Source organism: Vibrio sp. 2017_1457_13 (assembly GCF_030851525.1).
In the GTDB taxonomy this organism is placed as follows: Bacteria; Pseudomonadota; Gammaproteobacteria; order Enterobacterales; family Vibrionaceae; genus Vibrio; species Vibrio metschnikovii.
The window spans coordinates 115,343-230,685 of sequence record NZ_VHTA01000009.1; the positions used below are offsets into that span (position 1 = coordinate 115,343).

A 115,343-nucleotide genomic window follows, 5' to 3' on the forward strand; every position below is an offset into this window, starting at 1 on the left:
TTAACCTTGATCTCATGGGTATTAAGTCGTCAATTGCAAAGGCCATTGGGACGTTTACAGTGTGCTAGTCGTGCGGTGGCTCAGGGGATCACAGAAACGCGTGTTTCACAGTCGATAGGCCATAGCCCGTGGGAGTTTCAACAACTGGCGGCTGATTTCGATAACATGGCCGAGCAGATCCAAGGATTGATTGAAGAGCAGCGAAAATTGGTTCGCACTCTATCCCATGAGTTAAAAACACCGCTGACTCGGCAAGCCTTAGCTCTGCATTTAGCCAGCCATACTGATGTTGCCCAAGAGCGCACTCAATGGTTAGTGCGCGCTGAACAAGAAGCTCAGTTGATGGATTCAATGATTGAGAAAATCCTTGAGCTTAGTCGGTTGCGCAGTCTTCATTGTGATGTGGTATTACAACCGTTGGATGTGCAGGCGTATTTAAGTCAGCAAACCGAGCAGTTTCGTCCACATTTACAACCCACTCAGCAACTGCGATTTGTGCCGAGTGGACAAGATGAATGGATACGGGGCGATCGAGTGTTACTCGGCAGTATATTGGATAACTTATTGACTAATGCGACTAAGTACGCGGGTGAGCAGTGTTGCATTACAGTTATGACGAAAAAGCAGGATCGGCAAGTCAAAATCATCGTGATGGATGATGGTCCTGGGGTGGAGAGTGAGCAATTAGAGGCGATTTTTCGTCCTTTTTATCAAACGATGTCGACACTATCTTCTCGTCATGGTTATGGATTAGGTTTGTCGATTGTTCAGCAATCGGTTGAGAAAATGCATGGCCATGTCAGTGCTGAAAATAATCACGGCTTAGTCGTTACGCTGAGCTTTCCTATCTACCTTCCCTCTGAGTTAAGCCACCGTCACGATTAACGATTTACTTTATTTCTCAGAACATTATCCAATTGAGAGGGGGCAATATCATTTTCGATTAGGATGTTGAGAAAAGTTCCCTTTATCAGTGTAAAGAATGTAAAGTAAATACAATTGATAATTATTATTAGTTAGATTCCTTCCAGTGATAGTTCAAGCCCATTTATTTCCAACCCACGTGAAGCTGTCGTTATACGGCAATCATGGTGAGTGCCTCCATCGTTATCGCTGTTGAGCGCCTCCTTGGACCAAACAATGGGCATTATGCAATAAAGATAAAGGAATAGAACCATGTTGTTAACTCGTAAAACGAGCTTAGCGGTGGCGATTGCCTCGCTGTGTCATTTGCCTGTGTTGGCCCAAGTGGAAAGTAAAGCGGATGAAGTAATGGTCGTCACCGCTTCTGGTTTTGAAAAGAAATTGACTCATGCTCCCGCTACCATCAGTGTGATCTCGCGGGCTGATCTGGAAATGAAGCGTTTTGCTAATCTTGCTGAAGCGCTACAAGATCAAGAAGGGATTGATGTTTTTGGTAATACTGGAAAAACCGGTGGTTTGAACATCAGTATCCGTGGTATGCCGTCTGAATATACGCTGATTTTGATTGATGGTCGCAGACAAAATGTCGCGGGAAATATCACGCCAAATGGCTTTGGTGAGATGTCTGGTGGGGTTATGCCGCCGGTTAATGCTATTGAGCGAATTGAAATTGTCCGTGGCCCGATGTCAACGCTCTACGGCTCAGATGCGATGGGCGGGGTTATCAATATCATCACCCGTAAAGTAACCGACACTTGGAATACATCGATCACCCAAGATTATACTTGGCAGCAAGAGCGTGAATTTGGTGATACTCATAAAACCAGTTTGCATACCAGTGGTCCGCTGATCGCGGATACGCTAGGTCTAGCCGTTCGCGGTAGTTTTTATAAACGTAATGAATCCAATCTGACTGCGCAGGGAGCAGATGGTCGCGAGCTAGACGCCCGTGGGCAAAGCAAAGTCGATAATGAAAACTATACCTTTGGTACTCGTTTTGATTACATTGCGATAGACGATCATAACTTATGGTTCGATATGGACTTATCGCGTCAGAATTACGATAACGGTACTCCAGAAAATCGTAAACTGAGCAACAATGATACTGCAACCAATTGGCGCGGTTATGCTGACGAGTTACGCTATGAAAACCGTCAGTTTGCACTCGGTCATACTTCTCAAGTAGATTTAGGGGTATGGGAATCGAGTGTCATGTATAACGTTTCTGAGACCATTGGTCGCACCATTCCGGGGAATCCAAATCGTCCGAGTGGTATCCCAGGTAAGAATGTCAAAGATAAGCGCGAATTAGAAACCACCAATATTGTGTTGGATACCAAACTCAATACGACCATCGGTGATGATCATTACCTGACTGTGGGAGCACAATATTGGAATGCTTCTATGATAGATGGGATGTCTAGTGAAGATTTTGAACAAACTACATGGTCATTGTTTGCCGAAGATGAATGGTTAATCACAGATGCTTTAAGCCTGACTTTAGGTGGACGTTACGATCATCATGATGCTTTTGGTAGCCACTTTAGTCCTCGTGCCTATGCGGTGTACAGCCTTAGCCCAACCATGACAGTCAAAGGTGGTGTGAGCACCGGTTATAAAGCGCCACCAGTTAATGATTTGCACTCTGGAATTAATGGGATTACCGGGCAAGGGACACAAATTACCATCGGTTCTCCGGATCTAAAACCAGAGACCACTCGCACTACCGAGATTGGTTTTTACTACAATGGTGAGCAAGGCATTACTACCAATGTCACGTTATTCCATAACCAGTTTGATGATAAGATCTCAACGGGTACGCCATTATACAACTGTTTCTCATCGAGCAATCCGAACCGTCCTGGCTGCGTGAGTTATGGTGATAACTGGACTCAAGATACTTTTAGCCAACAAACTAACGTTGATGAAGCTTACAGTCGTGGTGTGGAATTTGCTTTTGCGATGCCATTACTCGACACGGTGAATTTCTCGATGAACTACACCTTTACTGAAACGGAAATTAAGGAAAAAGGCAAGGTTGCTGGCGAGCTGAGTGATACACCAAAACACAAAGCCAGTGCGAAAGTGAACTGGGCTGCGACTGAGCAAGCCAATGTTTGGTTAGCAGTGAATTATCGTGGCGAGAGCCGTCGCTTTAATGGTTTAGTGGAAGATCTCACTGCCGCTAATAAAGCGATGTACGATGCAGTAGGTGATATTAAAGCGTATACCCTGTTTGATCTGGGTGGCGCTTATCGGATCAATAAAAACTTCAGTGTCAATGCGACAATATATAATTTATTTAACCAAGATTTTCGTAAGTTCACTGCTTATGAGTATGACGGTGATACCTACTACGCAAGTCAATACAGTAATCTTCAACAATCGACCAAAGGTGCGATTTTAGAAGGACGCCGCTTATGGATTTCGGCTAACTACACTTTCTAAGTCTCGTGTTGAGTGACAAGTCGTGAATAGACAATGCCAGCGATCTGACGATCACTGGCATTTTTATTAATCAGTATGATGTCATGCTGCTTGGTGTAATCTTAATCGTCATTGGCTAAAGACGATTAAGATTGATCCGCGCGAGACAAACGCAATACTGCCGCCACATTACGTGCAGTGAGCTCGATATTTTGTGCTGCTTTAGAAAAAGCGGTCGCTAAATCAACACAGCTTGGTACCACACTGAACACCGCATCCATCCCATGTTGATGCACCACGCCGCAATCGGCAGACAAGCTTCCCGCAATGCCGATCACCGGCACTGAAAAACGTTTGGCGGTTCGCGCTACCCCGATGGGCGTTTTGCCATAAATAGTCTGGCTATCAATGCGCCCTTCGCCAGTAATCACTAAATCGGCATCTTTGACCATGTCACTCAGATTAACTGCTTCCATAACAATCTCAATGCCAGGACGCAGGCTTGTCCCAAGCAAACCAATCAGCGCTGCTCCTAAGCCTCCCGCCGCGCCTGCGCCAGGGATATCTTTGACATCGATTGCCAGTTGCGTTTTGATGATCTGTGCGTAATGGGCAAGATTGGCATCAAGCTGCGCAACCATCTCCGGCGTTGCGCCTTTTTGTGGGCCAAATATCTGCGTTGCCCCTTGTTTACCGCATAAAGGATTATTCACATCGCAAGCCACTTGTAGCGCGATCTTGGCTAAGCGTGGGTCGATAGCAGAGGTATCAATGCGAGCCAGCTTAGCCAATTCTTCACCACCAAAGCCTAGCTCATCGCCTTGTGCATCGAGCATTTTAACCCCTAATGCTTGCGCCATGCCTAAACCGCCATCGTTAGTCGCGCTGCCACCAATCCCTATGATGATCCGTTCCACTCCGTGATCGAGCGCAGATTTGATCAACTCACCTGTGCCATAGCTGGTGGTTTTCATTGGGTTGCGCAGCTCTGGCGCGACAAGGTGCAAACCAGATGCGGCTGCCATTTCTATCACGGCGGTTTTACCATCGCCCATTAATCCGTAGAAACCCTCAATCTGTTCACCTAAAGGGGCGGTGACTGTAGCCATAAAAATGGATCCACCGGTCGCGTCAATTAGGGATTGAACCGTGCCTTCTCCACCATCGGCCATGGGTAATTTTAGGTATTGGGCGTTAGGGAATACTTGTTTAAATCCATTTTCAATCGCGGTAGCCACTTCCATCGCGGTTAGGCTTTCTTTGTATGAATCAGGAGCAATGACAATTTTCATTATTACACCTTATGGGGCTGAGGCCGTTAATTAGAGTAAACCATCGCTGAGCAAGGAGACAGTTGAGTTTCTTTAGTGTCGATAATCATTGATAATAACAAGATTCTATTTATCCCCAAGCATCAATGGCAGAGAACCTGATGGACTACGAATTTAAAAAAAATACCCTCGATGGCAGTTATTACTGCGCATTTTCAATGGGCCATGAAATCATTGGTCGCTGGTTGCAAGAAGAGATCAGCCATGACCGTCAAAAAGTCGATCAAGTGTTACAAGCCATTCATCAAGCCCAGCAAGCGCCGAACCAAGAGCAAGTATTAGAAGGGCGTGAAATTAGCTTGATGATCCTAGCCGATGAAGTGACTGTGCAAGCCAATGTGTTGTCTCATGAGGATGAGTTAGACGTCGAGAGTGACTTTGATTTTTATGATTGTGAAAGCACAGCGAGCTGTGGTTTGGATGATTTTATCTTGATGATTGATCAGTGGTGTGAATTTATTCGCTATCGGCCGACTTCGCTCGGTTAGGTCGAGGCTGACAATACATTGCACAACATCAGTGAAACGTGAAGCGGTTGCTTCAATAGTGGGAATTTACGCACCTTTATGGTGCGTTTTGCATATTTTAATCGCTAATTTTAAGTAAATAATCTTTATAAACAATACGTTAAAAAGTTGGCACGTACCTTGGATTGTATGAGTAGGAAATGGATGACTGCGATTGAGAGGATACGATGAAACTGATTAACGCGATAATTAAACCTTTTAAGCTCGATGATGTACGTGAGGCTTTAGCGGATGTTGGCATTGAAGGGATGACGGTGACTGAAGTTAAAGGTTTTGGACGCCAAAAAGGGCACACTGAGTTGTACCGCGGTGCTGAATACCAAGTGGATTTTTTACCCAAGGTGAAATTAGAAATTGCCACTCAAGCTGATAATGTTGATCGCGTTCTTGAGGCGATCATTAAAGCGGCGCACACCGGGAAAATCGGTGATGGCAAGATTTTTGTTTATGACTTAAGCCACGCGGTTCGCATTCGTACTGGCGAAACCGACAGTGAAGCGCTTTAACATTCAATGGATTGGAGAATATGACTATGGAATTGTCACTGACAGTAACTGAGCTGCGCTATGCACTGGATACGTTCTTTTTATTAATTTCTGGCGCATTAGTGATGTGGATGGCGGCTGGATTTGCCATGTTAGAAGCGGGTTTAGTTCGCTCTAAGAACACCACCGAAATTTTAACCAAAAACTTTGTTTTATACGCGATAGCTTGTACCACTTTTTTGATCGTCGGCTATCACATTATGTATGTTGATAATGTTGAAGGTGGTTTATTTCCTTCACTGGGTGGTTTAATTGGTAGCCAAGAAGAAGGTGCTGATTTTGCTTTGCAAGCGGATTTCTTTTTCCAAGTGGTGTTTGTGGCTACCGCGATGTCAGTGGTCTCTGGCGCCGTGGCTGAGCGAATGAAGCTGTGGGCATTTTTGATTTTTGCACTAGTATTGACCGCATTTATCTACCCGGTTTCAGGTTACTGGACATGGGGCGGCGGCTTTTTGGATGCGGCAGGATACAGTGATTTTGCTGGTTCAGGAATTGTGCATATGGCGGGAGCCTCTGCGGCTTTAGCGGGTGTGCTCTTGCTCGGTGCTCGTAAAGGTAAATATGGTAAAAATGGCCAAATCTTCCCGATCCCTGGTTCAAACATGCCGTTAGCAACATTAGGTACTTTTATTCTATGGTTTGGTTGGTTTGGCTTCAACGGTGGCTCACAATTAATGATCTCCGATTTTGAGAATGCCACCTCAGTAGCGCAAGTGTTCTTAAACACTAATGCGGCAGCGGCAGCGGGAGCGATTGCAGCGCTACTGGTATGCAAAACTACTTGGGGTAAAGCCGATCTGACGATGATCCTTAATGGTGCATTAGCGGGTTTAGTGGCGATCACCGCCGATCCTCTGTCACCATCGCCTCTCTATTCGGTGGCGATTGGCGCAGTGGCTGGAGTGATTGTGGTATTCAGTATTGTCGGTTTGGATAAACTCAAAATTGATGATCCAGTCGGTGCCATCTCAGTACACGGTGTGTGTGGTTTGTTTGGTTTGCTGGTGGTGCCTTTAAGTAACCCTGAGGCGACATTAACGGCTCAGTTATTCGGTGCTGCGGTGATTTTTGCTTGGGTGTTTACGGCTAGCTTAGCGGTGTGGGCGATTCTCAAAGCGACGATTGGTATTCGAGTCACTGAAGAAGAAGAAATGCAAGGCATGGACATTCATGACTGCGGCGTTGATGCTTACCCTGAATTTGTCACTCTAAAATAGCGATATTGAATCGTTGATCATCCCCTTACTGAAGGCTCAGTAAGGGGATTTTTTATGCCAGTAAACGGCAAGCGTAAGCGATGTTGGTAATCGCGACCGTTTGACCCACGGCAAATTCAGCGTGACGGTTAGTGATAACTGATAAATTCAGTTCATCGAGTTGTAGGGTATAAAAGTAATCATGGCCACGAAATTCACGGCTGATCACCGTCGCTTGTGTCTGCTGCTCGTTTAGCTGGCTGCTCAGTTGAATATCTTCTGGTCGAATAGAGAGAGTAACACTGGGTTCAGACAATCCGGGAAGCGTGATATTGCCTAAGCGAGTCTGTACCTGATCGCCATCAACTTGACCGGTGATTAAATTAGTATGACCTAAGAATTGAGCAACAAACGCATTGATCGGTTGCTGATAGACCTGTTGTGGCGTACCGATTTGCACCAATTTACCTTGTTGCATCACGCCAATTTTATCGGCGAAGCACAGTGCTTCCGCTTGATCATGAGTCACTAAAATCACCGTTGTTCCTGAGCGCTTAAATAATTGACGCATTTCATTACGCGTGGCTTCACGCAGTGCCGCATCAAGGTTACTAAACGGTTCATCAAGCAGCACTAAGTCGGGCTCAGCGGCTAAGGTACGAGCAAGCGCTACACGTTGTTGCTGTCCACCGGATAACTCGTTGGGATAACGATGACATAAATGGCTTAGTCCCATTAACTCTAACCAAGGGATCGCTTTTTCTGCACGTTGATTTTTGGGCGTCGTACGCATGGCAAACATAATGTTTTGTTCCACCGTCATGTGCGGAAACAGCGCATAATCTTGAAAGACGATGCCGATATTACGTTCTTGAGCGGGTCGTTGAGTGACCTCTTGGCCATGAAGGGCAATCTGCCCTGAGTTAGGTTGCTCAAATCCAGCCAGCATGCGTAATGTAGTGGTTTTTCCGCAGCCGCTGGGACCTAATAAAGCCAAAATTTCACCGGCTTGCAGTTGAAAAGAGACATCGCTGACTGCAGGTTGATCGCTATCGGTAAACCATTTACTTAATTGCTGCGCTTGAATTTGGTATTGGCAATGAGGCGATTTTTCAGTCGCTAAGGTATCTTGCATAGCGTCAATAACAAGGTTGTATGAACTCATTGGGTCCCTTTGATCTTTTCACGATTTAAGATTAAACCGATCGATAAACTAGAAAATAAAACAATCGCCGTCGCAAAGGGGGCGGCCTCTGCCATCAATCCTTCCGAAGTTCGTGAAAACACAGTCACCGCTAAGGTGTGATACCCCGTAGGAGCGAGTAAGAAAGTGATCGGCAGTTCTTTCATGCAGAATAGAAACACCAAAGCGATGGACGCTAAAATACCGCGTCTTAAGCGAGGCAGAACCACATAAAAAAAACTAGCGCTTGAACTGTAACCTAAGGACTGCGCCGCTTCTTCGGTATTTTGACGGGTTTGGATGAGCGCGCTGCGAATAGGGCCCATCGCTAAGGCAAGAGTGGCTAGACTCCAAGTCAGGATCAGCAATGCTAAGGTCTGGTATAAGAAAAATGCACTATGCAGAGCAAAAAACACCATGGCTAAAGCCAGCGTTAAAGGAGGCAGTGCATAACCAATGTAAGCACTGCGTTCCATGGTGCGTGTTAATGGCGATGGATAGCGAGTCACTAAATAACACAGTGGCAGCGCCATCAAAGCCGCCAATAACGCGGCGGGTGCGGCGGCAAAGGCAGAGCGTGCAAAAGTGAAAGGGACTTGCATGAGCAAACTGATATCCGGTGGTATGACGATCATCCAGTAACCGAGCATGGTTAAAGGCAAACCGATGGAGGCGGAAAACACAACAGTGACATAGAACCAGGCTGCAGGAGTCCAAGCCCCTAAGGCGAACGGTTTTGCATGACGAGTAACACCACTACCGACACTGGAGAGGCGTTTCCGTTTTAACAATGAGTATTCAATTAATAAAAAACTGCCCGCTAGAGCCAGTAACATCAGTGATAGCCAAGCGGCGTAAATCCGATCAAATGCCCCTGAATACTGATTAAAAATCGCAAAACTAAACGCTTCATAGCGCATTAAGGCTACGGCGCCAAAATCGCCGAGCACATAAAGAGCCACCACCATGTAGCCAGCGAGGAGCGCTGGTAATAAATGTGGCAGCATCACAAAACGAAAGGTGGCGAATCGAGAATAACCAAGGCTGTAGGCGCTCTCTTCTAAGCTACTGTCTAGACCTAAGAGTGCGGCGCGTAGATTCAAAAAAATATATGGGTAGGTATAAAGCGCCAGCGCCCACACCGCCCCCCAATAGCCGGAGATATTGCTGATTCGAATATCAAATAGGTGAGCTAATGCGCCCATATTGCCGCCGATACCGAGTAGAGCATAAGCCATCACGTAACCGGGTATCGCAAGGGGAACAATCGCGAGAATGGTTAACAGCTGTTTTCCTGCTATCGAGGTACGGGTAACTAACCAAGCCATGGGCAGTGCTAAAAAGGTACAAACGGCTAACACGCCAAAGGTCAGAGATAATGTATTGAGCAAAAGTTGCCAATTGCGTGCTCGAAACACCAATTCAATCAGCTGATCATAATCAGCTTGTGATGCACGCAGAACCAAGTAAAACAGCGGAATGATCATCAATAGCGAGATAACACCAGCACTGAGCAGTAAATAAAACGGAGGACGTTGACGAATCGCTCGTATAGAAAAGTCTGGTTGTGATGAAACACTCATAGGAGTTACTACCTGTATTCAGTGTCCTTGGTGGAGTTTGCTAATTATTACTATCTCTTGATTGAGCGTGATAACGCTGAGACGGAGATAGTCTGATCAAGGCCAAATTATAGAGCCAAGTTGCATACTATAAATTACGATTAAATAGCAAAGCCAATGCTTGCGCACTGGCTTTGTGGTCGAGATATTACCATTAAGGGTAATGAATAAGGTACGAAATTATCGTAAAACTTATAGCAAACCTGCGTCACGCAACAGTTTTAAGGTACCTTGTAAATCAGCCAGTTGATCGAGGTCAATACTGGGTGCTGCTTGCAATAGTGTATCTAGCTCACCCAACACAGGGTTAGGAATGATGCCCTGAGTGACTGGGTATTCACCAACTACTGAGGTGAAGTATTGCTGAGCGGCAGGAGACAGCATGTACTCAATAAATTGAATCGCTTGAGGCTGCTTTTTACTGCTTTTTAACACGGCAACACCCGCGACATTAACTAAGTTACCAATATCACCTTCGGCAAAGTAAGTCTGCTTGGCTGGGAAGTTCGCATTGGCGGCAACAAAGCGTGGTAAATAGTAGTTATTGACCAACGCAAAATCAATTTCGCCATCGCCAATGGCTTGTACTTGAGTGGTGTTATTACGATAAATTTTCGGCTGGTTGGCTTTCATCGCCTTTAACCACGCCAAGGTTTTCTCGTCACCATGCTCAACACGCATTGCGGTAACGAATGACTGGAAGCCACCGTTGGTTGGTGCAAGACCAAAACGGCCTTTGTATTTTTCTGACGTTAAATCAAACACAGAGGCTGGAATATCTTCCGCAGAAGCGCGTTCAGTCGAATAAGCGATCACGCGTGAGCGGCCACTGGCGGCAACCCATTGACCTGTTTTACTGGTATAAATCTCAGGTAGCTGTTTGTAAACCGCTTCTGGTAGCGTGGCTAAGAGACCTGCGTTAGCCAGTGCTCCCATCGCACCTGCATCTTGTCCCCAATACACATCAGCTGGTGAGCGAGCGCCTTCTTCTTGCAATAACACCGCAAGTTGAGCGGTATCACCATAACGTACGTTAACTTTAATGCCACTCTGCTTTTCAAATTGTTCGATGATCGGTTTAACAAGCGTTTCACCACGGCCTGAATAAAGCGTGATGTCTTGAGCGTGGAGTAATGGGGCGGTGATGAAACTACTGACTAAAGCGACAGTTGAGAGCAACTTCTTTTGCATGAATAAACCTTTTATCTCAATGAGTAGGACGATCGACGGTATTTGGCTTTACTTACTGCACTGGCATTAAGCGTTATCGATGCCATTGTATAAATAAGTTTGATAATTATTATTAATCGCACTCTTTGGGTCAATAGCTAGTCATGGTGGAAAATCTCAAAAATCAATAATGTGATTTAATGCCTTGAAAGAAAACAATAAAATCAAGAGTTGAGTAATTGTAACAAATTGTATGATAAGGCAGGGGGGAAGCGGCCTGAGCTTTATCAAAAGATAGGAAGATAAAGACGCTAGGTTGGCCGCTTTATTCGAGTATTGGAAGAAGTGAAAGTACGATGACTTTCACTTCGATATTGTACCCCTAGGGTCTGTTTATCTTTCGAGCTGATTTTTGCAGCAGTTTGTGACTTCTTTATACAAGGCAGACCCTAGTGAGCCTACTGAACTTTAATCGGGATTAAAGTTGTAAAAACGCTTTCATTTGATCGACTAATCGTTCTGCGGTGGGCTTATCGGCCATCTCGGCAAAGATTCTCAGTAAAGGTTCCGTGCCGGAAAAACGGGCAATGATCCAGCCGCCGTTGGAAAAATAGACTTTCGCTCCATCTTCATAGCTGACTTTTTCTATCTCATCGTCAAAGTCTGGCAGCTGTTTTTCAACATACAGCTTATTGTACAGAGAGGCCTTTTGCTGCTGACTAAATTTACAATCCCCTTCGGCGGTGTAAGCATAACCATAGCGGCCATAGATCTCTTGCAATAATTCAGAGAGTTTTTTACCGGTGACACTGAGCATTTCAACCAATAAGCTAGAAGCAAAGACGCCGTCTTTACCTTTGATATGCCCGCGAATGGTCAAGCCCCCTGAACTTTCACCGCCAATCAAAGCATCAGCCGCTTCCATTTGTGAAGAAATATGCTTAAAGCCAACCGGAACTTCAAAGCATTGCTCGCCATGATCCGCGGCAATTTTATCCAATAGATGCGTAGTGGCAATATTACGTACTACCGAACCTTTCCAGCCTTTATATTCCAGTAAGTAATAGTAAAGCAGCATTAGCACTTCGTTGGGATGAATAAAATGGCCTTTTTCATCAATAATCCCCAGTCGATCCGCATCGCCATCGGTGCCAATGCCAATGTCATAACCTTCATTTTTCACTAGGTGTTGCAGGCGATATAAGGTAGCGGCACTGGGCGATGGCATTAATCCGCCAAAATCGGGATTTTTCCCATCGTTGATCACATCAACATCACAGCGGCCATTGATCAGGACGGTTTGTAGTGCATTTTTCGCCACGCCAAACATAGGATCGATCAATACCCGTAAATTTGCTTTACGGATCGCGTCAATATCAATCAAGTTAATGATCGAATCGACAAAATCATTCATTGGATTAATGTTGATGATAAGTTGTTCCGCGATAGCCTGCTCAAAATCGAGCGATCGAATGTCGCTAAGCGTCAACCTTGCTGTCTGTTGTTCAATTTTTTTCGTAATAATTTCATCAGCGTCACGTCCACCGCGGATAAACACTTTAATGCCATTATAATCGGCAGGATTGTGTGAGGCGGTAATGCAGGCCGAGTAAGCGCAGTCCATAACTTTTGCTTGAAACATCACCACAGGTGTGGGGACAAATTTATTAATAAAACTGACCACGATGCCATTGCCCGCAAGGACTTCTGCAAACCAGCGCCCGGCCTTATCGGATAAAAAGCGGCGATCATAGCCAATCACAAAGCCTTGCTCTGCCACTTGTTCTTGCTGAATGATGTTGGCTAGCGCTTGTGCGACGATGCGTACATTGTCTTTGGTAAACTCTTCACCAATAAAGGCTCGCCAGCCTCCGGTACCAAATTGAATCATGCTTCTCTCCTTAGAGGGGCGCAAAAATGCGCCCCAAGCTGTTTAGCCCATTGTGACGATGACTTGATTGACTGAGCCTGCTGTTTGCACCGGAATCGCCCCTTCAATCGCTTGACCGTTCAAAGTGATCGATTTCACACCTTTAGAAACGTGATCAGGGTTTTCCACCTTGATCTGATAGGTCGCACCACGCCATTGACGGGTGACTTCAAAACCAGGCCATGAGGTTGGGATGCAAGGATCGACATCTAAGCCCTCAAAGCCAGTGCGAATCCCCAACATAAAGTTGGTGGTGGCGTAGTAAGCCCAACCTGAAGTACCGGTCAGCCAAGGATGGTTGGCTCGACCATGATCCTTATGATCGCGACCCATGATGAACTGCACATAGGAGTAGGGCTCAGCGATACGAGTTTCGATATGATCGTTTTGATTATAAGGATTGAGCGCATCGTACAATTCCATCGCTCGATCGCCACGGCCGAGTTTTGCTTCAGCCACCCATGCCCAAGGGTTAGGGTGAGAGAAAATCGCGCCATTTTCTTTTACCCCTTGGTAAACACGAGTCACAAAACCAATATCATCATTTGGGGTGGCAAAGGATGGCGCATTGAGATGCAAGCCATATTGAGAGAAGAGGTACTCATACACTGCATCCATGGCTTTGATGCCACGTTCGTGGCTCACCGCACCAGACAGCACAGCCAATGAATTGGATTCCAGATGCACTTTGCCTTCCACTTGGTCAAAAGTGCCAATCTTATCGCCATCTTTAGTCAGGCCGCGAATGTACCATTGACCTTGTTCATCCCATAAATGGGTTTCACACGCGGCGCGCACCCCGTTAGCCATGGCTTGGTATTTATCGGTGGCCGCTTCATCGTGACGGAATCGAGACAGTTCGAGGAATGCTTCTAGTGCCCAGAAGTGAAGGAAAGACACCATCGCCGATTCACCACCGCCAAGATTCAGACAGTCGTTCCAGTCGGCGCGTAGACCTTTACAAATTCCGGTTTGACCCACGTATTCGGCGGAGAAATCGAGCGCAGCCATCATATGCTGGTACACGGTGGCATCACCGCCATCGGCATAAGGAATCACTTGATCGATAAAGGCCATATCGCCAGTCTCTTTCACGTAATTTAAGATGGTCGGCACGATCCATAGGTGATCGTCAGAGCAGGTGTCTTTGATGCCGTGGATCTTATCGTCATCAGAAGGCGTTGGAACGACGGTCGGCGATTTTGATGGTTTGATATTGGCTTTTTCTGGATCAAACCAGTCTGGATCAAAAAGGTGTAAACCGTAGCCCGCTTGCACTTGACCACGCAGCAGATCAACTAAGCGTTTACGGGTCATTTCAGGGTTAGTATGAGGCACCGAGATGGCATCTTGAGCGGTATCACGATAACCAAGCCCAGTACGGCCACCCACTTCGATGAAAGAGGCAAAGCGTGACCAGACTACGCAGGTTTCCGCTTGGTAGAGCGTCCAAGTGTTAATCATGGTATCCAAGCCTGGATTAGGGGATTTGACTTGGAACTTGGCGCAGCGTTCATCCCAATGGGCTTTTATCGCTGCCAATGCTTGATCAACCTGTTGTGGATCTTGATATTTTTCACGTAGTCTTGCACCGTTACCTTTCCCGACCCCTAATACCACAGCAAAACGGACTTTTTCTCTGGGTTGGAGGACAAACTGCTTATGCAGCGCACCACAATGGTTATAGCAAGTTTGTGCGCTGTTTGAGCATCGACCTTGCTCTACCGCAATTGGGTTGGCTTCATCACGGTACATGCCGAGGAATTGGTCACGTTGACCGTCATAGCTATCGGCATCGAAGGTCGCGGTGAGATAATAAAAACCTAAGAAATCATCAGTGTTGTAATACAGATCGTATTCAATCACCCCTTCTTTATATTCAGTACCAGCAGAATAAAGTGACATCTGATGGTTTTGGTTATCAGATTTAATATGGCTAAAGGAAAATTCAACATAGTTGAAAGCACTGATGGTCCGCGTCTCATTGGACGTGTTTTCAATCACCACATCCCACAGTTCAGCATCTTCTCCTTTGGGTACAAACAGCGTTTTGCTGGCGACGATACCTTGGTATTCGCATTTAAAGATTGAGTAAGACAGACCATGGCGAACTTCATAGTTGGCTTGGGCAAGGCTTTTCGCCACCGGCTGCCAAGAAATAGACCAAAAATCACCACTGGTATCATCACGTAAATAAACATAATGACCGGGACGATCTTGAGTAAAGTTCGGTCGAAACTTAGTGACACGATTGTACTCAGGAGAATGATAGAAAGCGTATCCGCCAGCGTTATGTGAAATCACGCTGCAGAATTTTTCTGTGCCAAGATAGTTGGTCCACGGGGCCGGAGCATCGGGGCGAGTAATGACGTATTCGCGATTTTCATTATCGAAATAGCCGTATTTCATGATGTTTTCCTTTTCAAACACTGCTCAATGGGGCAGATAAAAAATAAAGAGTTAAGTGGATTTAGTTCTGCTGCTTTGCTTGCCATGGATGGCGATAGTCAATACCTTGCTGCTCAAGTAGCGGCAGATGACCTTTTAAACGTGTCAAATAACCGGACCAATCACGATGCTGTTTTTCGGTCCAGCCAGCTTCGGCGAGAGCGGTTAAGCGTGGATAAATCATATAATCGAGACGTGATGGGTTATTGATTCGTTCGCACCATAGGGCGCATTGAATACCGAGGATACGTTTACGCAGCGGATCGTTATCGGCGACCTCAGCTAATGGCTCATAGCCATAAGCACGTTCTAGCGGTGTCACTCCGGCCCAATCAACACCGGGTTCTTCTGGCGCGTAATCTTGTACGATGTCTAAGTAGGTAAATTGTCCCGGTTGTAAGATCACATCAAAGCCTTGCTTGGCGCAGTGCAAAGCGGCTTTTTCCGATAACCAAGAGTAGATCACGGTATCTTTACTGACTTTATTGCCATGGTGCGCCTCTTCCCATCCGACCATGCGTTTACCCAGTGACTTGAGTTTTTGCTCAGCATAACGCAACAGATGACCTTGTAATTCATGGCTACTGGTATAACCATGCTCTGCCATTAAGGCTTGGCACTTAGGGCTATTGAGCCAGACACCCTCAGGGACTTCATCGCCACCGATGTGAACCCATGGGCTTGGAAACAGGGCAGCGACTTCTTCTAAAACCCGATCAATAAACTGATAGGTGCCGGGCAGAGCGGGAGAGAGCACGTTATCGGTATAATATTGAATACTGCGATAAGTCGACTTGTCTTCTCTATCGATTAACCACTCAGGGAGTGACTTGATGGCCGCGCGGCTGTGACCGGGAATATCGATTTCTGGGATGACCGTGATCCCACGCTCAGCGGCATAGGCAATCACCTCTTTGATTTCGTATTGACGATAAAATCCCCCATGACGTTCCGTGAGCGTGCTGTACTGGGGCTCTAGTTCCTCATCAACACCGCGCCATGCGCCAATGTCCGTTAGTTGCGGCAGCGATTTAATTTCAATCCGCCAGCCTTCGTCATCGGTTAAATGCCAATGAAAAGTATTGAATTTGTAGTAGGCCAGTTGATTGATTAAGCGTTTAACCGTTTCTAAAGAGTGAAAATGTCGCGCGCAATCGAGCATCATGCCTCGGTAGTCAAAGCGCGGAGCATCACTAATGGTTAAGCAGGGAAAATTGACAACCGGATCATTGTGTTGCGCGAGCTGTAATAGCGTAGCGCTGGCATACATAAAGCCGGTTTCGCTATTGGCGAAGACGCGAATGGCTTGTTGGCCGATCTCCAATTGATAACTTTGTGCATCAAGTGTTGGTTTAAGACAATAAAGGATCGGCGCGGCTTCCGCTTTATCCTCAATAGGGAATGCGTATAACGCCATCAACTGCTCTCGAAACCACTGACTGGCGTGATGAGCTTTTTCCGTTTGTATTGCGAATCCACTTTGGCGAGGTAAAGAGAGCTTGCCCTCGAATCGCTGCAGATGATTAGGGTAGGGAATTAAACACAGCTCTGCGCACTCAACCGCCTCGACAACACTGCGCCGTTTATGGCTAGACAGCAGAGCGATGGGCGTGACGGTAACGGTTTGGCGATGAATAGTATTGGCACTTGACCATTCGATAAAAGCCTCTTTAATACCATCGGTATAAAAGTGGAATGGTGCGGTTTTTATGCTAAATTCACAGTAAAAGTGACTATTGGCAGCTAAAATCTGGCAATTAGGCTCGATGGTGCAAAAGCTCCCTGTTTGCTGTAGCTGACCTTGAGTGAGGGAATTGGGGTCAATATAACGCTCAATCACAAAGTGTAAGCGCCAGTCAGTCAGGGGCTGATCGCTTAGATTATGCAAGGTTAAGCCAAAACGGCAATGGCTAGCTTGCTCGCTCAGCACAGCAAAATCCATTCGATAATTCATACTCTATCCTTACTGCCATTGACGTTGAGCAAGTGAGTTAAATGCGGACTCATGGTTATTCTCCTACGGAGGTAAAGTGAGCAAACTGAGTGGTCATTGCTAACAAATACCAAGCGGCATGAGGCATCCACTGCTCTGCCCAGCGCCAGTTTTGTAGCAAATCGTCTTTTTGTGGTTCAGGGTTAAAAGCGATATCTTGCTCATCATCAAATCCTGCGGTAATCCCATTGCAGATCCCGCCTTTGGCATTAAAAAATCCCAAATCTGGTAAATAATCGGGATTATGATGGCCGTGACCATCGAGCATGCAGAGGTCATAAGGATTAAGCCCCAAAATCCAATTCAGTGAATTGTGGGCTAGTGCAAGTAATGACTGACTCAGGCGGTTATCGGTAAGATAAGGCTGTACTAAGTAAGCCATACTGGCTAATGAAGCGAGCCGAGCATTTTCCCCTTGCCACCAGTAACCAGTTTCGTTGTCGTGAGCCATGAAAAAAGCGCTGCGTTTTAGGCCTTTAGTGTCACATACGTATTGTCGTGGGTAACCGAAAGGATTGTGTACTTGCGAGCTAATGGTCAGTTCAAATTGACAGGCTTGAGTCACCACCTGCTGCACAACTTCGCGCTGGGTCAGTTCAGGCTCAATTGCCAGATATTCACACAGTGCAATCACAGGCAAACCAGCTTCAACCCCATGATAATAAGGGCGCGAACCGTCCTGATTGGCTGACCAAAAATGGTTATGCTGTTCATCACTCATTTGTCGAGCAGATAAACGCTGAGCCCATTGGCGAGCTTCGAGTAAATAGTCGGCTTGCTGAGTGCTTTGATAGAGCTCACAACTGGCTAATAGGGCACAATATTCATCAATGATATTTTCTTGCTGATCATCTAGATAAGCGAGATTGGCCGTTAGCAAATGTTGATAACCTCGCTGTGCTGCTTCTAGGTATTGCTGCTGAGTAAACTCGCCGTGCTCGGATAAGCGAGCAGCCGCCGCTAGCGCGGCAATCGCCACTCCCGCACCTTGACGAAAGCCAGCTTGATAATCTTCTGATTTGTGCCCTTGTTGAGTGGCATAGCTACAAATTTCGCGTTGTTTGGGATCTTTACTCCACTTGTCAAATACTGTGACATAAAAAAAACCCTCGGCGTTTTGCATACGAACGAGAAAATCAGCACCAAACAACGCCTCTTCCATGAGACGAATGCGAGAGAAATCAGCAAAACCCGAGTGATGGTTTAAAAGCGCTAACCCTTTGAGCATATTCCATACCACCATAGGTGTTTGTTGTGGGTTCAAATAGTTAGCGTAAGAAAGGTGACTGAAGTATTTACTGACGTCACCAGAAGCATCGTACCAACCGCCGTGCACATCGGCAGTGAGTGAAGTGCCCAGCAGTGGTACTTGCTTATCTTGTCTATCGAATACGCCAGCACAGCGTTGTGATTTAAAATAATGTAGTACATCCGAAAAGGTACGCTGCATCAGTAGCCCAGATTGAATAGTAAAAGTGGCTGAGCGTGCGTTATCGACACAAAGATAGAATTGACCAATTTGCGTGATGGCCGAAAAATCGAGACGATGAAAATGCCCCTGATGCCAACCATCGACTTGGCCACCAAATTCAATCGCAATACGAGCCATAGTTTGATGTGTATTCGCACATACCAAGCGGGCTTCTTCAACGTAAAAAGCCGATTGATAGGTCAATAATACGGCCTGTTTAGGTCCCAACGCTTCATAACCAATGTGGTTAGTGAGTAATTGCATTCCTCTCTCCGTTAATCACGCAAAATCGTTGTTATGTTGATGATTCAATAGTTATTTATCTCCTTGCTATTTGACGCTCCAAGTTGTTTGCAGATAGCGATTCGACATTTCCTTATCGTGACCCCAAAGTTGCGAGCCAACGATAAGGCCAGTATTAATGTTCAAATAAATAACAGCGCACAAAATGGTTTTCTGATAGCTGGGTGACCTCGGGCAGTTTTTCTCGACAGCGCTCGCTGGCGTGCAGGCATCGCCCAGCAAAGGGGCAGCCAACGGAGTCGGGTGTCCAGAGTGGAATTTCACCTTTATTGCCTTTGAGCTTTTCATGAATCGACTTTTTAGGATCGGGAACCGCAGAGACGAGCAACTGGGTATAAGGATGCTGTGGATCGTGAATGATCTCATCGGTGTCTCCCCATTCAACCATATGACCGACATACATCACGGCGAGATCTTCGGCAATATAACGGGCAGTGGCGATATCATGGGTGATGTAGAGTAGAGACATCTGTTTTTCAAACTTCATCTCTTGCATTAAGTTCAAGACCCCAGCACGAATCGACACATCGAGCATCGAGGTTGGTTCATCAGCGAGTACCACTTCTGCGCCAACGGCGATATTACGAGCTAAGTTGATGCGTTGTCGCTGTCCACCAGAGAGCTGATGAGGGTATTTTTCAGCGGTCTCTTTCGGCGGAATCAAACCAACCTGCTCAAGCAAATCATACACTCGCTCTTGCAGCTCTTTTTTATTCCCCGGTGTGACTTTTTTATGGATCAGTAGCGGACGAGCGATGTGATGAAAAATGGTATGGGTTGGATTGAGCGATCCAAAGGGATCTTGCCATACCATCTGCACACCCTCACGGTAGTGCATTAAATCTGAACGTGATTTAATGTTAAGAATATCTCTGCCTTTGTATTCAATCGTTCCTGAACTGGGGGCATACATCTTGGCGATCATTTTGGCCGTGGTTGATTTCCCTGAACCAGATTCTCCCACGACTGATAAGCCACGACTTTTGTACATTTTAAATGATACGTCATTGATAGCGCGCATCATCGGTTGTTTAAGACTATTGCTATTTAGTGGAAAATCCTTGACGAGATTCTTACCTTCCACCAACAGTTGGCCTAATACATTACTCATTGTTATCTCCAGAAATTCAGTTGTTTGCCTACCTCAATACTCATGCTTTTCGCTGAGCAATCGGCTCACCATAGAGATGGCAATTCGAGAAGCGTCCTTGTTCAATTAGACGCAACTCAGTGGGCACTTTGCTGCAGGCTTCATGAACGCGATCGCAGCGAGCTTGAAAACGGCAACCATGGGGAATTTCCAATAAGTTCAGTGGATTGCCAGGGATTCCTGTGAGTTTATTTTTCGGTCCGGTTAAAGGTGGGAACGAGCTGCCTAGCCCTTTGGTATAAGGGTGATAAGGGGTCTCTAAAATTTGTTTAGAAGGAGCTACCTCAATCAGTTCACCTGAGTACATAATCCCAATCCGGTCTGAGAATTCGACCATCAAAGACAGATCGTGAGTGATGAACAAAATGGCAAAGCCAAATTCCTCTTTTAACGCATAGATCTTTTGCAAGATCTCTCGTTGGACGACCACATCCAATGCAGTAGTGGGTTCATCCATAATGATCATTTTCGGATTAAGGGCTAAAGCAATCGCAATCACTAGCCGTTGACGCATCCCTCCGGAGAATTGATGCGGATAGTCATTGAGACGGCTAGGATGAATATCGACAATCTCTAATAAGCCTTCAGCACGCCGTTTCGCTTGTGAGCGGCTCATATTGGTATGACGCATGATCACGTCACAAAATTGCTCTTCCATGGTCAATACAGGGTTAAGTGCATTCATGGCACTTTGGAAGACCATCGACATTTGGCTCCAGCGAAAGGACTGCATACGTTCTTCACTGTATTGCAAAATATTTTCGCCGTTGAAGATGACTTCTCCCCCAGTAATAAATGCGGGCGGCTTATGTAAACGCATTAACGAGAAAGCGACGGTCGATTTACCACAACCAGATTCGCCAGCGAGGCCAAAGATTTCTTTTGGCGCAATATCAAAGCTGACATTATTACAAGCGCGAACATCGCCAGCATCGGTAATATAATCAACACAGAGGTTGCGGATTGAGATAATAGGTTGGGTCATGATTATTTGTCTCCGCTCCAAATGGCTTGTTGAGGTTGCATGGCTGGTTTACGCTCTTTCTGTTCTTGCTTGGCAAGCTTCTTCCAACGTTTCATGCCTTTGTGAGAACGCAATTGTGGGTTAGCTATCTCATCAACCGCAAAGTTAAGCAACGCTAAGCCAGTCACCAATAAGGTTAAAGAAAGGCAAGGAGCTAACAGTTCCCACCACGCGCCAATTAACATCGAGGAGGAGGTTTGTACGTTATAGAGCATGATGCCCCAACTGATGGTGTTTGGATCGCCTAAACCGAGAAAGGAGATGGTGGCTTCCATCATAATCGCGTACATCACCGAGCCGATAAAACTTGCCCCAACAATCGAAATCAGGTTAGGAAGAATTTCGACGAAAATGATCCGCCAAGAAGACTCACCAAGCACTTCTGCAGCTTTAACAAACTCTTTTTCACGCAGTGCCATGGTTTGTGCTCGCACGACTCGAGCGCCCCAAGCCCAGGAGGTACAACCGATAATCAGCGCTATGGTGAGTGGGCCTGCCTGACCAATGAAGGCGGCAACAACAAACAGCAAGGGGTATTGGGGGATAACCAGCATGATGTTCATCGCTGCAGTGAGAAAATCATCGATTTTTCCACCAAAGTAACCCGCAGAGACGCCAATAATAGTCGCTAAAAAGCATACGGTGATCCCAGCACCAAAACCGACCGCCAGTGATACTCTTGCTCCATAGGCCACTTGCGCCCACACATCTCGTCCCATACGGGTAGTGCCGAGCACATGGTTCTCTTTTTTGGACATTGCCAAAGTTCGACGATCGTTACCCAGATTAGTCGCTATCCAACCGTCTGGATTAGCTTTTGCGGCTTTGACGATAAAGCTTGGGTATTCATGTGGATTTCCTGTCCGTTTATCTGGCGCATGTTGGGTAATTAATGGTGCAAAAATGGCCATTAGCAGGAAGAGGCTAAGAATGATCACCCCGATCATTGCCATTCTATTACCACGAAGAAGTTTCACGAGTGCTTGCATAATTATTTACCTCCCCGGCGTAAACGCGGGTCGAGCACAACATAAAGCATGTCGGCGAGTAAGTTAAAGAACAGCATAAAGAGCGTCATGATGATCAATTGGCCTTGCAAAACTTGGTAATCTCGCGCGGTGATCGCGTTGAACAAAACCGTACCAAGGCCGGGGTAGTTGAAGATAATCTCAATAATTAATTGACCACCTATCGCCATGCCGAGTGACATTGAAAGAGCGGTGACGCTGGGTAATAGTGCATTACGAGCGGCGTAGTTAAAAACGACTCGGTTTTCACTGAGTCCTTTGCCTTTCGCCATCGTGATGTAATCTTCAGCCAACAAGTTAATCATGTTGTTGCGCATGTTGACTAAGAAGCCACCTATTTGCACGATTGAGGCACAAAGCAAAGGCAGTACAGCGTGAAATCCTACGTTTTTAATAAAGGCCCAGCTTGTCCAATCTGGAATGGTACCTGGTGTGTAAGCGTAACCAGTTGGAAACCATCTTAAGCCGATAGCAAAGGTGTACATGGCGAGCATGGCAATAACCACTTGGGGAACCGCTTGAATCACCAGCATCCCAGGGGTCACAAAAGAGTCGTAGTAACTGCCTCGTTTCCAAGCAGCAAAGATGCCGAGGATAGAGCCAATCGAAAATGAAATAATCACCGCTGTGCCAGCAAGGAATAGTGACCAACCAAAAGCACCCGCTAAAAGCTCATTAACACTTAATGGATAGAATTTGATCGATGTCCCGAGTTCCCAACTGAGGATGCTTTTCATATAAGTAAAATATTGAACCCAAATCGGTCCATCAACAAAGCCAAGCAGTTGTCTCATGGCTTCAATTCGTTCTGGTGTTACTTGTGCGGTTGCGTGTGCGAACATCATGGTCACCGGATCTCCGGGCATGGCTCGCGGTATAATAAAATTGAGGGTTGCTGCAACCAGCAACGCCGCAAAATAAAATGACAAACGTCTTAAAAAATATCCCATAACTTACCCCTTACTCACCCAGTCATCCTGATAACCCCGTGCTATTTGAAGTTGCGGTAATGTTGGCTAGCTGCAACTCCAAGCCGTTTGGTTATATTATTCAGGTCGCTCACAGAAAGTTGAGAGCGAGAAATCCCCTGACGACACGCGCCATACTTATCATTAATAAGAGAGGGGATTTTCAAGAGCGGCGCAACGAATGCGCCGCAGCAATCAACGTTTACTTAACGGGTTTTAAATCCAGTACATGTAGTAAACGCTCTGGGATACCAGCCCAAATACTTGGACGGCCTTTTGGATTTTCTTCGTTCCACCAGCCAGTAAAGCGCGTGGTGTTATATTGGTACATCCAAGCACCAGACAAAACAGGAGCGGTGACTTGATTTTCAGCGATGATCTTTTGGATCTTGTGAGCAATAGCTAGCTGTTCATTACGGTCTGCGGTTTTGTAGAAGCTGTTTAGAAGACGGTCAAGCTCTTCATTTTTGAAGAAATGCATAGCAAAACGCGGCATTCCATCACCAGACTGTAGCGCTGAGTTATAACCACTATTCCAATAAGTGTAAGGATCGGCACCATGGAAGTAGTTGGTATAAGCGACATCGTAGTTACCTTCGAGCATGGCTTGGTTATAAACTGCAAACTCAGGCGTACGTGCTCGAGCTCTAATGCCCACTTCTTGTAACTGTTCAACGGCTAGCTGAACGGTGTTATTAAAATCGGTCCAGCCATTAGGCGATTGAATTAACAACTCAAAGGTTTTACCTGATGGTGTTTCGACAAAACCATTACCATTAATATCTTTAAAGCCAGCTTTGGCGAGTAGCGCTTTGGCACCTTCGACATTGTAGGTATTGAAGCCTTTATACTTATCGTGTACCGCTTTATCTGACCATGCTTCAAACGCGTAGCCAAGACCAGAAGCAAAATCATTGACCGTACCACCACCATAGAAGGCGATATCAATGATGGTTTGACGATCCAGTGCCATTGAGAAGGCGCGACGGAAATCAACGTTAGTCAGTGCTTCTTTTTTCGCAGGATCGGCGTTTTTGAAGTTAATCATAAACGCTTGTGTTCCTGCCGCTGGATACCAGTAGTGGTGATTTGGATTGGCCGCCGCGTAAGTACGATCGATATCGGGAACAAATGAGGATGTCCAGTCAAGCTCAGAGTTAATAATTTGTCCCAATAATTGGTCGTTATTGGCAATTTGTGGCACGCGTAAACAATCGACTTTTAAGCTTGCTGCGTCCCAGTAATTCGGGTTGCGGCACTGGATGTAAAGTTGTGGAGTAAAGGTATCAATTTCGGTAAATGGACCAGTACCAACCGGGTTTTGGTTAGTGAATGTCGTTGGCTCTTTGACATCTTTCCAGATATGTTGAGCAACAATCGGTACTTGAGCAATTTCATAAGGAACGTTGGAGTTAGCTTCACTCAAACGAAAACGCACTTTGTAGTCATTAATCTTCTCAACGCTGGTGACCCACTTATTGATACCGCGTTGATCTAGTTCAGGTTTTTCTTTCACTAGATTGAATGAGAAGATGACGTCGTTCGCGCTAAAGCCCTTACCATCTGACCATTTGACGCCTTTACGAATATCGAAAGTGACACTCATTAAATCGTCAGACATGGAGAAGTTTTCGGCTAAACGCATAACGGGAGTATTACCGTGCATTTCATTAAAAATGACCAATGGTTCATAAATGAAGTCAGTGGTTGTTCTTAAATTCGTGGCAAGGTAAGGGTTAAAGTTGCGCACCATGGTTGGGTAAAAATCGGGTACGATGGTCAACTCACTGCGTGCAAACGCTGGAGTTGACACGGTTGCGGCTGCAGTAATTACGGCAGCGGCTAGGGCAGTTTTTTTTATATTGGCAAGCATAGCTGTTCCTTACTATTTGCTTTCATTTCACATACGGATATGAATAGGGTTTGAATGTCATCATCGGATTAACACTCGGCAATGACCCACCTCATGATGTTCATTAAGTCAAAGCTCAATGGCATGAGTGGCCTGTAGGTCGTTGACAGAGGTAAGGAAACACCTTACAAGGAAAATTATCAATTCTAATTCCCGTTAAAAACGTCAAAATACTCTTACTTGACGTCAGTTTTGTTAAAATGAATCTAATTGCCTCATGAGTGTTGAAATAGTAAACAGTGATTCACTTCGCAAATGAGTCAATCATGCCGCCAATTTGTAAGTGGTTACTATCTTTCATTGCCTTTATATATATAGCATCATCTGGTTTTTTTATTTACTGAGACCTTGCTCACTGGTGTTAAAAATAGAAATTTCACTTCATAAATTAAATCTGGCAAATTGTTGTGATTATCTTCGCAAACTTGACTTATTAGCCAGTTAAACAAGGTGCAACACTGAATTGGTTGCCTATTTAACGGCAAAATTATAGGTATAGAGAGATAAATCAGAGGGTTGTTTTGATAAGAAAATCAACGAACGTTAGCTTGATGATGATTGAGTTGGTGGCCATTAGTCGGGGGATTGCGGTCATCATACTGTAGATACCAATAAGTGATTGAGAATTCAAACAAGCCTATTTAAATAGGCTTGTTTGATAAAGGGCCGTGATTGTTGAGACATCAAATATTAGCCAGTGCAGTAGCGCTTAATCGCTCGTTAACAATTGCTGTAATTTATCTCGTTGTACTTCGATGTAGGTTCGCTCTGGGCCTTGCTCCTGACAGTGTTCCAATATGTAGTCAAGAGAGTTCAGCACCGTGCGCCAGCGAGGCGTTTTGGGTAGCGTTTCAATACGTAAGTACTTATCCAACGTTCGAGTTTGCAAAGTACTACGATCTAAATAGACGCGCCATAATCCACTTTGTTCAGCAAAAGTAAACTTACTTTGTCCTGTGACTTTTTCCCAGTAGTCGAGAGCGCTCGTCATCGCATCAACCAACACGGCGCGCATTAACGCCTGTTTTGATGGGGTTTCTCCGGCCACTTTTTCTGCGATGCGAGTAAATTCACCTCCTAGCTCTTTTAACTGCTGAAGTTTGTCTTTATCACCAGCAAAAGCATAGCTTGATAACGCGTCGACGGCGGTTTCCAGTTGATGGATACGATTGGCGTTAAGATTTCCACCGACATTAAAAATGTACATCGTTTTAAAACTGCTTCCTTCCGGTAAGCGAAGCACATCAGCGGAGAGGTGTTGTCTGACATCATCGATATAAATATCGATGTTCCCGCAATAATGCTCTTGCTCAACCAGTAAATATTTAGGGGCAATCAACTCTTCGGCGTTAGAGCGTTTGAGTTGATCTTGGCTGCGTTTAAATAGCTTACAGGCCGCCTCATTGGCAAAGCGGATTTTATTGTCTTCTCGTAAACACAAAATCGCTTCTGGCGCTGAATCCAGTTGCTCTAATAGTCGGCCTTGAGTTTCGAGTAAACTGGCTTCGACCATCGCTCGTTGTTTGAGCTCTTTTTGAAGTTGAGCATTTTCAATACGGCGTTGCTCTGCTTTACTGGCGCTTAAGTGAGCTTTAATTCGAGCGGCGAGTTCTTGTTTATTAAAAGGTTTTGATAAATAGTCATTGGCGCCAGCGGCAAAGCCTCTGATCCGATCATCACTTTGGGTTAATGCGGTTAGCATTATAATGGGTAGTTGCGCATGATCGTACTGCTCTCTTAATTGCTCACAGACCTGATAACCACTCATGCCGGGCATCATCACATCGAGCAGTAACAGTTCAGGTTTCTCTTTGGCAATCGCTTCGATAACCTCATGGCCATCAAGTGCTGTTCGGACACGATAGCCCTCTAGACGTAAAAAACTGTCTAATACACGCAGGTTAACCGGCTCATCATCGGCAATCAGCAGTAGAGGACCTTGTGGGTTTTCTGGTTGTTGCGGTTGAGTGAGATCGTCAATCGAGGATAATTCCGGTGCTTGAAAATGAGCAATTTGACTGCGCTGCGCTTGAGCGATTTGTTGTGAAGTCGCGAGTGGCAGCGTAAAACTAAAGGTGGTGCCGACCATCGGCTGGCTACTGACGTACAAGGAGCCTTGCATTAATTCAATTAATTGGCGGCTAATCGTCAATCCTAAACCAGCACCTTGACGATAACGGCTGCTATCGTGCCCGGCTTGAATGAGCGGTTCAAAAATATGTTCTAATTGCTCAGCAGGAATGCCTTGTCCAGTATCGACCACTTGGACTCTAACTTGATGCTCCATTGGGGTAGCTGAAATAACAATTTTTCCTTCAGAGGTATATTTAATCGCATTACCAATCAGGTTATACAGTACCTGTTCAAGTCGCTGAGCATCAGCCGATACCCATAATGGCTGATCGGCAATTTGGTTAATAATTCGTAGCGTTTTTTTTCCCAGTAAATGGTGAGACAGCTCAAGTACCATTCTGGTCGCATTGGAGAGATTAACGGCTTGAGTTTCGATATCGAGATGACCATAACGCATCTTGTGATAATCGAGTAAATCATCAACAAGATTGGCAAGACGTTGACCGCTACTGATAATAATGTCGAGTTGATAGCGGTGGGCTGCGCTGATTGGCCCATTCGCACCGGAAGTCAAAGCTTCAGCAATGCCTATCATGCCGTGTAATGGAGTACGTAGCTCATGTGATGTGGTCGCTAAAAACTCATCTTTAAGTTTGTTGGCTAATTGCAGTTCATCATTTTGTTTACGAATCAGCTGGATATTATCTTCTAACTCAATATTTTGTGATTTGATCAGTTGGATTTTTTCACGGATCGAGCGTTGCATTCTTTCAAAACTAACTGCCAAACGGCCAATTTCATCACGCCGTTGAGTATGAATGATCGGTTGATCCAAATCACCGGCGGAGACGCGTTCTGCTGCCCAAGTGAGTTTGAGTAAAGGGAGAGTAATAAAGTTAGAGAGATAGTGAGAAGCGATGACTACTAAGATGATCGCCGTTAACATCGCGAAAATAAATAATTTTTCCAGTTGTCTTACTCGGGCAAAGGCTTCTTTTTCAGGGAGTTCGACAACTAAAGCCCAATTGAGATTTTGCAAATGAATCGGCGCATAAGCGGCAATCTGTTTTTCACCGAGCGTATTCTCATAGGTTGTGACCGAGCGCGAGCCATTGAGTGCCAACTGAATCACTTCACTGCTGGTATCCACATCGGCTTGTTGATAAGCCAGCGTGCGAGAACGGTGATCTTGGCCAACCAATAACGTCCTTTTGGCTGAGTCTTGATTATGATCGGCAATTAATTTGGTGATGCCATTATTCGGCAGACGGAACATGGCATAACTGTGAAGATAGCCTTGTTGAATAATTGGGGCGCCCATCCAAGCATATTGGCGTCCATTGTATTCAGCAAAATCAGACACAATGACAGGGGTATAGTCTTCATTGACCTTACGTTGCTCAGTCACTTGCTGTTCCAGTTGTTGGAAGGTTCGTCCGAGAGGTGAGTTCTGCGGATTATCGCTGAGTAGATTCGTGCCATAATACGCATGCTTGAAAATTGAATAGACCACATTACCCTGTAGATCGACGATCAGAATATCGTCAAAGTCAGACCGTTTCAGTAGCTCTAGATAACTTGCATGGTAACGTTTGTGCAGTAGACGATAACGTTCACTACCTGCGTAACTACTTGATTTAGGTAAAATAGAGGTTCTGATTTGATCGCCAGAACCGGGGATATAGCGTTGTTGAGCGTGCAGACGCGCTTGCTCAATATTTTCCCCTAATCGTTGAAAGGCATTAACCAAACCGTAAAAACGTCCACCGCTGGCATAGGCAAGTTCTGAACGAACAAATCCCATCACTTCAGACTCTTTGGCGCTGAGATAATCGATAATTTGTTGCTGCTTGGTATCTCGTACAGAAATGAGATGTGAGGTACTTTGTTCTTGTAAGTCTTTACTGTGTGAATGAAGAAAGAACAAGGCTGTTACCGTTAGCGGAGTGAGGCTGACTGCCAGAAACGCTAACATCAGAGTGTTTTGTAGACGTTTAAATTTATGTTGTCGATGAAACTTAAATCTAAACAAAGGGTTATTTGTCATAGTGCTCACAGTCAACAAAGCCTTAGTGAGAAAATTGAATAAAGTGACGTGTATGAAATAACGAAATTAACGTGTTTTTTTACTTTGACAAGTAAGTTGACAGTAAACCGTGTCGGTGGGCGCAATTTTTTGATGTTACTTCCGTAAATTGTCGTTAAAAACGGCAATTTACGGACGGTAAGCTTATTTTTGGGCGTGATAAATTGAGAATTTACCCGTCTTATTTAGCGTCACACAATTACCGAATGCTTGTTCTATTAATGGTGGGTATTTGAGGAAATTATTAGCAACGACAAACAGTTGACCAGACGCGGTCAAATGATTGGGGGCTTGCTGTAATAAGGTTTCCGTAGCTCGATAGCTGGTGTCTAGCCCTGAATGAAAGGGTGGATTAGTGACAATCGATTGATAATCTTGGCCAGTATCTGAATAAACATCGGAAGCAAAGACTCGTCCCGTTAGGCCATTCGCCGCTAATGTCGCTTGGCTGGAGTGAATTGCGAGGGCGCTGATATCACACATTTCGAGTTGAATCTCTGGATTAAGTATACTCATCACACAGCCCAAAACGCCAGCACCGCAACCAAAATCAAGTACTTTGCCTTGCAGGGAGGGCAAGCTATCAAGCAGAAGTTGACTGCCTAAATCGAATTCACCGTGGCTAAATACGCCTGGTAGGCTGCGGATAGTCAGTGTGTGTTGCTGGTAATGAACGGTATAAGATTTAAACCAATCTTCTAAATCAAAAGCAGCAACAGGTTGTGTACATTGTCCCCAATAGAATGAGCAACGACGAGCAGAATCGTATTTTTTTATCGTGCCATAAGGGGCAAACAGTTTTTCGACGGCTTTTATTCCTGAGCGGTTTTCTCCCACGACGATGACTTCACACTGTGCAGGCAGTTTAGCCAACAACATGGCGAGTAAAAATTGCGCTTCCAGTTTTGCTTTTGGCCAATAAATCAGCAACAAGTCAGCCGTAATGTCGGCAGTCAACTCTGCGCCAAAATAACTTTTCACGGCAGAAGAGGTCTGTAATTGACGATAATAGCCATAGTGGGTAGTAAAAACGGTCACTGCGTCGCAGTGTTTGCTTAACTCGATGGGAAAGCTATCTTCCACCTCCCCGGCAACCAAGACTTTTTTGCCTGCGAAATAAGCGAATTGACGCTGCGTGATCTGACTTGGGGCTGTGTAATGTGACATAAAAAACTCGTGGTGAACGGCAAAGAGCGCAATTTTCGCATAATCAGCGCTTGGCTTGAAGCGCTTTAGTGGCGGTCTTTTTGATTTAAAAAGCTCGCAAATTCTTCTTCATAGAGGTTAAACAGGACAATAGTAATCGCAAAAATCAGTGGTCCGTAGATAAGTCCTATCAAACCAAAGAGCTGGATCCCTCCCAATAGTGAGAAGAAGATCATTAAGGTATTCATGCCTGCGCTGCCTTGCATCAGCAGGGGACGCAATAAGTTATCAATCGAACCAACAATGGCAATACTCCAGATTAATAAGAACAATGCCCAAGCGGTGTCACCAATAATAAACAAATAGAGGGTAGCTGGGATCCAAATTAAGGCGGTGCCAATTAAAGGAATAAAAGAGGCGAAGCCCATCATGGTCCCCCAAAACAGTCCGGGTAAGCCGACGATCCACATCGCAAATCCACCCGCTACGCCTTGGGCTATGGCAGTAAGAAATGACCCCATGATAGCGGATTTCGATACCTGCTGGATTTCATGCAGTAATTTGTCTTCTTGGCTACGGGATAACGGCAAGATGTGTCGCAGTACATTAATGATCTTATCGTGATCGCGGAGCAGGAAAAACAGCACAAACAGCATTAAGAAAAAGTTCATGACTAAATGCGTGACGTCACCAACGATTTTGGCGCTAATGGTCACCAGACTGCTGCCGAAAGAGGTGGCGAATTGAGCGGTTTTTTGGGCGATTTGCTGAGGTGTTACTTCATGAAAGGGGAGATATTGGTTGGTAAACGTAAGTGTTTTAATGATCAAAGGGTGACTAAGCGCCGTTTGAATGCCACCTTCATTCCCCCAGTGATAGAGCGTTTGTGCAAAGCGAGCACCTTGTTGGACGATGGCTGAAAAAACCAATATCGACGGTATCACAATAATAAACGTCAAAATAATACACGAGAGTAGGGCAGTAAGATTTTTTTTCTGAGCTAGACGATATTCTAAGCGTTGATGAATCGGGAAAATCAATAGCGATAGAATAAATGCCATCATGATCGCATTACTATAAGGTTCAATCAGTTGATAACAGCTGAATACGGCGATGCATAATACGCCAATCAAGACCCAATGGTTGACGGTAAGTCTAGTTTTATCGGACACGCTAGTGGCCCCTTTCTACTGGTTGATTTTCTATGTCAGGATGTCGGATATCAGTGAGCGATGGACAGAATCATTAGAACCATTATCTATTTACTAACACCATCGTCATAAACAGATAAATGACATAGAGTTAGTTTCGATTTCGTTGTGACACTGTCTATAATGGCTTGAATTGCGTATTTGGGCAATGGGAGAGATAAAAATGGGTTGTTGTGAAAAGAAATCTTGCTGCGCGACGAAAACCTCATTGGTTCAACGTATACCTTGGACGATGATTTTGCTTGCTTCACTTGCCATATTAGTGATGTTTTTTTGGCACTAACGGCAGTAGACGTTGTGGATTTTCTGCCTACATAGTAGGGGTGTTGAATATTCGCAATCAATGGCATGGCGAAAAATCAATACCCCTCAGTTCAATAAGTTAAATCCGATATATGTTAATTACCCTTCTTGAGCTAACTGAGCGAAGCTGCGGTCAGCGGCTTCTAAAGTAGCTTCTATTTCTCGGCTACCGTGGGCTAAAGAGGTAAAGCAAGCTTCAAATGCTGATGGCGCAAGATAAACACCGTATCCTAACATTAAGTGGAAGAAGCGTTTGAAACGTTCAATATCGCATTTTGCTACCTCTTCGTAGCAGGTTACGCTGGGTTGGTCGGTAAAGAAGAAGCCGAACATGCCACCGACCTGATTAACGACCAATGGAATAGCGTGCTTATCAGCGAGCTGTTTAAAGCCATCGGCCAGTTGTTTGGTTTTAGCGGCTAAATTTTTCTCATTACCTTCTTGTCTTAATAGCGACAGACAAGCGTAACCCGCTGCCATGGCAATCGGATTGCCTGAAAGCGTACCTGCTTGATAGACGGGGCCTGTTGGAGCAATGTATTGCATGATTTCTTTACGACCACCAAAAGCTCCCACAGGCATTCCTCCGCCAATCACTTTACCTAAAGTGGTTAAGTCGGGGTGGATATTGTAGTGAGCTTGTGCTCCTCCAAGGGCAACGCGAAAGCCAGTCATTACTTCATCAAAAATCAATAACGCGCCTTCTTGATCACAGATTTCACGTAAACCTTCATGGAAGCCAGCTACTGGAGGAATGCAGTTCATATTCCCCGCGACTGGCTCAACGATAATACAGGCAATTTCACCAGGATGCGCCGCGAACAGCTCACGTACGGATTGTAAATCATTAAAGCGGGCAGTGAGTGTGTGTTTAGCGAAATCAGCGGGAACGCCTGGTGAGCTCGGTTGGCCGAGGGTTAAGGCTCCTGAACCGGCTTTGACTAATAGGCTATCGGCATGGCCGTGGTAACAGCCTTCGAACTTTAGGATTTTATCCCGTCCGGTATAACCGCGAGCTAAACGAATGGCACTCATGGTTGCTTCTGTGCCAGAACTGACCATGCGCAACTGTTCCATGGAAGGGACCAGTTCAGAGACCAATTCTGCCATAGTGATTTCCATTTCCGTCGGCGCGCCAAAGCTGAGACCTCGCTGAGCGGCATGGATCACGGCATCGCGGATCACGGTATGATTATGACCAAGGATCATTGGGCCCCATGAGCCAACATAATCAATGTAGGCTTTACCATCGGCATCAAAAATCAGTGCGCCATCAGCACGGTCGATAAAAATGGGTGAGCCACCTACACCGCTAAAAGCGCGCACCGGAGAATTAACGCCGCCTGGGATTTTGATTTGCGCCTTTTGATACAGATCTTCTGATTTGGTCATTGAGAATTCCTCTTAATATTGGTTAGGGCATGTAGACCTTTGTCGCTGAGGATATGTTTACCCTAAAAGCGATGATAAAGCGTAATCCTCTCGTCGCGATATCAGCCAGTTTATACTTTGCCCACGGCAAACTATGGCTGCGTTGGCGGTATTTGTGTCGCTCAATCTCGCTATATTCATGGGAATAAAACGGCTTATCATCCAGCGGCAACGCTTCGTTTTTTGATCGCTCTATCGAATAAACGTTGACGTTGAAAGATTAATCTACCCTAAGATTCATTGCGTGGAGCATTGTACGCTGCTCAGTGATGAGACGAAATCTTTTCCCTCAATTTATAACATTTATCGGTCTACTCAGTGCAAAATGGTGGCATTGCTGATAAAAATCATTACTCTTGCACGGCGATAGATGCTTATCGTTTTTTCCCTGAATGCCTACGATTTGGTGGAAGAGGAATGACTGGAGTGGTGAGATTGTTCGGCTAATACTTGAACGAAACAGTCAGGTATTAGATAATCATCAGATTAGAAAAAATAAACATGCTCATCAACAAGTAATGAGTATTGACACCAATGAGAGAGGTCGTCGTGAGCGAAGTCAATGTACCCTTAACTTTTTCTGATGCCGCTGCAACGCGAGTACGCACATTAATTGAAGAAGAAGAAAATCCCCAGTTGAAATTGCGTGTTTATATTACTGGTGGCGGCTGTAGCGGTTTTCAATATGGTTTTACGTTTGACGAAAGTGTTAACGAGGGGGATACCACCATCGAAAATAGTGGCGTTACTTTAGTGGTTGACCCAATGAGTTTACAGTATTTGATTGGCGGTGTGGTGGATTATACCGATGGGTTAGACGGCTCGCGCTTTTTCATTAATAACCCTAATGCGACAACGACCTGTGGTTGTGGGGCGTCATTTAGCGTTTAAAATCTATCTGTGTTAGAGAACCATCCAGATTAAAAAGCCCTTATGATATCAATAAGGGCTTTTTTGTAGGGTTAAGGAGTTGCGTAGAGTAATTGCCCATAACGCGATAAGGTATCAAGGCGAATTTTAGCATTAGCTAAAAATGTTGCTTTTGCTTGTCCGGTCAAGGATTTTGATTGAGGAAGATCGACGGTGCGTGGATCTTTATGAACGCCATTAACCAGAAATTCGTAGTGTAAATGAGGGCCTGTGACTCGTCCGGTTCCACCTAATGTACCAATCACTTGACCTTGCCGAACCCGCTCTCCGGTCTTCACTGTGCGTCGAGTTAGGTGGAGGTATTTGGTTAAATAGGTATTACTGTGGCGAATAAAGACATAATGACCATTAAATTGGTTATAGCTAGAGCGTTCAACCACGCCGTCACCAGCGGCCCAAATTGGGGTGCCTACAGGCGCAACGTAGTCTGTACCTCGATGTGCCCTTAGTTGGCCTGTAACTGGATGAAGGCGGCGAGGGTTGAAGTTTGATGATACGCGCCGAAAATCCAGCGGTGCACGTAGAAACGCTTTTTTCATTGCTCGGCCAGTTTCATCGTAATACTGCCCAGTATGATCATCCAAAATGGCCGTAAAGGTTGTGCCTTGGTTAGTAAATTGAGTGGCGATGATTCGCCCTCGCCCCACGACTTCACCTTCGACTATTTTCTCTTCAAACAGTAAGCGAAAATGATCTCCTGAGCGAATATCTAACGCAAAATCGATATCCCAACCCAAAATGCCCGCTAATTCCATAATTTGGTTAGCTGTTAAGCCCGCTCCTCTTGCCGCATTCCAAAAGTTTGAGGTGATTTCCGCTTGAGCGTAATTGTATTGATAAAAAACCTCTTTCTTATCAAACCGAGCAGAAAAACCAGAATCGGTGCGCGTGATATCAAAAGTTTCATAAGGCGTAATACGCCGTTTAAGTTGAATCAATTGGTTATTGTCATCAAACCCAAATTGCAACTCATCACCGGGACGTAAACGACTCAATTGCTGGTTGATTTGTGGATCACTGGACGTTAATTCATGCAATAAGCGAGCGGAGAGGCCAAGACGTTGAAAAAGAAGTGCTGCACTTTCTCCCGAATTCACTTTATGCGTTTCCCAGCGGAGTAAAGCGGAAGGCAATACCGTACTACCTGGAGCTAATGCTTCCCGGTCAATAGTCAAAGGATAGTGACGACCAATTTGGAGTCGCTCTGGGTGGTTTCTTAATGCTTCCTGATCCGGGAGGAAAAATAACGCGATAACAATCACCGCACTAAAAAAGGCAATACATGCCTGATGCACCCAGGGAAGACGAGCAAAAATCGCTAGCATACTCGTGTTCGTTCAATCATTCGTGAATAAAATCGTTATTTGGTTAGTCTAACTGGTTTCAAAAGGCATCGCTATTCAAGTAAGATGTCAAACTATTAAATTTTTGCCAAATCTGTGGGAGTGAACAAGAATGGCGAGTATTGAAGCGGCGTTAGCTGAGATTAAGCGTGGTGTTGAAGAGTTAATTCCAGAAGAGGAATTAATCGCAAAACTGAAAGAAGGTCGTCCTTTGCGGATTAAGCTTGGGGCAGATCCAACAGCACCAGATATTCATTTAGGTCATACGGTGATCTTAAACAAGCTGCGCACTTTCCAAGATTTAGGCCATGATGTTACTTTCTTGATTGGTGACTTTACGGGAATGGTCGGTGACCCAACCGGTAAAAATACCACTCGTCCGCCGTTGACGCGCGAAGATGTTCTACGTAACGCGGAGACTTATAAGCAGCAAGTGTTTAAGATCCTTGATCCGGCAAAAACGAAAATTCAGTTTAACTCTGAATGGCTGTCTGAGCTCGGTGCTGAAGGGATGATCCGACTTGCCGCTAACCAAACTGTAGCGCGAATGTTGGAACGGGATGATTTTAAAAAGCGCTACACAGGCGGTCAACCGATTGCCATTCATGAGTTTATGTACCCTTTACTGCAAGGTTATGATTCCGTTGCGATGGAAACCGATGTTGAATTAGGGGGCACGGATCAGAAGTTTAATTTGCTGATGGGACGAGAGCTGCAAAAATCACATGGTCAGAAGCCTCAAGTAGTATTGATGATGCCACTACTGGTTGGCTTAGATGGCGAAAAGAAAATGTCTAAGTCCGCGCACAACTATATTGGGGTAAGCGAAGCGCCAAGCGAAATGTTTGGTAAGATCATGTCAATCTCTGACGATTTGATGTGGAGTTATTATGAATTGTTGTCTTTCCGTCCTTTAGCGGAAGTCGAGCAATTTAAAGCCGATGTGGCAAACGGTGCTAACCCAAGAGACGTTAAAATTCTACTGGCTAAAGAGATCATCGCTCGTTTCCATTCACAAGCGGACGCTGATGCGGCAGAACAAGAATTCATTAATCGTTTTCAAAAAGGTGCTCTACCTGATGAAATGCCAGAGTTTACCTTTGCTCAAGGAATCGCGATTGCTAACTTACTCAAAGAGGCTGGGCTGGTGGGCTCAACTTCGGATGCGATGCGTATGGTGAAACAAGGCGCGGCTAAGCAAGACGGTGAAAAGCTCGATGATGCGAAGTGCATTCCAGCGGTCGGAACTTATGTCTATCAAGTTGGTAAACGTAAGTTCGCGCGAGTAACCATTGAGTCATGATTTTTGACAAGCTTTGATGTTGCCAAAGCATGAGTTATCCTCAATAAACAAAAAGCGCCTAATGGCGCTTTTTGTTTATTGGCCGTGAGCCATGTTAATCACATCTTGATAGAAACGTAGCTCAAATTGGGTAATGGGTGGTTCTATCGGTAAGTGAGCATTGGCAGTGGATGGGAAATAATCCGTCACGTACTGAATAAATAGGCTTAGTGGTTTACCTTGCTCATTGATAACAAAACCCGCCATGTTATGTGTGCCGTATAACGAGCCACTTTTGGCGATAAGCTGACCTCGTACGCTACTATGACGCATACTACGACGATAGAGTAAAGTTCCACTCTCTCCGGCCGTTGGTAGCAAACTCAATAACGATAATTGCTGATCGTGAGCAGCCAAGTAGGCAAGGATCTGACGCATCGACTCTAAGCGTAAGCGGTTATTACGTGATAACCCAGAACCATCGACTAACTGAGCATCTTGCAAGTCAATTCCGGTGTTGGCAAAAATAATTTGTTTCATGGCTTCAGTGCCATTAGCAAAGCTTCCGGGCTGCAAGAAAAAGTGCTGGCCTAAGGTTTTGGTGAGAGAGTCAGCAATCAAGTTATCCGAGTCTTGCAGCATGATTTTGAGCAGTTCAGGCAGTGCTGCCGAGCGATGTATTGCAATGCTCGCCATAGTCTGTATTTCTGGAGGCTGACCGATTTTTATATCGCCTTCTAAATGGATGCCAAGTTGTCGTAGCAGTTGATGAATGACGCGTTGAGCGTAGAGTTCAGGATTTTGTACGGCAAAGCGAAGCGGTAGTGGTTGCTCACGTTCCGCTAAACAGCCTGATAGTTGATAGTGATTGTTAGGCGTGGCGATTAACTCTAAATCACAATGTAAGCTTTGCTGCAGAGCTTGAGAGACCGTTTTAGCCTCACTACTGACATGAACCGGGTAATGAGGGGGAACATAAACTCGAGTAGAACCGTTATCTTGGGTATAAATCGACGCTTGAATACAGTTGCCATCAAGATTAACCGCGCTGACCGGAGCGCTATAACACACGCCAAGGCTATCCCAAGGCCAGCCTACCGCTCGTTGATAACCACTGAATTGACTGATATCAAGCCAGATATCTCCGCTAATCTTGCGGCCGTGTTTAGAACGATACTGACTGAATAATTGACGTAAGTTGGCCGTCGTTAAGGTTGGATCGCCAGAAAAAATCAAGGCTAGCTGATGGTTATCAGCACGTAACTCGGTGGTAAAACGAAATTGTTCACCGAGTTCGAGTTGGCTCGCCAAAGCCGTAATGATTTTTAAGGTGCTGGCAGGCGGGAAATACCCATCGGTGTATTGATTAACGGTTTGTTGTTCATTGAGTAATTGGCTGACTAAACCGCTGCGAGTGCCCGTTGGCAGTTGTGCTTTTGCTTGCTCAAAATCGGCCCAAACATGGGGTACGATAAACAGGTAAAGCAATATAAAAATAGAAGAAAGGTAGCGCCATAGACAATGCATAAACGATCGACAATCAATCAAACAGGAAGGCAGTATAACCAGAGAATAAAACGCCTGCTAGTGCGCAGGCGTTTGGAGTGTTAATTAAGCATGATGATGCGTAATTAAGACGACTTAGAAGTCGTAACGTAGACCGAGAGCTAGCTCATCTTCAGCTTTCATCTTACCTACTTTATCTGAATCTAGCAGGTTAAAGTTGTATGAGATGTAAGAACGGAAGTTAGGCTTGAAGAAGTAAGTTGCATCGATAGCAATGCTGTCAGCTAAGTCTTCTTTAACGCCTGCTTCTTTAGATTTTAAGTAGTTGTAAGAAGTCGTAAATACAGTTTGTTGCATAGTGTATTTAGCGGCTAGCTCATAACCAGTAAAGTCTTCTTTATCTGCACCACTCTTATCTTGGCCATCAACATAAGTACCAGCAAAGTACAAATCGTTGATCGCGTAAGAGGCGGCTAGCATCCACTGATCAGCTTTGTCTTGATCGGCGTAACCAGCACCAACAGCAAAGCCAGTGTCAGCAAATGTGTAGATAGCTGAAAGTGAGTAACCATCTTGGTTATTATCAGCAAATTTATCTGCGTTTGTGTCTTCTACACGGTCAGCAAAACGGTAGCTCGCTTTTACTGCAAGATCATCAAATTGACCTGCGTAAGTCAGCATGTTGTCAGCACGGTCAGCAACGGTCAGTTTATAAGCCGCTTTGTTACCATGGTAAGCCATGATATCGGTAAAGTCAGTGATCACACCTAGTGCGCCGTCATTTTTACCGTAAGTCACTAGACCAAAATCACCGCCGATACCAGCAAAAGCGTAACGGTTAGTTAGGCTGTTGCTGTTACTATCAACATCTCCGCCTTTATCGGCTGTAGTGAATTCACCTTCGTAGAAGCCAAGGCCATACAGGCTGTCATTGATTTGAGTTTTACCTAATACATTGATACGTACACGTGAAGCATCTTCTGCTTTACCATCTTTTAGAGATAGACGTGCTTCAGCGCGGCCACCTAGCGCAAGCGAAGTTCCATCTTGGTTGTAAATTTCACCAGCATTAACACCAGCGGTCATTGCAGCAGCTGAAACTGCTAGAGCAATCAGAGTTTTGTTCATTTTATTAAGTCCTAATTTACTGTCCATAAATTGTTATCGGCGACATAACAAAGTTTGAAAGCGATGGTTCAAATCATTGATATGTGCAACGAACAACCAATGTTTCTACTCGTGTGACTTCAAAGAAGTGAACTCACAGGTGAAACATTCGACCTATTCGTGTCTACCTTTGTAACTGCAAAGTTCCGTTATCCGTTAGTAAAATGATATAAATTCCAGTAATGAACAGTGTTTTATTGCGATGTAAAAAATATCAAACCTTTGATTTTAATTTGCTTTTTAGGTTTCTGTCCGCTGGTCTGACCGTTGTTTCTAAGTGGGTTATTTAGATTTTTTTAGTCATTTTGAATGTTTTTTCGACAGGTGAGTGTGTGGGATGGATCACATTAAATTTACCTCATTGTGCCTAATCTCAATTTTTGATCGCAATGATTGAATTTGGATGATTTCATCGTCATGTTTGTTTACACTGATAAGTATGCATTCAAAGACGACTACCTGACCCCCTTATCGGGTTGGGTAGTTTTGTATTGTCCAAAGATAGTTTTGGCATAGAGGTAATAAGATGGAAAAAGTTCCAATGACCGTACGCGGTGAAAAATTGCTGCGTGATGAACTTGAGCGACTACTTAAGCTGCGTCCAAAAATCACTCAAGCGATTGCTGAAGCTCGTGAATTAGGTGATTTAAAAGAGAATGCCGAATATCATGCCGCTCGAGAAGAGCAAGGGATCTGCGAAGCTCAGATTCGCGATATCGAATATAAATTATCGGTAGCTCAAGTGATTGATATCGCAAAGATAGAAAACACAGGAAAAGTGATTTTTGGTTCGACAGTGAGCTTGATTGATGTCGATACTGATGAAGAGAAGCGTTATCAAATCGTGGGTGATGATGAAGCGGAAATCAAAGCAGGACGCATTTCAGTCAGTTCACCGATTGCTCGTGGGTTAATTGGTAAAATGGAAGGTGATGAAGTCACCATCTCGACCCCAGGCGGTGATAAAGTCTTTGAAATAGACAAGGTTGATTATCTGTAAATCGAGCTGAGGCACTATTGAGATCAACCGTCGAGAGGTATTTCGTAGTGTGTACCGAGTGTTTAACAGAAACAACAATAAAAAGGTCGCCCAAGGCGACCTTTTTATAAGCTTAAGTAGCGAGGCTCGCATACTTAGCGAACGGAGCAATTTATTTGCGGGGTAATTCGATTTTACGCTGCTCAGATGGGCGGTAAAGGACCAAGGTTTTACCAATGACTTGGACTTTTTCTGCACCCGTTTCACGAACGATCGCATCAACAATCAATAGTTTCGTTTCACGGTCTTCTGATACTACCTTGACTTTAATGAGTTCATGATAGTTAAGCGCAATTTCGATTTCTGCCAAAACAGCTTCGGTGAGGCCATTGGCACCCATCAATACTACTGGGTTTAAGTGGTGAGCCAATCCTTTCAGGTGCTGCTTTTGTTTGTTGCTTAGATTCATTACGCGACCAAATTTATTAATATTAGGGTTGAAAACCACCATTTTAGCGCCATCTACTCAGGAAGACTATATTTTCTACAAGACTTTCTCGAATAGAAGCACCTTAGTTAGGTATCGAATGAGTAAACAGAAACATTCCGCGAGTTCTTCTCGTTGGTTGAAAGAGCATTTTGATGACATCTATGTTCATGAAGCAAAAAAGAAAGGTTATCGTTCACGTGCGATTTTTAAGCTAAAAGAGATCCAAAGTAAGGATAAGTTACTGCGTACTGGTATGACTGTCGTTGATTTAGGGGCTGCGCCCGGTGGCTGGTCACAATATGCGGCTAGTATTGTTGGCGATACAGGACAGGTCATTGCTTGTGACATTTTGCCGATGGATTCGATTGCCGGTGTCTCTTTTTTACAAGGTGACTTCCGAGAAGAGAGCGTTCTGGCTGCATTAATCGAACGTATTCAACCAGATATGGTTGATGTGGTGATGTCTGATATGGCTCCTAATATGGCCGGAAATAATTCAGTGGATCAACCAAGAGCGATGTATCTGGTCGAATTAGCATTAGATATGTGTCGACAAGTTCTTATCCCTAATGGTAGTTTTGTGGTCAAAGTGTTCCAGGGCGAAGGTTTTGATCATTATGTCCAAGAGGTACGTAGTATGTTCAAGGCGGTCAAAATTCGTAAACCAGATTCTTCAAGAGCACGCTCTCGAGAGGTTTATGTTGTTGCCACTGGTTACAAAGGTTAACTATTTGCCTTTATCGGTGAGAGTTAACACTATAGCTACAGCCTACAAACTGTAGTACCCTACCTTTAATTACAACTAGTTATCGCGAGGCTTGCACCTTGAGTGACATGGCAAAAAATCTAATACTGTGGCTGGTTATTGCCGTTGTGCTGATGTCGGTTTTCCAGAGCTTTGGCCCTGGTGACAGCAGCGGAAGAACAGTGGACTACACCACATTCGTACAAGAAGTTGGTCAAGGCCAAATTCAGGAAGCTCAATTCAAGAACAGCGAAATAACCTTTACTCGCCGTGGTAGTAACAGTCGATTTGTTACTTACATGCCGGTATATGATCAAAAGCTGCTTGATGATCTGATTAATCAAAACGTAAGAGTACAAGGAACACCACCAGAAGAACAAAGTCTGCTTGGAACCATCTTTATCTCTTGGTTCCCAATGATATTGCTGATTGGGGTGTGGATTTTCTTCATGCGTCAAATGCAGGGCGGCGGTGGCAAAGGCGCCATGTCCTTCGGCAAAAGTAAAGCTCGGATGATGAGTGAAGAGCAGATTAAAACGAATTTTACTGACGTTGCTGGCTGTGATGAAGCGAAAGAAGACGTCAAAGAATTGGTTGATTATCTGCGCGATCCTAGTCGATTCCAGAAGTTGGGTGGTAAAATCCCAACGGGTGTGTTGATGGTTGGTCCCCCTGGTACGGGTAAAACCTTGCTGGCTAAAGCAATTGCTGGTGAAGCCAAGGTGCCTTTTTTCACTATCTCTGGTTCTGACTTCGTTGAAATGTTTGTCGGTGTTGGTGCGTCGCGCGTGCGCGACATGTTTGAGCAAGCCAAAAAAGCCTCGCCTTGTATCATTTTTATCGATGAAATTGATGCGGTCGGTCGTCAGCGTGGTGCTGGTGTCGGCGGTGGTCACGATGAACGTGAACAAACCTTAAACCAAATGTTGGTTGAGATGGACGGTTTTGAAGGTAACGAAGGCGTTATCGTTATTGCCGCGACTAACCGTCCTGATGTATTGGACCCTGCATTATTACGCCCAGGCCGTTTCGACCGCCAAGTTGTCGTTGGTTTACCTGATGTTCGTGGTCGTGAGCAAATCTTAAAAGTTCACATGCGTAAAGTCCCATTAGCGAATGATGTGCAACCGTCGTTGATTGCTCGTGGTACACCGGGTTTCTCGGGGGCAGATTTAGCCAACCTCGTCAATGAAGCGGCACTATTTGCGGCTCGTGGTAATAAACGCAATGTGTCTATGGTTGAGTTTGAACTGGCTAAAGACAAAATCATGATGGGTGCAGAGCGCCGCTCAATGGTGATGTCTGAAGAGACGAAAGCATCAACGGCTTATCACGAGGCTGGCCACGCGATTGTTGGGCGTTTAGTCCCTGAACATGATCCGGTGTACAAAGTTTCTATTATCCCTCGCGGAAGAGCGTTGGGTGTGACTATGTACTTACCAGAACAAGATCGTGTCAGCATGTCTAAGCAACATCTAGAATCGATGATCTCCAGTCTTTATGGCGGCCGTCTTGCTGAAGAGCTGATTTATGGTGCTGATAACGTTTCTACTGGAGCTTCGAATGACATTGAGCGAGCCACAGCGATTGCTCGCAAGATGGTCACTCAATGGGGTTTTTCAGAGAAACTCGGTCCTCTTCTCTATGCAGAAGATGAAGGTGAAGTATTCTTAGGTCGTAGTGTGACACAAACTAAGCACGTTTCTGAAGATACTGCCAAGCTGATTGATGATGAAGTTCGTAAGATCATTGACCGTAACTATGATCGTGCCCGTGAGATCCTTGAGAAAAACATGGATATCATGCACGCGATGAAAGACGCACTGATGAAATATGAAACCATCGATGCAGGACAGATTGATGATTTGATGGCTCGTAAATCGGAGATTCGTGAACCTGCTGGTTGGGCCGATCAGGCCGCTAGAGCCACTCAAGATAATGTTGAGCCAGAGTCTACCGCTTCTGCAGAATCTGATGTGGAAACTCCACCAGCTTCAGAGCACAAAGATAAAGATTAACGTTTTATCTACTAATCAAACCCCGACTTGTTCGGGGTTTTTTACTTACTGGCGAACACGTTTTGGATTGCCATTTCGGTGAATAAGTTATTTATCGTTTTGCTATAACTCTTGAGCTTAGTGAGTGATAGGGGTAACGTATTCTTTGTTAATCCATTCTATATTCAGAGGCTTATGAAAATTCAAACCACAACCAAACAGCTTCAGCTTGACCAGCCTCAAGTGATGGGAATACTGAATACGACCCCAGACTCTTTTTCTGACGGTGGTCAATACACCACTGTACAGCGTGCACTTTTACGAGCCAAACAGATGATTGATGCCGGAGTCAGCATTATTGATATCGGTGGTGAATCGACACGTCCGGGGGCGCCAGAGGTATCGCTCGCCGAAGAGCTTGGACGAGTGATCCCGGTTATTCAGGCTATCCGCCATCATTATCCTGAAATTTGGATATCGATTGATACCAGTAAAGCGGAAGTTATGCGTCAGGCGGTACAAGCGGGCGCGGACTTAATTAATGATGTACGAGCGTTACAAGAGCCGGGGGCTTTGCAAGCCGCCGCCGATGCCCAAGTGCCAGTGTGTATTATGCATATGAAAGGCCAGCCAAGAACGATGCAAATCGCTCCTGAATATGATGATATTTTAAAAGAGGTGGATGAATTTTTAGTCGAGCGTATTGCCGCGTGTGAGAAAGCGGGGATCCTACGCCAGAATATTATTCTGGATCCTGGATTTGGTTTTGGTAAATCACTGGAACACAATTATCATCTGTTAGCGAATTTAGAGGCCTTTCACCATTTTGGTTTGCCTTTACTGGCTGGAATGTCTCGTAAATCAATGTTGTTTAAGCCATTAGGTAAAAAACCGGCACAATGCATGGTGGCGAGCGTGACGAGCGCAACATTAGCGGCTTTAAAAGGTGCGCAGATTCTTCGCGTACATGATGTTGAACAAACCGTAGAAGCATTGACGATCATACAAATGATGCAGCGTCATAAACATTAAGGAAGTATTATGTCTAACACTAGACGTTATTTTGGCACCGATGGTATTCGAGGCCGAGTTGGTGAGTATCCAATCACGCCTGATTTTGTTTTAAAACTTGGTTGGGCTGCGGGGCGCGTGTTGGCTCAGCAAGGCACCAAAAAAGTGATTATCGGTAAAGACACGCGAATTTCAGGTTATATGCTGGAGTCTGCATTAGAAGCAGGTCTAGCTGCTGCCGGGTTAAAAGCGATTTTCACTGGGCCAATGCCGACGCCTGCCGTTGCTTATCTTACCCAAACTTTTCGCGCCGAAGCGGGGATTGTGATTTCTGCATCGCATAACCCTTATTATGACAATGGCATCAAATTCTTCTCTTCTGCTGGGACTAAATTACCCGATGAACTGGAATTGGCTATCGAGGCTGAATTAGATAAACCGATTGAATGTGTTGAATCGGCTGAGTTGGGTAAAGCGACTCGTTTGGTCGATGCTGCTGGCCGTTATATCGAATTTTGCAAAAGTACTTTTCCTTCCACACTTAGTCTATCTGGTTTAAAAATCGTGGTCGATTGCGCTCATGGGGCAACCTACCATATCGCCCCTAATGTTTTTAAAGAGCTAGGTGCAGAAGTGGTCTCCATCGGCACTGAGCCGAATGGTTTAAACATCAACGATCAGGTGGGTGCGACCGATGTTCGTGCCTTGCAACAGAAAGTGGTGGCTGAGCAAGCCGATTTAGGGCTGGCTTTTGATGGTGATGGTGATCGAATCATCATGGTTGATCATTTGGGGCATAAAATCGATGGCGATCAGATAGCTTATATCATTGCTCGTGATGCTCTGCGCCGAGGTGAGCTGAAAGGTGGGGTGGTTGGCACCCTGATGACGAATTTAGGCATGGAAAATGGCTTAAAGCAGCTAGGTATTCCATTTGTCCGCGCAGCGGTCGGTGATCGCTATGTAATGGAAAAACTGCTCGAAAAAGGGTGGAAAATTGGTGCTGAAAATTCAGGGCATGTGATTTTACTCGACAAAGTCACGACTGGAGATGCCATTGTCGCCGCGTTGCAAGTTTTAGCCTCGGTTATTGACAGTAATTTGTCTTTATATGAATTATCGCAAGGTATGACTCTCTATCCACAAGTGTTAGAAAATGTTCGCTTTAGTGGGCAGAGCAAACCTCTTGAATCGACAGCGGTATTGGCGGCGGTAAAGCAGGTTGAATCTCAGCTCGGTGATAAAGGACGGGTACTGTTACGTGCGTCGGGCACCGAGCCACTTATTCGAGTGATGGTAGAGGGCGAAGATGCCCAGTTAGTACAAGCATCAGCGTTAGAGATTGCGGCGGCGGTCAAAGCCAATTGCTAAGTTTTTAGCGTCTTTTTCTCTATTTTTTAATGGCGACCAATGTTAATAAATAGAGAGAATAGCGTTATCGAAGTCGATTGTTGAGCCTTTTTTGACCGTTTGATTGATAAAAAAGACTTTTTTGCTAAATACCTCTTGTCAGCGAAACGGGCATTCGTTAGTATTGCGTCCGCCCTCGATGAGGAGGTCGCTAGCCTTGTTTAAGTCGCATGATTGAACGGCGCTGGCTCAACAATTTGGAACATAGGTGGAAGCAATGTTTACAGTTCTACTTGTGATTTACCTGTTGGCAGCGGTTGGTATTATCGGCCTAGTGTTGATTCAACAAGGTAAAGGCGCAGATATGGGAGCCTCATTCGGTGCCGGTGCTTCAAACACAGTGTTTGGTGCTGGCGGCTCAGGTAACTTTTTAACCCGAATGACTGCAGTTTTTGCAACCGCATTTTTTGTTATTAGCTTGGTGTTAGGCAATATGTCTACACACAAAACCGAATCACAATGGGTTGACCCGTTACAAGGTCATGTGGTCGAGCAAGCTGATAACTCAGTGAGTGATATTCCAGCCCCTAAAGGCGATGAGATTCCTCGCTAAACTTATCAAAAGATAAGTCAGGTTATGCCGAGATGGTGAAATTGGTAGACACACTAGCATGAGGTGCTAGCGCCTATGGTGTGAGGGTTCGAGTCCCTCTCTCGGCACCATTATTTACAAACTTGTAAATCACCTTGTAGCGCGTATAATTGCTTACAAGTCGGACGCGGGGTGGAGCAGCTTGGTAGCTCGTCGGGCTCATAACCCGAAGGTCGTCGGTTCAAATCCGGCCCCCGCAACCATTTACCTAAGTGGTAAATTGATGCAAGTTTGGCAGTGTTAACCTCACTGCAGTTGAGAATGATTTCTCAATTTATCAGGGTCCAGCAACAAAAAACCCCGACTTTCGGGGTTTTTTGTTATCTGAATTTCATCATGAAAATTTCAGGTGCTTGCTTGGAATTTAAATTGGGCTCTATGCCCTTTTTTTGTTTCTGGAGTGGTTTAAATGACTGGTTTAGAAAGACAACTTACTGAAATGCTTGAAGCGCCAGTAGCGGCAACAGGTTATGAATTAGTTGGATTAGAATTTGTGCGTGCTGGTGAACATTCAACACTGCGTATCTATATTGATCATGAAAATGGCATCACCGTTGATGCTTGTGCTGAAGTTAGTCACCAAGTCAGTGCGGTACTGGACGTTGAAGACCCGATCACGGTCGCTTACAACTTAGAAGTATCCTCGCCTGGTTTGGAAAGACCACTCTTTAAAGCAGCACATTACGAGCAGTTTATAGGTCACGAGGTCAGCATTGTCTTAAAAATGGCTGTTGCTAATCGCCGTAAATGGAAAGGTATTATCCATGCGGTTGAAGGCGAAACGGTCACCGTTATTGCTGATGGGCAAGAAGAATATTTCGCCCTAAGTAATATTGCCAAAGCTAACCTGATCCCTAAATTTTAGTTCTCCTAGAGAATAGAGCTTAAGAGGCTATAACAATGAGTAAAGAAATTTTAGCGGTCGTTGAGGCGGTTTCTAATGAGAAAGCGGTACCTCGTGAACGTATTTTTGAAGCGTTAGAGACAGCTTTGGCTACGTCGACCAAGAAAAAACACGAAATGGAAATTGAGGTCCGTGTGGCTATCGACCGTAAAACGGGTGAGTTTGAAACTTTCCGTCGTTGGTTAGTGGTTGAAAACGTTGAGCATCCAACCAAAGAGATCTCGTTTGATGCGGCGAATTATGATGATGAAACGGTTCAGTTGGGTGATTACATTGAAGATCAAATTGAGTCAGTGACTTTTGATCGCATTACCACTCAAACGGCTAAGCAAGTGATCGTACAGAAAGTACGTGAAGCCGAACGTGCGCAAATTGTTGAACAGTTTATCGATAACGAAGGTGAGCTTGTCACTGGCGTGGTTAAGAAAGTTAACCGCGATAGCGTGATTGTTGATTTGGGTAATAACGCGGAAGCGGTAATTCTACGTGAAGACCAATTACCACGTGAAAACTTCCGCTCAGGTGACCGAGTGCGTGGTTTGCTCTTTAAAGTGGCACCTGAAGCTCGTGGTTTCCAACTGTTTATTACGCGCTCTAAACCGGAAATGCTTGCTGAACTCTTCCGTGTTGAAGTTCCAGAAATTGGCGAAGAGATGATCGAGCTAAAAGGCGCGGCACGTGATCCTGGTTCTCGCGCTAAAATCGCGGTGAAAAGTAACGATAAGCGCATCGACCCTGTCGGTGCTTGCGTAGGTATGCGTGGTGCACGTGTACAAGCGGTATCTAGTGAGCTTGGTGGTGAGCGTATCGATATCGTGTTGTGGGATGATAACCCTGCGCAGTTCGTTATCAATGCGATGGCTCCTGCTGATGTTGCTTCGATCATTGTTGATGAAGACGCCCACTCAATGGATATTGCTGTTGAAGCCGATAATTTAGCTCAAGCGATTGGTCGCAATGGTCAAAACGTCCGCTTAGCTTCTCAACTTACTGGTTGGGAACTGAACGTGATGACGGTTGCAGATTTACAGAAAAAACATCAAGAAGAATCAACCGCCTCTATCGAGAAATTTATGAAGTACCTCGATATTGAGCAAGATTTTGCCGAGATGTTAGTAGAAGAAGGCTTCTCTACGTTAGAAGAGATAGCTTATGTTCCAGTAAGCGAGTTGCTTGAAATCGATGGTCTGAATGAAGAGATCATCGAAGAAATACGCGCTCGTGCCAAAGAGGCATTAACGACGATTGCCCTAACGCAAGAAGAGTCATTTGAAGGGCTTGAGCCAGCAGATGATCTGCTTGGTTTAGCTGGTTTAGAGCGTGATATGGCATTTAAATTGGCAGCGAAAGGAGTAGCAACTCTGGAAGATCTCGCTGACCAAGGCATCGACGATCTTGAAGGTATTGAAGGCCTAACCGAAGAGCGTGCGGGCGAATTAATTATGGCGGCTCGCAATATTTGTTGGTTTGGCGAAGACGCATAGTTTCAGCAGGGGAGGAAGCGGCATGACACAACTTACAGTTAAAGCACTGAGTGAAGAAATTGGTACGCCAGTTGACCGCTTATTAGAACAGCTTGCTGATGCAGGTATGGAAAAAGCGGGTTCAGATCATGTAAGTGAAGAAGAGAAACAAAAACTTCTTACTCATTTGCGTAAAGAACATGGTGAAGGTTCTGAGCCGACTCGTTTAACCCTCCAGCGTAAAACCCGCAGCACACTGAGTGTGAATGCCGGTGGTGGTAAAAGTAAGAATGTTCAGGTTGAAGTGCGCAAAAAACGGACGTATGTTAAGCGCAGTGTAATTGAAGATGATGCTAAACGTGAAGCTGAAGAAGCAGCGCAACGTGAAGCAGAAGAAAAAGCCAAACGTGAAGCCGAAGCAGCATTGAAACGTGAGGCTGAAGAAAAGGCTGCACGTGAAGCGCAAGAGAAAGCTCAGCGTGAAGCAGAAGAGAAGGCGAAGCGTGAAGCCGAAGAAGCTCAACGTGATGTACCGGTTGAAGTCAATCAAGCAAAACGTGAGCGTTCTGCACAAGATAAATCAAAGCAAGAAGCAGCACGAAAAGAGGCCGAACAATTAAAACGCCGCCAAGAAGAAGAGGCTCAGCGTAAAATTGAAGAGGAAAGTCAGCGTCAGCTAGAGATAGCACGCGAGTTGGCCGAAAAAAATAAAGATCGCTGGTCTGCTGAAGAAGAGAAAAAAGGCAATATGCAAGAAGATACAGATTACCATCTAACCACCTCAACTCATGCACGTGAGGCGGAAGATGAAGCAGACCGTCGTGAAGAAGGCGCTCGTCGTGCAGCCAAATTGAAAAAGACCAAATTATCCTCACGTGATGATAAACAAGAGCGTGGTTCACGTACTCGTGGCGGTAAAGCGGGACGTAAAGGTCGAATTAACAAACCTACATCAATGCAACATGGCTTCGATAAGAGCGCCGTTGTTGCTAAATCAGACGTTGTGATTGGTGAAACCATCGTAATTTCTGAGCTAGCCAATAAGATGTCGGTAAAAGCCACCGAAGTCATCAAAGTGATGATGAAAATGGGCGCTATGGCTACCATCAACCAAGTGATTGACCAAGAAACGGCTCAATTAGTGGCAGAAGAGATGGGACATAAAGTTATTTTGCGTAAAGAAAATGAGCTAGAAGAAGCCATTCTTTCTGATCGTGATAATAAGTTTGAACTGGTTTCTCGTGCTCCTGTCGTAACGATTATGGGCCACGTTGACCATGGTAAAACGTCAACGCTTGACTATATTCGTCGTACTCACGTGGCTGATGCCGAAGCGGGTGGTATTACCCAGCATATCGGTGCTTACCATGTAGAAACGCCTAATGGTATGATTACCTTCCTTGATACTCCGGGACACGCTGCGTTTACTTCAATGCGTGCTCGTGGTGCTCAAGCAACGGATATCGTTGTGTTGGTTGTTGCTGCAGATGATGGCGTAATGCCTCAAACGGTAGAAGCGATTCAGCATGCGAAAGCAGCAGGGGTTCCTCTTATCGTTGCGGTCAACAAAATCGATAAAGAAGCGGCTAATCCAGATAACGTGAAAAATGAGCTTGCTCAGTACGATATCATGCCTGAAGAGTGGGGCGGCGAAAACATGTTCGTCCATATCTCTGCTAAGCAAGGCACCAATATTGATGGCTTACTTGAAGCGATTCTTCTACAAGCAGAAGTGCTTGAGTTGAAAGCCGTTAAAGAAGGTATGGCGTCAGGCGTGGTGATTGAATCTCGCTTAGATAAAGGCCGTGGCCCAGTCGCGACTGTGTTGGTTCAATCGGGTACCTTGAATAAAGGCGACATCGTTTTATGTGGTCAGGAATATGGCCGTGTACGTGCGATGCGTGATGAAGTGGGTAACGAGATTGAGCATGCTGGCCCATCAATTCCAGTTGAGATCCTCGGTTTATCTGGCGTTCCTTCTGCTGGTGATGAAGCAACCGTGGTTCGTGATGAGCGTAAAGCTCGTGAAGTGGCTAACTATCGTCAAGGTAAATTCCGTGATGTTAAACTTGCTCGTCAACAGAAGTCTAAACTTGAGAACATGTTCTCAAATATGGCGGCCGGTGATGTTGCTGAGTTGAACGTGGTACTGAAAGCCGACGTACAAGGTTCTGTAGAAGCGATTGCTGAATCACTGAAAAAACTATCAACTGATGAAGTTAAAGTGAACATTGTCGGTTCTGGTGTTGGCGGTATTACGGAAACGGATGCGGTATTAGCGGCAGCATCTAACGCTATCGTGGTTGGTTTTAACGTGCGTGCCGATGCCTCTGCTCGTCGTACGATTGAAGATGAAAATATCGATCTGCGTTACTACTCGATCATTTACCAATTGATCGATGAAGTGAAGCAAGCGATGAGCGGTATGCTTGCCCCTGAATTTAAGCAAGAGATCATTGGTCTTGCTCAAGTACGTGATGTCTTCAAATCACCAAAACTGGGTGCGATTGCTGGCTGTATGGTAACGGAAGGTACTATTAAGCGTAACAGTCCAATCCGTGTTCTACGTGATAACGTGGTTATTTATGAAGGCGAGCTTGAATCACTACGTCGTTTTAAAGATGATGTAGCTGAAGTTAAGAATGGTTACGAATGTGGTATCGGCGTTAAAAACTATAACGACGTACGCGTTGGTGACCAGATCGAAGTCTTTGAAATCGTTGAGATCCAGCGTACCATCGACTAGCAACTAAAATTGCATTTACGGTAATGTTAGGTTGTTGAATACACCATGGGGGGCTGGGAAACCATCCCCCCATTCTTTCTATTAGTGAGAAAAAATATGCCAAAAGAATTTAGCCGAACTCAGCGAGTGGCTCAGCAATTACAAAAAGAATTAGCGATGATTTTACAGCGTGAAGTTCGTGATTCACGTTTAGGAATGGTTACCATATCCGATGTGGAAGTCTCACGAGACTTAGCGTATGCGAAAGTGTTTGTGACCTTTCTTTGTATCGGAGAGCAAACACCAGAGTCTTGTATTAAAGCGCTGCGTGAGCACGAAGTGCACATTCGTATGATGCTTGGTAAGCGAATTCGCTTACGTCTAACACCAGAAATTCGTTTCCACTATGACAATACTCTTGTCGAAGGGATGCGGATGTCTAACTTAGTCACTGAAGTGGTCAATCAAGATAAACGTCGTCAACAAGATGCAGGTCGAGAGGACGAAGAGTAATGGCACGACGTCGTAAAGGCCGTGCAATTAACGGCGTCTTACTACTCGATAAAACCACGGGCATCTCATCGAACGATATACTACAGAAAGTGAAACGCCTCTATTTTGCTGAAAAAGCAGGACACACCGGTGCGCTTGATCCATTAGCGACGGGGATGTTACCGATTTGTTTAGGGGAGGCGACCAAGTTTTCTCAGTTTTTACTCGATTCTGATAAGCGTTATCGTGTGATTGCTAAACTAGGTCAGCGCACTGATACCTCAGATTCTGATGGTCAAGTAGTAGAAACTCGTCCGGTCAATGTACAGCGTGAAACACTACTGACTCATATTGCTTCTTTTCAGGGGCAAACCTGGCAAGTTCCTTCGATGTTTTCTGCCTTAAAACATCAAGGTAAGCCACTTTATGAGTATGCGCGTCAAGGGATTGAAGTGGCCCGTGAAGCTCGAAAAATCAATGTCTATGAGATCACCTTACACCGTTTTGAAGGCGATGAAGTAGAGATGGAAGTCCACTGTTCTAAAGGGACTTACATTCGAACGATTGTTGATGATTTAGGCGAGATGCTCGGTTGTGGTGCTCATGTCACCATGTTGCGCCGTATTGGAGTCGCCAATTACCCGTATCAAAGCATGGTGACCTTAGAGCAATTGAATGCCTTGGTTGAAGAAGTACAGGGCGAAGAGAGTGAGAAGTATCAGCGATTGGATGAATTGCTACTGCCAATGGATACGGCTGTACAAGATTTGCCAGAGGTTAACCTGATTGCTGAACTTGCCCATATGGTTCAACATGGACAAGCGGTGCAAGTTTTCGGAGCCCCCACCGAAGGTCTGGTTAGAATGACTGAAGGCGAACAACGACGTTTTCTTGGCGTAGGGCAAATTGATCAAGATGGAAAAGTCGCTCCGAAACGTTTAGTGGTTTATCCACAATAATCCGCTCAGGCTAAGCGAGTTTGCGCTTGTGTGTCTGCGCGTTATTCCCTATAATTCGCGCTCGCGTGTCGGCTGAATCAGAGATTGGCTGGCACAATAATAAACTTAACTCTTTAGGAGAGAATAATGTCTCTGAATGCAGAAACTAAAGCAGCAATCGTTGCTGAATACGCACGTGCCGAAGGCGATACTGGTTCACCAGAAGTACAAGTAGCACTACTGACTGCTTCTATCAACCACTTACAAGGTCACTTCAAAACGCACAAAGGCGATCATCACAGCCGTCGTGGTCTGCTACGTATGGTTTCAAGTCGTCGTAAACTTCTAGACTACCTAAAAGGTAAAGATCTAGGACGCTACCAAGACCTTATCAAACGTCTAGGCCTACGTCGCTAATCAGTGGCTGCATAGTACAGTTTGTTTAAAAAAGGGGCTAATGCCCCTTTTTTTGTTATCTAAATTTGGCATATCCCTAGCTAAGTAGTTTATACTACATCCCGTCCAACTTTGATGGTTGGCACGATTATTTCTCATCGCATTACAGTCACCCCAGTCGACCAGCAGGTCGCGGCTATTAAAAACAGATTAGGATCAGCGAGTCTTTTTTTACTAGTCGCGATTGGTAGTGCTTTGAGTCTTGTTCAATTTATCTAGGTCTCACCTAGAAAAGGAAAAACTTAATGTTCGAAAAACCAGTAGTGAAAACTTTCCAATACGGTAATCATACCGTGACGTTAGAAACCGGTGTAATGGCTCGCCAAGCGACAGCCGCTGTGATGGCGACGATGGATGATACCGCCGTTTTTGTTTCTGTGGTTGGTAAAAAAGACGCCGTAGAAGGACAAGATTTCTTCCCATTAACGGTTAACTACCAAGAGCGTACCTACGCTGCGGGTAAAATTCCTGGCGGTTTCTTTAAGCGTGAAGGTCGTCCTTCAGAAAGTGAAACGTTAATCGCTCGTCTTATCGACCGTCCTATTCGCCCTCTGTTCCATGATGCTTTTACTAACGAAGTACAAGTGATTGCCACGGTAGTATCGGTTAACCCAAATGTTCAACCAGATATCGTTACCATGATTGGTACCTCTGCTGCGTTAGCGATTTCTGGCATGCCATTTAATGGTCCAATTGGTGCTGCTCGTGTTGGTCATATCAATGGTCAATTGGTACTTAACCCAAGCCCGAAAGAGTTGGATCAATCACGTCTTGACCTTGTTGTTGCAGGTACGGAAGGCGCGGTGTTGATGGTTGAGTCAGAAGCCGACATCCTTAGCGAAGAAGAGATGCTAGCCGCGGTCGTTTATGGTCACGATCAACAACAAGTGGTCATTAATGCCATCAATGAATTCGCAGCTGAAGTAGCTACGCCATCTTGGGATTGGGTTGCACCACAAGAAAATACCGCATTAAAAGAGAAAATTGCTCAGCTAGCTGAAGTTCGTCTAACCGAAGCGTACCAAATCATCGAAAAAATGGCGCGTTACGAGAAAGTCGCGGCGATCAAAGCCGATGTCATTGCGGCGATCTTGGCTGAAGATGATTCGCAAGATGTAATGAAAATTAAGAAGCTGCTAGGCGCACTTGAAAAACAAGTGGTTCGTGGTCGCATCATTGCGGGTGAAAAACGTATTGATGGTCGTGAAAAAGACATGATCCGTGCCTTGGATGTACGTACGGGTGTATTACCACGTACTCATGGTAGTTCTTTGTTCACTCGTGGTGAAACGCAAGCATTAGTCACGGCGACACTAGGCACTCAGCGTGATGCTCAAATTATCGATGAGTTAACGGGTGAGCGTAAAGATTACTTCATGCTGCATTACAACTTCCCTCCTTACTGTGTTGGTGAGACAGGTTTTGTTGGTTCACCTAAGCGTCGTGAAATTGGTCATGGTCGTTTGGCTAAGCGCGGTATCGCAGCGGTAATGCCTTCTGCGGATGAATTCCCGTACACGGTACGTGTTGTTTCTGAGATCACTGAATCAAACGGTTCATCATCAATGGCCTCAGTATGTGGTTCATCTTTGGCTCTTATGGATGCTGGCGTGCCTATTAAGGCTTCTGTTGCTGGTATCGCAATGGGCCTAGTCAAAGAAGACGAGAATTTCGTTGTTCTTTCTGACATTTTAGGTGATGAAGATCATCTTGGTGATATGGACTTTAAAGTGGCAGGTACCTCAAATGGTGTGACTGCACTACAGATGGATATCAAGATCGAAGGTATCACTAAAGAGATCATGCAGATTGCTCTGAACCAAGCGAAAGGTGCTCGTTTGCACATTCTTTCAGTTATGGATCAAGCAATTGCTGGTGCCCGTGATGATATTTCAGAATTTGCGCCTCGTATCCATACCATGAAGATCAGCTCTGAAAAGATCAAAGATGTGATTGGTAAAGGCGGTGCAGTGATTCGTATGTTGACCGAAGAAACGGGCACGACGATTGAAATCGAAGATGACGGTACGATCAAAATTGCTGCCACTGACGGTGATCAAGCGCAAGAAGCGATTCGTCGTATTCTGCAAATTACCGCGGAAGTCGAAGTCGGTAAGATTTATACGGGTAAAGTTGCTCGTCTTGCTGATTTTGGTGCCTTTGTAACGATTCTTCCTGGTAAAGATGGCCTAGTACATATTTCACAAATCGCAGATAAGCGTATTGAAAAAGTGTCAGACGTCCTTGCAGAAGGCCAAGAAGTACAAGTAAAAGTGTTGGAGATAGACCGTCAAGGTCGTGTTCGTTTGAGCATGAAAGAAGCGGTAGAGAAACCAGCAGAAGAAGCCAGTGCAGAAAACACTGCACCTGCGGCAGAATAATCGCTTAACGACAGAAGTGAAATAACAGTTTTCGCTTTTTCGTGATAAAGCATGTTATAAAGGGAGCCTATTCGCTCCCTTTTTTATTGATTAGGGGAACCACAGGAGTACTGATTTGTGAAATGGTTTCAAAGCGCTCTAGTAAGTGTCATGATTTTGTTATTGGCTGGATGCGCCGTAAAAGGTGGTTCTCAAGCAACGCACTGGGTTTATCCACCGATGGCGATTCCCTTGCAATCCACGATTCAGCAGGAAGTGCAGATTGCTCGTTTAAGCCAATTATTGCAGCGTACCGATTTGAACGATGAACTGCGAGCAAAAATGTTTTTTGAACGTGGCAATGGCTACGATAATCTCGGACTGCGAGATCTAGCACGATTAGACTTTACTCAGTCATTGGCCTTAAACCCGGCTCAGCCAGATATTTTTAATTTGCTTGGGGTTTATTATACCGAAGCAGGTGAATTTGATGCTGCCTATGAAGCATTTGACTCTACTTTAGAACTTGATCCAAGCAACGAATATGCCCTTAGAAACCGCGCTATCGCCCTGTATTATGGTGACCGTCCAGAGCTCGCGTTACAAGATATTCAAGCTCATTATCAGCAAGACCCGAGCGACCCTTTTCGCGCTTTGTGGCTCTACATTATTCAATCGGATGTCAATCCACAGCAAGCGAAGCACGATTTATTGAACCGCTATCAAGATCATGATGAACAGTGGGGCTGGGTATTAGTTGGCGTGATGCTGGATGAGATTCCACAAGATCAGGTGTTTAAAGCGCTATTAAGCACCACCCGTGATAATACCTTATTGGCACAGCAGCTCACCGAGGCGTACTTCTATCTTGGTAAACGTTATCAAATGGAAGATAACTTTGCACAGGCTATTTCGCTGTATAAATTAGCGATTGCTTTTAATGTCTATGAGTATGTTGAGCATCGTTATGCCTTTATTGAATTAGGCCGTATGTATCATGATTTACGAGAAGCTCATTTAGCCAAAGCGCGAGTGGCGCAATAAGTGAGTCGATTGACGCCCAAGCCAATTTTTATGAGTTGGGCGTCAGAGAACTATTGATAATGAACGTCTAATCCTGGTAATTGATGCCAATAACCATTGCATTGATGGTTGTCTAACCGTTGAGGATGCTCGGCGTTTTGATTGGCTTTAAACGCATCGATAAGTGAAAAAGTCTCCTGCCCTAATGGACTAAGACGAACGACATCGACGAATCCTTGCATGCCCGCTTGCTCATTGATTAAGTTATAGCAATAGCCAGATTGAGTTTGAATGCCATTGAGGTTAAAGACGGCTTGCCCCTCCTGACTGGTGACCTGAATACCGGTCGGATAGCGAATACAACAGGTTTGACACTCGTCTTTGGCTAGGTTTTCTGCGCGCGCGGTGAAACAACGGGCCGAATAGGCGAGTGGTAAATAACCATGCGCAAACACCTCGGTGGTAAATTTGCCACGAATATTCAAATCATCACACTGATTCAACACATTGATTAACCATTCACGCGATAACTCGACGGGCATACACCAGCGAATCATACCTTGTTGTAGAAACCGTTTGAGCACATAAGCGTTATAACAATTGATAGCAGGACCAACGACAAACGGGACGCCTTGTTGATAAGCAAGCTGAATCGCTGCCACGTCATTCGCTTCAATAGTAAACTCACCATTATCAATGTACTTCTTCATCAGATTGATTTCACTGGGCGCTTCTAAGAGCGCCATGGTCGAGAGGACGACTTCTTTTCCTGCTGCCGCGAGCTGCTTGGCAATATCAAACCAATCGCCCGCTTTCATTTCGCGACGTTTCGAACAGACGGTTTCGCCTAAATAAACGATATCCGCTGAGCTAGACAGAGCGTGTTGATAAAACGATTCGACGTCTGTTTTGGGCCAAAAATACAGTAATGGGCCTAAAGCGTATTTCATGATTTTCTATCCTATCATTGCCACTGTCGATGGTATGCACCGAGTGTGGTTTGTCTTCCTTCCGACACATTCGCTAAGCAGTTATCCCATTCCGTTCGAACTTGGTAGCGCTCTGGTGCAGCAAGATAGCTATCAATGGCTGCACGCCAAGTTTTCGTCACTTGTTCAACGTAAGCAGGGCTGCGCTGTCGTCCTTCAATTTTGACCGAGGCAACGTTAGCCGCAAACAATTCAGGTAACATAGACAAGGTATTTAAACTGGTGGGCTCTTCAAGTGCATGATAATGCTTAGATTGACCGGCGATATCACTGATAAAGCGTCCTTTACACAGGGTCGGGTAGCCCGCATTTTCACCATGCGTATAGCGGTCGATAAGAACATTATTTAAGCGAGATTCAAGCCCATTAGCGGTTTCTTGCCAGCGAACATATTTGGCTGGTGAGCAAGCGCCAACCGTATTGGGAGACTCGCCGGTTAGGTAAGAAGACAGATAACAACGACCTTCGGACATAATGCATAAACTGCCAAAAGCGAAAACTTCTAGCTCTACACCGGAAGGGATTGTCCGAGACAGTTGTTTTACTTGATGAATGGAGAGTACTCGAGGCAGCACAACTCGCTTAATATTAAACTGTTGTTGGTAGTACTCAATTGCTTTGACATTCGTCGCTGAAGCTTGTACCGAAAGGTGCAGCTCCATATCCGGGTAATGTTGTGTCGCGTAATCGAGTAAGGCAATATCAGCGATGATCAAAGCATCAACACCAGAGTTTGCTGCATTATCGACGGCTTGCGTCCAACGCTGAAATCCCTCTGGATGAGCGAAAGTGTTTAAAGCGACATGAACTTTTTTATGTCGGTCATGGGCATATTGGATCGCTTTATCGAGTTTGTTACCACTGAAATTGAGTCCTGCGAAGTGCCGGGCATTGGTCTCATCTTTAAATCCGAGATAGACCGCGTCTGCGCCACAATCAACGGCGGTTTTTAGGGCGGGTAAATTACCCGCTGGGCAGAGTAGTTCCATTGCTCATTACTGTTTTTTGATAAATGTGCGTTAGTGTAGGAATTATTCTGTGTTAGGGAATTGATATAAGGCAGGTTTCACTCAATCAATGGCTATTTTAAGTAATTCAAAGGGAAGAAAATTCTCGGATTATTGATCATCAATGGTGACGAGAGTAGCCGGACGGAGTGCTTTAGTGGCTACGGCGATGCTGGGAAAAAAGTACTTCAACCTCTTCTTTAGGTTGGGGACGATAAAAATGAAAACCTTGGATCGTATGGCAATGAAGGTTAGATAACAGTATCGCCTGTTGTTGAGTTTCAACGCCTTCTGCTACCACGGTTAGATTAAGGGATTGACCCAGTTTAATAATGCTTTCGATCACCGTGATCTGTTTGGGTAAGTTATCCATATCGCTGATAAACGATCGATCAATTTTTAATTCGTCGATCGGGAAACGGGCTAAATACGCTAGCGATGAATAGCCAGTTCCAAAATCGTCAATCGATAAGCTAAAGCCTAATTTTTTTATCGCATTCAGCATTTGCAGAGTATGTTCACTACCACTCATGATCGCGCTTTCGGTTAATTCAAAGGTAATATAACGAGGATTTAACTGTGTTTGGCGAAGTAACTTAGTCAGATAATCGATCAACTGTGGGTTGGCAAATTGTTCAGGCGAGATATTGATCGCGACATTGCCTGGCAGTAGGTTTTGCTGCTCCCAACGCTTGACGGTAGTAAACACTTCACGGATCACCACTCGGCCCAAATGTTCGATTAACCCGGCTTTTTCTGCGACCGGAATAAAAGCCCCAGGACTGATGTACCCTTCAATCGGATGCTTCCAGCGTACCAATGCCTCAGCACCATTAATACTAAAATCACGAGCGTTGACTTTGGGTTGATACCAGACTTCCAAACCATTTTGTTGCAAGGCTTTTTGCAGCTCAATTTCCAGCCACAAGCGCATGCGCGCTTCTTTGTTCATTTGATTATCAAACTGCACTAAGCGGTTACGGCCACGCTCTTTGGCTTCATACATGGCAGTATCGGCATTTTGTAGTAGAACGCGAGCATTGTGGCCATCACCGGGGTAAACCACGCTGCCAATAGAGCAGGCCAATCGTTTGCTAAAGTGATGCAAATCAAAAGGTTGATTAATTAAGTTGATGATCCGTTCAGCGAGAATCTCACCGCTGTGGCGATGCTCTGGGTAAGGTAAAATAAGCGCAAATTCATCCCCACCCAGATGACCGAGTATCGCTTGCGCCGGAAGTAGGCGTTTTAGACGAATTGCCACTTCTTTAATGACGTTATCGCCGATATGGTGTCCTAATGAATCATTAATATTTTTAAAGTTATCAATGTCGAGATAGAGCATGATCAACGGCGTATGTTGTTCAATAAGATGATCAAGGCGTTTGATAAAACCAGCGCGCGTATAGACGCCACTTAACGAATCCACATACCCTTCATCGGCCGGATAAGACGATGAAAGAGGGGCCATCGTCGATTTATCTTCCATAACCACCAGCTGTACATGACTACCGAACAGTGGCGTTCTGACCGCGCTTAACTGGACTCTTTTAGGAGGGCCGTAATCAGCATGTGTGAAACAGTGGATAGGATTGATCAGCAACTGTTGAACTAAGGTGTGATTAAAACCACTTTGGCTGCTTTCATCGCTAAATAATGATGAAAGCGTTTCTCCCAACAAATCCTGTGTTTCATCGAAGCCAAGTAAGCGCGCTGCAGAAGGATTCGCGGCCAATATACAATCATCTTCAATTAAGAAAACCCCTTCATTAAGGAGTGCACTGAGTGCGCTGAACTTAAGTTCAGATTCTTGCAGTGAATGTAAGAGCCTGTGTTGTTCTGAGGTCTCTAAGGCATGAACAATAATATAATCAGGGTGGTGAGGCGTCTGAATCAGTGGTGTAATATTGATGTGCCATTGACTCGTGCTACATGATGGATGATTGAGAGTTAATGTCAGTTCTTGTGCCTGTCCAGCAAAGGCATTGATATAATAAGGTTTTACTTGCTGATAGAAAGCGTCTCCGAACGTATCGCTATCATTCATACCAATCAATTCAAAGCAAGTTAAACCGGTTAGTTCGGCATAATGCTCATTGATTAAAACATAGTGATGTTGGTTATCTAAAATAGCCATAAACGCCGGACTAGAATCGGCAAGATGGCCAAACCAATAGGATAAATCTTGAGCGGCCATCAAAATATGACCAATGCTATACAGTATGTACTATTCACGGTAAGAATTACTCATCAGAAACCCATCAACTATAACCTTGATTTGATAGGCTGGAAAGCGTCATTGCTCATCTTAATCGATAACCATTTTTTGATGCATAACAGGTATTGTGACCTTAACATCCATTATGATGGGCGTTCAGTCTCTTAAGGTAATGGATAATACGCGTGATAAACAAGATTCGTCGTCAACTCGTACAAAACGCCCCATCAATTTTGCGATCTCCAGTCCATTTATTGCCTCATCGAGTACAAAAAACAGCCTTGTTAGAAGGGCTGAAGTTAGTGTTTCAAGAAGCACTCGCTGATGGCGATTTTGAGTTTCTTGAGGGAAAATGGCTTAAAATCGAAATACATGATCTCGCATTACGTTGGTTTATTAGCTATCAACATCCGCAGTTAATTGTGGCCGATCGCCCTTGCCAAGAAGATGTCAGTTTTAGTGGGTATTTGAATGATTTTATTTTAATTGCTGGTCGTAAAGAGGATCCTGATACCTTGTTCTTCCAAAGACGTTTGTCGATTGAAGGAGATACCGAATTAGGATTGGCTGTCAAAAACTTGATGGATAGTGTGGATCTTGAACAATTACCTCCAGTATTGCAAATTTTGCTTCACCAGTTGGCTGATTTTGTGCATAAAGGCATGCAGATGCCAAACACACAAAATGAGGTAATGAATGCTTATTCGAACTGAAGCTCCTGCGGATATTCTCGCTGTTGAGCGATTATTAAGCGCGGTATTCGCTACCAATAGTGAAGCTAATTTGGTGACATCACTACGTGAGAATGGACGTCGAACGCTGTCATTAGTGGCTTGTGACGAGCAAGGGGAGATTGTCGGCTACGCTCTGTTTAGTCCAGTGACACTCAATGGTGAGGATCTCAACTGGCAAGGATTAGCACCATTAGCCGTGGCGAAAGAATATCGCCAGCAAGGCATCGGTGCATTGCTGGTGAATGAAGGGTTAAGTTCACTCGGTGAGCTTGGTTATCCTGCTTGTGTGGTGTTAGGAGATCCTAATTACTATCAACGGTTTGGGTTTAAAGAAGCACAGACTCATGGTTTTTCTTGTCCATGGCCTGAGCTTGCCTCTGCTTTTCAAGTGGTCGCTTTATGGGAGGATGCCTTCATTGATCGTCAAGGTATCATTGAATATTGCCCTGAATTTACCGATGCCTTTAAGCATTTAGATAAGTAACAGAATAGCTCTCAATACTTCTGCTATAGGCTTGATGGTCGATATTTGTTAGCATATGCAGATAAATTTCGTGAAGTAGAACACTATGTTTGAGCCGCAACATTATTTACAAGCGATGGGTATTCAAGAGTGGCAGCTTATTCATCCACAGCGATTGGCTGGCTACTCCCCCCCGATAGAGTCTCTCGATAAACAGTGCCGATTATTACTGGTTAGCTCGCTTTTGCCTTCCGGTTCACAATTGGTTTGGTTGGAACGAGTATTAAACAGTTTTAATCTCAATTTATCACAAGCCAGACATGTCTATCCTCAGCAACTCTGTCAATTGGAACTCAATGATCTGCAATGGATATGGTATGTCGATTGTCAAGCAAGTGCCGTCACAACGGCAAATGCATTACACACGCCAGCGTTAAGCGAAGTTGAAGGCAACACGCATTATCGACGAGATTTATGGCAACAAATCTGTGCCTACGGAGCGCAATAAATAATGAGTATCCATTTTGTTCCCCTTTCTGTTGAACATTTACGCCAAGTTTGGTCGATAGAACAACAGGCTCATTCTCACCCTTGGTCACAGAGCATGATTAATGATTTAGCTAGCCGTGGCGCATGCCATCGAGCTATGTTACTTAACGATCAGCTATTGGGGTACTATTATGCGCAGCATGTTGTCGGTGAAATTACCTTACTTAACTTAGCGATTGCGCCAAGTGAGCAGGGTAAAGGTTACGGTAAGCAATTGATTGAAGACTTTATTCAGCAAGGTGAGCGCTTGCAAGCACAAAGTGCTTGGTTAGAAGTGCGAGCGAGTAACCAACGCGCTTTTCAGTTGTATCAAGATGCAGGTTTTAACGAGATTGATCGACGTTTTAATTATTACCCGACCGAGCATGGCAAAGAAGATGCGATCATCATGAGTTATTTCTTCCTTTGATTTCTTCATTCACTAATACTTCAGCGTTGTGGGTATCGCGCTCTTTTTATTCATCGCTAAGACGTTTTTGAGTAACAATGGTGAGTAAATCGTTGCTCAAGTTCTTGACAGGTCAACGGCTTATCAAACAAATAACCTTGAAACTGTGTGCAACCCATGGTTTTTAGTGCTTCTAGCTCGAACTTATCTTCAACGCCCTCGGCAATCACTTGCAAATCAAGACGTTTGGCAATCAATAAAATAGTATCGACAATCGCCTGTGCGCTAGGATCTAAGTGTAATTGGGTAACAAAAGAACGATCGATTTTTAATACGTCAACCGCAAGATCTTTTAAGTAGCGTAGCGATGAATACCCCGTGCCAAAATCATCAATCGCCAGATGCAGCGACTGACTTTTTAGTTGAGCAATTTTTTGAATGGCTTCATCGATATTCTCTAACAGTAAGCCTTCAGTGATTTCTAACTCAATATAATCACCACTGATCCCGCTTTGCTGCAAAGTTGCGACGATATGCTCTACAAAAGAAGCCTGTGAAAATTGAAGAGGGCTAATATTGATCGCTAGACGGCGAAAATGTTCAGGAAGCACGCCACGTTTTTGCCATTGAGAGAGTTGATAACAAGCTTGCTCGATGATCCAGCGGCCAATCGGTAAAATCTGTCCGGTCTCTTCGGCGACCGGCATAAAAATACCGGGAGGAAGTAACCCTTTTTCTGGATGATGCCAACGGATTAACGCTTCGACGCCGATCAATTGATGCTGCTCATTCACTTGTGGTTGGTAATAAAGCTCTAATTGATGGAATTGCAAAGCTTCATGAAGCCCCTTCTCTATATCAAGAAACGTCTCTACTTGCGCCTGCATTTCGGGTTCATAAAATAAATATTTATTTCGCCCACAGGTTTTTGCACGGTAAAGGGCGGTATCCGCTTGTCGAAACACATCCAAACTGGTGACCCCTTCAGAAGGGAAGGTGGCAATGCCAATACTGGCAGTACAATACAGCTGGTGGCCATCGATCGAGTGAGGATTAGCCAACAAAGCCAGTAACTGCTGAGCGATACTGGAAATTTGTTGATAAGGTAAACTAGGAATAATGATTGCAAATTCATCACCACCGACTCTAGCGGCAGTATAACTATGGTTTGCCCAAGCTTGTAAACGGTGGGCAATGGATTGAATTAAGGTGTCACCAATCGTGTGTCCTAAAGAATCATTAATGGTTTTAAAGCGGTCTAAATCTAAGTAAAAAAGCGCACCCGTTTGCTGGCGTTGATGTGCGTATTCAATCGCTTGAGTCAGTGTTTGCAGCAATAGTCCTCGGTTAGCTAATCCAGTTAAGCCGTCGTAGTAGGCTAAATAGTTTAGTTTGGCTTGCGCTTTTTCTTTGTCTTGCCATAAAGAATGAAAGCTAGAGGCAAGCTCGCTTAATTCATCTTTGGGGCGTAGTAAATTGGTGGGGATGGGTGATTGAGCCGTAGGTAATGAACGTACCCAGTCAATTAAGCTGGTGATAGGACGCGAGAGTTTGCGATAAAAAAAGGCCAGTAAAATAACCGTTAATAACGTATTACGCAGTAAGTCAAACAGAATCACTCGGGTGGTTTTGGCGATAAACGCATGAGCAATGCTATTGCCATCAATCATAAAAGTCAGTTTGCCGACCACAATCTGTGAATCGGGTTGATGTAATTCACTGACAAAAACTGGACTTTCAGGTGTAAGGTAACTCACCAAACCGTTTATCATTAATGAGTGATGACTGATAGGTCGTTGCTGCTTAGCCAGTACATCACCAAAATCATCAATCACTGCTGCGTTAATGATGGCAGGATCCGTCATTAAAGAAGAGACCACTTGCTCTGCCAATAGATGATTAAGGTGGTAAGCCGCTTGGCTGGCATTGGTGTAATTTTGCACGAGTTTGAATTGATAATACTCTTCAACTCGTTTTTGTTCATGATGCAAATCGACCAAAGTATGGTACATGCTAAAGCACAGGCCAACCAACACGGAGACCCAAAATACGGTGTTCGCTTGTCGAAACGCAAGGGAGTTGATAGGCTTTAATGTCATCAGCGTTGAATCTATTTTTAGGTGTTTAGTATTTATAGTTCATAATGATAGATAAATTAACTTTTCTGATTAAATAATGCGATACGCCTTTAGTTGCTCCAAGCCTTAAGATCAGCGAGAATATCCGATAATTTGAACCATAAGGTCGACACCTCGCATTGAGTTAGCTGTCGGCCGAAAAAGAAGATACCTTGCATGTCAACGACTCCTTTTATCGGCGAAGTCTCAAAGCGCCGAACCTTTGCTATTATTTCGCACCCCGATGCGGGTAAAACTACCATTACCGAAAAAGTCTTATTATTTGGACGCGCTATTCAAACCGCAGGTACAGTAAAAGGCCGTGGTTCTGCACAGCATGCTAAATCTGACTGGATGGAGATGGAGAAAGAGCGCGGCATTTCTGTCACCACATCGGTAATGCAGTTCCCTTATCAAAATGCGTTGGTTAATCTCCTTGATACTCCCGGACACGAAGATTTCTCGGAGGATACCTATCGGACATTAACCGCGGTCGATTCATGTCTGATGGTGATCGATGCGGCAAAAGGGGTTGAGGATCGAACGCGTAAGTTGATGGAAGTTACTCGTCTGCGCGATACGCCAATTATTACCTTTATGAATAAATTGGACCGCGAAATTCGAGATCCGATGGAGCTGCTCGATGAGGTCGAAGATGAGTTAAACATTGCTTGTGCACCGATCACATGGCCGATTGGTTGTGGTAAGGCGTTTAAAGGGGTATACCACATCCATCGTGATGAAACCATTTTATACTCTTCTGGACAGGGACATACTATCCAAGAGCAACGAGTGATCAAAGGGCTAAATAACCCGGAGTTAGATACTCAAATTGGGACTGATTTAGCCAATCAATTACGTGAAGAGTTAGAGTTGGTGTTGGGTGCCTCTCACGAGTTTGATCTTGAGCTGTTTATGCAAGGTGCGCTGACGCCGGTATTTTTTGGTACTGCACTCGGTAACTTTGGTGTTGATCATATGCTCGATGGGCTAACCGAGTGGGCTCCTGCGCCTTTGGCTCGTCAAGCAAATGAGCGTGTGGTTGAAGCGACGGAAGAGAAGTTCTCCGGTTTTGTGTTTAAAATTCAAGCCAATATGGATCCTAAACACCGAGATCGTATTGCTTTTATGCGTATTGTTTCTGGGACGTACAAACAGGGCATGAAGATGAATCATGTTCGCCTTGGTAAGCAAGTCAGTATATCTGATGCGGTGACCTTTATGGCTGGTGACCGCTCACGTGCCGAAGAAGCTTTCGCTGGAGATATCATTGGTTTGCATAACCACGGTACGATTCAAATTGGCGATACATTTACCCAAGGTGAATCGTTGAAATTTTCTGGGATCCCTAACTTTGCTCCAGAGCTGTTCCGTCGCATTCGTCTGCGCGATCCTCTTAAACAAAAACAGCTACTGAAAGGGCTAGTGCAACTCTCTGAAGAGGGAGCCGTGCAAGTTTTCCGTCCACTGCAAAATAACGATTTGATCGTTGGTGCGGTGGGGGTACTGCAGTTTGACGTGGTCGTGGCACGTTTGAAATCAGAATACAATGTGGAAGCGATTTACGAAGGCGTCAATGTGGCAACCGCGCGTTGGGTTGAGTGTGCTGACGCGAAGAAGCTCGAAGAGTTTAAGCGTAAAAACCAAAGTAATTTAGCTCTGGATGGCGGTGATAACTTAGCGTATATCGCTCCAACCATGGTTAACCTTAACTTAGCGCAAGAACGTGCTCCGGAGATTATTTTCCGAGCGACACGTGAACACTAGCGGCATCGTTAACGGATGAGTAATAAAAAAGCCGATGGATTGTTCATCGGCTTTTTTTATTGGGCTTATTTCTTTTTCTTGGTTTTTTTCTTTACGCTTTTGGCGGCAACTTTCTTTTTACTCTCGTCTTTTTTCTTTTTCTTAAACACTGATTTTTTATGTGTTGGGCGTAATCCATCAATAAAGCGTTCTTTAATCTCTTCTTTTACATAGCGAGCGACACGATCCATCATCATTTGATCATGCGCTTCGACTAAAGAGATCGCATTGCCTTTTTTACCGGCTCGAGCAGTTCGACCAATACGGTGGAGATAGACGTCTGCACTGCGTGGCATATCAAAGTTAATCACGTGGCTGACATCGGGAATATCAATGCCTCGCGCAGCAACATCGGTCGCAAGTAGGATATTGATATCGCCTTCACGAAAACGACTGATGGCATTATTACGTCGATCTTGTGGCATTTCACCTTGGATCCAAGCGCAAGGGATTTGAGCCCGCTCTAACTCTCCGCGTAGTTCTGCTAAACGTTCACGAGTTTTGATAAACACGATTGAACGCTCAGCTTGCTGGGTAAGAATCACTTTCAATAGCTCGAGTTTATGCTTCATGCTGTCAGCACGATGATACCACTGTGCGATTTTTTTTCGTTCACGACGAGGCGGCTCTGCGGTAATTTCTGCTGGATTATTCAGGAGATCCGCGGTAAACCCTTCAACACCACGGCCTTCTAAGGTCGCGGAAAAGAGCAAGGTTTGTTTACGCCAGCGGCATTCGGCGGCTAAACGGTCGACCACAGGACCAAAGCCCATGTCCAGCATGCGGTCTGCTTCATCAAGAATCAACCACTCAATCGCTCGGCAATCAAAGCGCTCAGCGTTAATGTATTCAAGCAGACGCCCCGGTGTAGCCACCACAATATCTTGTGTGGTCGCTAAAATATCGGCGTGTTCTTGATATTGCACACCACCAGTGATGGTGAAGATATTCAGCCGAGTATGTTTGGCGAGCTGACGAGCTTGCTCAGTGATCTGCATCGCTAATTCACGTGTTGGGGTTAGGATCAGCATGCGCGCTGGTCCCGGTTTCTTACGTGGAAAATCTTGTAAATATTGCAGAGCTGGAATCACAAACGCTGCCGTTTTTCCGGTGCCTGTCGGAGCAGAGGCAAGAATATCTCTACCGTCCAGGGCGTGGGGAATCGCCTCCTCTTGCACTTGAGTTGGGCGTTCGAAGCCTAATTCTTTAATCGCATCAAGGAGATTGTCATCCAGTTCTAGGTCAGCAAAGGTTTTAGTCACAGTTTATTTACTCCGCAAGGCTCGGGCTGAATAGTCTAAAATAGAGGGCGCACATTATAGTTGGATCCTCGTCTAGATCACATCTTTAATTACACCATCTTAAGATAAAAAGCACGGGTAAGCTGAATAAATGCTTCACTATAGTCATTGGATTCACGAATGATCAGCTCGCTCGCTTGTAATGGTTGATGAATTCGGCTCAGTTCAAATAATAGCCGTTGAATCGGTTTGTGTGGTGTGGTCCTAACTTGACAGAGTCGAGTTAAATACCAACCTTGTTGCTGCGCTTGATCAATAAAAACTTGCCCTTCTTGCTGAGGTAAAATCAAGCTGGCGGTACCTTGCACGGATAAATGTTGTGCGAAACAGTCTAGTAATTGTTGGTGAGACAGTGTTTCTGTGTGGCGTGCGATCGCTCGCGTTTGCTGTTGAGCGGGTTGCCCGCTATTAAAATAGGGCGGGTTACAGATGATGGCATCAAACGACTGAGTAAAACGCAAGGTGGTAATATCACCATGCCTCACTTCAATGCGTGACGACCATACTGAGCGACGAATATTATTTGAAGCGGCTAAAAATGCTTGTTGGTCAATATCGACAGCGCAAATTTGGCTATTGGTAAAGCGTTGCGCACACATCAAGCTTAATAAGCCAGTACCACAACCGATATCCAGTAAACGATCGGGTGGTCGGCTGAAAGCCCAAGCTCCCAAGAGTACGCCATCAGTACTGACGGGCATCCCACTGTGTCCTGTTTCAATGGTAAATTGCTTAAAATGAAAGCCTTTGGTTATCGGTAAATCAGTATTCATTAAATATCGCTATGGATTTGTTTTTAGAAAGTTAAGCTACTGTTGGTTTTTTGTTTGGTGTTTTATGCTGGTCAACACCGGAACGTTTGGGGTGGTAATTGAAATATCATTCCGTTAATGTTTTTAAAGTTAGTGTATTCAACTGCTATTGAACCTTAGATATAAATTAATGTAGTGTTTTTCCCTTAGCTATTGCGAAATGCGGATAGGTTGTTCATTATTCGCCTTCACTAAAAATTAGATGGCTTGTACTGTCTAAAGATGCACACACAACATTCATTAAATACGTAATATAAGGGTTATCTGTGAAACAGACGTTAAAATTAACAGATATTGCCGCATTAGGCTTTATGCTATTTGCCTTCTTTTTAGGCGCAGGCAACATTATCTTTCCACCATTAGCGGGTCAACAAGCTGGGATAAACTTGATGCCCGCCATGAGTGGCTTTTTATTGACGGCGGTAGGACTGCCTTTAGTGACGATCATTGCGGTGGCGATCGCTGGAGGCAGTTGGAATCACCTCACTAAAGATCTCCCCGCCAAAGTGGCGACACTGATTGCTGTATTGATCTTCATTATTATTGGTCCGGCTTTTGCTGCGCCACGAACCGGGCTCGTTGCTTATGAAATGGCCGTTAGTCCGCTCTTTGCTGATAGCTCCCAAGCTCACCTGACTATTTTTTCGATCCTTTTCTTTTTGGTGGCGATGTTTTTCTCTTGGTCGCAAGGGCGTTTAATTGATTTGATCGGTAAAGTGTTGACACCGGCCTTATTTATCGGTCTTGTGGTGTTGGCGATTGGCGTATTCCTAGACCCTCAAGGCGATTGGATGCCGGCCACCGGGCCTTATGCTACTCAGCCTTTCACTAAAGGTTTCTTGGAAGGTTACAACACCATGGATACCTTAGCAGCCTTGATGTTTGGGATGTTAATTGTTGATGCCTTGCGTAGTAAGGGCATCACCGAGCAGCGAGCGACGACGAAATACCTCATCAGTTCAGCCTTTATTGCTGCCTTTGGTCTTGCTTCGGTGTACATTTCTCTGTTTTATCTTGGCGCAACCAGCTCAGCCATCGCGGGTGGGGCGGACAATGGTGGCTTTATATTGAGCCAATATGTCCAAGCTTTATTTGGTCCTTATGGTCAATTAGTCTTATCCACGATCGTGCTTTTAGCCTGTTTAACGACGGCGATTGGTCTTATTTCTGCATGTTCTGACTATTTCTGCTCCTTGACGCCTCTTCCATACCGCGCTTGGGTAGTGATTAATGGCGTTGCTTGTGCAGTGGTTGCTAATGTTGGTTTATCTCAGCTGATTGCTTTATCGATTCCAGTCTTGGTTGCGCTTTATCCTGTCGCGATAGCTCTGGTGGTTCTCGCCTTTGTGCGCCACAAAATGCCGAATCCTAAAGTGGCATTTCGAGTCGTGACCTTGGTTGCGTTCTTGTTTGCTTTAATTGATGCTGCTCAGGTTGTCGGGCTTGATATGTCAATGTTCGACATGTTGCCACTGTTTGATGTTGGTATGGGTTGGGTTTTACCGTCTTTAGCGGCGCTAATATGCATGTTCTTTATGGCTCGCTCAGTGGTAGAACAATCTTCTAATGATGTCGCTTAGTGGCACTGTTGATTGGGCGTATTAATGAGGAGTCTCTCCTCTAGGTACCAAAAGCGCTTTACCGCCATTCATCCGAGTGATGGTTAATGGCGGATTGTCGCTAAAATCAAACTTTCCCCTCGGCGGAGTCGTTGACTCCGCCTTTTTTCTAGACAACTTTTCCTGTATCTTCGTCACATTTTTCAGTAGAATTCTGCGGTTAAATTCTATTCATAAAGTCAAAATAACTATGTTTGAAATCAATCCGATTAAAACCCGTATCCAGGACGTGTCACAGCGCACATCGATCCTCAGGGGGTATCTTTGACTATGACGCTAAGCAAGAGCGTCTAGAAGAAGTCAATGCTGAACTTGAACAACCCAATGTCTGGAATGAACCTGAGCGCGCACAAGCGTTAGGCAAAGAGCGATCTTCGTTACAAGCGGTAGTGGAAACCATTAACCAGCTTGAACAGGGGGTTGATGATGTCGAAGGTTTACTTGAACTGGCGATTGAAGCTCAGGATCAAGAAACGTTTGATGAAGTTTTGCCTGAACTCGAAGAGCTTGAAGCGAAACTCGCGCAATTAGAGTTTCGGCGCATGTTTTCTGGTGATCACGATGCTGCGCATTGCTACATTGATTTGCAAGCTGGTTCTGGTGGTACAGAAGCTCAAGACTGGACGTCAATGCTGTTGCGGATGTATTTGCGTTGGGCGGATGATAAAGGCTTTAAAACCGAAGTGATTGAAGTTTCCGAGGGTGATGTTGCTGGACTTAAATCGGCGACTGTGCGTATTATCGGGGACTACGCTTATGGCTGGCTAAGAACCGAAACGGGAGTGCATCGTTTAGTTCGTAAATCCCCGTTTGATTCTGGCGGCCGTCGTCATACTTCTTTTGCTTCAGCATTTGTTTACCCAGAAATTGACGAAAATATTGCCGTAGATATTAACCCTGCAGATTTACGTATTGACGTATATCGTGCATCGGGGGCTGGTGGTCAGCACGTTAACACCACAGAATCGGCGGTGCGTATTACCCACGTTCCGACCAATACCGTGGTGCAGTGCCAAAATGATCGTTCTCAGCATAAAAACAAAGACCAAGCGATGAAGCAACTACGCGCCAAATTGTTTGAGTTGGAATTACAAAAACAAAATGCTGAAAAACAAGCCAATGAAGATGCTAAATCGGACATTGGTTGGGGAAGCCAAATTCGCTCTTACGTATTAGATGATTCACGGATCAAAGACTTGCGTACTGGAGTTGAGAACCGTAATACACAAGCGGTTCTCGATGGTGATTTAGATAAATTTATTGAAGCTAGCCTGAAATCAGGTCTGTAAGCTTTTTACCGACAAAACAAGGTACATGCAAAATGACTGATGCTGTTCAAAACGAAACGAATCAAGAGCAAATCGCGCAAGAAGAAAACAAACTAATTGCAGAGCGTCGTAGTAAGTTAGAGCACATCCGTAAAAGTTGTAAGGCGAACGGTCACCCGAATGACTTTCGTCGTGATAGCTTAGCGGGTGATCTACAAGCAGAGTTCGGTGAGAAGAGCAAAGAAGAACTGGAAGCACTCAATCATGTTGTTTCCATCGCGGGTCGAGTGATGGCTAAGCGTGGTCCTTTTTTAGTGATTCAAGAGACGTCTGGTCGTATTCAAGCTTATGCTGATAAAACGGTACAAGCTGAGCTAAAAGAAAAATATCAAGGACTTGATATTGGTGACATTATTGGTGTAAAAGGCGCTTTGCATAAGTCTGGTAAAGGCGATCTTTACGTGAATATTGAGCAGTATGAACTGCTCACTAAAGCGCTGCGTCCATTACCTGAAAAGTTCCATGGTTTAACCGATCAAGAGATGCGTTATCGTCAACGTTACGTTGATTTGATAGTCAATGAAGATTCTCGTCAAGCGTTTGTCATCCGCTCTAAAGTGATGTCAGCGATTCGTAATTTCATGACTTCAAAACAGTTTATGGAAGTCGAAACCCCGATGATGCATGTCATCCCTGGTGGTGCCAGTGCACGTCCATTTATCACCCATCATAACGCGCTTGATATGCCGATGTATTTACGTATTGCGCCAGAGCTTTACTTAAAACGTTTGGTTGTCGGTGGCTTTGATCGCGTTTTTGAAATCAACCGCAACTTCCGTAACGAAGGTTTGTCGCCGCGTCATAACCCAGAATTCACCATGATGGAATTCTATATGGCGTATGCAGATTATAAAGATTTGATGGATTTCACTGAAGAACTACTGAGTACGGTTGCGCTTGAAGTCCTCGGCTCAACGTCGATGCCTTATGGTGATGAAACCGTGGAATTTGGTGGTAAATACGCTCGCATGAGCATGTTTGAAGCCATCAAGCACTACAATCCTCAGCATGCGCAAATTCAAGCATTAACCGAAGATGATCTGCAAAATCGTGATCTTATGGTGTCGATTGCCAAATCGGTTCATGTTGATGTCGAACCTTTCTGGACTTGCGGCCAGCTTCTTGAAGAGATTTTTGGTGAAACCGCAGAGCCGAAACTGATGCAGCCGACATTCATTACTGGCTATCCAGCAGATATCTCACCATTGGCTCGTCGTAGTGATGATAATCCATTCTTTACTGATCGCTTTGAGTTTTTCATTGGCGGTCGTGAAGTGGCAAACGGCTTCTCAGAACTGAATGATGCTGAAGATCAAGATGCACGCTTTAAATCACAAGTTGAAGCGAAAGAGTCTGGTGATGATGAAGCGATGTTCTACGACGCAGATTATATTACTGCGCTTGAGCATGGTTTGCCGCCGACGGCAGGTCAAGGAATTGGTATTGACCGTTTAGTGATGCTATTGACCAATACGCATACGATTCGTGACGTTATTTTATTCCCAGCGATGCGTCCACAGCAGTAATGGTTGATGATGATTTGAAAACCGCCCACGAGGCGGTTTTTTTATGCTTGATACTGGGGAAGATGCATTGACGATGGGATTAACGAGTAATGGATTGGTGTAATAAAGGCCGTGCGATCAAAAAAACCGTCATTCCCCCTTCGTTTATGGGTGATATTTCCTATAGTCTTACTCGTGAGATAGATTCTATTTTAGAGTACCGCTAAGGTAGCGAAAACGATCTTTGCTTTTTGGCCAATTGGTGCGCTAATCCGATTGGTTAAGCGGGGCTTTTTGTCATCGTTAGTGGTATTGAGAGGTGGACCAAGCCCGTTTTGGTTGCCGACTGTATCTCCAAGCTGTATGGGTATCAATCAATTCAGCGCTGTATAACAATAATACTCATAAGGAAACCTGTTGATGGGCACTCAATTTCGGATGGATTGTGTTCCCGGTTCGCTGATTGTCGTTGGGGGCAGCTACGAACCGTGGTTAACCGTTTTAGAAAAGGCCGGATGGCGTTGCATGCAATGTGCTGATTTGCGTAAAGCAGACCAACAATTTACGAATACTGGGCCATGCATTGGTATTGTTGATCTTAGCCATGATGAATTTAGCTTAAATGGCATCGCTAATTTGGTGAGTAGCCATAAGCAGGTTCGTTGGTTGGCATTCATTCGTGAGTCTCAACTCAGCTCTGATACGATTTGCCAGTTTATCGTCAATTTCTGTATCGATTTTTTTACCGCGCCAATCCCTGATGCTCAATTACTGAGCACCATTGGCCATCAATTGGGTATGTTGCAATTAGAAAAAAAAGTATGGCCGAACTACGGTATTAATAACCAAATGGACTTATTGGGGGAATCACTGCCAATTAAACGGCTACGCGATCAAATTAAACGCATCGCGCCAACGGATGTCAGTATTCTTATCTCCGGCGAAAATGGAGTCGGTAAAGAAAGGGTCGCCAGAGCCATTCATAATACCTCGTCTCGCGCTCATCAACCTTTTGTCAGTGTTAATTGCCGAGCGATACCCGAGCATCAACTTGAAGCCGAGTTATTTGGTATTGGACATCCCGATTCAATCCCCCCTTTATTAGCGAAAGCTCATCAGGGGACACTATTACTCAATGACATCCTGGCCCTACCGAAACGACAACAGCTCAACTTATTGCATTTTTTCCAACAAGGGACCTTACCGGCGTCAATTGGTGCAAAGGCGGTGGATGTCAGAATTCTAGCCACCCATACGACTGATATTGAAAAAGCCTTGATTGATGGTGATTTTAATGAAGAGCTTTATCATTACATCAATGTACTGCGGATTAATGTGCCTAGCTTGCGAGAGCGAGCAAGTGATATTGCACTGTTTGCTGGCCATTTTTTAAAGGAGTACTCTAAAGAGTACAACGCGCAAGCCCGCAGCTTTTCTGAACAGGCGCTACAAAGTATGGAGCGATATGATTGGCCGGGTAACGTACGTGAGTTAATGAATCAAATTAAGCGAATGGTATTAATGTCTGATTCGATCATGCTTGATGAAACGCAGCTTGACCTACCTAAACGTGAAAGTAAAAGGACGTTAAAAAGTATTAAAGAGCGTTCAGAGCGAGAGGCATTAGTGCAAGCGTTAGAGTCTCATCGAGGGCAAATCACTCATGCAGCAAGAGAGTTGGCCATATCCAGAGCGACCATGTATCGTCTCTTGAATAAGCATGGCTTGCTCTCTGACTCGATTTTTTAGTGCTATTCACCTCAGCCGTTAGGCTACTGAAAAAGAACCTAACGGTGCCGTATCGCCTTTATGGGCAGGGATTTGAGTATTGAATCGCAATCTGATTGATCTTACCAAGCAGCTCTTCGCTCAGCACAACCTCTACGCTATCAATATTGGCTTTTAATTGCTCAAGCGTCGTTGCCCCAATGATATTAGCAGCGACAAATGGTCTTTGATTAACAAAAGCCAGCGCCATCTGTGCGGGATCCAAATCAAACTCATGCGCTAAATCGACATACGCTTGTGTCGCGGCTATCCCTTGTGGTGTGAAATAACGCTGAAAACGTTCGTATAAAGAGCAGCGTGCACCGCTAGGGCGTGCACCATGTAAATATTTACCACTCAAGGCACCAAACGCCAATGGAGAGTAAGCGAGTAACTTAACGCCTTCGTGGTGGCTTATCTCTGAAAGCCCGACTTCAAAACTACGATTCAGTAAGTTGTAAGGGTTTTGGATCGAGACCATGCGTGGTAAATCGTGTTTCTCCGCCAGACGAAGATACGTCATTAATCCCCAAGGAGTTTCATTTGAAACGCCGATATAACGCACTTTTCCCATCCGAACCAAATCGTTCATTGCTTCTAAGGTTTCGATCAAGGTGATCTCTTCTTGAGTCTCCGGATAAGGGTAATTGAGGAGACCAAAGGTATTGGTTTGACGTTGCGGCCAGTGCAATTGGTAGAGATCGACATAATCGGTTTTTAAGCGACGTAAACTATCGTCGATCGCTTGATGAATATTACGATGATCCAGAGCCATTTTATCGCGAATATAACTGACACTACGCGGGCCTGCCACTTTGGTGGCGAGAACGACTTTTTCGCGTTTCGAAGATTTCTCTAACCAGCGACCGATGTACTCTTCGGTTAGGCCTTGGGTTTTTGCGCTGGGTGGGACAGGATACATCTCAGCCGTGTCGATAAAGTTGACGCCACGTTCAAGAGCGTAATCCAGTTGCTGAAAGGCCTGTGCTTGATCATTTTGTTCACCAAACGTCATGGTACCTAAGCAAATTTTGCTTATTTCTAATGTTGAATGCGGTAATTTTGTATATTGCATTGTACTTCCTTGTTACCGTTAAGCTCCCTTACCTCTAGTCGGCGCTTCGTAAAACCGTAGGGACGGAAAGTCCTCGTTTGTCGTAAACGCTCAGGATTTCGGGAGATAGAAACTGAATAGATTGATTCCACTATAATCCAAGGGACAGGGTAAAGTCACTGTCCGTTTCACCTTAAACGGGTTTCACCTTAAACGTAGAAGAGAAGGGATCACCCGTTGACAGTTTGGTGAGCATGGCTTAATACAGATAATGCTGTTGGAGTATTTGCGCGGTAAATTGAGTACGCAGATAAAAACCACGTGGCAACGTTCGGATAGGGCGACCATTGGCGCCATAGGCTTCGGTTAATGCTCGGCTATTAGCGGCTTTCGGCCTAAGTTGTAATACTTCACCATGTCTTGCGGTAATATCAGCAATTCTACCGAGTACAATAAATTCCATCAATTCTTCCCAATCGGCTTTTAATTGTGCTTCTTCTGTAGCTGAAGGGCTCCAAATCAAAGGCGATCCTACTCGACGTTCCGCTAACGGGATCTCTCGCTCTCCTTGAACAGGGATCCATAACACCCGCGACAATTTTTGCCGGACATGACTATTTTCCCATGTCAGTCCTTGGACACCCGTTAACGGTGCGACGCACACAAAGGTGGTTTCAAGAGGCTTACCAGTATAACCAATCGGAATGCTTTTTAGCTCGATACCTAAATCGGCAAAGTCTTGTTGCGGTTTACTGCCAGCACTTGCGCCTAAATGCCACTCTAATAGTTGACCCACCCAACCTTTATCTTTTTTTAGATCCGCAGGAACGGGAATCCGCGCATGCTCAGCAAGTTCTGCAAAACTCAGTCCTGCAATGTGTTGTGCTCGATAAAGAAGCTCTTGTTCACTTTTAGGTTCTAATGGCATAGGAAAGGCACTGAAGTAAAAGCCCTAGTGTAACAAAAACTCCTTTCTGGGAGTAATAGACTCTTTACGATGAAGTGATGAAAAGATCATCATTAAAAGTTATCCACAACCGAACCTAAATAATCGTCGATAGTTAGGGTTTATCTAATTCATGTATGAATAAACAGGGTTTTCACTAGCGATATGAGCGATGAAAAACCAATGTTAGGCTGATAAATTCATTCAAGTGTGGATAACCACACATTTGATGGATCTTTGAGCGGCGTAGTTATACGTTTGATCTTTCCCTCGATATTCTAAGTATTATATTTTGATTATTTTCATCTTTTTGTTTTTTAAGGGTTATTTCTCGTTTTATTTTTTGTTGTCGGTTTAATGATAGGATTAAATGTAGCATTTCTTTCCTAGCTCTTCGTTTTCTTCACATGGTTATTCACAGAAAACGTGAATAAATGTGCTCTGTCTCTCATTCTGTTGTTGATAACTATATGAGTGAGTGAAAGTTATGCAGTTTTCTCTTGATCGTTAATAAATCTCGCCTGAATCACACGAGTTCGTTTGCTCCTGCTGGGGATATGTGGAAAAATCAACATCATTAAGATTTTATGAGAGGTTTGCCAGTGATCGATGGCGATGGTTACCGACTCAATGTAGGTATTGTGATTTGTAACAACCATGGTCAGGTATTCTGGGCGAAACGATATGGACAACACTCATGGCAGTTTCCTCAAGGGGGAATTGATGAGGGTGAATCTCCCGAACAAGCAATGTTTAGGGAGCTTTACGAAGAGGTTGGTTTAACGAAGAAAGATGTCAAAGTCATTGCCACTAGTCGTCATTGGTTAAGATACAAATTACCAAAACGCTTAGTGCGATGGGACTCTCAACCTGTCTGTATTGGACAAAAACAGAAATGGTTCTTACTGCGTCTGGAATGTGATGAATCAAAAATCAACATGCAACGCGGTAGTACCCCTGAATTTGATGGTTGGCGCTGGGTAAGCTATTGGTATCCAGTTAGGCAAGTTGTGTCTTTTAAGCGTGATGTTTATCGGCGAGCAATGAAAGAGTTTGTCTCTTTAGCCATGCCGTTTAAGGAACGTAAAATAAAAGGTAAACGAAAAAACCGTAGGGGATAACATGCTCTCTCAGCTAAGGGATATTGTTGAACAAGTATCAAAAGTGGAAGATGTTTATCAAGCATTGGATATTTTTGTCAAACAGACGTGCACAGCGATGAGCACCGAGTGTTGTACGGTCTACTTAGCAAATGAAGAGATGTCTCGCCTCGAGTTAATGGCGACGCAAGGGTTAAAATTCAAAGGCGATAAAATTCATATTGGCTTTGATGAAGGCTTAGTGGGTTTAGTCAAACGCACCGCTGAGCCGATTAACCTTGCTAAAGCGTCACAACATCCTAATTTTAAATATTTTAAACAACTGGGAGAGGAGGTTTATCACTCTTTTCTTGGTACGCCCATCATTTATCGTAAACAAGTGTTGGGAGTTTTGGTGGTACAGCAAAAATCGCCCCGTCTGTTTAGCGAGATGGAAGTCTCTTTCTTGGTGACGCTGGCGGCTCAGTTAGCGGTGATCATTGCCCACTCACAAACGCAAGGACACTGGCTGTTATCTAAGAAACAACAGTCTGTCAGTGGCATCGCTGCTTCAACGGGAGTCGCGATTGGTGAGTTATGGTGGGATGACTCTCAACCGCAGTTAACAGACGTCTCTCCCGCCTCAACCTTAGATAAAGAGAGAGAACAAGCTTGGTTAACGCGGGCAATTGAAAATGCGTTGAATGATTTTCGTAAGTTACGTAAAAAGCTTGATAACGATATCAATAAAGAAGCGCTGGCGATTTTCGATTTATTTACCCACTTACTCAATGATCCGATGTTGCGTAATGATCTGAAAGCGCAAGTTCTGAAAGGTGATCGCGCTGACTGGGCGGTGCGCCAAGTTGTCGAAAGCTATTCCAATCGCTTTGCTCGTATGTCCGATGCTTATTTGCGTGAGCGTTCACAAGACATACGTGAACTGGGGCAGCGGTTACTCTATTTTCTTTACAATACAGAACATGAACAGCAGCAGTTAGATAAACCGATTATCTTAGTGGTACGAGAGCTTACCGCATCGATACTGGCGGGGTTACCAAAAGATAAGTTATTGGCCGTGGTCTCTTTAGAGGGGGCAGCCAATTCACATGCCGCCATTTTATCCCGTGCATTAGGTATTCCTGCAGTGATGGGTGTGTCACTGAACTTAAAGCAAGTGAATGGCAAAAAAGGCATTGTTGATGGCTACAGTGGTAAATTATATATTTCCCCTAGTAAGCCTATTCTTGCTGAATATCGTGCGCTGGCTTATGAAGAGCGACAATTGGCACAAATGGTTAATGAAGCAATTTTAGAGCCCGCATTAACCGAAGATGGTGTGCAGATAGAGTTACTGTTAAACGCCGGCTTAAGCGCAGATACGAATATCGCTATTAATCAAGGCATTGATGGCATCGGGCTCTACCGTACCGAAATTTCTTTTTTACTCCAACAGCGTTTACCTTCTGAAGAAGAGCAAATTCAGCAATATCGAGCGGTGCTTGAAGGTTACCCCGAGCAGCCAGTCGTGATGCGGACCTTAGATATTGGTGGTGATAAACCGCTCCCTTATTTACCCATTGATGAAGATAATCCCTTTTTAGGCTGGCGTGGTATTCGTTTTACGCTGGATCATCCAGACATTTTCTTAATTCAATTACGAGCCATGCTGCGAGCCAGTAGTGGCCATGATAATTTGCGTATTTTGTTGCCGATGATTTCTGGCGTAAAAGAGCTTGATGACGCGAGGCGATTTATCGAGCAAGCCTATCAAGAGTCGATCAAAGTCGATGCCAGCATTGTCAGACCTAAAATCGGTATTATGCTTGAAGTGCCTTCCATGCTCTATCTATTGCCATTGATCGCTAAGAGAGTTGATTTTATTTCAGTAGGAACCAACGATTTAACGCAGTATCTTTTAGCGGTTGATAGGAACAATACCCACGTTTCGGATGTCTATGATTCAATGCATCCTGCAGTGATTATGGCATTGAAACAAATTTCGCAAACCTGTCAGCAGTATTCTTTACCGGTCTGTGTCTGTGGTGAGCTAGCGGGAGATCCCTTTGGTGCTTTATTACTCATCGGTTTAGGCTACTCCACGTTGAGTATGAATGCGTCGAATGTAGCTAAAGTAAAGTATTTGGTTCGCCATTCGGCAAGACGTGAATTACAGTTATTGGCGGACAAAGCCTTGATGCAATCGTACGGTCATGACATTTATAATATGATGCTCGATCATTTTGAAACGAAAGGCTTCGCTGGATTTGTGCGGGCTGGTAAAAAATAGAGAAATAGGACACAACTGTGGGTATTGAGTATATTCTTTTGCTGATCCTATTAGGTTCGGTTGTCGGATTGTTAGCCGGTTTATTGGGCATTGGTGGTGGCTTGTTGGTGGTTCCTGCCTTATTGTTTTTGTTACCGAAAATGGGCATTAGCCCAGAGATCGTCATGCATATTGCGCTTGCGACCTCTTTAGCGACGATCATCATCACCTCGATTTCTTCAGCGCTGAATCATCTTAAACTGGGTAATATCGATTTATTTGTTGTTAAATGGTTACTACCGGGCGTGCTTACTGGTGGCTTTTTAGGCTCAGTGGTTGCCGAGTGGATACCGAGCCATTATCTACCTAAAGTATTTGGTGTTATCGTTTTAGCTCTCGCGCTGCAGATGGTGCGTTCTTCGATGCAAGCCCGTTCAACACGGCCGATGCCGGGGGCAATAGTGACGTTATTATCAGGGAATGGGATCGGGATTATTTCTACGTTAGCGGGAATTGGCGGCGGATCATTGACGGTGCCTTTCCTCAATCACCACGGCGTTGAGATGCGCAAAGCAGTGGGTTCATCGGCGGTGTGTGGTTTGGTGATTGCCATTTCAGGGATGTTAGGTTTTATTTTGCATGGTTATCGAGTCGAAAACTTACCTGAGTACAGCTTAGGTTATGTGTATCTTCCTGCATTATTCGCGATTGCCTCCACCTCAATTTTGACTACTCGGATCGGAGCAAAATTAGCGTCACGATTACCGACGGTCACGTTAAAACGTTTTTTTGCTTTTTTCCTGATGCTCGTAGCAATAACGATGTTGTTGCAATAACTTTTTATCTAAGACAGAGAACGTTACTTTATGTCTCAAGGCTATCTTACTTTTCCTAATATTGATCCGGTGTTGTTTTCTATCGGTCCACTTTCTGTGCGCTGGTACGGAATGATGTATTTATTTGGCTTCTTATTTGCGATGTGGTTAGCTAATCGCCGAGCCGATAAGCCAGGCAGCGGTTGGACGCGTGAGCAGGTTTCAGATTTGCTTTTTGCTGGCTTTTTAGGGGTCGTGATTGGAGGACGAGTTGGTTATGTTCTTTTCTATAACTTTGAACTTTTCTTAGCTGATCCCTTGTACCTTTTTAAAGTATGGACCGGTGGAATGTCTTTTCACGGTGGTTTGCTCGGTGTGATAACCGCGATGTTCTGGTACGCTCGTCGTCAGCAACGTACTTTTTTTGGTGTTGCTGATTTTGTCGCCCCTTTAGTACCATTTGGTTTAGGCATGGGTAGATTAGGTAACTTCATGAACTCTGAACTGTGGGGACGAGTGACCGATGTTCCTTGGGCATTTGTCTTCCCTAATGGTGGGCCATTACCACGCCACCCATCACAACTTTATGAACTGGTTTTAGAAGGCATCGTACTGTTTTTCATTTTAAATTGGTTTATCAAAAAGCCGCGTCCTCTAGGTGCCGTTTCTGGGCTATTTTTGATCGGATATGGTACATTCCGTTTCCTTGTCGAGTTTGTTCGCGAACCGGATGTGCAACTCGGTTTGTTTGGTGATGTGATCTCCATGGGACAAATTCTATCTACGCCGATGATTATCTTCGGAATGATATTAATGGTATGGGCGTATCAACGCCAAATGTATCAAGATAGCCCGCAAAAAAGTAAGGTTGTAAAGTGAAGCAGTATTTAGACCTTTGCCAGAGAATTGTTGATCAAGGTATCTGGGTTGAGAACGAACGAACCGGTAAGCGCTGTCTGACCGTGATTAATGCCGATCTCACTTACGATGTCGCAAATAATCAGTTTCCCTTAGTCACGACACGAAAGAGTTTTTGGAAATCAGCGGTTGCCGAAATGCTTGGTTATATCCGTGGTTATGACAGTGCCGCAGATTTTCGTCAGCTAGGCACCAAAACATGGGATGCGAATGCGAATATGAACGCGGCTTGGCTCGCCAATCCTTATCGTAAAGGTGAAGATGATATGGGGCGAGTTTATGGAGTTCAAGGACGTGCATGGGCTAAGCCTGATGGTGGTCATATTGATCAACTGAAAAAAATTGTTGATGATTTAACTCACGGTATTGACGATAGAGGGGAAATTCTCAATTTTTACAATCCGGGTGAGTTTCACATGGGCTGTTTACGGCCGTGTATGTATAGCCATCATTTCTCGTTATTGGGCGATACCTTGTACCTTAATAGTACTCAGCGTTCTTGTGATGTGCCGTTAGGTTTAAACTTTAACATGGTTCAAGTGTATGTTTTTTTGGCAGTTATGGCACAGATTACCGGTAAAAAACCGGGCTTGGCTTACCATAAAATTGTTAACGCGCACATCTATGAAGACCAACTGGAATTAATGCGTGATGTTCAATTAAAGCGCCACCCATTACCGGCAGCCAAGTTCCACATTAATCCAGAGATTCGTTCACTGGAAGATTTAGAAACATGGGTAACCCTTGATGATTTCTCGGTGACTGATTATCAGCATCATGATCCGATTCAATATCCTTTCTCAGTCTAGTGGTGGGTTCTTATCTATGTGTAGCGTGAGATAAGAGCCAACGCCGAGAAAGACAATCACTAAAGATAAGCGTGATGAGTTTTGGTGAACCGTTGATTAAAACATGAGTCGATGAACAATAACGTCAAAGCCGCCAAGCACTATGCTTTGGCGGCTTTGTTATTTTGGCGTAGCCGATTGTGCTAAGGATTAGGTTGTCAGTGTGAGAACTGATCCAGGAAGAAGAACAAAGACCATGAATAAATAGAGTGCAACTGAAGCTTTATTCTTTACCGCACGATCTGAAATCCAATCTGCCCCTTTCAGTGGAAGCTCACGTAAAAATGGAATGCCAAAGATTAAGAGCGTTGCACTGATATTAAACACCAAATGCACCAGAGCAATTTGTAAGGCAAAGACCGCAAATTCACCTGAGACCGCGGTTGCGGCTAGAAGAGCGGTAATACAGGTTCCAATATTAGCCCCAAGGGTGAAAGGATAAACATCACGAACTTTTAATACCCCTGAGCCAACCAAAGGCACGATCAAGGTAGTGGTGGTGGTGGATGATTGGACTAAAACCGTAACGACGGTACCTGAAGCGATACCATGTAAAGGACCTTTGCCTATCGCGTTTTTCAAAATATCGCGAGCAGGGCCGACCATCAGTTTTTTCATTAATTTACCCATCATCAGTATCGCGACAAAAATAATACTGATCCCGAGTACAATCATGCTAACCCCGCCCCAGACATTACCGAATACGCTAAGCTGGTCTTGCAGCCCATTAACGATAGGTTTAGTCACTGGGCCAATAAAATCGAGGCCTTTGACGCTCATATCACCCGTTGACATAAGAGGAGATACTAGCCAATAAGAGATTTTTTCGAAAATCCCAAACATCATCTCTAAAGGTAAGAAAATAAGTACGGCGAGCAAATTGAAAAAATCATGAATGGTTGCGCTAGCAAATGCTCGTTTAAACTCATGCTTACAGTGAACATGGCCTAAGCTAACCAGTGTGTTGGTGACGGTTGTACCAATATTGGCTCCCATGACCATTGGAATAGCAATCTCAACGGGTAACCCTCCCGCGACTAAACCGACAATAATTGAGGTGACGGTACTGGATGATTGAATTAAGGCTGTGGCGACTAAGCCAATCATTAAACCGGCGATAGGGTGAGCGGCAAAGGCAAAGAGCGCTTTGGCATGCTCTCCCGTTGACCATTTAAATCCACTGCCTACCATTGCTACGGCGAGTAACAATAGATAGAGCATCAGTGCCAAGTTAATCCAGCGTAGCCAACGTGTCATTGCTAAGCTTGGCACCGCTGTGGATGTCGCTTGGTTTATCATGGGGTTCTCCATTGACCTGATGATTGTTTGAGGTCTGTTGTTGAATCTGTTCTCGATGTTAGATGACAAATATTTCAGTAATATTACAAAGGAGGGGTTAAGTCAGCGCTTGGTTAAAACGATGGGGTTAAAGGTCTTATTTCTTTATTAACTAGATAATATTATTGAGTTTTTGAATTTGTATCTGGATGTGTTTTCGTCGAGAAAATGATGTTTTTTATGTCTGAATGATGACAGTTTGTTTTTTTTGATTCGTTAAAACAAAGAATTTTTTAGTAAATGTTTCGGTTAAACCGAAGTGTTTGCTGGTGAGGACTGAGTTTGTTATAACAGACGGACCATATATTGATTGAGTATGCCATGTCACATCTTAATTATAATCATCTCTACTATTTTTGGATGGTCTGTAAGCAAGGCTCGGTTACTAAAGCGGCTGATGCACTTTTTCTTACTCCCCAAACTGTAACGGGGCAAATAAAAGCGCTAGAGGATAGGTTAGCGGGGAAGTTAACTAAGCGTAATGGTCGCAGTATAGAGCCAACCGAGTTGGGGCAGTTAGTGTTTAAATACGCTGACCGGATGTTTGGACTCAGCTATGAGATGCTTGATATTGTTAATTATAGCCAGCGCTCCAATGTGCTCTTCGATGTCGGGGTTGCAGATGCGCTTTCTAAACGTTTAGTCAGTAAAATTTTGATGAGTACCGTGCCGGAAGACAATCGGATTCATTTGCGTTGTTTTGAATCGACCCATGAGTTACTGCTGGAACAATTATCTCAGCATAAATTGGATATGATCCTTTCCGATTGTCCGGTTGATTCGAGTCAGAGCCCTGGTTTATTCAGCAAAAAATTAGGTGAAAGCCACATGGGTTTTTTCTCCAGTGGTGCGGTAGAGCATGGCCAATATCCTGCAGTACTCACTCAGCGTAAATTGTTGCTTCCCGGAGGGCGTACGGCGATGGGACGTAAAGTGAGGCAGTGGTTTGATCGTCAAGGTATGCAGCCGAATATTCTGGGAGAATTTGATGATGCGGCTTTAATGAAGGCGTTTGCTTTGTATCATCCAGATGTGATTTTTATGGCTCCGCTTTTATTACGTTCAGAGATGGAACAGGAAGGTTCTTTACATTTACTGAGTCGTTTAGAAGAAATTAAAGAAGAATACTACGTGATTTTTGCGGAAAGAATGATCCAGCACCCCGCAGTGAAGAGTGTCTGTGATGCTGATTTTAGTCATTTTTTTGAATAATCACGCTTGAATGGAACGCTTGTCTCAATTCGTGGTGCAGGGCTTTTTCGATTTGTTTTGGTGTATATTATTGTTAACAAATAGATTACTATCTGTCAGATTGGTCAATCCATAGCAGGTTCGTTCTGATCTTGGATGCGCTGATATATTTAAACGAACTGCAGTGTTATTTGTCTCTTAAGAGTTATAACTCATCGTCAAAATAATAAGTTGTTGAGCGTACGCTGAATGGCTTCACTTTTACTGTGTCGGATAGCACGTTAAGGTCAGTTTGTTTAAGTTGTTATTTTTAAAGGGGCTTGCTCATGAACCTAGAACAAATGGAACAAAACTCCGCTCAGGCAGTGGTGTTATTAAAAGCCATGGCCAATGAGAGGCGGCTACAAATTCTTTGCTTGTTGCACAATCAAGAACTTTCCGTTGGTGAGTTATGCAGCAAGTTAGAGTTGAGTCAGTCTGCGTTGTCACAACACCTAGCTTGGCTAAGACGGGATGGCTTAGTTGAGACGCGCAAAGAGGCGCAAACGGTATTTTATACCTTGAGCAGTAATGAAGTAAAAGCAATGATTGAGCTTTTACATGGTTTATATTGCGCTCGCTGACAGGATGTTCCCCAACTTTGATTGAATGGAAATGAAAAACGATGCCCTCATGACAAAAAATCTTGTTATGATCAACAGAGTGAAAAATCAAAGTTGTTAGATAAATAAAAAACCGGCCTTAGCCGGTTTTTTTATCACTGATGGATATCAAGTTCTATTATAGAGCTTTAATCGCAGCAGAGAAACGAGACTTATGACGAGCTGCTTTATTCTTATGAATAAGGCCTTTAGTCGCCATGCGGTCAAGGATTGGTGTAACTACAGCAAACGCAGCAGTTGCAGCTTCTTTGTCGCCAGCAGCAATTGCAGCAACTGTTTTCTTCATATAAGTGCGCATCATTGAACGACGGCTAGCATTGTGCTGACGACGTTTTTCAGATTGGATAGCGCGCTTCTTAGCAGATTTGTTATTTGCCAAGGGTCTAACTCCCAAAAACTTTAGTTCGGTGACAATTTAAGGGCCGGAAATATCCCTTATTTGCACTTAAATGTCAAATGATTTGTGCAAAAACCCGTCTAAACCAAACAAGTTTGGTATCACAAGGCTTTCACGGTTAAGATGGCGTGGATTCTAACAGTATTTTTTGGGCAATGCTAATACTTATCTGATCTCATCCTGACATTCTTATTTAAGATTACGCGATATTATCCTTCATCCAGTGGTTACCCTCACTTGGGAGCGTGATTGTTCAGGTAAGTTGGCGAGAAGGGCGGTTTATGCGCTCTACTCATTCTTTGTATTTATATTCAGGTTTTTTCTTCGAGGTTACTGTGAGTAAACGCTTACTCAAGTCTGGTATTGTTGTCAGTACTATGACCTTTATTTCCCGAGTGTTGGGACTGGTGCGGGATATTGTCGTGGCCAATTTAATGGGAGCGGGAGCGAGTGCCGATGTGTTTTTCTTTGCTAATCGTATCCCCAACTTTTTACGCCGTCTATTTGCTGAGGGCGCTTTCTCGCAAGCTTTTGTTCCTGTCTTAACGGAATATCATGCAGCGGGGGACAAACAGAAAACACGAGAGTTGATTGCCAAAGTCTCTGGTACTCTTGGTTTGTTAGTGACGATCGTGACTTTAATCGGTGTGCTGTTTTCCGGTGTTGTAACGGCGCTATTCGGCGCTGGCTGGTTTTTAGATTGGTTATCGGGAGGTCCGGCTGCCGAAAAGTTTGAGTTGGCCAGCTTATTACTTAAAATCACCTTCCCTTATTTATGGTTTATTACCTTTGTCGCGCTTTCTGGGGCGGTACTAAACACGTTAGGAAAATTTGCCGTCTCGTCTTTTACGCCGGTATTTCTTAATGTAATGATGATTTTATCTGCTTGGTATATTTCGCCTAATCTCGCTAAACCAGAAATCGGTTTGGCAATAGGTGTGTTTTTGGGCGGTTTAGTCCAATTTCTATTCCAACTGCCATTTTTGATCCAAGCAGGTATGTTAGTTAGGCCGAAATGGGCTTGGAAAGATCCCGGTGTGGTTAAAATTCGCACATTGATGATCCCGGCACTTTTTGGGGTCTCTGTTAGCCAAATTAACCTGCTATTTGACTCTTTTATTGCCAGTTTCTTACAAACGGGGTCGATCAGTTGGCTTTATTATTCCGATCGGTTACTTGAGTTTCCGCTTGGTTTGTTCGGAATCGCTATTGCAACCGTGATTTTACCCGCTTTATCCCGTAAGCATGTCGATGCTCATCAAGCCGGTTTTGCGCAGACCATGGATTGGGGAGTCAGAATGGTCATCTTATTGGGCATTCCGGCGATGCTCGGATTGATGGTGTTAGCCAAACCGATGTTGATGGTGCTTTTTATGCGTGGTGAGTTTTCTGCTCATGATGTTCAACAGGCGTCACTGTCTTTGTTTGCTTATTCTGCAGGCTTATTAAACTTTATGTTAATTAAAGTCTTAGCGCCAGGTTATTACTCACGACAAGACATTAAAACCCCGGTTCGTTATGGCATTATAGCTATGCTAAGTAATATTATTTTTAATGCGATTTTTGCTTGGCCTTTTGGTTATGTTGGTTTAGCGGCAGCGACGGCCTTATCGGCATTCATTAATATGGCCCTACTTTATCGTGGATTGCATCAGCAAGGCGTGTATAAAGTGACGACCCAAACGCTAGCATTTATTGCTCGTTTAGTTATTGCTGGTGCTGTGATGGTCATGGCGATTTATTGGCAGTTGGATTCCATGGCCGATTGGCTCAAGTGGGGTTTAACTGAACGAGCATTGACTTTATGTGGGTTGATTGTACTCGGAGCGGTTGCCTATTTGTTAACTGCCTTATTGTTAGGGATACGTTTAAAAGATTTAAAAGCGGCGACAGATTAATGACAATTAAGGTATAATCCGTCGGTTTTACATCCATATTAGAGATGCCCTGCTGATCGTCAGTTCTAATCGTGCTGGTGGTGTGTGTTTCTTGCCGTTAATGATGGTTGAGATTCACTTGCGCCAGTCTGTTTTGCGATCGGGTGTCGGTACCATTAAGAATAATAGGTTTTAAGTTTATCCCAATGGAATTGATCCGCGGTATTCATAATATCAAGCCTCATCATCATGGTTGTGTGCTAACTATCGGTAACTTTGATGGCGTGCATCTTGGTCATCAACAAGTATTAAGCCAAGTTTCTCAGCGAGCCAAACAGCTGAATTTGCCTTCCGTGGTGATGACTTTTGAACCGCAGCCCATGGAGCTGTTTTTAACATCGAAAGCTCCCGCAAGGCTTACTCGTTTAAGAGATAAGTTTGTTCAGTTAGGGAAATTAGGCATTGATCGCTTACTGTGCGTTAATTTTAACCACCGTTTTGCTAATTTAGAAGCGCAGGCTTTTATCCGTGACTTGTTGGTCGGGCAATTGGGTGTTAAGTTTCTGGTTGTTGGTGATGATTTCTGTTTTGGACAAGGTCGCAAAGGTGATTTTGCGATGCTACGTCAAGCCGGTGAGCAATACGGTTTCGAGGTTGTCAGTACACAAAGTTTTTGTGTTCAGCAGTCACGTGTCAGTAGTACCTTAATCAGAGAAGCATTGGCCAGCGATCAACTTGCAACGGCCGATACGATGTTAGGCAGAGCCTACAGTATCAGTGGTCGTGTTTCGCACGGTCGTAAACTGGGGCGAACGATTGGTTTTCCAACGGCAAATATTCCTCTTAAACGATGCGTATCACCGGTTTCTGGTGTTTACGTGGTTGAGGTCTATGGTCTTTCGACATTGCCTTTGGGCGGCGTCGCGAATATTGGTCAACGTCCGACAGTCAATGGTGTTCGGCAACAACTTGAAGTGCATCTTTTTGACTTTCAAGGCAATCTATATGGTAAGCAACTTGAAGTGGCTTTATTGCACAAGTTGCGTGATGAGCAAAAATTTGCATCTTTTGATGCACTGAAACAACAAATTGAATTGGATGCTGAGGCAGCAAGGGTGTGGCTGCAGCAGCTTTACAGCGAATCGGTTGATTCCACCGATTCGTATAATGTCTAACGTCGCCCAATACAACGGAATTAAGAATCGATGAGTGAATATAAAGATACCCTGAACTTACCTGAAACAGGGTTTCCAATGCGTGGCGATCTGGCTAAACGTGAGCCAGAAATGCTAGCACGTTGGTACAAAGAAGATCTGTACGGAGCAATCCGTCAAGCGAAACAAGGCAAAAAATCTTTCGTCCTGCACGATGGCCCTCCTTATGCCAACGGCGACATTCATATTGGTCACGCACTCAATAAGATTCTTAAAGACATTATTATTAAATCCAAAACGTTATCAGGTTTTGATGCGCCCTATATCCCTGGGTGGGATTGTCATGGCTTACCGATTGAATTAATGGTTGAGAAAAAAGTCGGTAAACCGGGTCAAAAAGTCACGGCGGCAGAGTTTCGCGAAAAATGTCGTGACTATGCGGCGGGGCAAGTTGAAGGACAAAAAGAGAGCTTTAAACGGTTAGGCATTCTTGGTGAATGGGATAAACCTTACCGGACAATGGATTTTGCCACTGAAGCGAACATTATCCGCGCGTTAGGTAAAATTGCCGATAATGGCCATCTGCTTAAGGGCTTTAAACCGGTTCACTGGTGTACCGATTGTGGCTCGGCGTTGGCTGAAGCAGAAGTTGAGTATAAGAACAAAGTATCGCCGTCGATTGATGTCCGTTTTCGTGCTACTGATGAAGCCAGCTTACTAGCAAAATTTGGCTTATCAGAGGGGCATCAAGGTCATGGGCCGGTTTCGATTGTGATTTGGACTACCACACCATGGACACTGCCTGCTAACCGTGCGGTTTGTTTACGCAATGATTTAGAATATGTCTTGATTCAAGTTGAAGGTGAGCAACCTGAGCGAATCATCGTTGCTTCTGACCTTGCTAAGCAAGTCATCGATCGCGCTGGTATTGAGCACTTCCATAATCTTGGCTTTGCCACGGGTGCCGAGCTTGAGCTCACTCAATTTAACCATCCATTCTATGATTTTACGGTGCCCGCCATTTTGGGCGATCATGTGACGACCGAATCGGGGACGGGTGTGGTGCATACTGCGCCAGGACACGGTCAAGAAGACTTTGCCGTTGGTCAAAAATACGGTCTTGAAGTTGCCAACCCTGTCGGTTCAAATGGGGTTTATCTTTCGGATACCGAATTGTTTGCAGGACAACATGTCTTTAAAGCCAACGATGCGGTGGTTGAAGTATTGAAAGAAAAAGGTGCGTTGTTGCATCACCATGCTTATGAGCACAGCTATCCACATTGCTGGCGCCATAAAACGCCGATCATTTTCCGTGCGACGCCTCAATGGTTTATCTCGATGGATCAAGCGGGTCTTCGTGAACAAGCCTTAAGTGAAATCAAAGGCGTAAAATGGATGCCAGATTGGGGTCAAAGCCGTATTGAAGGCATGATTGAAGGCCGTCCTGAGTGGTGTATTTCTCGTCAGCGTACTTGGGGCGTTCCGATTGCTCTATTTGTGCATAAAGAGACGGCAGAATTACATCCTAACTCGCCTGCTTTGATTGAGAAAGTTGCACAGTTGGTTGAGCAAAAAGGCATTCAAGCGTGGTGGGATGTCGATGCTGCTGAGCTCTTGGGTGCTGACGCTGAACAGTATGAAAAAGTACTGGATACATTGGATGTTTGGTTCGATTCAGGCGTAACTCATTATGCGGTTGTTGATACTCGTCCTGAGTTTAACGGAGCACAAGCTGACATGTACCTTGAAGGTTCGGATCAGCATCGCGGTTGGTTCCAATCGTCATTGATCTCATCGGTCGCAATGAAAGGTAAAGCACCTTATAAAGAGGTGTTAACCCATGGATTTGTGGTGGATGGTCAAGGACGTAAAATGTCTAAATCGATTGGTAACGTGGTTGCGCCGAAAGATGTCACCAATAAATTAGGTGCTGATATCTTACGTTTGTGGGTCGCTTCAACCGATTATACTGGTGAAGTGGCGGTATCTGATGAAATCTTAAAACGCAGCGCCGATGCTTATCGCCGAATTCGTAATACGGCTCGTTTCTTCCTCGCTAACCTTAATGGCTTTAATCCTGCGACGGATATGATCCCTGTTGAGGAAATGGTGGCATTGGATCGTTGGGCTGTCGGTCGTGCATTGGCTGCGCAGCAAGAGATCATCAAAGCGTATGATGAATACAACACCCATGCGGTCGTACAGCGTCTAATGCATTTCTGTTCAATTGAAATGGGTTCATTCTATTTAGATGTGATCAAAGATCGTCAATACACGGCAAAACGCGGTAGTCATGCGCAGCGTAGTTGCCAAACGGCCTTGTATTACATCGTGGAAGCGTTAGTACGTTGGATGGCACCGATTATGTCATTCACCGCCGATGAGATTTGGCACGCGATGCCAGCCAAGCAAGCTGACGGTCAAGCACGCGGTCAATTTGTCTTTACCAGCGAATGGTACCAAGGTCTGGTTGGTTTAGACGAAAGTGAAACGTTTAACAACGCATTTTGGAATGATATCCAACACGTTCGTGGTGCGGTGAATAAGCTACTCGAAAATGCTCGAAATGAAAAAGTGATTGGTGGTTCGTTACAAGCACAGGTGACTTTGTTTGTCGATGATGCACTGGCCGTTAAGCTTAAGCGACTGCATAACGAGTTACGTTTTGTTTTGTTAACGTCTAAAGCTGAAGTCAAATCGTTGAGTGAAAAAAGTGCGCTGGCCCAAGCCACTGAGATTAATGGTCTATGGGTTGAGGTGAGTAAAGTAGACGCCGAGAAATGCGAGCGCTGTTGGCACCATACCGATGATGTGGGTACGATTGCTGGCCATGAAACCATTTGTGGTCGTTGCGTGTCTAACATTGATGGCGATGGTGAACAACGTCAGTTCGCGTAATCGTATTGGTTTCTTTCATTACCAAGGTTATCTATGACTCAACAGGCATTAACGTTAAAACAATCCGGTGTGCGTTGGCTTTGGCTAGCGCTGCTGATTTTTCTGGCTGACATCGGGATTAAATCGGTCGTCATGAACAACATGGGTTATGGATGGCATAATCGGATAGAAGTACTGCCATTTTTTAATTTATTGTATGTTCATAACTACGGCGCAGCATTCAGTTTTCTCAGTGAACAGGCGGGATGGCAGCGTTGGCTATTTACGGCCATTGCTTTTGCTGTCACAGCGTTATTGGTGTATTGGATGCGCCGTTTACCCGCGACAGAGAAATGGAATAACATTGCTTATGCATTGATCATTGGTGGTGCGGTTGGTAATGTTTTTGACCGCGTCGTGCACGGTTTTGTGGTCGATTATCTCGATTTTTATTGGAAAACTTACCACTGGCCAGCCTTTAATTTAGCGGATAGCGCGATCTGTATTGGGGCTGCGATGGTTATTTTAGATGGCTTTCGCAATAAGAAATAACGGTTTTAAGTCTATCGTCATTGAATAACCTTAAGCGTCGTCCGTTGATTCGGTCGGCGCTTTTTGTTAGAACGTGTCGGGAGTATTTCAATAACGCTAACGTGTTTATCACTCAGCGTCGAGATGTACAGCGATGAGCATGAAGGCCGTCATCTCTGTCATTGTTTATAATAAGTCGCTCCAGAGAGGCGATTGACTATTTTAAGGAAGCCTAATAACGTGAGTATCATTACTGATAATTCTGCTGTGACGTTACATTTTACTATTAAACTCAAGGATGGATCGGTAGCGGATAGTACCCATAATATGGGAAAACCTGCCAAATTGATCATGGGGGATGGTAGTCTCAGTGATAATTTTGAACGTCACTTGCATGGTATGCAAGCGGGAGAAAAGAAAGTGATTGAGCTGGCTGCTGAAGATGCTTTTGGATTGCCAAATCCTGATCATATCCATTATATGGATCGTGGTAAATTTGTCGGTGACAGTGACGTCGATGTTGGGACTATTATGGCATTTAGTGGTCCTGATGGGATGGAAATTCCTGGTATTATTACCGCAATCGCTGGCGACTCAGTGACCGTTGATTTTAATCACCCTCTTGCTGGCCAAGAGGTTATTTTCGATGTCGAAATTGTCTCCGTTGATTAATTTACTTTACACTAGCCCGATTTTAATCCATGAGCCATAACATGAAAATATTGTTAGCTAACCCACGCGGTTTTTGCGCTGGCGTTGATCGCGCGATCAGCATTGTTGAACGTGCATTAGAGCTGTATCAGCCGCCGATCTATGTACGCCATGAAGTGGTCCATAACCGTTTCGTGGTTGAAGGACTAAAACAGCGTGGTGCTGTTTTTGTTGAAGAGCTCAGTGAAGTCCCTGACGATAGTATCGTCATTTTCTCTGCACATGGCGTGTCTCAAGCGGTTCGTCAAGAAGCTAAAGCTCGATCTTTGACGGTGTTTGATGCCACTTGTCCTTTGGTCACTAAAGTTCATATGGAAGTGGCACGTGCGAGTCGTCGCCATATGGAAGTGGTTTTGATTGGTCATGCGGGGCACCCTGAAGTGGAAGGCACGATGGGGCAATACGCCAGTCAAAAAGGCAAGATGTATTTGGTGGAAAAGCCGGAAGATGTCGATGCTTTAAAAACTCAAGTAAAAGATCCAACTCATTTACATTATGTCAGTCAAACCACCCTATCCGTGGACGAAACGGCTGATGTGATTGAAAAGCTGCGTGAGGTTTTCCCTGAGATCCAAGGGCCGCGTAAAGATGATATCTGCTACGCGACACAAAATCGCCAAGACGCGGTGCGTATTTTGGCCGAGCAAGTGGACGTGATGGTCGTTGTCGGATCGAAAAATTCGTCCAACTCAACTCGGTTAAAAGAACTGGCAGAAAAATTAGGCACGCCTAGCTATTTGATTGATTGTATTGAGGATATCTCACCAGATTGGTTTAATGATGTCACTATGATCGGGGTAACGGCGGGTGCTTCTGCTCCTGAAGCGCTGGTTAACCAAATTTTACAGCAAATCAAAGATTTTGGAGCCACAGACGTTGAAGAGGTATTAGGCCGAGAAGAAAATATGTTTTTCGAAGTACCTAAAGAGTTACAAATTAAGCAGATTAATTGATAACCGATTTAATGAGCCTGTTGGCTTAACCGTCACAGGCTAAAAAGGGGCTAATGTATTTAGCCCCTTTTTTACGCCTATCTTAATACGAGTAGCTTAACGATGACGTATTTTGCTAAGCGGTTTCGACCGAGTTCTTCTCAATCTCTTGCTGTTCAGCCAAATCGATATCGCCTTTGCCTTTGGAAATACGCATCACATAGACCATCGCGATTAATGACGTGCTTATTCCAATAATGGTCGAGAGCGTCATCGCTAAGCCAAAGCCCAGCGCACTATTACTGAGGATAAAGGTCACACAAACCGTGGTCATAAACAGGGCTGGGACGGTCGTGATCCAATGCAACTTATTGTGACGCAGTAGATAAGCGGATGCGGTCCATAACATCATTACCGCGGTCAATTGGTTAGCGAAACCAAAGTAGCGCCAGATAATTGCAAAATCGACTTGGGTTAAAATCCCACCCAGAATAAACAGTGGTAGCGCCATCATGAGTCGATTGCGCAGCGTTTTTTGCTCCATATTAAAATATTCGGCAAGAATCAAACGGCTGGAACGGAAAGCCGTATCACCTGAGGTGATCGGTAAAATTACCACGCCGAGAAAAGCCAGTATTCCACCAAATACGCCAAGCAAACCAAAGGAAGCACTATAAACGACATTGCCTGGCCCCCCATTTGCTACCGCCGCTGAAAGTGAATCGAGTGAACCGAAGAAAGACAGGGCAATCGTACACCAAATCAGAGCAATGATCCCTTCCCCGATCATCGCGCCAAAGAACACGAAGCGGCCATTTTTTTCATTTTCCATACAGCGTGCCATGAGCGGCGATTGCGTGGCATGAAAACCTGAGATAGCACCGCAAGCGATAGTAATAAACAGTGCTGGCCAAAGTGGCATATCATTAGGGTTGAGATTACTGAACATATCTCGCATCTCAAAGCCACCAAGCACTTGATGATCGCTCGACCAAGCGATAGCGCTCATTAGCCCCACTGACATAAAAATCAGCAGCGCGCCAAACAGCGGGTAAAAACGGCCAATGATTTTATCCACCGGGACAATGGTGGCGATAATGTAGTAAGCAAAAATGATCACCACCATGCTGGTCATGGTGACGGTGAAATGGGTTTGTGAGTTGATAAGGTTGGTTATCATACCAGCTGGCGCTGAGACGAAGACGACACCGACCAGCAGTAGTAGAACAATGGCAAAAATGTTCATAAAATGTTTGGCGCCATTGCCTAAGTAACGTCCGGTGATCGCCGGTACCGATGCACCACCGTTACGAATCGATAGCATGCCGGAGAAATAATCGTGAACCGCACCAGCAAAAATACAGCCGACGACAATCCACAGCATTGCCGCTGGACCATAAAGTGCACCCATAATTGGACCAAAAATAGGGCCCACACCAGCAATATTAAGCAACTGGACTAAGTAGACTTTAGGTGTCGACATCGGTACATAATCGACACCATCGGTTTTGGTGTGCGCGGGGGTTTTGCGTTGTTCATTGATGCCAAAGATTTTTTCAACAGCTAAACCGTAGAGAAAATAACCACCAATCAGCGCGGCAACACAGGTGAGAAACCACAACATAGTCAGTATCCTTTATCAGGTTGTATTATACCTAGCTCACTTTTCGTTGAGTGGCTTAGGTGTAGGATGTGTAGGGGTAAAATCGGTAGAAGACTAAATGAACAATTCGTGACTAGCACGGCGTTTTGTTATCAGTGGTCGTATAATTTATTAAGCGGCATTTAAGCTTGGTAAGTGGTTTTTAATAAAAGGTTACAATGGTTAACAACAGTGGATAGGTGACTTATGAAAAGATGGGTAATGGCTTTATGGTTATTAGCAATGCTCGGTTGTGCCGCTAGCGATGATCAACTCGCCGCGAAAGGAGATTGGTATCAAATCGGTTATAACGATGGCATTGCTGGAAATTTACAACGCTCTTATCAAACGCTATCTCAATTAGGTAATGCCAAGCATGCTGATTATGAGCGTGGTTATTTAGACGGTGTTCAAGAATATTGTAACCCTAACTTTGCCTATCAGATGGGGCTCAGTGGGCAATATTACGAAGGCGTGTGTGAGGGGACCGAGCAAGCCCATAAGTTTCGCATGGAATGGCAGCGCGGTTGGCGAGAATACAACCGCTGATGTTCTGCCATGTTCGTTTGTTTAAGGTAAGTAAATAACGCCTAACGAAGTGCTTCGTTTAGCGCCGGTGACCTCCGGTAAGTTGCTTGGTAAATCATGGATCCGTCGCTGGGCTAACCAAGCAAAAGCCATGGCTTCCATATAATCACCATCGACGCCTTTCTCTTGAGTGGGAGCAACCAACCAAGTGGGTAAATTGGCTTGTAAGCGTTCCATTAGCAAGGGGTTTTGTGCCCCTCCACCGCAGACTAATAACTGCGGTGCGACTCCTTGGGCATACTGATTAACTTGTTCACTAATGGTTTGTGCGGTGAGTTCGCATAACGTACGTTGAACATCTTGCTGGTTTACGGTTAATCCTGCCAACTTGTTTTCAAGCCAAGCGAGATTAAACCATTCCCTCCCGGTACTTTTGGGTGCTGGTTGCGAAAAGTAAGTATCTTGTTTTAATCGCTGCAAGAGGGATAAATCAAGCTTACCTTGTCGAGCCCATTGACCATCTTCGTCATAAGCTCGACCAGTGTGCTGCGCGCACCAATAATCCATCAGCACATTTCCCGGTCCCGTATCATAGCCGATGACACGCTTATCAGTGGTGAGTACTGAGATATTGGCAATGCCACCAATGTTAAGAACGACGAGAGTTGAATCGGTGGCATTAAAAATGGTTTGGTGAAAAGCCGGGACCAGCGGAGCTCCTTGGCCGCCCAGTGCGATATCTTTACGTCGAAAATCGGCTACAGTGGTGATCCCTGTACGGGTGGCAAGAATGTTCGCATCGCCCAACTGAATGGTAAATGGTGTTTCCCCCGTAGGTTGATGAAAGACGGTTTGCCCATGATTACCAATCGCTATGATTTGCTCAGGGCGATAACCACTGCGCGCCAGTAATTGTTCTACTGCGTGTGCGTATAGGTGACCCAGTTGATGATCCAACTGACCAATCTCGTGTAAGTTGGTGGGCTGAGCTAAGCAAATATTTAACAAGCGCTGCTTGATAGATTCTGGCATCGGTAAACTATCGTGTGCTAATAGTTTGATGGTATTGCCAGTGAGGGAGACTAATGCACTGTCGACGCCATCCATACTGGTGCCAGACATGATGCCAATATACAGTTCAGGATTGTCCACAAGCGACTCCGATCGTTATACGATTTGCCAAGTGATTGATAAGATAAACGACATTGTAATTGAAAAACTACCTGAATAACTTTACTCGCTATGCTAATTTGCATTTTTATTGCTCGTATCACGCTAACGACACGAGCATGACGTCGATAATACTCTCAACTTTCTCATTGAATAAGGAGCCAACATGGGACCGCTATGGCTTGATGTCGCCGGTTATGAATTGACGGCGGAAGATCGTGAAATTCTCGCTCATCCTACCGTGGGAGGCGTGATACTGTTTGCTCGTAATTACCATGATAGCCAACAGTTAGTTGCCCTCAATCACGCTATTCGTCAAGCGGCTAAACGGCCAATATTGATTGGCGTTGATCAAGAAGGGGGACGAGTACAGCGTTTTCGTGACGGTTTTAGTCCTATTCCTGCTGCACAGCGTTACGCGCAATCGACTGATGGTGAAGCGTTGGCGTATCGTGGTGGTTGGTTAATGGCTGCTGAACTGATTGCTCATGATATTGATCTCAGTTTCGCCCCAGTATTGGATAAAGGTTTTGATTGTCGGGCAATTGGTAACCGAGCTTTTGGTGATGATGTGCAGAGTGTTCTGACCTATAGCGGAGCTTACCTGCGCGGTATGAAAGCTGCGGGTATGGCTACCACAGGGAAGCATTTTCCTGGGCATGGAGCGGTGCTGGCAGACTCACATCTCGAAACGCCATTTGATGAACGTGACTCGATTGCTGATGATATGGCCATTTTCAACGCTCATATCGAGCAAGGTCTTTTGGATGCGATGATGCCTGCCCATGTGATTTATCCTCATTATGATCCACAACCGGCCAGTGGCTCGGCTTATTGGTTAAAACAAGTACTGCGTCAACAGCTCGGTTTTCAAGGGATTGTCTTTTCTGATGATTTGAGTATGGAAGGAGCGGCAGTAATGGGTGGCCCAGCACAACGTGCACAGCAGTCTTTAGCGGCGGGATGCGACATGATTTTGATGTGTAATCGACGCGAATCGGCGGTTGAGGTGCTGGATAATCTGCCGATCAGTGAAGTACCACAAGCGTTATCCTTATTGAAAAAGCAGAGTTTTACTTATCGTGAGCTACAGTCTTCATCAGAGTGGCAGCAAGCGTCTTTGGCAATGCGCCGTTTGGTTGAGGCTTCCGCTTAACTCTAGCGTGGCAATAGGATTCTCTCATCAATAAATTGGGGTTAATAAAACCCCAATTTCTCTTTGAGTTCTTTTAAAAAACGGCGGCTTACTGGGACGATGTAGCCTGAACGGGTGATGATTTCTGCAAGACCGTTGTCTAATAATTTGATCTCTTTGATGGCTTTAAGATTGATCAGATATTGACGATGACAACGTAGCAGCGGCGTTTTTTCTTCTAGGACTTTTAACGTCAGTTGACTACTGGCTCGCTGCTGCGCGGTTTGCACGTGCACTCCAGCGATATCACTACAAGCAAATTCGACCTCTCCCGTTGGGATGATCATGATCCGATTGAGGCCAATACACGGTACTTGATCAAGCTGACTGGGGGCGAGAATCGAGTAATCCGGCGTTTTCGCTACGCTACGTTGTAAACGTTGGATGGTTTTTTCAAGTCGCGTCGGATCGACCGGTTTGAGTAAATAATCAAAGGCGTTATCTTCAAAGGCTTGCAGTGCGTATTGGTCATAGGCAGTCACAAACACCACCTTGGGCATGGTGTCAGGATCGAGCATCGCGAGCAGTTCAGTCCCAGTAATTTTTGGCATTTGAATATCCAAAAACACCACATCCGGCTTAAACTGATTGATTTTTTTCAGTCCCTCAATCGCATTATTCGCTTCACCAATTACCTGCATGTTGCCATTTTCATTGAGTAATTCAATGAGTTCCTCTCGGGCCAAACACTCATCATCAATCACTAAAGCTGATAACGTTACCATCCCTTAAGCTCCTCGTTGTTGTTCAGGAATGAGAAAACTCATTCGCGTGCAATGGTTTGGCTCAACGTCAATTTTAAGCGTTGCTGAGTGACCAAACTGATGGATTAAACGTTTATCGACAATGTGCATTCCTAAACCATCGTGATCGTGTTGTGGCGTTTGATAACTACCCGCATTATCTTCCACCACTATGCGCTGACCGGCAGGCTCGGCGAGATTATAGATGCGTATTTTACCGCCTTCGAGCAGATTAGATACCCCATGTTTAATCGCATTCTCCACTAAGGGCTGCAAAGTAAAGCTCGGTAATTGACGGCTCAATAGCGGTTCGTCGATCGTAATCTCAACTTCTAAACGATCGCTAAAACGTGCTTTTTCAATGGTTAAATAGGCATTCACGTGTGCGAGCTCATCTTGCAAGGTGACCGTTTCAACATTTTGCTTGAGATTACTGCGGAAAAATTGCGAAAGATGCTGAATAAGATCGCGTGCTTTAGCTGGATCACGTCGGATCACGGCGCTAATCGTATTGAGTGCATTGAATAAAAAATGTGGGTTGACTTGAGCTTGCAGTAACTTGATTTCAGCTCGTGATAGAAGAATTTGTTTCGCTTGATATTCACCATACAGAATTTGGCTTGAGAGTAGTTGAGCAATACCTTGGCCCATTGAGACATTAATGGTTGAAAATAATTTCCGTTTCGGCTCGTACAACTTGATGGTCCCGATCACTCGATCTCCTGCTCGTAGTGGAATAATCAATGCGGAACCCAATTTACAGTTTGCCGATAATGAGCATTGATAGGGATGCTCTTTACCATCAAGATAAATGATCGCATTACGATTTATGGCGTCTAAAGTGCTTTGTGAAGATATCGCGGTATTCGGTCGATGGTGATCATCGCCAACGCCGACAAAAGCGAGGATCTTGTCGCAATCGGTAATTGAAACGGCACCCACATTGGTTTGTTCATAAACAATACGAGCAATTTTATGGGCATTTTCAGGGGTAAAACCTGCCGCCAAAATGCCAACCGAACGTTCGGCGATGTTTAATGCTCGGCGAGAAAAAGTCGCTGAATACTCATCAAAAATGGTTTTCCTATCTTGTAAAATACTCATAAACAATGCCGCCCCTACTGAGTTGGCGATGATCATCGGCGCCGCAATCGCAGACACGAGGTGATAAGCCTCACTAAACGGCTTAGCAATCAGTAAGATCAAAACCATCTGCACAATTTCAGCGACGAAGGTAATGCCAAACACCACACTAGGGCTAAACAGTAAATGGCGTTTGCCTCGTTTAAGTAAATAAGCATGAAAGAGGCCGCCAATCAGCCCTTCTGCAGTGGTAGAAATAGCACAGGCGAGATCGGTAAACCCACCAAGAGAATAACGGTGCAGACCTCCTGTTAACCCGACAGCAAAACCGACCAAAGGACCACCAAATAACCCGCCCATAACCGCGCCAATCGCTCGCGTGTTGGCTATCGCATCATCAATGTGCAATCCGAAGTAGGTGCCCATAATACAAAACAATGAAAACAGCACATAAACGGCCATTTTATGACTAAAATGACCTGAAATGTTGAGTAATGGCAGAAAGATTGGGGTTTTACTCAGCATATAAGCCAAGACTAAGTAGACACACATTTGCTGTAGTAGGGAGAGGATCAGTTCCATCGATGTTTGCGCCTAGTCATAAAGAGTCAAAGCCGCTATTTTAAGTAACTTGAAGGCAATAAAATACATTGGTTGAATGAATTACTTTTCCAATGCTATGTCGCACCTTGTGTGTAATTCTTAGTTTACACAAATTGTTTTTTTAAATTTACACTTGCAATGTTTTTTTAGCCTGTTATTTTGTGTTTAGTTGAGTTTTGGTCGCCAAATACATTTTGGTGTAAATTAAAGATTACAGGTGTAGCAATGAAGAAAAGTGATTTAAGTGACATTAATATCGTTGATGAACAGGTATTGATTACCCCTGATGCATTAAAAGCTAAACTGCCATTAAGTGAAAAAGCCAGACTGTCGATTCGACAATCTCGGCAAACCATCGCGGATATTATCCATAAACGTGATCACCGTTTATTGGTGGTTTGTGGCCCTTGTTCTATTCATGATATTCAAGCCGCAAAAGAGTATGCTAAACGTCTGCAGGCATTGGCGGCTGAGCTGAGCGATCAACTGTATATTGTGATGCGAGTTTACTTTGAGAAACCACGTACCACGGTTGGCTGGAAAGGTCTGATTAATGACCCGCATCTTGATGGATCGTTTGATATTGAGCATGGCTTACATGTCGGGCGTCAATTATTGGTAGATTTAGCGGAGATGGGCATGCCACTTGCGACAGAGGCGCTTGATCCGATCAGTCCGCAATATTTAGCCGATACTTTCAGCTGGGCAGCGATTGGCGCTCGAACGACGGAATCACAAACTCACCGTGAGATGGCCAGTGGTCTTTCTATGCCGATTGGCTTTAAAAATGGTACCGATGGTAGCTTATCGACGGCGATTAACGCGATGCAAGCCGCGTCATCAAGCCACCGTTTTATGGGCATTAATCGTGAAGGGCAAGTGGCTCTTTTAACCACACAAGGTAATATGAATGGCCATGTGATTTTACGTGGCGGCAAACAAACCAATTACGATTCCGTTTCGGTCGCTGAGTGTGAACAACAATTAACCGGTTTTGGGTTGGGCGCGGCATTGATGGTCGATTGCAGTCATGCCAACTCACGTAAAGATTATCGTCGCCAGCCATTGGTGGCCGAAGATGTGATTCATCAAATTCTCGAAGGAAACCGCTCGATCATCGGTGTGATGATTGAAAGTCACTTAAACGAAGGAAATCAATCAGCGGAGCTACCTAAATCGCAAATGCAATACGGCGTTTCAATCACGGATGCATGTATTGATTGGCAAACGACAGAACAATTATTGCGTCATGCTCACCAGGCGCTGGTGCCTTTTTTAGCAGACCGCTGTAAATCGTAGATAAAGGAACAACGATGGCTGAAGAGTTGAATGCATTACGGGAACAAATCGACGCATTGGATAAACAGATGATTGATTTACTGGCTCGCCGTTTAGCATTAGTTGAGCAAGTCGGAGAGGTCAAAAGCCGTTACGGATTGCCGATTTATGTTCCAGAACGAGAAGCGAGTATGCTGGCGTCGCGCCGTACTGAAGCTGAAGCACAAGGTGTGCCACCACAATTAATCGAAGATATTTTACGCCGAACCATGCGCGAGTCTTACGCCAGTGAGAAAGACTCAGGTTTTAAATGTTTAAAGCCTGAATTACGCTCAGTGGTGATCATCGGTGGTCATGGTCAACTCGGTCGCCTGTTTGCTCGCATGTTTGATTTATCCGGTTATCAGGTCAAAGTACTGGGTAGCCAAGATTGGCATCGCGCCGATGAACTCTTACATGATGCAGGTTTAGTCGTGGTAACGGTACCGATAGATTTGACTGTTGGTGTGATTGAGAAACTCAATCAACTCCCTTCCGATTGTATTTTATGTGATTTAACGTCAATTAAATCGAAGCCGTTGGCGGCCATGTTGAAGGTTCATTCTGGCCCTGTGGTTGGTTTACACCCGATGTTCGGACCTGATGTCCCAAGCTTAGCAAAGCAAGTCATCGTGTATTGTGATGGCCGAGGAGTGGAGCAGTATCAATGGCTGCTGGACCAATTTGCGATTTGGGGAGCGAGTTTATGTGCCATTGATGCCCAAGAGCACGATCAAGGTATGACCTTAATTCAAGCATTACGTCACTTCACTTCATTTGTTTACGGCCTGCATTTAAGTAAAGTTAATCCTAATATTGAACAGTTGCTTAAATTAAGCTCACCGATTTACCGTCTCGAATTGGCGATGGTCGGGCGTTTGTTTGGGCAAGACCCAAATTTATACGCGGATATTATTTTATCTTCGCAAGAGAATATTGAGATGATTGGCCGTTTTCAGGATAGTTTGGAACAAGCGGTCGGCTTGCTTAAACAAGGGGATAAACTAGGCTTTGTTAGCCAATTTAACCAAGTGAGCGATTGGTTTGGCGACTATTCTCAGCAGTTTATGCAAGAGAGTCAGCACTTACTTAAACACGCCAGCGATGCTTGGCAACGTTGATAAACGTTATGGAGCCTCAGTCACTAAATGTTCTAAATCGCGGTGTAAAAGCTCGTCATCACCGATATTGAGTTCTACTAGGCGTTTTAAATGGGCGATACTCTCTAAATCAATATGAACTATCTTGATATGCAGAATACGCTCATTTTGCCGCACCAATTGTCCGCTTAAACGAATCGTGATCTCGCTTTCCGGCAGGGTAAACGCCACGTCTACTAACTGATCGCTATCTAAATTGGGTTCATCGACGGCCCACAACAGTAAACCTCGTAAAGAGAGATCGTGGATACAAGTCGTGAGCTGTATATCGCCTTGCTGTAACATTGCTGGCGCTTGGTAAAGGATGCGTGAAAACTGTCGACGTTCGATCATAAGTCCTACAATTGCATAATGAGTACGCATTAAGCATAGCAGAATGCAGGTGCCTTAACTCGAATTTGGCGCACGAAATAAGGTTTTGTGCAGAGTAAAAAAAGCTACCCGAAGGTAGCTTTAATCTGGGCAACGGGTTATTTGCTGATCCGTTTGTACTTAATACGATGTGGCTCAGCCGCTTGAGCGCCAAGCGTGCGCTTTAGCCATTCCATATATTCGGTATAGTTACCTTCATAGAAGTTCACTTGTCCCTCATCCCGATAATCAAGGATATGAGTTGCAATACGGTCAAGGAACCAACGGTCGTGCGAAATCACCATCGCACAGCCTGGGAATTCCAATAAGGCTTCTTCGAGTGCGCGTAGGGTTTCAACATCTAAGTCGTTGGTTGGTTCATCGAGCAGTAGGACGTTGCCTCCCGCTTTAAGCAGCTTGGCTAGATGGACGCGGTTACGCTCCCCCCCAGATAGCTCACCAATGATTTTTTGCTGATCATTACCTTTAAAGTTGAAGCGAGAGCAGTACGCTCGCGCTGGAATTTCAAAGTTATTGATCTTAATGATATCCGCGCCTTCAGAGATCTCTTGGAAGACCGTTTTCTTGTCATCCATGCTGTCACGGAACTGATCGACCGAAGCTAATTTAACCGTTTCACCTAACTCAATGGTTCCTGAATCGGGCTGCTCTGCGCCACTAAGCATTTTAAATAAGGTTGATTTACCGGCGCCGTTAGCACCGACAATACCAACGATCGCGCCTTTCGGCATGCTGAATGACAGATTATCAATCAGTACGCGATCACCAAACGATTTGGTTAGGTTGTTGACTTCCAGCACTTTATCACCAAGACGCTCACCAGGTGGGATGAACAATTCATTGGTTTCGTTACGTTTTTGGTATTGGCCGGTGGTCATCTCTTCAAAGCGAGCCATCCGCGCTTTAGATTTAGCTTGACGACCTTTTGGATTTTGACGAACCCATTCTAGCTCTTTTTCGATGGTTTTTTGACGGGCACTTTCCCCGGCTTTTTCTTGTTTCAAACGTTCATCTTTTTGTTCTAGCCAAGACGTGTAGTTACCTTGCCATGGAATACCTTCACCACGGTCCAGTTCTAAAATCCAACCTGCAGCATTATCGAGGAAGTAACGGTCGTGGGTAATCGCCACCACAGTACCGCTATAATCAACCAAGAAGTGCTCAAGCCAAGCCACAGATTCAGCATCTAAGTGGTTGGTGGGCTCATCGAGCAGTAACATATCGGGTTTTTCAAGCAGTAAACGACAAATCGCTACTCGGCGGCGTTCACCACCTGATAGAGTGGCGATTTTGGCATCCCATTCAGGCAGACGTAAAGCGTCGGCGGCGCGCTCAAGAGCGGCTTCTAAATTATGACCATCTTTGGCTTGGATCAGCGATTCTAACTCGCCTTGCTCTTTGGCTAGGGCGTCGAAGTCTGCGTCCGGTTCAGCATAAGCGGCGTAGACTTCATCGAGTCGCTTGAGTGCATGGGCCACATCAGCAACCGCTTCTTCAACCACTTCACGCACCGTCTTATTTTCGTCCAAGACAGGCTCTTGGGGAAGGTATCCCACATTTAAGCCGGGTTGCGGACGAGCTTCGCCATCAAAATCTTGATCAATCCCTGCCATAATGCGTAGGAGTGTCGATTTACCTGAGCCATTGAGGCCAAGCACGCCGATTTTAGCACCAGGGAAAAAGCTTAACGAAATATCTTTGAGGATTTGACGCTTAGGAGGCACAACTTTGCTCACCCGCGACATGGTATAGACGTATTCAGCCATTGCCGATCATTCCTAATCTTTCAAACAGAACAAAGCCATTATTCTATATCAAAGCTAATCCTTTTGTTACTCGTCAGCCAGTTATTTTGCTTGGTTGACGATTTCTGACTGGGGAAATGAACCACACAATGTGTAAGAAATTTAAATGCAACAAGTAGATTAAGGTTTTTTATTACTATTGACTTCAAGTTTACATCTTACACCTTTACATTTCGCTGAAGAATCTGCGTAATAATGTGAATTGGGAAAGGGAAATAGAAGGGATCATCGCAATGGGGTATCGGGTTTTATTGAAACGGCATAAGCACAGTTCATCAATGCTGCTCGGCTGCGTTTTGATCGGTGCAATGAGTTTTAGTCATTTAGGGGTTAGCAAAACCTTAGACTTAGAAGCGCAACGTGAATTGTATGAACAAGCACACCAATGGTTAGATAATAAAGATGTCACACGTTTCAAAAAAGCGCGTAAACAGATAGCCGATTATCCATTAACACCATATCTCGATTATCGGAGCTTTTTGATTGATTTAGGTGATAAATCTCCGATTGTGGTGCGTAATTTTATCGATAGTCATAAAACATTTCCTTTTTCAAATCGGATCAGTGCACCTTATTTTGATGCTTTAGCGAGTCAGGGAAAGTGGGCGGAGATGTTGAAGTTTTCACCGAATGAACCCAATGGAGAAACGTATCGCTGTCACTATTATCATGCCAAGTTAAAAACTGGGCGTTACAACGAAGCCTTCGTTGGCGCTAAAGCGCTGTGGCAAAGTGGCGCAAGTGTTTCTTCGGCTTGCGATCCGCTCTTCACGGTGTGGGAGCAGCAAGGTGGCTTGACGGATAGTCTAGTTTTACAACGTATGCTATTGGCTTTTGAAGGGCGAAATCGGTCATTAATGCGTCATTTAGCCAGTAAGCTGGATGGCAAACCGACACATGCAGAAGCGTTGGCAATGATCGGCTTGTACGACAAACCTGAAACGGTAGTGAGTTTTATTACCCAGTATCGCGATAAAACCCTGTTGTATCGTCAGGTGGAGCTGGCGTTAGAAAAAGCAGCGAGAGCCGATGCGATTCAAGCCCAACGGTTATGGATATTAGTTGATAAACAGCTAGATTGGTCGGATTCGTTGCGTGCTCGGACTGGGCAATATATCGCTTTACGTATGATGAGTGTCGAACCACCTGAGCTTCAACAATGGCGCGATAGTATGATTATGGGCAGTGATAATACCCACTTAATTGAAACTCGAATACGTTTAGCGTTGCGCAGTATGGATTGGCAGGGAATAGCTAAGTGGATAGAGCAATTACCCGCAGAAGATAAAGCTTCAACGCGTTGGCAATATTGGTTAGCACGCAGTGAATTACAAGCAGGACAAGCGGAACAGGGACTGAAAAGAATGCGTAGCTTACTCGGGTTACGTAATTTTTATAGTGTTGCTGCAGCAGAAGCATTACAACAATCTATTCAATACCCAAGTTCGACGCTCTCTTTAAATCGCGAGTTGATTAAACCTTATCAAACAGAGCTCATTCGCATCGGTGAGTTGATTGAGCGCGATAAAATCGCCGCAGCGAAGAGCGAATGGAATTGGCTATTGCAGCGAGTGGAACAACCCAGCAAAGAGATGCTCGCGGTCTATGCTGCCACACAACATTGGTATCATCTAACGGTCCGCGCGACGATATCGGCCAATTTATGGGATAACACTCAGTTACGTTTTCCTCTCGCCCATCAATGGTGGTTCAATTTTTATGGAGAGAAACATGGTATTGATCCGATTACCTTGATGTCGTTGGCGAGGCAAGAAAGTGCGATGGATATTGAAGCGCGTTCTCCTGTTGGTGCTCGGGGCATTATGCAGGTCATGCCGACAACGGCTCGTTATACCGCGCAAAAATATCGCTTAAGTTATCAACATGAAGATGAGCTTTTCCAAGTCGGTAAAAATATCGAAATTGGCAGTCATTATCTGAATGATTTATTGGCGAGATACAACAATAATCGTATTTTGGCTTTTGCTGCTTACAATGCTGGCCCCAGCCGAGTCGATCGCTGGCGAGAACAGACTCAAGGGCAGTTAGATGCTTATGCGTTTATTGAGGCGATTCCGTTTCGCGAAACCAGAGGCTATATCCAAAACGTGTTGATGTTTGAAACTTACTATCGCGATGTGATGGGAGTCAATGGCCCATTTTTAACCGACAATGAGTTGCAGACTATGTATTGATTCCCTCGCAGTCTGTTCTACAATACGGAGCATGTATCACTTAACGAGTACAACCATGTCAACACAACCGGATTACAGTGACTGGAGCGAATTATTAACCTTGGTGCAACAAGCTGCATCACTCGATCAACATGAGATGCTACTGACCATGTTAATGACGCCTGATGAACGAGAGGCTTTAGTTGCACGAATCAATATTCTCTGTGAGTTATTGAAAGGGGAGTTATCTCAACGGCAAATGAGTCAATTACTGGGAGTGGGGGTCGCAACCATTACTCGTGGCTCTAATGAGTTGAAATCACGCTCATTAACTGAGCGTGAAGCTTTGGCATCGTTGCTACTCAAATAGCTTATTGTATGATTTGCTGTGATATGAATGATATTGCGGTAAGTTAAAAGGAAAAAGCGTTTTATTTCGATAGGTTAAATTCGCACCTGTTTGCTTGAGTCGTGTAAGTGGTGACTATTTTTTCGGTGCTTTATCTAAATCTAAAGGCATAAATAGCTCGGGATGCAAAAATGGTACTAAGGCTAAAATAAGTGCCTGATGGTAAACTGAGCTACGAGTTAAGTGATGTTGAGTAAGTAAACTGATCGCTCCTCCTTTTTGTTTGATGTTATCGGTACCAAATACTTCATCCATAATCTCACCAAGTTCATTGTTGGCGTGTAAACTTTGGTTAATGGCAGGAGGTAACATGAGGCTGGCAGAACGAGACTCGCCATATTGTTCTGCTGACTTAACGATCATCCAAGCAAACGTCATCCCCTGCTCAATACCTGCTTCTAAGCCGACATAAAAATCGGCTCCTGGATAAGCTTGCTCTGCATGGTGCACTCGATTAAGTGCGCCTTGTTTGGTCTCTTCATCGCTCATTGGTTGAGCAGCAACGCCGCTATCAACCGTCACGCCCTGTAATTGCAATGTATGATTAGGAAATAATTGCTCAAAAGCGCTTTTAACGGCGTTAATTTTGGCAGGATTCAGTGAAGCGACGATGATATGGATAATGGCTTGATTTGATGACATGTTGAGATTCTCTTTATTTCCTAGTCAATATGTTGTTGCTAGTTGAATTGTTGCGGTGTTATCCCTTTCCTACTTGAAGCAGCAGCGGTGTTGGCTCCCCAATCACATAGTTTGCCTATGCTCATCGGGATTTACTTACTTGCCGCCTACCTGCAACTCCAAGTCGTTTGGGTATAGCTACGTTCGTTTCAATCACTATGGTTATCTATATTAATGGTGACTGACGTGCTTCCTACTTAGCAATCACTCAACATTGTTAGAGATTGCACCATCAGCAGTTTTTTACGCTGGGATTAACTTAACCTGAGTGGGTTTAATATTCTCAATAGGATAACAGCCAAGTACCTTTAAATGTTTGGTTAGTTTAGTTAGTTCACTAAGTGCTTTTTGCATCTCTTCTGAATCCAGATGAGCTTGCAAGTCGACATAGAACATTTCTTCCCACGGATTACCCATGATAGGTCTGGATTCCAGTTTGGTCATATTAATACCATAACGTTGGAGCACTAATAGGGTGGCGACTAATGAGCCAGCTTCTTGTGCCGTTGACATGATCAGGGTAGTTTTTGCTGGAATTTGAGTTGAGACTTCAATTGGTTTACGGGCCACAACAATAAACCGAGTATGGTTTTCTGTTTGGTTAGCGATATTGGTTTGAATCGATTGTAAGCCATACAATTTGCCACTTGCTGCATTGCCGATTGCTGCAACATCATCACGTTGCAGTTGTTGCACTTTTTTCATCGCATCGGCAGTGCTAGCACAGGTTTCCAGTTTGACCCCTTGCAAGCGACTTAAAAACTCACTGCATTGTTGGTGTGGCTGTGGGTGTGAATAGAGAATTTTCAACGCTTCTAAGCGGATATCTTGTGTGGCAACTAAGCAGTGTTCTATCGGTTGAGTGATCTCGCCGACGATATATAGGGTAGTATGTTGAAGTAAGTCATACACTTCATTAATCGAGCCTGAACTGGTGTTTTCAATTGGTAAAACACCATAATCTGCATGGCCAGATTCAACGGTTTTGGTAATGTCTCTAAATTGTTCGCAATTGAGTTCGATAAGCTCAGTATTTTTACGACTGAAATATTCTCGGGTCGCAAGATGTGAGTAAGAGCCTTTCGCTCCGAGAAAAGCAACTCTAGCCAATGGCTTGCGGTTTTGTGGATTGGCTAGGTTTTGTAAATAAGCTTGCTGCAGTAATACGGAGTCTTCAATAATCGTATGAAACAGTTTGGTAATGTATTGGGCGTCTAATTGATAATCCTGTTTACCGACTTGAATTAACTTGACCAATAGTTGCTGCTCGCGAACGGGATCGCGTACGGGCTTTGAGGTTTGTACTTTACTCTTGGCGACCTCGACACTCAGTTGGCGACGTTCGGAAAGCAGCCTAAGTAATTGATTATCAATGGTGTTTAATCGGTCTCGAATCTCTTCTAGTGACAGTTTTGGGCTGGTCATAACTAAATCCTTATAAAAAAGCCTCCCGATGGGAGGCTTTCTGTCTGTTCGTTTTTGACTTATTTTCTTTAAACGAGCAAGCCTCCAAGATTATTGGAGAAAAAAGAAGTTAAAAACAAACAGAAAATGAGAGGTTAACATCGGTTATTGCTACCTTAGCGATTGAATGGACACAATAAGCAAGCCAGTAAACAGCGTCAAGCAAAAAAATAGCGCCCTAAGGCGCTAAATGGATAACAGGGGAAGATTATTCTTCGACTTCTACAATTTCAGGTTTCTCGGTACGACGAGCATCGGGTTTATGGCGCAATTTATTGAGCTGTCGCTCTAATTTTTGTTCAACTTCATTAATCGCGGCATAGAGATCCTCGTGAATTGCAGAAGCGACTAGTTGACCTTTCGGGATAGTGACCGTCGCTTCAAATTTTTTCTGCTTATTGGGTTGTTCACTAAAGCTTGCTTGGCAACCGGTGATATCGACTTGCCATTTTTCGAGCTTTTTAAACTTACTCTCAATGTAGCTACGGATTGCAGAGGTGATTTCAATGTTTTTGCCAGTGATGTTCATTTGCATAGTGTTTTTCCTCTGTTGCATCCCTTATGGGTTAACTTCAGGTTACAGGTTTCTGGATAAAATAATGTGATCAAGCTCTCTTTTTTGTTGGGTGTTGATACGCTTGAAAGCAAACGTGATCTTTCGCAAAGAGTGGTAGGAATAGTGGATAAAAAGACTTGTTATTATCAAAGAAAGCGCTAGATTGATGAGTGGAATCACTAAATATTACGCCTATTTTAGCGCTTTGTTACGGCCTAAAAAAATGTCATATACCTTCCTTAATGCTTCGCTTTATTATGATTTCCCCCTTTTCTGCTTATCCACTTGAGTCAACGATTTCCCCCCACTTGCATTATTGATTAATGCAAGTGGGGGCATTGATTTTTCGCTTACCCATAACTCAGTCGTTTAGTTATAGAAACGAGGGGTAATCATGATGCTGAATTTAAGCTTAAGGACGAGCGTTCAGTTGCATTAGCTGTTTGGTTCGCTCGGCCGCATCAGTCAAGCCTAGTTGCTGATAAGCTTTTAGCTGAATAGATAAGGATTTGCGTGCGGCTTCAGTACCCGGATAGGTTTTCTGTAGCTCTTGAGTTCGATTAATCGCGGCGATCCAAGCCTCACGGCGTAAATAAAAATCAGCCGTCGCTAAGTCATATTCAGCTAAACGATTTTTCAAAGCAATCATGCGCTGTTGTGCATCATTAGCGTATAAACTGTTTGGGTAACGTTCAAGTAGACGTTTAAAATCTGCGAAAGCAGCTTTTACTGGTTCTGGGTCGCGATCACTACGGTCAATGTTGAATAGATCGTGCATAAAGTTTCGATCTTGGGCCATATGAGTTAAGCCGCGCATGTACAGAACCCAATCCATTTTTTCATGAGTGGGATTGAGTCGAATAAAACGTTCAATGGTCGCAAGCCCTAAAGCGAGATCATCATTTTTATAGTAAGCGTAGATCAAGTCCAACTGAACCTGCTCTGAATACGCTCCGAAGGGGTAGCGAGAGTCTAGTGCTTCTAACTTATCGATGGCGGTTAACCAATTACCGCTTTGCAATGAAGTTTGAGCATCACTGTACAACTCTGCGGGTGGAACGTCAGGGACAATCTCTTCTTTACTTGAACAGCCAACTAATAAAGATAATGCGAGTAAGCCTGATAAAGTTTGGTATTTCATGTCAGGGTTAGGTTCCTTGCAATAAAGCTTCTAAACTTGGAGCGAGCTTGCTCCGTAAATCGTTTCGTTACTTTCCGATCAGTAACAGATACAATGAAAACATATTTTTCCACACTCGTGGCTATTAGTCTCACGGTTTTTAAAAAAGTTCGATATGGCTCAGCAGATTGAATTAACTCAAACAGTAAAAGAAAGCCAGCTTGGTCAGCGTTTAGACCAAGCGGTAGCAGAATTATTTGTCGATTTTTCCCGCTCTCGTCTTAAAGAGTGGTTGTTAGATGGCAAAATTACAGTCAATGGAACGGTGGTCACTAAGCCTCGGACCAAAGTGATGGGAGGAGAGAGCATTACCGTTCTGGCCGAGCTAGAAGATGAACAACGCTGGGAAGCGCAAGATATTCCACTTAATATCGTTTATGAAGATGACGATATTCTGGTGATCAATAAACCCAGAGATTTTGTCGTTCATCCTGGGGCGGGAACGCCAGATCGTACCGTATTAAATGCTTTACTCTTTCATTATCCACCAATTGCAGAAGTTCCACGTGCAGGGATTGTGCACCGTCTTGATAAAGATACGACGGGTTTAATGGTGGTCGCGAAGACAGTCCCAGCACAAACACGTTTGGTAAGAGATTTGCAAAAACGCAATATTACCCGTGAATATGAAGCGATTGCGATCGGTAAAATGACCGCGGGTGGCATGATTGATAAACCAATCGGTCGTCACTCAACAAAGCGTACTTTAATGGCGGTGAATCAAATGGGTAAACCTGCGGTTACGCATTATCGTGTCGCAGAACATTTTCGTGAACATACCCGGATTCGCTTGCGTTTAGAAACCGGGCGAACTCACCAAATTCGAGTACACATGGCTTATCTGCAACATCCGTTGTTAGGTGACAGTGCTTATGGTGGTCGGGCGCGTATTCCTAAAGGAGCAACCCCTGAGCTCACGGAAATGATTAGAGCTTTTGATAGACAAGCACTGCATGCCGTAATGTTAAAGTTTGAACACCCGATCACTGGCGAGGAGCTTGAGTTTCATGCTCCAGTGCCCGATGATATGGTTATTATGACAGAAGCGTTACGTGAAGATGCTAAACTAAACTATTCGCAAGAGTATTAAACCATGTCGGTGATCATTCCTAACTGGCCAGCGCCTAACAATGTGAAAGCGTTTTGTTCAACCCGTCATGGTGGATTTTCTCTTCCGCCTTACGATGGTTTGAATGTTGGCATGCATGTTGGGGATGATCCGTCGATAGTGGCAAAAAATCGCGACTGGTTGCAACAATACTGTCGGATGCCATCCCCGCCCATCTGGCTTAATCAAACACATTCCACTCGAGTGATTGAAGTCAGCCAGCCTAGTTATAAAGTGCTGGATGCTGATGGTATTGTTACATCAACTCCGCGTGTCGTCTGTTCAGCCATGACAGCTGATTGTTTACCAATATTGATTGCCAATATGCAAGGTACTCGAGTTGCCGCGGTTCATGCGGGTTGGCGAGGATTAGCCGGAGGGATTGTTGAGCAGGCTTTAGACAAGTTTTCTGATGATGTTTTAATCTGGCTTGGTCCTGCGATTGGTCCTCAAGCCTTTGAGGTTGGTGATGAAGTCAGGCAGGTTTTTTGCGATTATGATAGTCATGCGCAAAGGGCTTTTTCAGCAACATCCAATTGCGGCAAATGGTTGGCTGATATCGCTCAACTTGCACAATTACGTTTAGCAAAAATTGGTATTGATCAGGTGGTTAAAAGTGATTTATGTACTTATCAACATGATCAGCAATTTTATTCGTACCGACGCGATGGCGTAACTGGCCGACAGGCTTGCTTCATCTGGATAGAATAGTCAGACAAAATAGCACGGTTTCGTG

Annotated in this window: 92 protein-coding genes, 2 tRNA genes and 1 other annotated feature (1 of these 95 cut by a window edge); of the genes, 53 read left to right on the forward strand and 41 right to left on the reverse strand. The window is 44.6% G+C overall.

Features of this window, described 5'->3' with window-relative positions; all coding sequences use genetic code 11:
* Together FKN88_RS13860 and FKN88_RS13865 are read left to right on the forward strand one after the other, a co-directional pair.
* Positions 1–885, forward strand: the 3' portion of a protein-coding gene (locus FKN88_RS13860; protein ID WP_170906290.1) for a sensor histidine kinase. It extends 510 nt beyond the left edge of the window; 885 of the gene's 1,395 nt are visible here — the last part of the coding sequence; its start codon lies beyond the left edge, outside the window; it ends in the stop codon at positions 883–885.
* A 291-nt stretch (positions 886–1,176) separates the two neighbouring features.
* Positions 1,177–3,372 carry a TonB-dependent receptor domain-containing protein gene (locus FKN88_RS13865; protein ID WP_170906289.1) on the forward strand — a complete coding sequence of 732 codons (2,196 nt, stop codon included), beginning with the start codon at positions 1,177–1,179 and terminating at the stop codon, positions 3,370–3,372.
* Between the two features lie 125 nt (positions 3,373–3,497).
* Here the strand turns inward: FKN88_RS13865 and FKN88_RS13870 are convergent, their stop codons facing one another.
* Positions 3,498–4,643, reverse strand: coding sequence for a glycerate kinase (locus FKN88_RS13870; RefSeq protein ID WP_154170204.1), 1,146 nt, complete (start codon positions 4,641–4,643; stop codon positions 3,498–3,500).
* A gap of 140 nt (positions 4,644–4,783) precedes the next feature.
* Here FKN88_RS13870 and FKN88_RS13875 point away from each other — a divergent pair, with 140 nt between their 5' ends.
* From FKN88_RS13875 to FKN88_RS13885, 3 genes are all read left to right on the forward strand, one after another.
* Positions 4,784–5,170, forward strand: a complete 387-nt coding sequence (locus FKN88_RS13875) for a YacL family protein (protein WP_154170206.1) — start codon at positions 4,784–4,786, stop codon at positions 5,168–5,170.
* 206 nt (positions 5,171–5,376) lie between these two features.
* A complete protein-coding gene (gene glnK, locus FKN88_RS13880; protein WP_004394213.1) occupies positions 5,377–5,715 on the forward strand; it encodes a P-II family nitrogen regulator in 339 nt (112 codons plus the stop codon).
* A gap of 26 nt (positions 5,716–5,741) precedes the next feature.
* Entirely contained in the window at positions 5,742–6,971 is a 1,230-nt protein-coding gene (locus FKN88_RS13885; protein ID WP_306687554.1) for an ammonium transporter, read from the forward strand.
* 52 nt (positions 6,972–7,023) lie between these two features.
* Here FKN88_RS13885 and FKN88_RS13890 read toward each other — a convergent pair whose 3' ends face one another.
* From FKN88_RS13890 to hemL, 16 genes are all read right to left on the reverse strand, one after another.
* A complete protein-coding gene (locus tag FKN88_RS13890) occupies positions 7,024–8,115 on the reverse strand; it encodes an ABC transporter ATP-binding protein (protein WP_154170210.1) in 1,092 nt (363 codons plus the stop codon).
* Positions 8,112–9,716 (reverse strand): iron ABC transporter permease, encoded by a 1,605-nt coding sequence (locus tag FKN88_RS13895; protein ID WP_158138862.1) that lies wholly within the window; start codon positions 9,714–9,716, stop codon positions 8,112–8,114. Before FKN88_RS13895 ends, FKN88_RS13890 begins: the two co-directional genes overlap by 4 nt.
* Before the next feature lie 231 nt (positions 9,717–9,947).
* A complete protein-coding gene (locus FKN88_RS13900) occupies positions 9,948–10,946 on the reverse strand; it encodes an iron ABC transporter substrate-binding protein (RefSeq protein WP_154170212.1) in 999 nt (332 codons plus the stop codon).
* A 457-nt stretch (positions 10,947–11,403) separates the two neighbouring features.
* Positions 11,404–12,816 carry a phosphoglucomutase/phosphomannomutase family protein gene (locus tag FKN88_RS13905; RefSeq protein ID WP_154170214.1) on the reverse strand — a complete coding sequence of 471 codons (1,413 nt, stop codon included), beginning with the start codon at positions 12,814–12,816 and terminating at the stop codon, positions 11,404–11,406.
* Positions 12,817–12,858: 42 nt separating this feature from the next.
* On the reverse strand, positions 12,859–15,264 hold the full coding sequence (locus tag FKN88_RS13910; RefSeq protein ID WP_306687555.1) for a GH36-type glycosyl hydrolase domain-containing protein: 2,406 nt from the start codon (positions 15,262–15,264) through the stop codon (positions 12,859–12,861).
* A gap of 61 nt (positions 15,265–15,325) precedes the next feature.
* Entirely contained in the window at positions 15,326–17,257 is a 1,932-nt protein-coding gene (locus FKN88_RS13915) for a beta-N-acetylhexosaminidase (protein ID WP_306687556.1), read from the reverse strand.
* 55 nt (positions 17,258–17,312) lie between these two features.
* Positions 17,313–19,031, reverse strand: a complete 1,719-nt coding sequence (locus FKN88_RS13920) for a glycoside hydrolase family 9 protein (protein WP_306687557.1) — start codon at positions 19,029–19,031, stop codon at positions 17,313–17,315.
* Between the two features lie 154 nt (positions 19,032–19,185).
* Positions 19,186–20,181: an ABC transporter ATP-binding protein gene (locus FKN88_RS13925; RefSeq protein ID WP_004394196.1), complete on the reverse strand. Its 996-nt coding sequence runs from the start codon at positions 20,179–20,181 to the stop codon at positions 19,186–19,188.
* 40 nt (positions 20,182–20,221) lie between these two features.
* Positions 20,222–21,205, reverse strand: coding sequence for an ABC transporter ATP-binding protein (locus FKN88_RS13930; protein WP_004394193.1), 984 nt, complete (start codon positions 21,203–21,205; stop codon positions 20,222–20,224).
* A 2-nt stretch (positions 21,206–21,207) separates the two neighbouring features.
* On the reverse strand, positions 21,208–22,233 hold the full coding sequence (locus FKN88_RS13935) for an ABC transporter permease (RefSeq protein ID WP_187985220.1): 1,026 nt from the start codon (positions 22,231–22,233) through the stop codon (positions 21,208–21,210).
* Between the two features lie 2 nt (positions 22,234–22,235).
* Positions 22,236–23,222: an ABC transporter permease gene (locus FKN88_RS13940; protein ID WP_004394190.1), complete on the reverse strand. Its 987-nt coding sequence runs from the start codon at positions 23,220–23,222 to the stop codon at positions 22,236–22,238.
* A 220-nt stretch (positions 23,223–23,442) separates the two neighbouring features.
* Positions 23,443–25,113, reverse strand: a complete 1,671-nt coding sequence (locus FKN88_RS13945; protein WP_004394189.1) for an ABC transporter substrate-binding protein — start codon at positions 25,111–25,113, stop codon at positions 23,443–23,445.
* A 748-nt stretch (positions 25,114–25,861) separates the two neighbouring features.
* Positions 25,862–29,200, reverse strand: a complete 3,339-nt coding sequence (locus FKN88_RS13950) for a response regulator (RefSeq protein WP_158139064.1) — start codon at positions 29,198–29,200, stop codon at positions 25,862–25,864.
* 255 nt (positions 29,201–29,455) lie between these two features.
* On the reverse strand, positions 29,456–30,478 hold the full coding sequence (gene rsmC, locus FKN88_RS13955) for a 16S rRNA (guanine(1207)-N(2))-methyltransferase RsmC (RefSeq protein WP_306687558.1): 1,023 nt from the start codon (positions 30,476–30,478) through the stop codon (positions 29,456–29,458).
* Between the two features lie 65 nt (positions 30,479–30,543).
* Positions 30,544–31,629, reverse strand: a complete 1,086-nt coding sequence (locus tag FKN88_RS13960) for an AI-2E family transporter (protein ID WP_306687559.1) — start codon at positions 31,627–31,629, stop codon at positions 30,544–30,546.
* Positions 31,630–32,070: 441 nt separating this feature from the next.
* Positions 32,071–33,363: a glutamate-1-semialdehyde 2,1-aminomutase gene (gene hemL, locus FKN88_RS13965; protein WP_154170226.1), complete on the reverse strand. Its 1,293-nt coding sequence runs from the start codon at positions 33,361–33,363 to the stop codon at positions 32,071–32,073.
* 588 nt (positions 33,364–33,951) lie between these two features.
* Between hemL and erpA the strand changes: the two genes are divergently transcribed.
* Positions 33,952–34,293 carry an iron-sulfur cluster insertion protein ErpA gene (gene erpA, locus FKN88_RS13970; RefSeq protein WP_004394178.1) on the forward strand — a complete coding sequence of 114 codons (342 nt, stop codon included), beginning with the start codon at positions 33,952–33,954 and terminating at the stop codon, positions 34,291–34,293.
* Between the two features lie 71 nt (positions 34,294–34,364).
* On the opposite strand, the gene FKN88_RS13975 is transcribed toward erpA, so the two are convergent.
* Positions 34,365–35,657: a peptidoglycan DD-metalloendopeptidase family protein gene (locus FKN88_RS13975; protein WP_306687560.1), complete on the reverse strand. Its 1,293-nt coding sequence runs from the start codon at positions 35,655–35,657 to the stop codon at positions 34,365–34,367.
* Between the two features lie 130 nt (positions 35,658–35,787).
* On the opposite strand from FKN88_RS13975, the gene tyrS reads away from it, so the two are divergent.
* Positions 35,788–36,978, forward strand: coding sequence for a tyrosine--tRNA ligase (gene tyrS, locus FKN88_RS13980; RefSeq protein WP_004394176.1), 1,191 nt, complete (start codon positions 35,788–35,790; stop codon positions 36,976–36,978).
* 75 nt (positions 36,979–37,053) lie between these two features.
* On the opposite strand, the gene dacB is transcribed toward tyrS, so the two are convergent.
* The gene (gene dacB / locus FKN88_RS13985; protein WP_306687561.1) at positions 37,054–38,484 is read right to left on the reverse strand and encodes a serine-type D-Ala-D-Ala carboxypeptidase; all 1,431 of its coding nucleotides are present in this window, start codon (positions 38,482–38,484) and stop codon (positions 37,054–37,056) included.
* Between the two features lie 114 nt (positions 38,485–38,598).
* Positions 38,599–39,591 (reverse strand): porin, encoded by a 993-nt coding sequence (locus FKN88_RS13990; RefSeq protein WP_154170234.1) that lies wholly within the window; start codon positions 39,589–39,591, stop codon positions 38,599–38,601.
* Positions 39,592–40,156: 565 nt separating this feature from the next.
* Here FKN88_RS13990 and greA point away from each other — a divergent pair.
* Complete coding sequence (gene greA / locus FKN88_RS13995; protein ID WP_004394173.1) at positions 40,157–40,630, forward strand: transcription elongation factor GreA; 474 nt, start codon at positions 40,157–40,159, stop codon at positions 40,628–40,630.
* A 151-nt stretch (positions 40,631–40,781) separates the two neighbouring features.
* On the opposite strand, the gene yhbY is transcribed toward greA, so the two are convergent.
* The gene (gene yhbY / locus FKN88_RS14000) at positions 40,782–41,078 is read right to left on the reverse strand and encodes a ribosome assembly RNA-binding protein YhbY (RefSeq protein WP_040903858.1); all 297 of its coding nucleotides are present in this window, start codon (positions 41,076–41,078) and stop codon (positions 40,782–40,784) included.
* Positions 41,079–41,196: 118 nt separating this feature from the next.
* Between yhbY and rlmE the strand changes: the two genes are divergently transcribed.
* The 15 genes from rlmE to nlpI all read left to right on the forward strand — a co-directional run bounded on the left by rlmE (position 41,197) and on the right by nlpI (position 57,236).
* Entirely contained in the window at positions 41,197–41,826 is a 630-nt protein-coding gene (gene rlmE / locus FKN88_RS14005; RefSeq protein ID WP_004394171.1) for a 23S rRNA (uridine(2552)-2'-O)-methyltransferase RlmE, read from the forward strand.
* Positions 41,827–41,924: 98 nt separating this feature from the next.
* Positions 41,925–43,862 carry an ATP-dependent zinc metalloprotease FtsH gene (gene ftsH / locus FKN88_RS14010; RefSeq protein ID WP_115152520.1) on the forward strand — a complete coding sequence of 646 codons (1,938 nt, stop codon included), beginning with the start codon at positions 41,925–41,927 and terminating at the stop codon, positions 43,860–43,862.
* A gap of 174 nt (positions 43,863–44,036) precedes the next feature.
* Positions 44,037–44,873 (forward strand): dihydropteroate synthase, encoded by an 837-nt coding sequence (gene folP, locus FKN88_RS14015; protein WP_004394168.1) that lies wholly within the window; start codon positions 44,037–44,039, stop codon positions 44,871–44,873.
* 9 nt (positions 44,874–44,882) lie between these two features.
* Positions 44,883–46,223: a phosphoglucosamine mutase gene (gene glmM, locus FKN88_RS14020; protein ID WP_004394166.1), complete on the forward strand. Its 1,341-nt coding sequence runs from the start codon at positions 44,883–44,885 to the stop codon at positions 46,221–46,223.
* A gap of 256 nt (positions 46,224–46,479) precedes the next feature.
* Positions 46,480–46,815 (forward strand): preprotein translocase subunit SecG, encoded by a 336-nt coding sequence (gene secG / locus FKN88_RS14025; RefSeq protein ID WP_040903793.1) that lies wholly within the window; start codon positions 46,480–46,482, stop codon positions 46,813–46,815.
* A gap of 26 nt (positions 46,816–46,841) precedes the next feature.
* Positions 46,842–46,925, forward strand: a tRNA-Leu gene (locus FKN88_RS14030).
* A gap of 55 nt (positions 46,926–46,980) precedes the next feature.
* Positions 46,981–47,057, forward strand: a tRNA-Met gene (locus FKN88_RS14035).
* Positions 47,058–47,263: 206 nt separating this feature from the next.
* Entirely contained in the window at positions 47,264–47,719 is a 456-nt protein-coding gene (gene rimP, locus FKN88_RS14040) for a ribosome maturation factor RimP (RefSeq protein WP_004394162.1), read from the forward strand.
* Between the two features lie 35 nt (positions 47,720–47,754).
* Positions 47,755–49,242 (forward strand): transcription termination factor NusA, encoded by a 1,488-nt coding sequence (gene nusA, locus FKN88_RS14045; protein ID WP_004394160.1) that lies wholly within the window; start codon positions 47,755–47,757, stop codon positions 49,240–49,242.
* Between the two features lie 22 nt (positions 49,243–49,264).
* On the forward strand, positions 49,265–51,967 hold the full coding sequence (gene infB / locus FKN88_RS14050; RefSeq protein WP_004394157.1) for a translation initiation factor IF-2: 2,703 nt from the start codon (positions 49,265–49,267) through the stop codon (positions 51,965–51,967).
* Positions 51,968–52,063: 96 nt separating this feature from the next.
* On the forward strand, positions 52,064–52,459 hold the full coding sequence (gene rbfA / locus FKN88_RS14055; protein ID WP_004394156.1) for a 30S ribosome-binding factor RbfA: 396 nt from the start codon (positions 52,064–52,066) through the stop codon (positions 52,457–52,459).
* Entirely contained in the window at positions 52,459–53,397 is a 939-nt protein-coding gene (gene truB, locus FKN88_RS14060; protein WP_004394155.1) for a tRNA pseudouridine(55) synthase TruB, read from the forward strand. Before rbfA ends, truB begins: the two co-directional genes overlap by 1 nt.
* A 126-nt stretch (positions 53,398–53,523) precedes the next feature.
* On the forward strand, positions 53,524–53,793 hold the full coding sequence (rpsO, locus tag FKN88_RS14065; protein WP_004394154.1) for a 30S ribosomal protein S15: 270 nt from the start codon (positions 53,524–53,526) through the stop codon (positions 53,791–53,793).
* Between the two features lie 284 nt (positions 53,794–54,077).
* A complete protein-coding gene (pnp, locus tag FKN88_RS14070) occupies positions 54,078–56,213 on the forward strand; it encodes a polyribonucleotide nucleotidyltransferase (RefSeq protein ID WP_004394153.1) in 2,136 nt (711 codons plus the stop codon).
* Between the two features lie 117 nt (positions 56,214–56,330).
* Complete coding sequence (nlpI, locus tag FKN88_RS14075; RefSeq protein ID WP_154170240.1) at positions 56,331–57,236, forward strand: lipoprotein NlpI; 906 nt, start codon at positions 56,331–56,333, stop codon at positions 57,234–57,236.
* A gap of 50 nt (positions 57,237–57,286) precedes the next feature.
* On the opposite strand, the gene FKN88_RS14080 is transcribed toward nlpI, so the two are convergent.
* From FKN88_RS14080 to FKN88_RS14090, 3 genes are all read right to left on the reverse strand, one after another.
* Complete coding sequence (locus FKN88_RS14080) at positions 57,287–58,165, reverse strand: U32 family peptidase (RefSeq protein ID WP_004394150.1); 879 nt, start codon at positions 58,163–58,165, stop codon at positions 57,287–57,289.
* 14 nt (positions 58,166–58,179) lie between these two features.
* Positions 58,180–59,193, reverse strand: a complete 1,014-nt coding sequence (locus FKN88_RS14085; RefSeq protein ID WP_004394149.1) for a peptidase U32 family protein — start codon at positions 59,191–59,193, stop codon at positions 58,180–58,182.
* Positions 59,194–59,365: 172 nt separating this feature from the next.
* Entirely contained in the window at positions 59,366–61,408 is a 2,043-nt protein-coding gene (locus FKN88_RS14090; RefSeq protein WP_154170242.1) for a bifunctional diguanylate cyclase/phosphodiesterase, read from the reverse strand.
* A 206-nt stretch (positions 61,409–61,614) separates the two neighbouring features.
* On the opposite strand from FKN88_RS14090, the gene FKN88_RS14095 reads away from it, so the two are divergent.
* The 4 genes from FKN88_RS14095 to rimI all read left to right on the forward strand — a co-directional run bounded on the left by FKN88_RS14095 (position 61,615) and on the right by rimI (position 63,584).
* Entirely contained in the window at positions 61,615–62,142 is a 528-nt protein-coding gene (locus FKN88_RS14095) for an SCP2 domain-containing protein (RefSeq protein ID WP_040903790.1), read from the forward strand.
* Complete coding sequence (locus tag FKN88_RS14100; protein ID WP_170904714.1) at positions 62,126–62,647, forward strand: GNAT family N-acetyltransferase; 522 nt, start codon at positions 62,126–62,128, stop codon at positions 62,645–62,647. The genes FKN88_RS14095 and FKN88_RS14100 overlap by 17 nt, the downstream gene beginning before the upstream one ends.
* Positions 62,648–62,732: 85 nt before the next feature.
* Entirely contained in the window at positions 62,733–63,134 is a 402-nt protein-coding gene (locus FKN88_RS14105; RefSeq protein WP_154170246.1) for a DNA polymerase III subunit psi, read from the forward strand.
* 3 nt (positions 63,135–63,137) lie between these two features.
* Positions 63,138–63,584, forward strand: coding sequence for a ribosomal protein S18-alanine N-acetyltransferase (gene rimI, locus FKN88_RS14110; RefSeq protein ID WP_040903786.1), 447 nt, complete (start codon positions 63,138–63,140; stop codon positions 63,582–63,584).
* Between the two features lie 56 nt (positions 63,585–63,640).
* Here the strand turns inward: rimI and FKN88_RS14115 are convergent, their stop codons facing one another.
* Positions 63,641–65,665, reverse strand: a complete 2,025-nt coding sequence (locus FKN88_RS14115) for a bifunctional diguanylate cyclase/phosphodiesterase (protein ID WP_170906311.1) — start codon at positions 65,663–65,665, stop codon at positions 63,641–63,643.
* A gap of 192 nt (positions 65,666–65,857) precedes the next feature.
* Between FKN88_RS14115 and prfC the strand changes: the two genes are divergently transcribed.
* Complete coding sequence (gene prfC, locus FKN88_RS14120; RefSeq protein WP_154170250.1) at positions 65,858–67,447, forward strand: peptide chain release factor 3; 1,590 nt, start codon at positions 65,858–65,860, stop codon at positions 67,445–67,447.
* Positions 67,448–67,512: 65 nt separating this feature from the next.
* On the opposite strand, the gene srmB is transcribed toward prfC, so the two are convergent.
* Positions 67,513–68,748, reverse strand: a complete 1,236-nt coding sequence (gene srmB, locus FKN88_RS14125) for an ATP-dependent RNA helicase SrmB (protein WP_004394142.1) — start codon at positions 68,746–68,748, stop codon at positions 67,513–67,515.
* Between the two features lie 89 nt (positions 68,749–68,837).
* Complete coding sequence (locus tag FKN88_RS14130; RefSeq protein ID WP_154170252.1) at positions 68,838–69,560, reverse strand: tRNA1(Val) (adenine(37)-N6)-methyltransferase; 723 nt, start codon at positions 69,558–69,560, stop codon at positions 68,838–68,840.
* 305 nt (positions 69,561–69,865) lie between these two features.
* Here FKN88_RS14130 and brnQ point away from each other — a divergent pair, with 305 nt between their 5' ends.
* The 4 genes from brnQ (at position 69,866) to vpsR (ending at position 75,800) form a co-directional block, all read left to right on the forward strand.
* Entirely contained in the window at positions 69,866–71,179 is a 1,314-nt protein-coding gene (gene brnQ, locus FKN88_RS14135) for a branched-chain amino acid transport system II carrier protein (RefSeq protein ID WP_170906283.1), read from the forward strand.
* A gap of 229 nt (positions 71,180–71,408) precedes the next feature.
* Positions 71,409–72,507, forward strand: a protein-coding gene (gene prfB, locus FKN88_RS14140; RefSeq protein ID WP_115152517.1) for a peptide chain release factor 2 whose coding sequence is annotated in 2 segments (ribosomal slippage) — positions 71,409–71,483 and positions 71,485–72,507 — 1,098 coding nt in all. Because the reading frame shifts where the segments join, the coding sequence is not laid out codon by codon here.
* A gap of 32 nt (positions 72,508–72,539) precedes the next feature.
* Complete coding sequence (gene lysS / locus FKN88_RS14145; protein ID WP_004394138.1) at positions 72,540–74,072, forward strand: lysine--tRNA ligase; 1,533 nt, start codon at positions 72,540–72,542, stop codon at positions 74,070–74,072.
* Positions 74,073–74,471: 399 nt separating this feature from the next.
* Entirely contained in the window at positions 74,472–75,800 is a 1,329-nt protein-coding gene (vpsR, locus tag FKN88_RS14150; RefSeq protein WP_158144731.1) for a cyclic-di-GMP-binding transcriptional regulator VpsR, read from the forward strand.
* A gap of 58 nt (positions 75,801–75,858) precedes the next feature.
* Here vpsR and FKN88_RS14155 read toward each other — a convergent pair whose 3' ends face one another.
* A complete protein-coding gene (locus FKN88_RS14155; RefSeq protein WP_154170256.1) occupies positions 75,859–76,893 on the reverse strand; it encodes an NADP(H)-dependent aldo-keto reductase in 1,035 nt (344 codons plus the stop codon).
* Positions 76,894–77,131: 238 nt separating this feature from the next.
* A complete protein-coding gene (mutH, locus tag FKN88_RS14160) occupies positions 77,132–77,800 on the reverse strand; it encodes a DNA mismatch repair endonuclease MutH (RefSeq protein ID WP_154170258.1) in 669 nt (222 codons plus the stop codon).
* Between the two features lie 620 nt (positions 77,801–78,420).
* Between mutH and rppH the strand changes: the two genes are divergently transcribed.
* From rppH to FKN88_RS14185, 5 genes are read left to right on the forward strand one after another with little or no spacing between them, the layout of a single operon-like run.
* The gene (gene rppH, locus FKN88_RS14165; RefSeq protein ID WP_040903856.1) at positions 78,421–78,939 is read left to right on the forward strand and encodes an RNA pyrophosphohydrolase; all 519 of its coding nucleotides are present in this window, start codon (positions 78,421–78,423) and stop codon (positions 78,937–78,939) included.
* Between the two features lies 1 nt (position 78,940).
* Positions 78,941–81,187, forward strand: coding sequence for a phosphoenolpyruvate--protein phosphotransferase (ptsP, locus tag FKN88_RS14170; RefSeq protein WP_306687562.1), 2,247 nt, complete (start codon positions 78,941–78,943; stop codon positions 81,185–81,187).
* A 17-nt stretch (positions 81,188–81,204) separates the two neighbouring features.
* The gene (locus FKN88_RS14175) at positions 81,205–82,002 is read left to right on the forward strand and encodes a sulfite exporter TauE/SafE family protein (RefSeq protein ID WP_154170262.1); all 798 of its coding nucleotides are present in this window, start codon (positions 81,205–81,207) and stop codon (positions 82,000–82,002) included.
* Between the two features lie 30 nt (positions 82,003–82,032).
* Positions 82,033–82,860, forward strand: a complete 828-nt coding sequence (lgt, locus tag FKN88_RS14180; protein WP_004394132.1) for a prolipoprotein diacylglyceryl transferase — start codon at positions 82,033–82,035, stop codon at positions 82,858–82,860.
* Positions 82,857–83,708, forward strand: a complete 852-nt coding sequence (locus tag FKN88_RS14185; protein WP_306687563.1) for a thymidylate synthase — start codon at positions 82,857–82,859, stop codon at positions 83,706–83,708. Before lgt ends, FKN88_RS14185 begins: the two co-directional genes overlap by 4 nt.
* 189 nt (positions 83,709–83,897) lie before the next feature.
* Here the strand turns inward: FKN88_RS14185 and FKN88_RS14190 are convergent, their stop codons facing one another.
* Positions 83,898–85,046: a Na/Pi symporter gene (locus tag FKN88_RS14190; RefSeq protein WP_154170266.1), complete on the reverse strand. Its 1,149-nt coding sequence runs from the start codon at positions 85,044–85,046 to the stop codon at positions 83,898–83,900.
* Positions 85,047–85,406: 360 nt separating this feature from the next.
* Here FKN88_RS14190 and nhaR point away from each other — a divergent pair, with 360 nt between their 5' ends.
* Together nhaR and FKN88_RS14200 are read left to right on the forward strand one after the other, a co-directional pair.
* The gene (nhaR, locus tag FKN88_RS14195; protein ID WP_154170268.1) at positions 85,407–86,297 is read left to right on the forward strand and encodes a transcriptional activator NhaR; all 891 of its coding nucleotides are present in this window, start codon (positions 85,407–85,409) and stop codon (positions 86,295–86,297) included.
* A gap of 305 nt (positions 86,298–86,602) precedes the next feature.
* Positions 86,603–86,899 (forward strand): metalloregulator ArsR/SmtB family transcription factor, encoded by a 297-nt coding sequence (locus tag FKN88_RS14200; RefSeq protein ID WP_040903783.1) that lies wholly within the window; start codon positions 86,603–86,605, stop codon positions 86,897–86,899.
* A 157-nt stretch (positions 86,900–87,056) separates the two neighbouring features.
* On the opposite strand, the gene rpsT is transcribed toward FKN88_RS14200, so the two are convergent.
* Complete coding sequence (rpsT, locus tag FKN88_RS14205; protein WP_004394128.1) at positions 87,057–87,317, reverse strand: 30S ribosomal protein S20; 261 nt, start codon at positions 87,315–87,317, stop codon at positions 87,057–87,059.
* A 353-nt stretch (positions 87,318–87,670) separates the two neighbouring features.
* Between rpsT and murJ the strand changes: the two genes are divergently transcribed.
* From murJ to ispH, 6 genes are all read left to right on the forward strand, one after another.
* Positions 87,671–89,233, forward strand: a complete 1,563-nt coding sequence (murJ, locus tag FKN88_RS14210) for a murein biosynthesis integral membrane protein MurJ (RefSeq protein WP_161425084.1) — start codon at positions 87,671–87,673, stop codon at positions 89,231–89,233.
* 185 nt (positions 89,234–89,418) lie between these two features.
* Complete coding sequence (gene ribF / locus FKN88_RS14215; RefSeq protein WP_040903781.1) at positions 89,419–90,387, forward strand: bifunctional riboflavin kinase/FAD synthetase; 969 nt, start codon at positions 89,419–89,421, stop codon at positions 90,385–90,387.
* Positions 90,388–90,417: 30 nt separating this feature from the next.
* A complete protein-coding gene (ileS, locus tag FKN88_RS14220) occupies positions 90,418–93,264 on the forward strand; it encodes an isoleucine--tRNA ligase (RefSeq protein WP_161438577.1) in 2,847 nt (948 codons plus the stop codon).
* Positions 93,265–93,297: 33 nt separating this feature from the next.
* Positions 93,298–93,795: a signal peptidase II gene (gene lspA / locus FKN88_RS14225; protein ID WP_158138837.1), complete on the forward strand. Its 498-nt coding sequence runs from the start codon at positions 93,298–93,300 to the stop codon at positions 93,793–93,795.
* Between the two features lie 219 nt (positions 93,796–94,014).
* Positions 94,015–94,446, forward strand: coding sequence for an FKBP-type peptidyl-prolyl cis-trans isomerase (gene fkpB / locus FKN88_RS14230; RefSeq protein ID WP_040903775.1), 432 nt, complete (start codon positions 94,015–94,017; stop codon positions 94,444–94,446).
* Between the two features lie 29 nt (positions 94,447–94,475).
* Positions 94,476–95,438: a 4-hydroxy-3-methylbut-2-enyl diphosphate reductase gene (ispH, locus tag FKN88_RS14235; RefSeq protein ID WP_161426153.1), complete on the forward strand. Its 963-nt coding sequence runs from the start codon at positions 94,476–94,478 to the stop codon at positions 95,436–95,438.
* Positions 95,439–95,553: 115 nt separating this feature from the next.
* On the opposite strand, the gene FKN88_RS14240 is transcribed toward ispH, so the two are convergent.
* Positions 95,554–97,041 carry a carbon starvation protein A gene (locus tag FKN88_RS14240; protein WP_158138835.1) on the reverse strand — a complete coding sequence of 496 codons (1,488 nt, stop codon included), beginning with the start codon at positions 97,039–97,041 and terminating at the stop codon, positions 95,554–95,556.
* 225 nt (positions 97,042–97,266) lie between these two features.
* On the opposite strand from FKN88_RS14240, the gene FKN88_RS14245 reads away from it, so the two are divergent.
* Complete coding sequence (locus FKN88_RS14245) at positions 97,267–97,608, forward strand: DUF2799 domain-containing protein (protein ID WP_170906280.1); 342 nt, start codon at positions 97,267–97,269, stop codon at positions 97,606–97,608.
* 21 nt (positions 97,609–97,629) lie between these two features.
* On the opposite strand, the gene FKN88_RS14250 is transcribed toward FKN88_RS14245, so the two are convergent.
* Positions 97,630–98,739 (reverse strand): anhydro-N-acetylmuramic acid kinase, encoded by a 1,110-nt coding sequence (locus FKN88_RS14250; protein ID WP_306687564.1) that lies wholly within the window; start codon positions 98,737–98,739, stop codon positions 97,630–97,632.
* A gap of 184 nt (positions 98,740–98,923) precedes the next feature.
* Here FKN88_RS14250 and nagZ point away from each other — a divergent pair, with 184 nt between their 5' ends.
* Positions 98,924–99,913 (forward strand): beta-N-acetylhexosaminidase, encoded by a 990-nt coding sequence (gene nagZ, locus FKN88_RS14255; protein WP_187985206.1) that lies wholly within the window; start codon positions 98,924–98,926, stop codon positions 99,911–99,913.
* A gap of 41 nt (positions 99,914–99,954) precedes the next feature.
* On the opposite strand, the gene btsR is transcribed toward nagZ, so the two are convergent.
* Both btsR and FKN88_RS14265 read right to left on the reverse strand, forming a co-directional pair.
* On the reverse strand, positions 99,955–100,677 hold the full coding sequence (gene btsR / locus FKN88_RS14260; protein ID WP_306687565.1) for a two-component system response regulator BtsR: 723 nt from the start codon (positions 100,675–100,677) through the stop codon (positions 99,955–99,957).
* A 3-nt stretch (positions 100,678–100,680) separates the two neighbouring features.
* Positions 100,681–102,360 carry a sensor histidine kinase gene (locus FKN88_RS14265; RefSeq protein WP_154170282.1) on the reverse strand — a complete coding sequence of 560 codons (1,680 nt, stop codon included), beginning with the start codon at positions 102,358–102,360 and terminating at the stop codon, positions 100,681–100,683.
* Between the two features lie 246 nt (positions 102,361–102,606).
* On the opposite strand from FKN88_RS14265, the gene FKN88_RS14270 reads away from it, so the two are divergent.
* Both FKN88_RS14270 and tyrA read left to right on the forward strand, forming a co-directional pair.
* The gene (locus FKN88_RS14270; RefSeq protein WP_306687566.1) at positions 102,607–103,680 is read left to right on the forward strand and encodes a 3-deoxy-7-phosphoheptulonate synthase; all 1,074 of its coding nucleotides are present in this window, start codon (positions 102,607–102,609) and stop codon (positions 103,678–103,680) included.
* Between the two features lie 14 nt (positions 103,681–103,694).
* Positions 103,695–104,819 (forward strand): bifunctional chorismate mutase/prephenate dehydrogenase, encoded by a 1,125-nt coding sequence (gene tyrA, locus FKN88_RS14275; protein ID WP_158138829.1) that lies wholly within the window; start codon positions 103,695–103,697, stop codon positions 104,817–104,819.
* A gap of 6 nt (positions 104,820–104,825) precedes the next feature.
* Here tyrA and FKN88_RS14280 read toward each other — a convergent pair whose 3' ends face one another.
* Positions 104,826–105,191, reverse strand: coding sequence for a PilZ domain-containing protein (locus tag FKN88_RS14280; RefSeq protein WP_040903853.1), 366 nt, complete (start codon positions 105,189–105,191; stop codon positions 104,826–104,828).
* A 137-nt stretch (positions 105,192–105,328) separates the two neighbouring features.
* Positions 105,329–106,996, reverse strand: a complete 1,668-nt coding sequence (ettA, locus tag FKN88_RS14285) for an energy-dependent translational throttle protein EttA (RefSeq protein WP_158144741.1) — start codon at positions 106,994–106,996, stop codon at positions 105,329–105,331.
* A gap of 272 nt (positions 106,997–107,268) precedes the next feature.
* Here ettA and FKN88_RS14290 point away from each other — a divergent pair, with 272 nt between their 5' ends.
* Together FKN88_RS14290 and trpR are read left to right on the forward strand one after the other, a co-directional pair.
* Positions 107,269–109,230 (forward strand): transglycosylase SLT domain-containing protein, encoded by a 1,962-nt coding sequence (locus tag FKN88_RS14290; protein ID WP_004394110.1) that lies wholly within the window; start codon positions 107,269–107,271, stop codon positions 109,228–109,230.
* 55 nt (positions 109,231–109,285) lie between these two features.
* Positions 109,286–109,579: a trp operon repressor gene (gene trpR / locus FKN88_RS14295; protein WP_212752405.1), complete on the forward strand. Its 294-nt coding sequence runs from the start codon at positions 109,286–109,288 to the stop codon at positions 109,577–109,579.
* A 114-nt stretch (positions 109,580–109,693) separates the two neighbouring features.
* On the opposite strand, the gene yjjX is transcribed toward trpR, so the two are convergent.
* The 4 genes from yjjX to FKN88_RS14315 all read right to left on the reverse strand — a co-directional run bounded on the left by yjjX (position 109,694) and on the right by FKN88_RS14315 (position 113,460).
* Positions 109,694–110,260: an inosine/xanthosine triphosphatase gene (yjjX, locus tag FKN88_RS14300; protein ID WP_306687568.1), complete on the reverse strand. Its 567-nt coding sequence runs from the start codon at positions 110,258–110,260 to the stop codon at positions 109,694–109,696.
* A gap of 282 nt (positions 110,261–110,542) precedes the next feature.
* Positions 110,543–111,724, reverse strand: coding sequence for a prephenate dehydratase (pheA, locus tag FKN88_RS14305; protein WP_158144743.1), 1,182 nt, complete (start codon positions 111,722–111,724; stop codon positions 110,543–110,545).
* A gap of 11 nt (positions 111,725–111,735) precedes the next feature.
* Positions 111,736–111,860: a sequence feature (Phe leader region), on the reverse strand.
* A gap of 111 nt (positions 111,861–111,971) precedes the next feature.
* Complete coding sequence (hpf, locus tag FKN88_RS14310; RefSeq protein WP_004394106.1) at positions 111,972–112,298, reverse strand: ribosome hibernation-promoting factor, HPF/YfiA family; 327 nt, start codon at positions 112,296–112,298, stop codon at positions 111,972–111,974.
* A gap of 433 nt (positions 112,299–112,731) precedes the next feature.
* A complete protein-coding gene (locus FKN88_RS14315) occupies positions 112,732–113,460 on the reverse strand; it encodes an outer membrane protein assembly factor BamD (RefSeq protein ID WP_154170293.1) in 729 nt (242 codons plus the stop codon).
* 154 nt (positions 113,461–113,614) lie between these two features.
* Between FKN88_RS14315 and rluD the strand changes: the two genes are divergently transcribed.
* Positions 113,615–114,589: a 23S rRNA pseudouridine(1911/1915/1917) synthase RluD gene (rluD, locus tag FKN88_RS14320; RefSeq protein WP_154170295.1), complete on the forward strand. Its 975-nt coding sequence runs from the start codon at positions 113,615–113,617 to the stop codon at positions 114,587–114,589.
* Positions 114,590–114,592: 3 nt separating this feature from the next.
* The gene (gene pgeF / locus FKN88_RS14325) at positions 114,593–115,318 is read left to right on the forward strand and encodes a peptidoglycan editing factor PgeF (RefSeq protein ID WP_306687569.1); all 726 of its coding nucleotides are present in this window, start codon (positions 114,593–114,595) and stop codon (positions 115,316–115,318) included.
* The last annotated feature ends 25 nt before the right edge of the window (positions 115,319–115,343 follow it).

Excerpts from the sequence above, each read along its gene's own strand:
- FKN88_RS13865 (WP_170906289.1), top strand. The coding sequence starts at position 1,177 with ATGTTGTTAACTCGTAAAACGAGCTTAGCGGTGGCGATTGCCTCGCTG.
- FKN88_RS13870 (WP_154170204.1), bottom strand. The coding sequence starts at position 4,643 with ATGAAAATTGTCATTGCTCCTGATTCATACAAAGAAAGCCTAACCGCG.
- FKN88_RS13875 (WP_154170206.1), top strand. The coding sequence starts at position 4,784 with ATGGACTACGAATTTAAAAAAAATACCCTCGATGGCAGTTATTACTGC.
- glnK (WP_004394213.1), top strand. The coding sequence starts at position 5,377 with ATGAAACTGATTAACGCGATAATTAAACCTTTTAAGCTCGATGATGTA.
- FKN88_RS13885 (WP_306687554.1), top strand. The coding sequence starts at position 5,742 with ATGGAATTGTCACTGACAGTAACTGAGCTGCGCTATGCACTGGATACG.
- FKN88_RS13890 (WP_154170210.1), bottom strand. The coding sequence starts at position 8,115 with ATGAGTTCATACAACCTTGTTATTGACGCTATGCAAGATACCTTAGCG.
- FKN88_RS13895 (WP_158138862.1), bottom strand. The coding sequence starts at position 9,716 with ATGAGTGTTTCATCACAACCAGACTTTTCTATACGAGCGATTCGTCAA.
- FKN88_RS13900 (WP_154170212.1), bottom strand. The coding sequence starts at position 10,946 with ATGCAAAAGAAGTTGCTCTCAACTGTCGCTTTAGTCAGTAGTTTCATC.
- FKN88_RS13905 (WP_154170214.1), bottom strand. The coding sequence starts at position 12,816 with ATGATTCAATTTGGTACCGGAGGCTGGCGAGCCTTTATTGGTGAAGAG.
- FKN88_RS13910 (WP_306687555.1), bottom strand. The coding sequence starts at position 15,264 with ATGAAATACGGCTATTTCGATAATGAAAATCGCGAATACGTCATTACT.
- FKN88_RS13915 (WP_306687556.1), bottom strand. The coding sequence starts at position 17,257 with ATGAATTATCGAATGGATTTTGCTGTGCTGAGCGAGCAAGCTAGCCAT.
- FKN88_RS13920 (WP_306687557.1), bottom strand. The coding sequence starts at position 19,031 with ATGCAATTACTCACTAACCACATTGGTTATGAAGCGTTGGGACCTAAA.
- FKN88_RS13925 (WP_004394196.1), bottom strand. The coding sequence starts at position 20,181 with ATGAGTAATGTATTAGGCCAACTGTTGGTGGAAGGTAAGAATCTCGTC.
- FKN88_RS13930 (WP_004394193.1), bottom strand. The coding sequence starts at position 21,205 with ATGACCCAACCTATTATCTCAATCCGCAACCTCTGTGTTGATTATATT.
- FKN88_RS13935 (WP_187985220.1), bottom strand. The coding sequence starts at position 22,233 with ATGCAAGCACTCGTGAAACTTCTTCGTGGTAATAGAATGGCAATGATC.
- FKN88_RS13940 (WP_004394190.1), bottom strand. The coding sequence starts at position 23,222 with ATGGGATATTTTTTAAGACGTTTGTCATTTTATTTTGCGGCGTTGCTG.
- FKN88_RS13945 (WP_004394189.1), bottom strand. The coding sequence starts at position 25,113 with ATGCTTGCCAATATAAAAAAAACTGCCCTAGCCGCTGCCGTAATTACT.
- FKN88_RS13950 (WP_158139064.1), bottom strand. The coding sequence starts at position 29,200 with ATGTTAGCGTTTCTGGCAGTCAGCCTCACTCCGCTAACGGTAACAGCC.
- rsmC (WP_306687558.1), bottom strand. The coding sequence starts at position 30,478 with ATGTCACATTACACAGCCCCAAGTCAGATCACGCAGCGTCAATTCGCT.
- hemL (WP_154170226.1), bottom strand. The coding sequence starts at position 33,363 with ATGACCAAATCAGAAGATCTGTATCAAAAGGCGCAAATCAAAATCCCA.
- FKN88_RS13975 (WP_306687560.1), bottom strand. The coding sequence starts at position 35,657 with ATGCTAGCGATTTTTGCTCGTCTTCCCTGGGTGCATCAGGCATGTATT.
- tyrS (WP_004394176.1), top strand. The coding sequence starts at position 35,788 with ATGGCGAGTATTGAAGCGGCGTTAGCTGAGATTAAGCGTGGTGTTGAA.
- dacB (WP_306687561.1), bottom strand. The coding sequence starts at position 38,484 with ATGCATTGTCTATGGCGCTACCTTTCTTCTATTTTTATATTGCTTTAC.
- FKN88_RS13990 (WP_154170234.1), bottom strand. The coding sequence starts at position 39,591 with ATGAACAAAACTCTGATTGCTCTAGCAGTTTCAGCTGCTGCAATGACC.
- greA (WP_004394173.1), top strand. The coding sequence starts at position 40,157 with ATGGAAAAAGTTCCAATGACCGTACGCGGTGAAAAATTGCTGCGTGAT.
- yhbY (WP_040903858.1), bottom strand. The coding sequence starts at position 41,078 with ATGAATCTAAGCAACAAACAAAAGCAGCACCTGAAAGGATTGGCTCAC.
- rlmE (WP_004394171.1), top strand. The coding sequence starts at position 41,197 with ATGAGTAAACAGAAACATTCCGCGAGTTCTTCTCGTTGGTTGAAAGAG.
- folP (WP_004394168.1), top strand. The coding sequence starts at position 44,037 with ATGAAAATTCAAACCACAACCAAACAGCTTCAGCTTGACCAGCCTCAA.
- glmM (WP_004394166.1), top strand. The coding sequence starts at position 44,883 with ATGTCTAACACTAGACGTTATTTTGGCACCGATGGTATTCGAGGCCGA.
- secG (WP_040903793.1), top strand. The coding sequence starts at position 46,480 with ATGTTTACAGTTCTACTTGTGATTTACCTGTTGGCAGCGGTTGGTATT.
- rimP (WP_004394162.1), top strand. The coding sequence starts at position 47,264 with ATGACTGGTTTAGAAAGACAACTTACTGAAATGCTTGAAGCGCCAGTA.
- nusA (WP_004394160.1), top strand. The coding sequence starts at position 47,755 with ATGAGTAAAGAAATTTTAGCGGTCGTTGAGGCGGTTTCTAATGAGAAA.
- infB (WP_004394157.1), top strand. The coding sequence starts at position 49,265 with ATGACACAACTTACAGTTAAAGCACTGAGTGAAGAAATTGGTACGCCA.
- rbfA (WP_004394156.1), top strand. The coding sequence starts at position 52,064 with ATGCCAAAAGAATTTAGCCGAACTCAGCGAGTGGCTCAGCAATTACAA.
- truB (WP_004394155.1), top strand. The coding sequence starts at position 52,459 with ATGGCACGACGTCGTAAAGGCCGTGCAATTAACGGCGTCTTACTACTC.
- rpsO (WP_004394154.1), top strand. The coding sequence starts at position 53,524 with ATGTCTCTGAATGCAGAAACTAAAGCAGCAATCGTTGCTGAATACGCA.
- pnp (WP_004394153.1), top strand. The coding sequence starts at position 54,078 with ATGTTCGAAAAACCAGTAGTGAAAACTTTCCAATACGGTAATCATACC.
- FKN88_RS14080 (WP_004394150.1), bottom strand. The coding sequence starts at position 58,165 with ATGAAATACGCTTTAGGCCCATTACTGTATTTTTGGCCCAAAACAGAC.
- FKN88_RS14085 (WP_004394149.1), bottom strand. The coding sequence starts at position 59,193 with ATGGAACTACTCTGCCCAGCGGGTAATTTACCCGCCCTAAAAACCGCC.
- FKN88_RS14090 (WP_154170242.1), bottom strand. The coding sequence starts at position 61,408 with ATGGCCGCTCAAGATTTATCCTATTGGTTTGGCCATCTTGCCGATTCT.
- FKN88_RS14100 (WP_170904714.1), top strand. The coding sequence starts at position 62,126 with ATGCTTATTCGAACTGAAGCTCCTGCGGATATTCTCGCTGTTGAGCGA.
- FKN88_RS14105 (WP_154170246.1), top strand. The coding sequence starts at position 62,733 with ATGTTTGAGCCGCAACATTATTTACAAGCGATGGGTATTCAAGAGTGG.
- rimI (WP_040903786.1), top strand. The coding sequence starts at position 63,138 with ATGAGTATCCATTTTGTTCCCCTTTCTGTTGAACATTTACGCCAAGTT.
- prfC (WP_154170250.1), top strand. The coding sequence starts at position 65,858 with ATGTCAACGACTCCTTTTATCGGCGAAGTCTCAAAGCGCCGAACCTTT.
- FKN88_RS14130 (WP_154170252.1), bottom strand. The coding sequence starts at position 69,560 with ATGAATACTGATTTACCGATAACCAAAGGCTTTCATTTTAAGCAATTT.
- lysS (WP_004394138.1), top strand. The coding sequence starts at position 72,540 with ATGACTGATGCTGTTCAAAACGAAACGAATCAAGAGCAAATCGCGCAA.
- vpsR (WP_158144731.1), top strand. The coding sequence starts at position 74,472 with ATGGGCACTCAATTTCGGATGGATTGTGTTCCCGGTTCGCTGATTGTC.
- FKN88_RS14155 (WP_154170256.1), bottom strand. The coding sequence starts at position 76,893 with ATGCAATATACAAAATTACCGCATTCAACATTAGAAATAAGCAAAATT.
- mutH (WP_154170258.1), bottom strand. The coding sequence starts at position 77,800 with ATGCCATTAGAACCTAAAAGTGAACAAGAGCTTCTTTATCGAGCACAA.
- ptsP (WP_306687562.1), top strand. The coding sequence starts at position 78,941 with ATGCTCTCTCAGCTAAGGGATATTGTTGAACAAGTATCAAAAGTGGAA.
- lgt (WP_004394132.1), top strand. The coding sequence starts at position 82,033 with ATGTCTCAAGGCTATCTTACTTTTCCTAATATTGATCCGGTGTTGTTT.
- FKN88_RS14190 (WP_154170266.1), bottom strand. The coding sequence starts at position 85,046 with ATGATAAACCAAGCGACATCCACAGCGGTGCCAAGCTTAGCAATGACA.
- nhaR (WP_154170268.1), top strand. The coding sequence starts at position 85,407 with ATGTCACATCTTAATTATAATCATCTCTACTATTTTTGGATGGTCTGT.
- FKN88_RS14200 (WP_040903783.1), top strand. The coding sequence starts at position 86,603 with ATGAACCTAGAACAAATGGAACAAAACTCCGCTCAGGCAGTGGTGTTA.
- ribF (WP_040903781.1), top strand. The coding sequence starts at position 89,419 with ATGGAATTGATCCGCGGTATTCATAATATCAAGCCTCATCATCATGGT.
- ileS (WP_161438577.1), top strand. The coding sequence starts at position 90,418 with ATGAGTGAATATAAAGATACCCTGAACTTACCTGAAACAGGGTTTCCA.
- lspA (WP_158138837.1), top strand. The coding sequence starts at position 93,298 with ATGACTCAACAGGCATTAACGTTAAAACAATCCGGTGTGCGTTGGCTT.
- ispH (WP_161426153.1), top strand. The coding sequence starts at position 94,476 with ATGAGCCATAACATGAAAATATTGTTAGCTAACCCACGCGGTTTTTGC.
- FKN88_RS14240 (WP_158138835.1), bottom strand. The coding sequence starts at position 97,041 with ATGTTGTGGTTTCTCACCTGTGTTGCCGCGCTGATTGGTGGTTATTTT.
- FKN88_RS14245 (WP_170906280.1), top strand. The coding sequence starts at position 97,267 with ATGAAAAGATGGGTAATGGCTTTATGGTTATTAGCAATGCTCGGTTGT.
- nagZ (WP_187985206.1), top strand. The coding sequence starts at position 98,924 with ATGGGACCGCTATGGCTTGATGTCGCCGGTTATGAATTGACGGCGGAA.
- btsR (WP_306687565.1), bottom strand. The coding sequence starts at position 100,677 with ATGGTAACGTTATCAGCTTTAGTGATTGATGATGAGTGTTTGGCCCGA.
- FKN88_RS14265 (WP_154170282.1), bottom strand. The coding sequence starts at position 102,360 with ATGGAACTGATCCTCTCCCTACTACAGCAAATGTGTGTCTACTTAGTC.
- FKN88_RS14270 (WP_306687566.1), top strand. The coding sequence starts at position 102,607 with ATGAAGAAAAGTGATTTAAGTGACATTAATATCGTTGATGAACAGGTA.
- tyrA (WP_158138829.1), top strand. The coding sequence starts at position 103,695 with ATGGCTGAAGAGTTGAATGCATTACGGGAACAAATCGACGCATTGGAT.
- FKN88_RS14280 (WP_040903853.1), bottom strand. The coding sequence starts at position 105,191 with ATGATCGAACGTCGACAGTTTTCACGCATCCTTTACCAAGCGCCAGCA.
- ettA (WP_158144741.1), bottom strand. The coding sequence starts at position 106,996 with ATGGCTGAATACGTCTATACCATGTCGCGGGTGAGCAAAGTTGTGCCT.
- FKN88_RS14290 (WP_004394110.1), top strand. The coding sequence starts at position 107,269 with ATGGGGTATCGGGTTTTATTGAAACGGCATAAGCACAGTTCATCAATG.
- trpR (WP_212752405.1), top strand. The coding sequence starts at position 109,286 with ATGTCAACACAACCGGATTACAGTGACTGGAGCGAATTATTAACCTTG.
- yjjX (WP_306687568.1), bottom strand. The coding sequence starts at position 110,260 with ATGTCATCAAATCAAGCCATTATCCATATCATCGTCGCTTCACTGAAT.
- pheA (WP_158144743.1), bottom strand. The coding sequence starts at position 111,724 with ATGACCAGCCCAAAACTGTCACTAGAAGAGATTCGAGACCGATTAAAC.
- hpf (WP_004394106.1), bottom strand. The coding sequence starts at position 112,298 with ATGCAAATGAACATCACTGGCAAAAACATTGAAATCACCTCTGCAATC.
- FKN88_RS14315 (WP_154170293.1), bottom strand. The coding sequence starts at position 113,460 with ATGAAATACCAAACTTTATCAGGCTTACTCGCATTATCTTTATTAGTT.
- rluD (WP_154170295.1), top strand. The coding sequence starts at position 113,615 with ATGGCTCAGCAGATTGAATTAACTCAAACAGTAAAAGAAAGCCAGCTT.
- pgeF (WP_306687569.1), top strand. The coding sequence starts at position 114,593 with ATGTCGGTGATCATTCCTAACTGGCCAGCGCCTAACAATGTGAAAGCG.